Origin of the sequence: Microbacterium sp. CFBP9023 (assembly GCF_034045055.1) — a bacterium.
GTDB lineage: Bacteria > Actinomycetota > Actinomycetes > Actinomycetales > Microbacteriaceae > Microbacterium.
Genome location: NZ_JAXCWI010000002.1, coordinates 1 through 113,420, shown reverse-complemented (window position 1 = coordinate 113,420; position 113,420 = coordinate 1). Strand labels below are relative to the sequence as shown.

The window sequence follows — 113,420 nt, the reverse complement described above, 5'->3', positions numbered from 1 at the left end:
CGGGCGAGGTTCGAACCCATGACGGCGAGTCCGACGACTCCGATGTTCGCTGATGCTTCGGGCACAGATGGCTCCTAGATCGAGAAGAAGGGGATGCTCCCAGATTATCGCGGCGTCCGGGGTGGTGCTCCCGTGTGACGGGTGGTGACGGACGCGAGGAGGTCAGTCCTTGCGGTATCCCGAGCGCCCCAGGGAGAACAGGGCCGCGAAGGTGAAGCCTGCGGCGCACACGGTCATCGCGCCGATGAGCCAGGCGATCGCGTGGGAGAAGAAGACGCCGTCGAGCATGAGAGAACTCCGTGTTCTGCAGAGAGGGGATCGGTGTTCTCAGCCTACCGGCTCATCCGGTACCATGAGAGGAGTACCTCGGCGAGGGATGCTTCTGCGCGTGCGCTGGCATCCGTTATCGACGCGGCGAAGCAAGCCGGTGGCTTTCCTCACGTGTCTGCGTTCGAGAACAATTCCAAGACCACCGCGCAGCTGTCGCTGCGTGCCCCGAAGGAGAACCCCATGTCTGAAGACACCAAGGTCAAGGCCGAGCTCCGCGAGAGCTTCGGCAAGGGCTTCGCCCGTCGTCTGCGCGCCGCAGGCAAGATCCCCGCCGTGATCTACGGCCACGGCACCGACCCGGTGCACGTCGCACTGCCCGGCCACCAGGTCTCGCTGATCATCCGCCGTGCGAACGCTCTGCTCGAGCTCGACATCGACGGCAAGGACCAGCTCGCTCTCGTCAAGGACGTCCAGCGCGACCCGGTGCACCAGATCATCGAGCACATCGACCTGCTCGTCGTCCGCAAGGGCGAGAAGGTCACGATCGACGTTCCCGTCGTCGTCACCGGAGAGTCGGCTCCCGGCACGATCGTCAACCAGGACGCGAACACGCTGTCGATCGAGGCCGAGGCCACGCATCTTCCGCAGAACGTCGAGGTCTCGGTCGAGGGTCTCGAGGACGGCACGCACATCACCGCCGCCGAGGTCAAGCTCCCCAAGGGCTCGACGCTGCTGACCGACCCCGAGGTTCTCGTCGTCGCGATCTCGATCCCGGCCGAGGAGTCGCTCGAAGAGGACGAGGCCGGCGCCGACGAGGCTGCCGCCGAGGAGGCTCCCGCCGCGGAGTGATCTCCGCACGCGCAGCGCACAGCTGACTGCAACACAGAGGGGGCGCGAGCATATCGCGCCCCCTCTGTCGTATTCTGACCCGGGCACCGCGAAGGGCCCGCATTCCGAGAGGACGACCACATGGCATCCACCTGGCTCGTGGTGGGACTCGGCAACCCCGGCCCCCGATACGCGGATACGCGTCACAACATCGGCCAGATGGTCGTCGATGAGCTCGCCTCACGCCGCGGCGAGAACTTTCGGGAGCACAAGGGCGGCGCGCGCGTCGTCGAGACCTGGCTGCGCCCGGGCGGCGACAAGCTCGTGCTCGCCAAGCCGAACACGTTCATGAACGTGTCCGGGACGCCGGTCGCCGCCCTGGCGCGGTTCTACTCGGTGCCGCCGGAGCAGATCATCGTCGTCCACGATGAGCTCGACATCCCGTTCGACACCGTCAAGCTCAAGATCGGCGGAGGCCACGGCGGGCACAACGGCATCCGAGACATCGCCCGTGCCATCACCACTCCGGAATTTCCGCGGGTGCGGGTCGGCATCGGTCGACCGGTGGGGCGCCAGGACCCCGCGGACTGGGTGCTCTCGCCGTTCGGCAAGGACGAGCGCGCGAACCTGCCCATACTCGTGTCCGACGCGGCGGACGCGGTCGAGCTGCTCGTCGAGGACGGACTGCTCGCCGCTCAGCAGAAGCACCACGCTCCACGGTGAGACACGGGGCGGTGCACCCGTCGCGTGCCCCGCGGCTACGGCAGGAAGCCGGTCGCCGTTCCCGTCGACAGTGTCACCAGCAGCACGACCCAGAAGATGATCGGGCCGAGCACGGCGACCACGAGGGCGGCGATGCCCGCACCGCGCGCCTGCTTCTTGCGAATGGCGATGATGCCGATGACGATGGCGGCGATGCCGAGGATGGTCCCCGTCCAGAACGAGATCTCCGCCCACAGGACTTGGTCCCTCGCGGGAGAGAGGATCGACAGGAAGTCCGGTGCCGTCGTGTCGAGACCGCCCGGAAGACGACGTCCGATCTCGAAGCCCATGATGCCGGCGACGATCGGTGTGACCACGGCTGCCACGATCGCCAGGACCAGAGCCAGGATGCCGAGCAGCCCTGACTTCTTCTCCGCGATCACCGGTGTCTGGTATGCGCCCGCGGGCGCTGCGTAGCCTCCGACCGGAACCTGATAGGCGCCGGGAGGAGCCGCCTGCGGTGCGGGAGCGCCCTGGTACGAGGGCGGAGCACCCTGATAGGCCGGGGGAGCGCTCTGGTATGCGGGCGGCGCACCCTGATAGGCCGGGGGAGCGCTCTGGTATGCGGGCGGCACCGGGGGAGTCGACGCGTACGCAGCGGGCGCTGGCGGCACGGGCGGCGCGAACTGCTGCTGCTCGTCGGCCGATCGGGGCGCGGGAGGCACAGGAGGGACGGCACCGGACGGGGGCTGCTGCGGATCAGTCACGCCCCCATCCTATGGCTGGCCAGGCCAGACGCGACGAAGCAGTCCGACCCGGTCGTAGACCGCTCCGAGAGTGGCGTCGGCGACGGCATCCGCACGTGCGGCGTTCTGCGCGAGGATCCGATCGAGTTCAGCAGGGTCGTCGAGCAGCTCGAGCGCGCGGGCACGCACCGGCTCGAACTCGTTCACGACGACCTCGGCGAGTCCCTTCTTGAAGTCCCCGTAACCGCGGCCCGCGTACTCATCCTCGATCGCCGGAACCTGACGTCCCGACAGCGCGGCGTAGATGGTCAGCAGGTTGGACACGCCGGGCTTGGTGTCGCGGTCGAAGCGCACCGATCCTTCGTTGTCCGTGACGGCCCGCATGATCTTCTTCGCCGACTTCGCCGGGTCGTCGAGCATCCAGAGGACTCCCGCATCGCTCTCGGCGGACTTCGACATCTTCGACGTCGGGTTCTGCAGGTCGTAGATGCGCGCCGTGTCCTTCTGGATCACGGGGCGGGGCACGACGAACGTGTCCCCGAAACGGGAATTGAAGCGCTCGGCGAGGTCGCGGGTCAGCTCGACGTGCTGCTTCTGGTCGTCGCCGACCGGCACGACATCGGTCTGATACAGCAGGATGTCAGCTGCCATCAGCACCGGGTAGGTGAAGAGACCGACGCTGGTGGCATCCGCTCCGTAGCGCGCTGACTTGTCCTTGAACTGCGTCATGCGACCGGCTTCTCCGAAACCGGTGATCGTCGACAGGATCCAGGCCAGCTCGGCGTGCGCGCGGACGTGAGACTGCACGTAGAGCGTCGAGAGGGAGGGCTCGATGCCGGCGGCGATGTACTGAGCAGCGGTGCGGCGGGTCTTCTCGCGCAGCTCGGCGGGATCCTGTGCGACGGTGAGCGCATGCAGATCGACGACGGAGAAGTATGCGTCGTACGAGCTCTGCAGATCCCGCCACTGCAGGAGCGCTCCGATGTAATTGCCGATCTGAAGCGAGTCGGCGGAGGGCTGCATTCCTGAGTAAAGGCGAGGTTTCGTCACGACATCAATCCTAGGCGGCGCCGGTCGTGCCGGACCGCGCGAACCGGGTCCGTCCGAACCCGGGCGCCGCCTGCTGTTCAGTAGGTGTAATCGACGACCACCGGAGCATGGTCGCTCCAGCGCTCGTCATAGGCGGCCGCGCGGGCGACGTGATAGGCAGTGACCCGTTCGGCGAGAGCCGGAGTGGCGAGGTGGTAGTCGATGCGCCACCCGGAATCGTTGTCGAACGCCTGCCCGCGCATCGACCACCAGGTGTACGGCCCCTCGACCTCGCCGTGGAACACCCGGCCCACGTCGACCCAGCCGAGACCGGTGCCGGTCGAGCCGTCGACGCCCTCGACGGTCTCACCCGCCGCTCCGAGGAATCTGTCGAAGTACGCCCGCTCACGGGGCAGGAATCCCGCCTTCTTGCGGTTGCCGCGCCAGTTCTTGATGTCGAGTTCGCGGTGGCCCACGTTCAGGTCCCCGGTCACGAGCGCGAGTGCCCCGTCGTCCGCGCCGAGCTCCGCCAGCCGGTCACCGAACGCGTCGAGGAACTTCCACTTCTCCTCCTGCTTCGGAGTGTCGGCCTCGCCGCTGTGCACGTAAGCGCTCACGACCGTGAGAGGGCGGTCGCCGATCAGGAAGTCCGCTTCGATCCAGCGACCCTTCGAGTCGAAGTCGGCATCGCCGAAGTCGGTGCGCGAGGCGAGAGCCGGCAGCCGGCTGGCGATGGCCACGCCGGCGCGACCCTTGGCGGTCGCCTCGTCGTGCACGAACGTCCATCCGGGCAAGGCCGCTTCGAGATGCTCGTCCTGGCCGCGGACCTCCTGCAGAGTGAGGACGTCGACGTCTGCCGCGTCGAGCCACGCGCTCATGCCGTTGCGAGCCGCCGCTCGGATCCCGTTGACATTGACCGTGGCGATTCGCAGATGAGGCATGGTTCCAGCCTAACGAGCACCACCGACATCGCGTGTCCGCTGCAGCTCGGCCAGCAGCCGCTGCGCGAGTGGCGACGCGGTGTCGACGGGCGGGGGCGCGGACGCCTCCAGCTCCGCCAGTTCCCGCTCCGCCGCCTGCACGGCTCGACGCGCACCCCATACGCCGTACCAGGGTGCGGTGTCGCGTGCCGCGTGCGCGTCGCGGACGCGGATGCGGGCGGCCATGAGCAGGGTCTCATGCTCGACGATCCGACGCTCGGCCTCCGACTGAGCCAGCAGCGGCAGATCCCGGTCCTGGGCGGCGACGGCGATCCATGACGATGCCACGAGCATCACCACCCCGTTCACCCGGAACCACAGCAGCAGGCCGATGAAGATCGCGAACGTGGCCAGAAGCGGGTTGGAGGGCGTGTAGCTCAGGAGGAACCCTGCACCGTACTGCAGCACCGTCATCGCGGCGCCGCCGAGGATCGCGCCGGGCCAGATCGTGCGCCAATGGAGCGTCGTCCCCGTGAGGAAGCGCACCATCGCGGCCAGAGCGGCGGACATCAGGACGAACGACACGATGACCGTGCCGATGCGGATGCTGAGGTTCAGCCCGTCGGATCCCGAGTCCCAGCCGAGGAGGCTCAGGAGCCAGCTCAGCATCGCCGCACTGGCGGAGCTGAGGATCGACCCCACGATGAGCGAGACGCCGAAGATCAGCGCGGCGAGAAGATCCCGAGCCTTGAGGATCACGTAACTGCGAGTGTCCGGAGGGAGGCCGAAGATGTCCCTCGTGGCGCGACGTGAGAAGGTCACCCACCCGATCGCGGTCCAGATCACCGTGCCGAGGGCGATGAGACCTGTCACTCCCAGGAGGCTGGCCGTGCTCGCGGCGATCTCCTTCACCTGATCCGGGGTGAACACCCCGCCCTGATCGAGGATCAGATTGGGAACGTAGCTGTTGATGATGACGATCAGACCGTCGACCGCCTCCGTGCTGCCACCGAGCCAGATGCCGATGATGGCGAAGGCGAGGTACACAGCCGCGAAGATCGCGAAGAGGGCCTGATAGCTCACCCCGGCAGCGAGAAGGAATCCGTTGTGCTGCAGGAAATGACGCCAGACACGCACGGGGAACAGGCCCAGAGTGCGCTGGGTCAGAGCGGTCGCCCTCTCCACGGCGGCGTCCAGGCGACCGGGCTCGGGGGCGGCGTGGTGTTCGGACACGTCCTCACCCTATCCAAGCGACGAGAGCGGGCGGGCACCCATCAGGGTGCCCGCCCGTTCTCAGGTCGGCGACGGTGTCAGGGACGACCGCGCAGGACTGCCTGCTTGACCTCGGCGATGGCCTTCGTGACCTCGATACCGCGGGGGCACGCCTCGGAGCAGTTGAAGGTCGTGCGGCAGCGCCAGACGCCCTCCTTGTCGTTGAGGATGTCGAGACGGACCGCAGCGTTGTCGTCGCGGGAGTCGAAGATGAACCGATGCGCATTCACGATCGCCGCCGGTCCGAAGTACTGTCCGTCGGTCCAGAAGACCGGGCACGACGAGGTGCATGCGGCGCACAGGATGCACTTGGTGGTGTCATCGAAGATCTCGCGATCGGCGATGCTCTGGACGCGCTCCTTGCCCTTCTCGGGCACCGAGTTCGCGACGAGGAACGGCTGCACCTCGCGGTACGACGCGAAGAAAGGCTCCATGTCGACGACGAGGTCCTTCTCGAGAGGCAGACCCTTGATCGCCTCGACGTAGATCGGCTTCGAGATGTCGAGATCCTTGATCAGCGTCTTGCAGGCGAGGCGGTTACGGCCGTTGATGCGCATGGCGTCGGAGCCGCAGATGCCGTGGGCGCACGAGCGCCGGAACGTCAGCGACCCGTCGACCTCCCACTTGATCTTGTGCAGTGCGTCGAGGACGCGGTCCGTGGAGTAGAGCTCCACGTCGTAGTCGACCCAGTGCGGCTCGGAGTCGATCTCGGGATCGAACCGGCGGATGTTGAACGTGACGATGAAGGACTGGATGCCCGTCTCCTCCGTCGTGTCCGCGGGAGCTTCGGCGATGGCGTTCGACATGCTCAGTACTTCCTCTCCATCGGCGGGTAGTTCAACTCGCCCTGCTCGTTCTTCGTGAAGACGACCGGCTTCCAGTCGAGCTTGATGTGATCGCTCGGAGTGGAGGAGTGCGGGTCACCCGTCAGGTAGGCCATCGTGTGCTGCATGTACTTCTCGTCGTCACGCGTGGGGAAGTCGTCGCGCATGTGGCCGCCACGGCTCTCCTCACGGTTCTGGGCCGCGTAGACGACGACCTCCGCGATGTCGAGGAGGAAGCCGAGCTCGACAGCCTCGAGCAGGTCGGTGTTGAACCGCTTGCCCTTGTCGTCGACGTGCACGTTCTTGTAGCGATCGCGCAGCTCGGCGATCACGCCGAGGACGTGCTCGAGCGAGTCGTGCGTGCGGAACACCTGCGCGCCCTTGTCCATCTCGTCCTGGAGCGCCTTGCGCAGGACGGCGATGCGCTCGGTGCCCTGGTTGTTGCGCAGGCCCTCGAGCATGTCGGAGACGAATGCCGCGGGGTTCTCGGGCAGCGGCACGAACTCGGCGGTCTTGACGTACTCCACCGCGTTGCGTCCTGCGCGCTTGCCGAACACGTTGATGTCGAGCAGCGAGTTGGTTCCGAGCCGGTTGGCGCCGTGCACCGAGACGCACGCGCATTCGCCGGCCGCGTAAAGGCCGGGCACGACGGTGGTGTTGTCGGCGAGCACCTCGGCGGCGTTGTTGGTGGGGATGCCGCCCATCGCGTAGTGCGCGGTCGGCATGACCGGAACCGGCTCCACGACCGGGTCGACGCCGAGGTACGTGCGTGCGAACTCGGTGATGTCGGGCAGCTTGGTCTCGAGGACCTCTGCGCCGAGGTGGGTGCAGTCGAGCAGCACGTAGTCCTTGTGCGGGCCGGCACCGCGGCCCTCCGCGACCTCCTGGACCATGCAGCGCGCGACGATGTCACGAGGCGCGAGGTCCTTGATGGTCGGAGCGTAGCGCTCCATGAAGCGCTCGCCCGATGCGTTGCGCAGGATCGCGCCCTCGCCTCGCGCTCCCTCGGTGAGGAGGATGCCGAGGCCGGCGAGACCTGTCGGGTGGAACTGGAAGAACTCGAGGTCCTCGAGGGGGAGGCCCTTGCGCCAGACGATGCCGACTCCGTCACCCGTCAGGGTGTGGGCGTTGGAGGTCGTCTTGAAGATCTTGCCGAAGCCGCCGGTCGCGAAGATCACGGCCTTGGCCTGGAACACGTGCAGCTCGCCCGTCGAGAGGTCGTAGGCGACGACGCCTGAGACCTGGGTCTTGCCGTCGGCATCCTTCACCGTGAGCAGATCGAGCACGTAGAACTCGTTGAAGAAGTTGATGCCGAGCTTGACGCAGTTCTGGAAGAGCGTCTGCAGGATCATGTGGCCGGTGCGGTCAGCGGCGTAGCACGCCCGGCGCACCGGGGTCTTGCCGTGCTCGGCGGTGTGGCCGCCGAATCGACGCTGATCGATCTTGCCCTCGGGCGTGCGGTTGAAGGGGAGACCCATGTTCTCGAGGTCGATGACCGCGTCGATCGCCTCCTTGGCGAGGATCTCCGCCGCATCCTGGTCGACGAGGTAGTCGCCGCCCTTGACCGTGTCGAAGGTGTGCCACTCCCAGCTGTCCTCCTCGACGTTGGCCAGCGCCGCCGCCATGCCGCCCTGCGCCGCACCCGTGTGCGAGCGAGTGGGGTAGAGCTTGGAGATGACCGCGGTCTTCGCGCCGGAGCCGGCCTCGATGGCCGCTCGCATGCCGGCGCCGCCGGCGCCCACGATGACGATGTCGAACTGGTGGTAGTGCACGCCGTCGCGCACGACGGAATCCTGGGTCTCGGTAGTCACTTCTCGTATGCCTTCTCTTCTACTTGCCCAGCGTCTGGCACTGTTCCCACAGTGTGCTCGACTCGGTCACGCCGAGGCACGGGTCGAAGGTGAAGACGACCAGGGTGCCGAGGATGATGAGCAGCGCCGCGGCCAGGCCGAGGGCCCAGGTCAGCGCCTTGCGAGCGGTGTTGTTCGTCACGTAGTCGTTGACGATCGTGCGCATGCCGTTGGCGCCGTGGATCAGTGCCAGCCACAGCATCAGGACGTCCCACCACTGCCAGAACGGCGTGGCGAACTTGCCCGCGATGAACGCGAAGTCGAGGGCATGGATGCCCTCGCCGACCATCAAGTTGATGAAGAGGTGGCCGAAGATCAGCACGACGAGCACGACGCCCGAGGCGCGCATGAACACCCAGCCCCACTTCTCGAGGTTGAAGCCGCGCTGACGGCGGATGGGCGCGGCGACGGTCTGAGCGGCCATCAGTGTCCTCCTCCGAAGCCGGCGAACGCGAGCATCAGGTGACGCGGCACGAAGCCGGCCATGATGATGCCCCAGACGAGGAGCACGCCCCAGAACAGCTGACGCTGGTACTTCGCGCCCTTCGACCAGAAGTCGACGGCGATGATGCGGAGGCCGTTCATCGCGTGGAACACGATGCCTGCGACCAGCACGACCTCGCCGAGGGCCATGATCGGGTTCTTGTAGGTTCCGATGACCGCGTTGTAGGCCTCGGGCGACACCCTGATGAGTGCAGTGTCGAGCACATGCACCAACAGGAAGAAGAAGATGGCGACTCCGGTGATGCGGTGAAGCACCCACGACCACATGCCCTCGCGACCCCGGTAGAGGGTGCCGCGCGGCGTCTTGGAAGTGGTTTCCGAAATCGACGGTGTCAAGCGAGCGCTTGTGGACACGGTCGTCCTCCCTGGATCGATGTGACTCGGTCGCGTGCGATGCGTCTTCCAAGCGTGAGCCTGCTGTCGTCAGGCACGGCCGATCGGACACCATCCTATTCCCGTGTGACGGGTGCGGGCGACGAAGGCGAGCCTAAGTGTCTCGATGTCGAGAGGTTTCGTCGGGATACCCTGACTCTGTGAGCGAACCTATCGAGGACTTCTACGCCGTCATTCCCGCCGGCGGCATCGGCAGCAGGCTGTGGCCTCTGTCCCGCGCGGACGCGCCGAAATTCCTGCACGACCTGACCGGCTCGGGGCACTCGCTGCTCCGGGACACCTGGGACCGGCTCGAGCCACTGGCCGGCGCCGATCGCATCGCCGTCGTCACCGGCCGGGCTCACCGGGCGGCGGTAGAGGCCGAACTGCCCGGAATACCGGATCTAAACGTCTTCCTCGAGTCCGAGCCGCGGGAGTCCGCCGCTGCGATCGGCCTCGCCGCGGCGATCCTGCACCGCCGTGATCCCGACGTCATCATCGGATCCTTCAGCGCCGACCATGTGATCCGCGGCACGCGGGTGTTCGAGTTCGCCGTGCGCGACGCCGTGGAGGTCGCGCGCGAGGGGTACATCTGCACGATCGGCATCTCGCCGACCGAGCCGGCCGTCGGCTTCGGCTACATCAAGAAGGGGCCGGAGCTGGTCGTCGACGGCGCGCGCGAGGCAGCCCTCGTCGAGAGCTTCGTAGAGAAGCCCGACCTCGCCACGGCTCAGGCGTACATCGCGGATCGCGGCTACCTCTGGAACGCGGGCATGTTCATCGCGAAGGCGAGCGTCCTCCTCGACGAACTCGCGGCCAACGAGCCGGAACTCCACGCCGGCCTGATCGAACTCGCCGAAGCCTGGGATGATCGCGATCGTCGGGGGTCTGCGGTCGATCGCATCTGGCCGGGACTGAAGAAGATCGCGATCGACTATGCGGTGGCCGAGCCGGCGGCACGTCGCGGACGCCTCGCGGTCGTGCCAGGACACTTCGACTGGGACGACGTCGGGGACTTCGCCTCCCTCACCAAGCTCATCACGAACGGGCGCAAGAACGATCTGGCCGTGCTCGGCCCGAACGCCAGGGTGCTCTCCGACGCGGCCAGCGGCATCCTGGTCAGTCAGACATCGAGGGTGATCAGCCTCGTGGGCGTGCAGGACATCGTCGTGGTCGACACACCGGACGCTCTGCTCGTGACGACGGTGCAGCACGCGCAGCGCGTGAAGGGCGTGGTGGAGTCCCTGAAGCTGACCGGACGGGGCGACGTGCTCTGATGAGCAGGGGTCGCCGCTCATCGGCTGTCTTGGTTTCAGGTTTGTAACCATTCGTCAGCGCCTCGCCCTCGCACGTGCACAAAAGTCGAAACACTAGGTAACTTTGAGCGATCCGCGAGGGCCGCGGCACCGTTCAGGAGGCATGAGTTGACCATCTCCACCACCAAGAAGCTGCTCGGCGCAACCATCGCCGCTGGCGTCGTCTTCGCACTCGCCGGCTGCGGCCAGGCTCCGACCGAATCGGGCGGCACCGGCGGCGGCGAGGCTGAGTCCGACTTCCTTCCCTGCCTCGTCTCGGACGCGGGCGGCTGGAACGACAAGTCGTTCAACCAGTCCGCCAAGGAGGGCATGGACCGTGCCGCTGACGAGCTCGGCGTCAAGCCGCTCGAGTTCGAGTCGGCCAACGACAACGACTACGCGCCCAACCTCGAGACCGCCGTCTCGGAAGGCTGCTCGCTCATCGTCGCCGTCGGCTTCAAGCTGTCGGCCGCGACCGTCGAGTCGGCGCTCGCGAACCCCGAGATCAACTACGCGATCATCGACGACTACGCGGACAACGACTTCGACGGCACCACCGATGCCCCGAACATCAAGCCCCTCGTCTTCGACACCGCTCAGGCCGCCTACCTCGGCGGATACGCCGCTGCCGGCTGGTCGGCTGAGTCCGGCGTGAACAAGGTCGGCACCTTCGGCGGAATGCAGATCCCGTCGGTCGCCGTGTTCATGGACGGCTTCCAGCTCGGTGTCGAGAAGTACAACGAGGACAAGTCGGGCGCCGTCGAGGTCTTCGGCTGGGACACCGCCACGCAGAAGGGCTCGTTCACCGGTGGCTTCGACGCCAACGACACGGCCAAGCAGACCGCTCAGGGCGTGCTCGACCAGGGCGTCGACGTCATCCTTCCCGTCGGCGGACCGATCTACCAGAGCGCTGCGGCGGCTATCGCGGACAGCGGCAAGGACACGCTCCTCGTCGGTGTCGACAGCGACCTCGCCGTCGCCGATGAGAGCGTGGCGGACGTCACCCTCTTCTCGATCATGAAGGCCATCGACGTCGCGGTCGAGGATGCGACGATCGCCGCGTCCGAGGGCGACTTCGACCCGGCTCCCTACGTCGGCACGCTCGAGAACGAGGGTGTGAAGCTCTCGGGCTTCGGTTCCTTCGAGGGTGACCTGCCCGACGGACTGCTCGACGAGATCTCGGCTCTGCAGGAGCAGATCATCGCCGGCGACATCACGGTGGAGTCCCCGAACTCCCCGTAATTCATCGAGTTCCAGCGCGGGGCGAGTGGTGCACGTGGCCACTCGCCCCGCGCCGTGGACGGACCATGACGACTGTTCACGGTGCATCCGGGTGATCCCCGTGCGATGCGCCGGAGATTCTTCGGACTCCTCTGGATGACACTTCTGGATAAGGTGCAGATATGAAGCTCGAACTTCGCGGTATCACCAAGCGGTTCGGAACCCTGGTGGCCAACGACCACATCGACCTGGTGGTCGAACCGGGTCAGATCCATGCGCTGCTCGGTGAGAACGGCGCAGGCAAGTCCACCCTGATGAACGTGCTCTACGGCCTCTATCAGGCCGACGAGGGCGAGATCCTCCTGGACGACGTCGTCCAGCGGTTCCGAGGCCCCGGCGACGCCATGAACGCCGGCATCGGAATGGTGCACCAGCACTTCATGCTCGTCCCCGTCTTCACGGTCGCCGAGAACGTGATGCTCGGCCACGAGCAGACCAAGGGACTCGGCACCCTCGACATCACGAAGGCGCGTGAGCACGTCCGCGCCGTCGCCGCCCGCTTCGGCTTCGACATCGACCCCGACGCGATCGTGGGCGATCTGCCCGTCGGCGTGCAGCAGCGGGTCGAGATCATCAAGGCGCTCTCGCGCGACGCGAAGGTCCTGGTCTTCGACGAGCCCACCGCCGTGCTCACGCCGCAGGAGACCGACGAGCTGATGGGCATCATGCGTCAGCTCCGCGACGAGGGCACGGCCATCGTCTTCATCACCCACAAGCTCCGCGAGGTGCGCGAGGTCGCCGACACCATCACGATCGTCCGCCTCGGCAAGATCGTCGGCGAGGCGTCGCCGTCCGCGACCAACGCGGAGCTCGCCTCCCTCATGGTCGGACGCGCCGTCGAGCTGACGGTGCACAAGGATCCGCCGCGGCTCGGCGAAGGCGGCCTCGAGGTCTCGGGGCTCCGGGTGCTCACCGCCGCGGGAGCGATCGTCGTCGACGGCGTCGACTTCTCCGTGCGACCCGGCGAGGTGCTCGCCGTCGCCGGCGTGCAGGGCAACGGTCAGACCGAGCTGGTCGAGGCCATCGTCGGCCTCGCGGCGAGGGTCGAGGGATCGATCACCCTCGGCGGCGCGGAACTGGTCGGCAAGAGCGTGCGGGGCATCCTCGACGCCGGTGTCGGCTTCGTTCCGGAGGACCGCACGGAGGACGGGCTCGTGGCCGGGTTCTCGGTGGCGGAGAACCTGATCCTCGACCGCACGGGCGACGCCGACTTCAGCCGTGGTGGGACCATCCGCCGTGCCGCGCTCGACGACTTCGCCCGCGCGCGGATCAGCGAGTACGACATCCGGACCCAGGGACCGCACACGCCGGCCGGCACGCTCTCGGGCGGAAACCAGCAAAAGGTCGTGATCGCCCGCGAGATGAGTCGCGAGCTGAAGCTGCTCGTGGCTGCGCAGCCGACCCGCGGAGTCGATGTCGGCTCCATCGAGTTCATCCACAAGCGGATCATCGAGACCAGGGATGCGGGAATCCCCGTGGTCGTCGTCTCGACCGAGCTCGATGAGGTCGCGGCTCTCGCCGACCGCATCGCGGTCATGTACAGAGGCACCATCGTCGGGATCGTTCCCGGCGACACCCCGCGCGAGACGCTGGGACTGATGATGGCGGGCGCCGCCGAGGGAGAGGTGGCCGCATGAGCGGTATCACGCCACAGGGGAGTGGACCGGCGGGCGACGTGTCCGGCGACCAGCTCTCGCTGAACACGACCACGACGCAGCGCGACACGGGTGACGTCCCGCCGCCGCCGCGCGGCAACGTGATCCTCAAGGAGATGCTCCGCGGCAGCGCCGTCACGACGATCCTCGCGATCTTCCTCGCGCTGGTGGTCGGCGGCATCCTCATCGCCTTCACCAACGAAGACGTGATCGAGGCCTCCGGGTACTTCTTCTCGCGTCCGACCGACACGATCGCCGCCGCATGGAACGCCGTCTACAACGGCTATGAGGCGCTGTTCCGCGGAGCGATCTTCAACGCACGAGGTGCGGACTTCGCCGCTCAGATCCGTCCGCTGACCAATACTCTCGGATTCGCCGCGCCGCTGATCGCCGCCGGTCTCGGTGTCGCCCTCGCGTTCCGCGTCGGTCTGTTCAACATCGGTGCCCGCGGCCAGATGCTGATCGGCGTCGCCGCGGCAGGACTCCTCACGTTCCAGCTCGACCTGCCGTTCTGGCTGCACATCCCCGTGACGCTGATCGCCGGCATCGCCGGTGGTGCGCTGTGGGGGGCGATCGCCGGTCTGCTGAAGGCACGCACGGGCGCCCACGAGGTCATCCTCACGATCATGCTCAACTATGTGGCGTACTACCTGCTGCTGTGGATGATCCGCACCCCCGGACTGCTCCAGAAGCCCGGAACGAACCAGGCGCTCGGCTATGCCACTCCTGAGAGCGCGCAGTTCCCCTCGCTCCTCGGCCCGCAGTTCCCTCTGCTCGACCTCGGATTCGTGATCGTCATCATCGCGACCCTGTTCGTCTGGTGGCTGATCGAGCGCTCCTCCCTCGGCATGCGGATGCGCGCCGTGGGCGAGAACCCGCACGCCGCGCGTGCGGCCGGCATCAGCGTCCAGCGCGTCTACGTCTACGCCATGCTCCTCGCCGGTGGTCTCGCCGGTCTCGCGGGCATGAACCAGGTGCAGGGCGCCGTCACGACCGGCATCACCGAGACGATCGACGCCGGCATCGGCTTCGACGCCATCACGGTCGCACTGCTCGGCCGCAGTCGCGCCTGGGGCACGTTCGCGGCCGGCATCCTGTTCGGCGCACTGAAGGCAGGCTCGTTCTCGATGCAGGCTCAGGACATCCCGGTCGACATCGTGCTCGTCGTGCAGTCGCTCGTCGTGCTGTTCATCGCCGCGCCGCCGCTGCTGCGCACGGTGTTCTTCCTTCCCAAGACCGACGCGGAGAAGGCGGCCAAGGCGAGAGCCAAAGCCGCGAAGAAGGCGGTGACCGCATGACCTCCCTCGTCCAGAGCGAAGCCGCCGACGGAACCGTGCAGCTCGCCACCGTGCGCGAGCGGCACCTGAAGGCGCCGATCGTCCTCGCCGCAGCCACGGTGCTGCTGGCGCTCCTCTTCCTGCTCGTGCCTCGCAGCGGCACCAGCAGCTTCCGGCTAAACGACCCGTCCTCGCCGTTCGCACTGCCCGATATCGCTCTGCCGACCGGGCCGACCAGCTGGGTCGTGATCGTGATCCTCGCGCTGCTGTCGGTGCTCGCGTTCCTTCGGGCATGGTCGTATCGCAAGCCGTCGATCTGGCTGGTGATCGCGTTCAGCGTGCTCGCCGTCTTCGGGTTCCTCGTCTGGGCGGGCGCGGGCGGACTCGTGCCCGTCAGCAGCCTGCTCTTCGGAGCCGTCTCGCTCTCCGTCCCGCTCGTGTTCGGTGCGCTCGGCGGCGTCATCGGCGAGCGCGCGGGTGTGGTCAACGTCGCGATCGAGGGTCAGCTCCTGCTCGGAGCGTTCGCGGCCGCTCTGCTCTCGAGCGTCACCGGCAGCCCGTTCATCGGACTCCTCGGAGCGATGCTGGGCGGCGTGCTCGTCGCCGCAGTGCTGGCAGCATTCGCGATCAAGTACCTCGTCGAGCAGGTCATCGTCGGTGTCGTGCTCAACGTGCTCGTCAGCGGCCTCACCGGATTCCTCTACGGCGCACTGCTCGCGCCGAACGAGGCCGCCCTCAACACGCCGGTGCGCTTCAGCCGCATCGAGATCCCGCTGCTGAGCGACATCCCCATCATCGGCCCGGTGCTCTTCAACCAGACCTTCATCGTGTACCTGATGTTCATCACCGTGGCGATCGTCGCCTGGGGGCTCTACCGCACCAAGTGGGGACTCCGCGTCCGTGCGGTCGGCGAGCACCCGCAGGCCGCGGACACGGTCGGCATCAAGGTCAATGCGACCCGGTTCTGGAATGTGCTGCTCGCGGGCGCGATCGCCGGAATCGGTGGAGCGTACTTCACGCTGGTCTCGGTGCCGCAGTTCGGCAAGGACATGACCGCCGGCCTCGGCTTCATCGCCCTCGCCGCGGTGATCTTCGGCCGGTGGGATCCGATCCGCGCGACGCTCGCGGCGCTGCTGTTCGGCTTCGCCACGAACCTGCAGAACCTGCTGTCGATCCTCAAGACCCCCATCCCCGGCGAGTTCATGCTGATGCTCCCGTATGTCGTGACGCTGCTCGCGGTCGCCGGTTTCGCCGGTCAGATCCGCGGTCCGGCAGCCAGCGGCAAGCCGTACATCAAGTCCTAGGAGAGACATGACAGACATCGACTGGGACGAGCTCCGTCAGGTCGCGACCGACGCGATGACCAAGGCCTATGCGCCGTACTCCCGCTACCGGGTCGGAGCCGCCGCGCTCGTCGGAGACGGCCGCATCGTGGCCGGCTGCAACGTCGAGAACGCCTCGTACGGGGTGACGCTGTGCGCCGAGTGCGCGCTGGTGGGCGACCTGCACATGTCGGGCGGCGGCCAGCTCGTCGCCTTCGTGTGCGTCAACAACGACGGGCAGACCATCATGCCGTGCGGCCGTTGCCGTCAGCTGCTCTACGAACACGCGATGCCCGGAATGCTGCTGGAGACCGTCTCCGGCATCCGGACCATCGACGAAGTACTGCCGGACGCCTTCGGCCCCCGAGACCTGGAGGACGCCCGATGAGCGTTGAGCCCTTCGACGCCGTCGATGTGATCCGTGCCAAGCGCGACGGCGGTGCGGTGCCCGAGAAGGCGCTGCGCTGGATGGTCGACGCCTACACCCGCGGCTACGTCTCGGACGCACAGATGGCGTCGTTCGCGATGGCGATCTTCCAGCGCGGCATGGAGCGCGACGAGATCCGCGTGCTGACCGACGCGATGATCGCGTCGGGGGAGCGGATGAGCTTCGCGACCCTCGGCAAGAAGACGGTCGACAAGCACTCCACGGGCGGCGTCGGCGACAAGATCACTCTTCCGCTCGCTCCGCTCGTCGCGGTCTTCGGAGTGGCGGTCCCGCAGCTCTCCGGTCGCGGTCTCGGCCACACCGGCGGAACGCTCGACAAGCTCGAGTCGATCCCCGGCTGGCGCGCCGCGCTCAGCAACGAGGAGATGTTCGTCCAGATGCAGGGCGATGTGGGCGCCGTGATCTGCGCGGCAGGCTCAGGCCTCGCGCCCGCCGACAAGAAGCTCTACGCGCTGCGCGACGTCACCGGCACCGTCGAGGCGATCCCGCTGATCGCCTCGAGCATCATGTCGAAGAAGATCGCCGAGGGCACCGACGCTCTCGTGCTCGACGTGAAGTTCGGCTCCGGTGCGTTCATGCAGGACATCGACCGGGCACGCGAGCTCGCGCGCACCATGGTCGCACTCGGCACGGACTCCGGCGTCGCCACCACCGCCCTCCTCACGGACATGAACGTGCCGCTCGGTCGCGCGATCGGCAACGCGAACGAGGTTCGCGAGTCCGTCGAGGTGCTCGCCGGAGGAGGACCCGCCGACGTCCGCGACCTGACGATCGCCCTGGCGCGCGAGATGCTCTCGCTCGCAGGACAGCCGGATGCCGACGTGGAGGCCGCTCTCGACGACGGACGTGCGATGGACGGGTGGAAGGCCATGATCCGCGCTCAGGACGGCGACCCCGACGCACCGCTGCCCACGGCCCGCGAGACCCATGTGGTCACGGCTCCCCGCGACGGCGTGGTGTCGCAGATGGACGCGCTGCCGTTCGGCATCGCGGCGTGGCGTCTCGGTGCGGGGCGCGCGCGGGCTGAGGACCCGGTGATCTTCGAGGCCGGTATCGACCTGCACGCCAAGCCCGGTGATCGAGTAGCGGCCGGACAGCCCTTGTTCACGCTCTCGGCAGCCGACGAGGCTCGGTTCCCCCGCGCTCTCGAGGCGCTCGAGGGGTCCTGGGCGATCGGCGACGAGGCTCCGGCCGCAGGGCCGATCGTGCGGGAGCGCATCACGGCCTGATCCGCCGACCGCTAGCCTGAACAGAGCGAATCCGCGACCGAGAGGAATCCCCATGTCGATCGACGCGAACGGCGATGTCACCATCCAGGGGGCATCCCTGCGCAGCCTTCCCAAGGTGTCGCTGCACGACCATCTCGACGGCGCGGTGCGACCCTCGACGATCATCGAGCTGGCGGATGCTATCGGGCTCGAGGTTCCCGAATCGAAGCCGGCCGCTCTCGGCAGGTGGATCGCGAAGCAGGGCGACTCGGGGTCGCTGGTGGAGTACCTCAAGACCTTCGATCTGACCACGGCTGTGATGCAGACGCAGGAGGGCCTGACCCGTGTCGCTCGCGAGTTCGTGCAGGATCTCGCGCACGACGGCGTGATCTACGGCGAGGTGCGCTGGGCGCCCGAGCAGCATCTCACGCGTGGGCTCACCCTCGAGCAGACCGTCGAGGCTGTGCAGCAGGGGATCGAGGAGGGTGAGGACGCCGCGGATGGCGAGGGCCACAGCATCCGCGTCGGTCAGCTGATCACCGCCATGCGCCACACAGACCGCTCGCGCGAGATCGCCGAGCTCGCCGTCGGCTTCCGCGGACGCGGGGTCGTCGGCTTCGACATCGCCGGTCCCGAGGACGGATTCCCGGCGTCGAACCATCGCGCCGCCTTCGACTACCTCGCGGAGAACTTCTTCCCCGTGACCGTCCACGCCGGGGAGGCTGCCGGGCCGGACTCGATCCGCTCGGCGCTCATCGACGGGCGAGCGCTGCGACTCGGCCACGGCGTGCGCATCGCCGAGGACCTGCAGGTCATCACGCAGGAGGGCGACGAGGTGCAGGTCCAGTTCGGCGACCTCGCCCGCTGGGTGCGAGACCGAGAGATCCCGCTCGAGCTGTCCCCGTCGTCGAATATGCAGACCGGCGCGATCGCGTCGTGGGGCAACACGCTCGCCGACCATCCCTTCGACCTGCTCTACCAGCTCGGCTTCGCCGTGACGGTCAACGTCGACAACCGCACCATGAGCGCGACCTCGCTCACCCGGGAGCTGTCGCTCCTGGTCGAGGCGTTCGAGTACGATCTCGACGATCTCGAGACCTTCCAGTTCAACGCGGCGGCCGGAGCCTTTCTGCCCGTCGAGGAGCGCGAGGAGCTTGTCGAGATGATCGCCGACGGATTCGACATCTAGATCATGGCTTCCGGGGGGAAGCGACGCCGTATCGGCGTCGCAGTGATCGTCAGCGCCGTCGTCATCGTCGTCGGCGGTGCAATCGCGGCCTTCTCATGGTCGACCCGAGTGCCCGAGGTGCTCGTGCCGCGAGCGGGCGGCGACGCCATCGAGCGTCCGCTGACACCCGCGCAGCAGCTCGTCGCGGATGCCGGCGACCCGCTCGCGTGCGCGGTGAGCTTCATCGGCGACGGTGCGCCGCAGGAACCGATGCTGCAGCGGCAGGATGCACTGTACGTGGCGCTTCCGATACCGGCGCAGGACGGTCGGGTGTTCGCCGGCTGGTACTCGACCGCAGCGGATGCCGCCGGGGGCACGGTCGCCGCGCGGATCAACGGAGCCGACCCCGTCGTGTGCGTCGATCAGCAGATCGAGCTCTTCGCGGCGTGGACGACGCCCGAGGCGAATGCCGCGGCGGACGTGCAGGTCCCGATCCTGATGTACCACCAGTTCACTTCGAACCCCGAGGGCGAGACCGGCTGGCTCCGCGGCAACTACGCGTACATCGGCGACTTCGAGGCGCAGATGAACCACATCGGGACGACGGGCTTCTACCTGCCGACCTGGGATGAGCTCAGCGCGTTCATCGACGGTCGACTGTCGCTGCCTGCTCGTTCGGTGATCATCACCGACGACGACGCCGACCAGAGTTGGTTCGACCTCGCGGTTCCGGTGATCGATGCGCACAGGCTGCTGTCGACCTCGTTCATGATCACCGCCGACCGCCAGGACCCCGCGCCGTCGATGTACGTCCTTCGCAGATCTCACACGCACGACATGCATCAGGCCGGCGACAACGGCAAGGGCCGGATGGTGAACTGGACGGCGGACGAGATCGCCGCCGATCTGAACGCATCCGCCGACGTGCTCGGGGTGCGCGAGGTGATCGCGTATCCGTTCGGTCACTTCGACGACACGTCGAAGCAGGGCGTCGCTCAGGCCGGGTTCGAGATGGCGCGGACCATCGAGCCCGGGTATGTCGAGATCGGCACGGACAAGCTCGCCCTGCCCGTCGTGCGGATCGACTACGGCATGGGGTTGGACTCGCTCATCAAGCGGATCGGCTGAACCGGGGTCTCGGACGGCAGGATGTACTCATGACCGCCACCGTCTTCATAGCCGGACCGGCATCGTGGAACTCGATCGTCGTGCTCGATCGATTGCCTGAGCCGGTGCCGCACATGCAGTTCGCCGAGGAGACCTGGGAGACCGTCGGCGGCACGAGCGCGGGGAAGGCCCTCACGCTCGCCTCGCTCGGGCGCTCCGCTCTGCTGTACGCCCTCACCGCGGCGGATGAACCGGGACACCGCGTGCGCGATGCGCTCGCACATGCCGGTGTGCGTGCGCGGTGGGGAACGGGCGACGCCACCGAGCGCCATCTGAACCTCATGACCCGCGAGGGCAAGCGAGTCTCGCTGTATCTCGCGTCCCCCTCGGCGACGGACGGGAGAGATGACTCAGCTCTGCACACCGCGATGAGCGGCGCTGAGGTGATCGTGCTCGACCTCGCGGCCGAGCCGCTGCGACTCCTCCCCGCGGCCGTCGCGACCGGGCGCCCGATCTGGGTCGACGTGCACGACTACGACGGCGAATCCGAGTTCCACCGGCCCTTCCTCGCTGCAGCGCAGGCCGTGTTCTGCAACGCCGACCGTCTGGCCGATCCGGTGCGCTTCCTCCGGTCATGCGTCGCTGGCGGCGCCTCGCTCGCCGTGTGCACCCTGGGCGCCGACGGGGCGGTCGCGATCGACGCAGACGGCACCGAACACCGTGTCGCAGCCGTGCCGGTCGATGTCGTCGACACCAATGGCGCGGGCGACGCGTTCCTGGCCGGCGTCCTCGATGCCCGGCTCGCGGGGGCCTGCGTTCCGGACGCCCTCGCTGCGGGCTCACGCGCGGCGGCATCCGTGCTGGGCACACGGCACCTGCATCCGCTGCTCGACCCCGTCATCGGCTGAGCGGAGCAGTCGACGCTGCTCAGCGCGCGGCGACGTCCGCCATGAAGGCATCGAGGATCTCAGAGACCTGTGCGTGCATCTCGTCGCTCGAGATCGTCGGCTCGCCGTCACCGGCCTGGGGCCCGTAGTCGCCGAACGACGCGTGCGACGCTCCCTCGATCTCGACCATCTCGGCGTCGGCCGGCAGGAGGTCACGAGCATCGGCGATCTTCTCGGGCGTCGACAGTCCGTCCTCGCTGCCCGAGATGCTGAGAACGGCGAGATCGGTGTCCGACACGTCCGTCGCGCAGTAGGAGCCGAACAGCACGAGTGCCTCGGCATCCGCGGCGAGCTGGCACGCGCGCACGCCGCCCAGCGAGTGTCCGCCGACCGCCCAGTCATCGATGTCGGGGGCCGCAGAGGTGAAGGAGTCGAGACCGCGCAGATCGAAGAACGCGAGGTTCAGCCACGGGCGGGTGATCACCACCGTGACGCCCTCTTCGGCGAGGCTCTGCAGGATCGGTGCGTACGCCCACGGATCGACCTTCGCACCGGGCACGAACACCAGGCCGAGGTCTGATTCGCCGTCGGCCGGGGTGAGCACGATCCCCTGCTCTGTGTCCTCGACATGGATGGCGGAGTTGTCCTCGACGCTGGCGAGCGGATCCTTCTCGGCCGACATGACGCCGATCTGGCTCCAGGCGAGTATGCCGACGATGCCGATCACGAGGACGCCGACGACTCCCCAGAGGATCACTTTCAGGACACGACGACCACGCTTCTTCTGCACTCGCCCCACGTTACGGGGTGCGGATGTGAGCGTGCTCGGGGTGCGGCCGCTCGAGCGCTGATCGCTCACGTCGCACCGCACCGCGATATGCGTCCTTGTTCACGTAGTAGGCCATGCGGTCGAGGCGCAGATATCGGTAGCCGCCGGTCAGATCGGGCCACGGCTCGGAGGTCACCCGATCGCGGAATCGCACCGCCCGAGGCGGATCGTTCTCCGCCGCGTCCAAGTATGCGGCCAGCAGCTCCGCCTGCTCGTACCGCCCCTGCCAGCCGATGCCGGACGCCTCGATCATGCCCATCACGAAGAGACCGTTGAACGATGCGGGGAAGACGTGGAGGAACAGCCGTGGTGCCGCGCCGCTCCAGTGCAGGTGCTGTGGGTCGACGAACGGGTAGTCGAGCCGGTATCCGGTCGCGAGCAGGAGCAGATCGTAGTCGTCGGACGTCCCGTCCCGGAAGCGCACGGTCGTGCCGTCGAGGCGCTCCACATCGGGGCGGATACGCAGGTCCCCCTGCCCGAGGTGATTGAGGATCATCGTGTTGACGATCGGATGAGCCTCGTAGATGCGGTAGTCGGGCTTCGGGAAACCGAAGCGCGCAGGGTCGCCGGTGAACGCCCGGAGCACCCGGCTGTCGACCGCCTGCTTGACGCGCGCGGGCAGGGGACGGCGCTGATTCAGGGTGTCGCTCGGCCTGCCGAACAGATAGCGCGGGACGAAGTAATAGCCGCGGCGGACGCTCATGTCGACCGAGGAGGCGTGGTGCACGGCATCCACCGCGATGTCGCACCCCGAGTTCCCCGCTCCGATCAGCAGCACACGCCGGCCGGTGAGCTGTGCGGCCGACCTGTACTCGCTCGTGTGCATGAGCTCGCCGCTGAATTCTCCGGCGAAGGTCGGCACGTTCGGTTCGGCGAGCGTGCCGTTCGCGAGCACGACGCCGGCGTACCACCGGGTCTCTTCGCCGTCGGGCCCCGAGCTCGTGAGATCCCAGCCGTCGTCCCGCGGCTCGAGCCGCGTGACGGTCGTCTCGAACCGGAAGAGCCCGGTGAGACCGAAGTGCTCGGCATAGTCCTCGAAGTACTGTCGCAGCGTCCGATGGCCGGGGTAGTCGACGGTCGAACGCATGGGGTACTCGGCGAACTCGGTCGTCGTGCGCGACGAGATCAGATGCGCGGACTCGTACATCGTGCTGCGGGGGTTGTCGATGTCCCACAGGCCGCCCACGCCGGTCGAGGCCTCGTATCCGTCGATCCCGATACCGCGCTTCGTCAGCGCCCGAGCAGCGGCGAGGCCCGACGGACCTGCACCGATGACGGCGTATCTGTTCATGCTGCTCCCGCACCTCGCTGTGCTCGCCACTGCGCCCTCCGCCGATCGTATCGGCAGAGGGCGCAGAACACGGCGTGCGACGTCGTCAGGAGGCGTTCAGTGCTGTCTGACGGGAGACGACTGCGTCGCGGACCGCCGGGAACAGCGGATGCTCGGGGTCGAGCCCCGTTGCGGACGAGGTGAACGCCAGCGCATCCTCCGTGCGCAGGAGCTGCTGCAGCTCGACCGCCTGCTCGTCATCGGGATCCTCGAACTCGAGGGCTGCGGTGACCGCGCCGACCAGCGCGATCGTGGAGAGCCCTCTCTCGGCAGCCATCGCCGCCGGTCCGACGAAGCGCTCGTGTCGGGAGATCTTGCGCAACGGCTGACGGCCGACCCGCTGCACGGTGTCGACGAGCGCCGGATTGCGGAACCGCTCGAGGATCGTCGCTCGGTACGCGGCCAGTTCGGCCGGGTCGAGCCCGTGTTCGGCGACCAGCACCGCGGACGTCTCCTCGAGAGCGGCCGAGACGCGTGCGGCGATGTCGGGGTCGGCCAGGGCGTCGGAGATGCGCTCGATGCCCGCCCGTGCGCCGAAGTACGCCGTGGCGGCGTGGCCGGTGTTCACCGTGAAGAGCTTGCGCTCGATGTACGGGGCGAGATCGTCGACGAAATGAGCGCCGGGAATGTTCGGCAGCGCGCCGCCGAAGGCCTGGGATTCGATCGCCCACTCGAAGTACGGCTCGACCGTGACGTCGACGCCGCCGTCTGCGGGCTGACCGGGGACGATGCGGTCGACGGCGGTGTTCGCGAACACCGCACGCGACAGCAGCTCCTCGGCGTCCGCGCCCGCCGCCTTCTCGATCTCCGCCCGGAGGGTGTCCGTCGCCCCGATCGCGTTCTCGCAGGCCATGACCTGCAGGGGAGCGGCTCCGGCAGGGCGCAGGGCGAGGCCCGCGACGATCGTGGGGGCGACGAAGCGCAGCACGGTCGGTCCGACCGCCGTCGTGACCACGTCGGCGGTCGCGACCTCGTCGGCCACGGCATCCGGATCGGTCCTGCTGTTGACCGCCCGGAAGCCGGTCACCACGTGGTCGGTGCCGCCGGGTCCGGCCTCGTGCACCGTGTACGAATCGACGGCGTTGATGGCGTCGACGAGAGCGTCGGCGACATCGGAGAACACGACCTCGTATCCACCCTCGTGCAGGAGCAGCCCCACGAATCCGCGGCCGATGTTGCCCGCGCCGAAGTGCACGGCCTTCATCAGTCGTTCACCGCCGAGAGCAGGGCGTACAGCTCGTCGGGCGTCTGCGCCGCGTTGAGCTTCGCGACGTCGTCCTCATCGGAGAACAGGATCGCGATCTGCGAGAGGATCTCGAGGTGCTCGTCGCCACGGCCGGCGATGCCGACGACGAACGTCGCGGCCTCCCCGTCCCAGTCGACTCCGCCGTCGTAGCGGACGACAGACAGCGCGGATCCGAGGATCGCATCCTTGGCGTCGTTCGTGCCGTGCGGAATCGCCAGACCGTTGCCCATGTAGGTCGAGACCGTCTGCTCGCGCTGACGCATCGCGTCGACATAGGCGGGGGTGACGGCGCCTGCCGCGACGAGGATGTCGGTCGCCTCCTGGAGGGCTTCCTCCTGCGTGCTGCTTCCGGAGTGGATGCGGACCTGGTCGAGGGTGAGAACGCTCATGGTGATTCCTTCTTTCTGAGTATGTGGAGGCGGGGCGGATGCCGCAGCACCCGCCCCGCCTGGTCTGTCACGCGTCGGTGTCGCGCTGTTCGCGCACCATCTCGACGACCTCTTCGTACTTCGGAGAGTTCATGAAGTTGTCGACGGACACGTGCACCGAGTTCGGCGACTGCGCCTTCGCCCGGTCGGTCAGCTGCTGCTGGGTGATGACCAGGTCGGCGCTGCCGTCGAGGTTCGCGATGGCCTGGTTCGTGACGGTGACGCCCTCGACCCCTGCCTTCTTGAACTTGTTGCGCAGCACGCTCGCGCCCATGGCCGATGAGCCCATTCCGGCGTCGCAGGCGAACACGATGTTCTCGATGCGACGGTCCGTGGCGACGCCCGTGCCAGCCGCAGCGGCTGCTCCGGCTGCTCCGGCAGCTCCCGTACCCGACGAGGCGCGAAGGGCGTCCATCGCGGCGGACGACTTGCCCTTGTTCGCCTCGGTCTGTGCGATCGCGTCGCCGAAGCTGTCGCCCTCGGCCTCGAGGTCGCGCTTGCGGGAGGCCCGCAGGATGACGCCGGTGATGAGGAACGTGACGACCGCGGCGATGATCACCGAGAGGTAGACCACGAGCAGGTTCGGGACGCCGGGGCCGACGGCGGCCGCGGTCACGGCGATGATGCTGCCGGGGGCTGCCGGGAACGCCAGGCCGCCTCCGAGCACCATGTTGGTCGTGACACCGGCCGCGCCACCCGCGATCAGGGCGAGGATGGTGGTCGGCTTGCTCAGCGCGTACGGGAAGTAGATCTCGTGGATGCCGCCGAAGAACTGGATGATCGCCGCTCCGGGCGCAGACGCCTTGGCCGCACCGACGCCGAAGAACGAGAACGCGAGCAGCAGACCGAGGCCCGGACCGGGGTTCGCCTCGATCAGGAAGAGGATCGACTTGCCGGTCTCGGCCGCCTGCTCGATGCCGAGCGGAGTGAACACGCCGTGGTTGATGGCGTTGTTCAGGAACAGCACCTTCGCGGGCTCCACGATGATCGACACGAGGGGCAGCAGGTTCAGCGCGACCAGCCAGTCGACGGCACCGCCGAGAACCGCGCTGATGCCGAGCATCACGGGACCGAAGGCGAAGAATCCCACGATCGCGAGGATCATGCCCAGGATGCCGGCCGAGAAGTTGTTCACCAGCATCTCGAAGCCGGGGCGGATCTTGCCGTCCCACATCCGGTCCATCTGCTTGGTGATCCAGGCCGCGAGCGGCCCCATGATCATCGCGCCGAGGAACATCGGGATGTTGGTGCCGACGATGACACCCATCGTCGCGATCGTCGCGACGACTCCACCGCGCTCGCCGTAGACCATGCGGCCCGCGGTGTTGGCGATGAGGAGCGGCAGCAGGTACGTGACCATCGGTCCGACGAGGCCCACGTACGCGAAGATGTTGCCGTCGGCGCCTTCGGCCACCGCGGTCATGGCGCCCTGCCAGCCGACCACTGCGGAATCGCCGCCGCCGCCGATGGTCTCGGCGACACCGGCCCAGTGCCAGCCGAACGGGCTCTCGGACCCGAAGAATCCGGCCGGGATGAAGAGCATCGTGATGAATCCCCACGCGATGAACGCGGCGATGTTGGGCATGATCATGCCCGAGAGGAACGTGCCGAAGCGCTGCACGCCCGTTCGGAGGCCGCCTGCCTTCGTGGCGGCGGGTGACGTCGTCGTCATGATGTCGTCTCTTTCTGGTGAGGGGGGAGGGGTGCCGCGGCGTCAGCCACGGCGAGGCGAGCACCGGCGGCGTCGTCTGCCGCCAGTGCGAGTTCGGCGAAGTTGCGGGCTTCGTCGAGAGTGTGCTGCGCCAGGGTGTGACGCACGTCCGCCAGGGCGGACGGCGCCATGGAGAGGCTCGTTGCGCCGAGCCCGACGAGCACGACGGCGAGCATCGGATCGGCGGCGGCCTCACCGCAGATCCCGACCGGCTTGCCGAGCCGGGCACCTGCCGTGCCGACCTCACGGATGAGACGGAGCACGGCGGGGTGCCACGGATCCTGGAACGCCGCGACGGAGCCGAGCAGACGGTCGGCGGCCATCGTGTACTGCGTGAGGTCGTTCGTGCCGATCGAGGCGAAGTCGGCGTGCGCGAGGATCCGGTCGGCGAGCAGCGCACTGGACGGGATCTCGACCATGACACCGGCGGTCTTCAGGCCGTACTCCCGGGCGAGCGAGGTGAAGTACTGCGTCTCCTCGACGGTCGCCACCATCGGCGCCATGACCCAGAGGTCCGCCTCGGTCGCGGCATCCGCTTCGGCGAGGGCCGTCAGCTGCTCGCGCAGGATGTCCTCGCTCGCCCGCAGAGCACGCAGCCCCCGCAGGCCCAGGGCCGGGTTCTCCTCGTGCGCGTCGTTGAGGAACGCCAGCGGCTTGTCGGCGCCGGCATCCAGCATCCTCACGACGACCTTCTTGCCGGGGAAGGCCGCGAGCAGCTCCCGATAGGAATCTCGCTGCTGCTGCACCGTCGGCGCCTGCGCCGACGAGAGGAACAGGAACTCGGTGCGGAACAGCCCGACGCCCTCGGCCCCGCGTTCGACGGCATCGGATGCGTCTGCAGGCTTCCCCAGGTTCGCCAGCAGCGGGATCGGCGTGCCGTCGGCGAGGGCGCCGGGAGTGAGTGGTGCGGCATCCGCCGAGCGGCGGGCGGCGGCGCGCTGCTCGGCGCGCGCCTTCTCGTCGTCGGTCGGATCGACGGTGACGATTCCGGCTGCGGCGTCGACGATGACCGGGCTGCCGGTCGCGAGCTCCGAGGCTGATGCCGCTCCGACGATCGCGACGATGCCCTTCTCGCGGGCGAGGATCGCGGTGTGCGAGGTGGGTCCGCCGTCGAAGGTGACGAGGGCGAGCACCTGATCGAGGTTCAGCAGCGCGGTGTCGGCCGGGGCGAGGTCGCGAGCGACGAGGACGAACGGATGCCCGGGGTCGGGGACCCCGGGCGCATCCACGCCGCGAAGCCGGGCGAGCACCCGCTGCGCGATGTCGTCGAGATCGGCGGCGCGCTCGCCGAGGTAGCCCCCGACCGCCTCGAGCGTCGCCCGGAAACCGGCGAACGCGTCATGCACGGCCCATTCGGCCGTCGCGCCGTCGTCGATGCGTGCGTCGACCTCATCCTGCAGCGTCGGGTCCTCGGCGATCATCGCCTGCGCCTCGAGCACCTCCTGCGCCGAGCCGCCGGCGGCCTCGCCGCGGGCCGTCAGCTCCTGTGCGACGGCCGTCACGGCCTCGCGGACACGTGTGCGCTCCGTGTCGGCTCCCTGACCGCTGGGGGTGTTCTCCGGGGCGGGCAGCGCCTCGGTCATCCGGACGACGACGCCCTGGGCGACTCCGAGACCGATGCCGACTCCACGCAGTTCGCTCATACTCCGGCGTCCTGATCATGGTCGGTCGTGAGCAGCTCGGTGAGCGTGTCGAGCACGCCTTCCGCGCTGTCGCCGTCGGCCGTCAGCGTGACGTAGTCGCCGTGCTCGATCGCCAGTGCGATCACGCCGAGGATGCTGGCCGCGTTGACCGCCTTCCCCGAGTCCTTCGCGATGGTCACGGGAATCCCCGAGTCCTTCGCCGCCTGTGCGAACAGCTTCGCCGGACGGGCGTGGAGTCCATGGGATGAGCCGATGCGGACGGTGCGAGAGACGGTCATGATGTTCCTTTCGGGGTGTTCCTGGCGCTGGAGACGATCGACTGTGCGAGCGCCAGCGTGCGGGTGCCGTCCCGATCGGCGAAGACGTCGTCGGGGAGCACGGCCACCTGAGCGGGCGCCGCCTGGCGGATCGCCTCGAGGCGATCGGCGAGATGAGGGCCGATGAGGATGAGGTCGTGGTCGCTGCCGGCGACGGACTGCTCCATGCCGGCTGCGGCGTCCCAGTCGAGGCCGGCTTCGGAAGCCGCGCGGCGGAGTCGTTGCGCGACGAACGTGCTCGACGCGCCAGCGCCGCACACCACGAGGATCTTCATCGATGCTCACCTTTCCTGAGAACAGTCTGGGAACAAGGGGGGTGTGCTCGCCAACAGGTTCCTTTCCGCCCCTGCGGAACCTCGGTTTCGGAGCACCGCTCCCCGCTTGCTGACATCATGGAAGTCACGTCAGGACAGTGCGGTCGGCACGGAGGAGGGAGCATCATGTCGCGACAGCGTCAGGATCAGCTTCTGTCGTCCCTGCTCCGTCAGGGCGAGTGGGTGACGGCCGCCAGTCTCGCCGATCAGCTCGGGGTCACCCCGCGCAGCATCCGCTCGTACGTCGCCGCGCTGAACGCGAGAACCGGTGGAGCGGATGCCGTCGAGTCGGGCCCGGCGGGATACCGCGCCGGGTCGGGGGCTCGCGACGCACTGCGCACGCGTCAGAGCGGCGACTCCGCCCCGCGTGACCGACTGCACGGTCTCGTCCGCACCCTGCTCGATGTGCCGGAAGGTGTCGACGTCTTCGCCACGGCCAGTGCGCTCCATGTGAGCGAAGCCACTCTCGAGGCGGACCTCGCCCGCGTCCGCACACTGCTCGACGGCACCGATCTCGCACTCGAGAGAGACCGCGAGATCGTGCGATTGCGAGGCAACGAGGCGGCACAGCGTCGTCTGCTGTCGCGACTCGCACATGACGAGATGGATGCCGCGTCGTTCCACCCCGAGACGTTCCGCCGAGCGCTCGCCGGAGGAGTCATCGCCGCCGACGCCGTCGGGCCTTTCAAGTCCGAGCTCGTGCGCGAACTCGGAGAACAGGGCTACTACGTCAACGAGCTCGCGATCTCCGATGTCCTTCTGCACATCGCGATCGCCGCCGAGAGGGTTGCGGCCGGCCACGCGCTCGAAGCCGGTCCTGCCGGTGCGCGGGAGGAGATCCCGCGGGTCGGGGCTGTGATCGCCCGGCTCGCCCAGCAGCACTTCTCGGTCGCGCTGGGCGACGGGGACAGCGGGCATCTCGCGTCCCTCGTCCTCACGCGCATCGTGGCTCCGGGGGAGGACGCTGCGGGCGATGTCGCCCGCAGCGGCGTGGACCCGGGTGTCGAGGCGGCCGTGCGTGCGGAGATCGCGAGGGCGGCGGAGGATTTCCAAGTCGACCTGGTCGACGAGACCTTCGTGCTGCGCCTCGCCCTGCACGTGCAGAACCTGATGCGTCGCGCCGAGGAGAGCGCGCTGACCCGCAATCCGCTCACCCGCTCGCTCAAGACCTCGTATCCGATGATCTTCGAGGTCGCGGTCTCGATCGCCAGCGGACTGCACGATCGCCTCGGCACGCCGATCCACGACGACGAGATCGCCTACATCGCGATGCACGTCGGCGGACGACTCGAGCGCAGCCGCAAGGCCGAGTCGATCCTCACCGCGACCATCGTGTGCCCGGGGTATTACGAGCTGCACGAGCTGCTCCGATCGAGCGTCGACCGCTCGCTCGGGTCCGCGATCGAGGTGACCAGCGTCATCACCAAGGTCGACCCGGACTGGGCGTCGTTCGACACCGACCTGGTGCTCAGCACGATCGAGCCGGGCGCTGCCGGCGATCGCTTCGTCCGCATCCAGCCGTTCCTCACGGATGCCGATGTCGACCGGATCCAGCAGGCCGCGGCACGCGTCCGGCGGGGCCGACGCCTCACCAGGCTCCGTGGCGAGCTCGCACGATACTTCGATGCCGACGCCTTCGTCTATCCGCTGCCCGATGCGGGGGAGGAGGCGATCATCCGGCGACTGGGCGGTCTCCTCGTGGATGCGGGGCTGATCGGCGACGACTACGTCGAGAACACCATCCTCCGCGAACGGATGTCGTCGACGGCGTTCACAGACGCGCTCGCGGTGCCGCACGCGCTCCAGATGACCGCCACGCGCACCGCGATCGCGATCGGCGTGACGGACGGGTCGGCAGCGTGGGGTGAGGGCCGCGTGCAGGTGGTCGCTCTCGCCGCCTTCAGCGAGAGCGACCGCGCCGCGTTCCAGACGGTGTTCGAGCAGCTCGTCGAGGTGTTCAGCGAACGGGAGAGCGTGCAGCGAATCCTCCGCAGGGGCACCACCTTCGAGGCGTTCCTCGACGAGCTCGTCGCCGTCATCGACGGGTGACCGCCGGGTCAGCCCCGAGGGTCGAGGACGCCGGCGAGGGTGTCGAGCACGGCGTCGGCGCCGGCCGAGTCCGCCGTCTCGAGCACCACGGCATCGCCGGGCGCGAGTGCGAGGTCCATCAGCGCGAGAACGCTGCTGAGGTCCACGACCGCGCCCGACGACGTCCGCAGGGTCACCGCGTGCGAATGCGCCTGCACGAGCCGCACGAGCTCGGCGACGGGGCGCGCGTGCACCCCGTTGTGCGCGCTGATCACGACATGTCTTCTCGGCATGCGGCCTACGAGCGTTCTTCCAGGAGCAGGCGCACCGCGGCCTCGAGCTCGGCGACGGTCGCGGTGGCGCGCTCCGCGGAGTCCGCGGCCGCGTCGATGTAGACCTTGAGCTTCGGCTCGGTGCCGCTCGGACGGACGATGATGCGCGAGCCGTCCGTGAGCCGGTACCGCAGCACGTCGCCCGAGGGCTGCCCTGCGTCCGCGTGCAGCAGATCCTCCGCGGAGGCGATCGCGTGGCTGCCGAAGTGCGTCGGCGGCAGCGTGCGCAGCGAGAGCATCACGGTGCCGATGACCGAGAGGTCCTGCACGCGGACCGGCACCTGACCGCTGGCGAAGTGACCGTACGTGTCACCGAGCTCGGACAGCAGGTCGGCGAGAGAGCGTCCGCGCTCGTGCGCCTCGGCGGCGAGTCCGAGGATCGCGACGGTCGCCGAGATCCCGTCCTTGTCGCGCACGGTCTCGGGATTCACGAGGTAGCCGAGTGCCTCCTCGAAGCCGAAGACGATGCCGGGGGCGCGGGAGATCCATTTGAAGCCCGTGAGCGTCTCGTGGAAGTCGAGCCCGTGATGGGCGGCGACGGCACCGAGGCCGGGCGATGAGACCAGGGAGCACGCGAGCGATGCACCCGGCGTGCCCTCGGCCGCCCTGGCGGCGCGAGCGCCCAGGAGGAGCCCGACCTCGTTGCCGGTGAGTCGCCGCCATCCGCCCTCCGACGACGCGTCCGGGATCGCCACCGCGAGTCGGTCGGCATCCGGATCATTGGCGATGATGAAGTCCGCCTGCACGCGGCGGGCCCGGGCGAAGGACAGGTCCATCGCCCCCGGCTCCTCCGGGTTGGGGAACGACACGGTGCGGAACGTCGCGTCGGGTTCGAGCTGCTCTCCGACGACCATCGGCTGAGGGTATCCGGCGGCCGCGACGATCTTCGACAGCGTCTCCCAGCCGACCCCGTGCATAGCGGTGTAGACCCAGCGCAGATCGGACGCGCCCGCTGGTGCGGGAGCGACCGCCGCTGTCGCGGCGACGTACGCGTCGACCACGGCTTCGCCGGCCGTCTCATAGTCGGTGGAGCGAGGCAACGACGTGACGTCGTCCGCATCGGCGACTCGCTGGATGTGCGCGGCGATCTCGGCATCGGCGGGTGCGACGATCTGCGAGCCCTGATCCGCGCCGCCCAGATAGACCTTGTATCCGTTGTCGTTCGGCGGGTTGTGCGACGCGGTCACCATGACACCGGCATCCGCACCCAGGTGACGCACCGCGAACGCGAGCACGGGCGTGGGCAGCAGTCTCGGCAGCAGGATCGCGCGCAGCCCTGCTCCGGCGAACAGCTCGGCGGAGTCGGTCGCGAACACGCGGGAGTTGCGGCGTCCGTCAAAGCCGATCACCACGGTCGGCGTGCGGCCGTGCGACTTCTCGCGCAGGTACGAGGCGAACCCGGCGGCCGCCTGCGCGACGAGCACGCGGTTCATGCGGTTGCTGCCGGCCCCCAGGGCTCCGCGGAGACCGGCGGTGCCGAACGCGAGTCGGGTGCTGAAGCGATCATCGAGGTCGGCGGCGGCCGACTCGTCGCCATCGGCTGCCCGCGTGATGACCACGGCCAGCTCGTCGCGGGTCTCGTGATCGGGGTCCTGTCTCATCCACGCGCGCGCCTGCGCGAGACGCTCGTCGTTCACAGCGCCTCGACCACTCGGGCCAGCAGCGCCGAGATGACCGGTTCGGCCTCTCGACCGGCCTCGATGACCTCAGCGTGGCTGAGCGGCGTCTTCTGGATGCCGGCGGCGAGGTTGGTGATGAGCGAGAACCCGAGGATCTCCATACCGGCCTCGCGAGCGGCGATCGCCTCGAGCGCTGTCGACATTCCCACGATGTGTCCGCCGATGTGCTTGGCCATCTGCACCTCGGCCGGCGTCTCGTAATGCGGGCCGCGGAACTGCGTGTACACGCCCTCGTCGAGCGTGGGGTCGACGCTCCGGGCGATGTCGCGCAGACGCGTCGAATAGAGGTCGGTGAGGTCGATGAAGGTCGCGCCCTCGAGAGGGGAGTCGGCCGTGAGATTGATGTGGTCGCTGATCAGCACGGGCTGGCCGGGAGTCCACGTCTCGCGCACTCCGCCGGCGCCGTTCGTCAGCACCATGATCTTGGCGCCCGTGGCCGCGGCGGTGCGCACCGAGTGCACGACACGGCGCACGCCGTGGCCCTCGTAGTAGTGGGTGCGGGCACCGATGACGAGGACGTTCTTGCCATCGGGAGTGCGGATGCTGCGCAGGGTGCCCACGTGGCCCTCGAGAGCGGGCTTCGAGAAGCCGGTGACCTCGGTGGCGGGGATGGTCGCCGTGGTCTCGCCGATGATGTCGGCGGCCTTGCCCCAGCCGCTGCCGAGGGTCAGGGCGATGTCGTGCTTCTCGACTCCGGTCAGGCGCGCGATGTCGGCGGCTGCGTCGGCTGCGACCTCGAACGGGTTCGCATTCGGGTCGTCGAGGGGGTTGCTGTGTGTTTCAGACATGGATCCACTCTAGGAAGGTGCAGGCTCCGGGGCCAGGATTGCGGAAGAATGGAGATCATGTCTTCCACCCCTTTTGAGCGCACACAGCGCGTCGCCGTCCTCGGCGGCGGTCCCGGCGGTTATGAGGCGGCCCTCGCGGCCGCTCAGCTCGGAGCCGAGGTGACCCTGGTCGAGCGTGTGGGCGTGGGCGGAGCGGCAGTGCTCACCGATGTCGTCCCCTCGAAGAGCCTGATCGCCACGGCGGATGCCGCGGTCGCGATCTCGGAGGCCTCCGACCTCGGAGTGCAGTTCTACGCCAAGGGCGAGCACGGCAAGCCGCTCAAGCCCGAGATCGCCATCAACCTCGCCGCGGTGAACAAACGTCTGATCGCGCTCGCGGGTCAGCAGTCCGAGGACATGCGCACGACGCTGCTCGAGGCCGGCGTGCGCATCCTGTCCGGCCACGGCCGTCTGGAGGGACCGACGGCGATCGTGGTCTCGACCGGGCAGAAGGGCACCGACTTCGACCGCGTCGAGGCCGACACGATCATCGTGGCGGTGGGCGCGTCGCCGCGCGAGCTGGATTCGGCCAAGCCCGACGGCAAGCGGATCCTCACGTGGACGCAGCTCTACGACATGAAGGCGCTTCCCGAGCACCTGATCGTGGTCGGCTCCGGTGTGACGGGCGCCGAGTTCGCGTCCGCCTACATGAACCTCGGCGCCAAGGTCACGCTGATCTCCAGCCGCGAGCAGGTGCTGCCGGGTGAGGACCAGGATGCCGCGCACGTTCTCGAGAAGGTCTTCAAGCGCGGCGGGATGACGGTGCTCTCCAAGGCCCGCGCCGAGAAGGTCGAGGTCACCGAGGACGGCGTGCGCGCGACGCTCTCCGACGGCCGCACGGTCGAGGGGAGCCACTGCCTCATGGCGGTCGGCTCGATCCCGAACACCGCTGGCATCGGTCTCGAAGACGCGGGAGTCGAGCTCGACGAGACCGGGCACGTGCGGGTCAACCGCGTCGCGCGCACCTCTGTGCCCAACGTCTACGCCGTCGGCGACTGCACGAACTTCTTCCCACTCGCCTCCGTCGCGTCTATGCAGGGCCGCACGGCCGTGTTCCACGCGCTGGGCGACATCGTGATCCCTCTGGAGCTGATCAAGATCACCTCCAACATCTTCACGGCGCCCGAGATCGCCACGGTCGGCTATTCCGAGAAGGACGTCGAAGACGGCGTCGCGGACGGCCTCGTCTACAAGCTGCCCCTCGCCGCGAACCCTCGGGCCAAGATGATGGGCATCAAGGACGGTTTCGTGAAGCTGATCGCACGCAAGGGATCCGGCACCGTGATCGGCGGCGTGATCGTCGCGCCCAAGGCCTCCGAGCTGATCTACCCGATCGCGGTCGCCGTGGAGCGTCGTCTGACGGTCGACCAGGTCTCCCGCGTCTTCGCGGCATACCCGTCGCTGTCGAGCAGCATCACCGACGCGAGCAGGGCGATGCACCTCGTCAACGCGAACATCTCGTAGATCGCCCCGGCGCGGATCAGACGAGAAAGGCGCCCCGCAGCAGCGGGGCGCCTTTCTCGTGTGCGAGGGCGGTCAGCTGATCGTGAGCAGCTGGTGTCCGGCCGAGACCGTCGCACCGGCGACGGCGCCGATGTTGCCGATCGTGCCGTCCTTGTGAGCCTGCAGCGGCTGCTCCATCTTCATCGCCTCGAGGACGACGACCAGATCGCCCTTGACGACCTGCTGCCCCTCTTCGACGGCGACCTTGACGACGGTGGCCTGCATCGGCGACTTGACGGCGTCTCCCGATGCGCCGGCGCTGACCGAGGTCGCGTGGCTGCGGCGGGACGGCGGAACCGCGGCCGGTCGTCCTGCCGTGCCGGCCGCCACCGCGACGCGATCGGGAAGGCTGACCTCGAGGCGCTTGCCGCCGACCTCGACCACGACGGTGTGCCGGTTCTCGCCGGCGGAGGGCGACTCGAGCTCGCCGTCCCAGGCGGGGATGTCGTTCTCGAACTCGGTCTCGATCCAGCGGGTGAAGATGCCGAACTCGCCGTTCTCCGCGGTGAACGCGGGGTCGTTCACGACCTTGCGGTGGAACGGGAGCACGGTGGGCAGACCTGCGACCTCGAACTCCTCGAGGGCGCGGCGCGAGCGCTCCAGAGCCTCGGCGCGGTCCTTGCCGGTGACGATGATCTTCGCGAGAAGCGAGTCGAAGGCGCCCGAGACCGAGTCGCCCGCGGTGACGCCGGAGTCGAGGCGGATGCCGGGTCCGCCGAAGGTCTTGAAGACGTGGATCGGACCCGGCTGCGGGAGGAACCCTCGACCGGGGTCCTCGCCGTTGATGCGGAACTCGATCGAGTGTCCGGTCGGCTTCGGGTCGTCGTAGTCGATCGTGCCGCCGGCGGCGATGCGGAACTGCTCGCGCACCAGGTCGATGCCGGTGACCTCCTCGGAGACGGGGTGCTCGACCTGCAGACGGGTGTTGACCTCGAGGAACGAGACGGTGCCGTCGGCGCCGATCAGGAACTCGCAGGTGCCTGCGCCCACGTAGCCGACCTCCTTGAGGATGGCCTTCGACGCGGAATAGAGCAGGTCGTTCTGCTCGTCCGTGAGGAACGGCGCGGGTGCCTCCTCGACGAGCTTCTGGTGGCGGCGCTGCAGCGAGCAGTCGCGCGTCGAGATGACGACGACGTTGCCCTCGGCATCCGCCAGGCACTGGGTCTCGACGTGCCGCGGCTTGTCGAGGTACTTCTCGACGAAGCACTCGCCGCGGCCGAAGGCGGTGACCGCCTCGCGGGTGGCGGATTCGAAGAGCTCCGCGACCTCGTCGAGCTCGCGGGCGACCTTCAGGCCGCGACCGCCGCCGCCGTACGCGGCTTTGATCGCGATCGGCAGACCGAACTCCTTCGCGAAGGCGACGACCTCGTCGGCCCCGGAGACGGGTCCCGGCGTTCCGGGAGCGAGCGGCGCGCCGACCTTCTCGGCGACGTGGCGGGCGGTGACCTTGTCGCCGAGCGCCTCGATGGCGTCGGGGGAAGGCCCGATCCAGGTCATCCCCGCACCGATGACGGCGCGGGCGAATTCGGCGTTCTCGGCGAGGAAGCCGTATCCGGGGTGCACGGCGTCGGCGCCGGCGCGGCGGGCGACCGAGAGGATCTTCTCGATCTGCAGGTAGGTCTCGGCGCTCGTGGCGCCGCCGAGGGCATAGGCCTCGTCGGCGAGGCGGGTGTGCAGAGCGTCGCGGTCCTGGTCGGCGTACACGGCGACGGAGGCGATCCCCGAGTCGCGAGCGGCACGGATGATGCGGACGGCGATCTCGCCGCGGTTGGCGATGAGCACCTTGGCGATATCAGGCATGCTTGCCAGCCTAGCGAGAAGGCTCCCGTTCGCTTTGACGACTCTCCACAAGAAAGAGGCAGAAACGTCGACGAGACTCTACGACCAGAGGTCGGTCCACGTGACGCCGAGATCGGCGGCGAGGCGGCGCACGGTCGACAGCGACATCCCGACCACCGTCGACGGGTCGCCGTCGACGCGGGTGATGAAGGCGCCGCCCAGACTGTCGACCGTGAACGCACCGGCGACGAGCAGGGGCTCACCCGAGGCGACGTAGGCGGCGATCTCGGCATCCGTGACGTCATCGGCGAAGGTCACCGAAGCCTCGGCCGTGGCGGTGGCTTCGACCGGGTCGGTGCCCGGCGAGACACGGAAGACCGAGTGCCCCGAGTGCAGGATGCCGGTGGCCCCGCGCATCTCCTGCCAGCGTCTGGTCGCCTCCTCGGGCGTGTAGGGCTTGCCGTACACGCGCCCGCCTAGTTCGAACATCGAGTCTCCGCCGATCACGATGCCGTCGAAGTCGCCGTCCGCAGAGAGGCGCTGCGCGACGTCCGCCGCCTTCGCCCGAGCGAGCAGGAGCACGAGGTCCGCCGGAGTCAGCTCCGCGCCCCGTTCGGCCGCGGCAGCGGCGGCGACCGCATCCTCATCCACTCCCGGCGACTGGGTCAGAGGCTCGATACCCGCCTGACGCAGCAGCATGAGGCGGGCGGGAGAGGTGGAGGCCAGGCAGACGCGCATGTTCACCACCGTATCCTCGAAGGATGACTTCCTCCCCAGTCCTGCTCGATCTGGACATCACCGGCATCGCGCACGGCGGCACGTTCATCGCCCGACACGAAGGCCGGGTCGTCTTCGTCTCCGACGCCATCCCCGGTGAGCGGGTCCGCGCGCGGCTCACCGAGGACTCCACGGGTGAGTCCAAGAGCTTCTGGCGTGCCGAGACTGTCGAGGTCCTGGACGCCTCGCCGCATCGTCGCCCCCACATCTGGGCGGAGGCCGACGTCTCCCGCGCGCCCGAGAACCGGCCGGGGGGCGCCGACCTGGGGCACATCGATCTCGCGCATCAGCGCGTGCTCAAGCGTCAGGTGCTCACCGAGGCGCTCGATCGTTTCGCCGGACCCGGTCTCGAGGCTCCCGAGATCGAGGCCGTGGACTCGACCGACGGAACCGGCTGGCGCTCCCGGGTGACCCTGCACGTCGACGACCAGGGGCGCGTCGGACCCTACGCCGCTCGCAGCCACCGGGTGATCCCGGTCAGCTCCCACCCGCTCGCGCGTCCGGCGGTCGCACAGGCGGCCCTCCGTCTCGCGGGTGGCGAGGCGGGCAGCGTCGACCTGGTCGAACCGGGCGACGGCCAGGTGCGGGTCATCCGACGAGATCGCCTCGACGAGCGACCGGCCAGGGGGCAGCACCGCCGCCCGGCGCCCGAAGTCGTCTACGAGCAGGTGGGCGATCGCCGGTTCCAGGTCGACGCCGGTGGATTCTGGCAGGTGCACCCGCGAGCCGCATCGGTGCTCGACGGCGCCGTCTACGGCATCCTCGACGGGCACGTCGATCCGGAGGCGACGCACTTCGACCTCTACGGAGGAGTCGGGCTGTTCGCCGCATCGCTCGCAGACCTCGGTGGCACCGACATCGTCACCGTCGAGTCCAGCAGGCGGGCGACGACTCACGCGCAGCAGAACCTCGCGCCCCTCGCCGTGAATGCCGTCACAGCACGGGTCGACCGCTATCTCGCCGGTCTCCCCTCCGACACGCGAGCAGGAGCGGTCGTACTCGATCCGCCGCGTGCCGGTGCCGGACGCGCGGTGGTCGATGCACTGAACTCTCTCGCCCCCGAGGCGATCGCCTACGTCGCGTGCGACCCTGTGGCGTTGGCGCGGGACCTCGGAACCTTCCGCGACCACGGGTGGAACGTGGGGACGCTGCGCGGCTTCGACCTGTTCCCGCACTCGCATCACTTCGAGGTCGTCGCGCTGCTCACCCGGTGATCGTGATCTGCGGGGGCTGAGTACTCAGTAGGCTGGGCGGATGAGCAGGGTCGCACTCATCGACGATCACGAATCCGTCCGCCTCGGTCTCGAGGCGGCGTGCGCTCGTGACGGAGAGCAGACCGTCGTCTTCTCCGGCAGCACCGTCGTGTCCTACCTCGAGTGGAGGTCGACGACGTCGTCGCAGCCTGCCGACGTGGTGGTGCTCGACCTCACCCTCGGAGACGGCACCACGGTGACCGAGAACGTCCGGTCTCTCGTCGCCGACGGCGCGAGCGTCGTGATCCACAGCGTCGCCGATCGACCGGCGGCCGTGCGCGAGGCCCTCGCTGCCGGTGCCGCCGGCGTCGTGAGCAAATCCTCTGCGCTGGACGACGTGCTCGACGCCATCCGCACTGTCGCGCAGGGCGAAGCCCTCAACAACGTCGAGTGGGCGAGCGCTGTCGACGGGGATCGCGACTTCGCGGACGCCCAGCTGTCGACACGCGAGCGGGAGGTGCTCCGGCTGTATGCGACCGGCCTGCCGCTGAAGGCCGTGGCCGAGCGCCTCGGCGTCGCGTACTCGACCGCCAAGGAGAACATCACCCGGATCCGGGTCAAGTACGTGGAGGTCGGGCGACCGGCCCCGACGAAGGTCGACCTTCTGCGGCGAGCGATGGAGGATGGGATCGTCGCCGCAGACGGGGCGCCGAGTGGCCGCTGACCCGCTCAGCATCCGGGAGGCATGGAGCAAGATCCCTTCGCCCGGCAGCGTGGAGACCGAGTTCGAGCGCTTCACCGGCAAACGCATGGAGCGCATCCTCGCCACGGTCGTCGCGATCGGATCGGGTGTTCTCGGCGCACAGGCACTGATCGCGGGGGTCACGACGACGGGATCGGATGCCGCGCGCATCACGATGCTGCTCGTGGTCTTCGTGCCGCTGATCGTCATGCTCGTCGCGTGCGTCATCGGACGTGGCGTCAGGACCGCGTCTGGCGCGTTCGCCATCGTGTACACACTCGCGCTCGCCGCCTGGCCGAGTCTGGTCGACCCTGTGGGCAGAGCCGCCGACCAGCCGTGGATCTTCTTCCTCGTCAACGTGGGCGTCGTGGCTGCGATGCTCGCCTTCCCTCTGTGGCTGCAGTTCGTCTGGGCGGTGTGCCTGCCGTTCGTCTACGGCTATGTCCGCCTCGTCGAAGGCGATTTCTCGCGAGACTTCTGGGTGACGACGGCGTTCGACGTGTCGTTCACCCTGATCCTCGGATGCGTCATCATCGCGTTGGGATGGATGTTCCGCTCGGTCGCCGCGGGTGTCGATGAGGCCCGTGCCCGAGCCGTCGCGTCGTACGCGGGCGCAGCGGCAGCCGCCGCAGCCGAGGAGGAGCGTGCGGCGATGTCGGCGCTCATGCACGACAGCGTCCTCGCAGCGCTGATCGCGGCGGAACGGGCCGAAGGCGATCGGGCGCAGGACCTCGCCGTGGGGATGGCCCGGGAGGCTCTCACCCGCCTGGCGAACACCGAGGCCGCGGTGGCCCAGGAGGGCAGCGACGAACCGGTGGGCGCCGCTCAGATCGTCGTCGAGCTCCGTCGTGCCCTGTCCGAGCTCGGGGCGGATGCGATCGTCGAGGAACGGGGAGGGATCGGCCTGATCCCCGGGCGCGCCGCGAGAGCACTCGTGCTCGCCGCCAGACAGGCGCTCGGCAACGCGGTCACCCATGCGGGTGGGCGCGGGCTGCACATCCTCGTCGAGGGCCGCGGTGACGAGGGGATCACGGTGACGATCACGGACACCGGCCCAGGATTCGATATCGGGGCGATCGGCGCCGACCGCCTCGGGATCAGAGCGTCGATCTTCGCACGGATGGCCGGGGTGGCGGGCACCGCCGAGATCGATTCGAGAGAGTGCGGCACCACCGTGACGCTGGGCTGGGAGCGGCCATGAATCGCACGGTGCGCAGTGTCGCGACGTCACTCGCGGTGGGCTTCGCGATGTACTTCGCCGCGAGAGGGGTGTGGTGGATCGAGCAGCCCTCCGCGCCGCTGCTGATGGTCGCGGCGATCGCGCTGTACCTCGTCGTCGTCAACGTCGCGATCCTCTGGGACTCGGCGATCTCGGTGCGGATGCCGCTCTGGGCGGCGCTGCTGACGCTCGTCTCGAGCGTCCTCATTCCGATTCTCGTGACGCTGTCACTCGATCCGCTGACACGCACGGCGCCGTTCGCCACCTGGTACATCGGTGCGCTCGGTCTGATGGGCGTGGTGTGCATCGTCCGGCGCCGCTTCGTGATCGGCTGGCTGGTGGTGCTCGTCCTCGTCGCCACATCGTCGGTGTATCTGGGTGTCTTCGTGGCGCTGTCCCTCGGCCTGGTGGGCTCGCTCGTGTGGGTCGCGATCGCTCACCTCCTGGTGATCTTCTGGGACAGAGCCGTCCGCGACACCGAGCGCCTCGCCGGCATCCAGCAGGCGGTGTCCGCCTGGCACGCGACCCAGCAGGTGCGCCAGAAGGAACGTCGTCTGCGCACGCAATTTGCGCTGGCGGTCGCGGGGCCGGTGCTCAGTCGCACCGTCGCATCGCGTGGCGCGCTGAGCGAGGAGGAGCGACTGCAGGCGCGTCTGGCGGAAGGTCGCCTGCGCGACGAGCTCCGGGGAGCCGATCTGCTCAACGATGCGGTGCGGGATGCGATCGAGGACGCGCGTCGCCGCGGTGCCGTCGTCACCGTCTTCGACGAGGGCGGCTTGGACGACGTCGATGAGGGACGACGCGCGATGATCCGCGACGAGCTCGCCCGGGTGCTGCGCGATGCGGATGCGGAGCGGTGGATCATCCGAGCGGCCAGGGATGCTCACACGGCCGTGACGGTGGTCGGCCGGGCCGGCGCCGGCGGGCAGAGCGACGACGATGCCGTCGACGTGTGGCACGAGATTCCGCGAGACGCGCCACGCCTGTGAGGTCCCTTCCTCGGCTCTGGCCGGGGGAGGGGGTCAGAGTCGAGGTCAGACAGAGTGGGCGAGGGGCGGCGAATCCGCCAGCCCCTCGCCGTGCGGACCAGTTACCCGAAAACCGTCCGCTGGTGGCCGGTCTGCGTCTATCTACCCTGGGACAGAGAGACCAGCCGAACGCGAAGCGTCTTACTCAGTCTCATGGTTAGTCAAGTCGTTGTCTGTAGGTATTTTGGGGGACACGGAATCGACGCCGGTGCGAGATGATGAGGCATGGGAATGCGTCGCGGAACCAATCTCCCCCGCATGGGTGACTTCAACCAGTCCGTCATCCTCGAGGCCATCCGCCGGTCCGGAGAGGGACTCAGCCGGATCGAGCTCGTCGATGCGACCGGCCTCTCGGCGCAGACGATCACGAACATCACCCGTCGCCTTCTCGACGAGGGGCTGATCACCGAAGCAGGGCGGACCATCAACGGGCCCGGCAAGCCGCGAGTCACGCTGCGCCTGGTCGCGGAGAGTCGTTTCTCGGTGGGGGTGCATCTCGACCCGTCGGTGATCACCTTCGTGCTGCTGAACATGTCCGGTGCGGTGATCGCACGACGAGTCGTGCGCACGCACGACCGGGACCCGCACCGCATCGTCGAGACGATGGCGCAGACGATCGATGGCCTCGTCGACGAGGCCGGCATCGATCGCGCACTCGTCGCCGGGGTCGGCGTCGCTGCCCCCGGGCCGCTCGACGCGGCGAAGGGCACGGTGGTGGACCCCCCGAAGCTCGACGGATGGCATCGGGTGCCGCTGCGTTCCGTTCTCGCAGAAGCGACGGGCTTCGAAGTCACGCTGGAGAAGGACACCACTGCCGCCGCAGTGGGGGAGCTGTGGACCGGCTCCGCGACAGCCGAGGACTCGTTCCTGTTCGTCTACCTCGGCACGGGGCTCGGGGCCGCCGCAGCGCGTGAGGGGGTTGTGGTCACAGGCAGCACCCACAACTTCGGCGAGATCGGCCACATCATGGTCGACCCAGACGGGCCGCCCTGCGCGTGCGGCTCGCGAGGATGCGTCGAAGTGGTATGCACCCCGCAGGCGATCGTCGAGCAGGCGGAGGCGGCCGGGGTGTTCCGCGATGAGCCGGACGACGGAGGTGCGCGCGGAGTGGAGGAGCGGTTCGCCCGTCTGTGCGAGCTCGCTTCCGCGGGCGAGATCCGCGCACTGGGCGTTCTGCGTCGCTCTGCCGAACATCTCGCAGTGCTGATCTCGGTGCTCACGAACATCCTCGATGTCGATCGTGTGGTGCTCGGCGGGCCGTTCTGCGCCCCTCTGTCCGAGGTCTATCTGCGCGAGATCCCAGAGCAGCTGAACCGTCGCAGTGCGACGAGGTCGGTTCGGGCCTTGCGCGTCGACAGCGCGGTGGTGGGAGAGGATGTCGGTGCCGTGGGGGCCGCCTGCGTCGTGCTCGACGCGGTGCTCACGCCTCGAGCATCCGACCTCTACCTCGAGGATTGAACGGAGCCATCAATTCGCATACCGGTATATCGGTTGGAGCGCCCTCAGTGATTACTCCAGTCGATGTATTATCGAAGAGATGCGCCGTCTGGGGTTTACAGGTGCCAGGGGCGACGGCCCCGCATCAATCGGAGGGTCGTCTGCGTGGCCCGGTAGCTGGGGGGCTCCGGGTCTCGCAGACTCTCCGATGCGAGGGCGTCAGCGTGCGAAGCGGCCCCACGGGATGTCTCGTCGCAGTGCGCGTCGCAGCGGTCGCTGGGTGCGGGCCCACGCCGATACACGAGGCTCCTCGGCCACGGCATCCGCCGCCTCCTGCGAGTAGGCGTCGCTCACCACGGCGATGAGAGCGGCGAGCTCCTCCTCGGTCGCAACGCCCCGGGTGATCTCCATCGTCGGGAGCTGGCGCTCGTCCGACGTCGCGGGCTCGGTCACAGCGGGATGTTCCCGTGCTTCTTGGGGGGCAGCTCGGCGCGCTTCCCGCGGAGGGCTCGGAGCGCCTTGGCGATCGAGACTCGGGTGTTCGCCGGTTCGATGATGCCGTCGATCTCGCCGCGTTCGGCGGCGAGGAACGGCGAGGTCACGCTGTAGGTGTACTCGTTCGCGAGCCGCGTGCGCACGGCGGCGACGTCCTCGCCGGCCTCTTCGGCACGCTTGATCTCGCCGCGGTAGAGGATGTTGACCGCACCCTGGCCGCCCATCACGGCGATCTCCGCCGTCGGCCAGGCGAGGTTGACATCGGCGCCCAGCTGCTTCGATCCCATCACGATGTAGGCGCCGCCGTAGGCCTTGCGCAGGATGACCGTGACCAGCGGCACGGTCGCTTCCGCGTAGGCGTAGATGAGCTTGGCGCCGCGGCGGATCACGCCGGTCCACTCCTGATCGGTACCGGGGAGATACCCGGGCACGTCGACGAGCGTGACGATAGGGATCGAGAACGCGTCGCAGAACCGCACGAATCGGCTGGCCTTCTCACCCGCCTCGATGTTGAGCGTTCCGGCCATCTGGGACGGCTGGTTGGCGATGATCCCGACCGAGCGCCCTTCGACCCGGCCGAAGCCGATCACGATGTTCGGCGCGAAAAGCGGCTGGACCTCGATGAAGTCTCCCGCGTCGACGACGTGCTCGATGACCGTGTGGATGTCGTACGGCTGATTGGGGGAGTCGGGGGTGATCGTGTTCAGAGAGCGATCGGCATCCGTGGTCTCCCACTCGAAGCCGCTCTCGTACGCGGGGATCTCCGCCATGTTGTTGTCGGGGAGGAAGCCGAGGAGCGTGCGGGCGTAGTCGATCGCGTCGTCCTCGTCCTCGGCGAGGTAGTGCGCGACACCCGAGCGAGTGTTGTGCGTGAGGGCTCCTCCGAGCTCCTCCATGCCGACGTCCTCGCCGGTGACCGTCTTGATGACGTCCGGACCGGTCACGAACATCTGGCTGGTCTTGTCGACCATGATCACGAAGTCCGTCAGAGCGGGGCCGTAGACGGCTCCACCGGCGGCCGGGCCCATGATGATCGAGATCTGCGGGATGACCCCCGACGACCGAGTGTTCAGGCGGAAGATCTCGCCGTACTTGCTGAGGGCGAGCACGCCCTCCTGGATCCGGGCTCCGCCGGAGTCGAGGATGCCGATGATCGGCATACCGCCCGACAGCGCGAACTCCATGATCTTGATGATCTTGTCGCCGGAGACCTCGCCGAGAGATCCGCCGAACGTGGTGAAGTCCTGCGAGTACACCGCGACCGTGCGGCCGTGGATCGTGCCCACACCCGTCACGACGGAATCGCCGTAGGGCCGGTTGCGATCCATGCCGAACGCGGTGGTGCGATGGCGCACGTACTCGTCGAACTCGACGAAGCTTCCGGGGTCGACGAGCAGTTCGATGCGCTCGCGGGCGGTCATCTTGCCCTTGGCGTGCTGCTTCTCCTGCGCGACCTTCTCGGCGTCGACAACGGCTTCGTTGTAGCGAGCGCGGAGGTCTGCGATTCTGCCGGCGGTGGTCGAGAGTTCGGGCTTGTCCGTCACGGATTCCACCCTATCGTCGCGGTGGCCCCGTCCGTTGGATGCTCGCTACAACGGGTCGTCAGATCCTTTGGCGGCTCTCGTGAACCCCGCGTGTCCCGAGGGCGGCCGTCACTCGCGGTGTTCGGCACCGAGCGTGCCCGGCAGGTCGTGGGTGCCGGCCTGCTCGATCTCGCCGACGTCCTTGTTGCGGCCACGTCCGACCGACGCGATCTTGCGTCCCGCCCAGCCGACGCCGCGGACCGCCGATCCGGCCGCTCCGGCCACGGCGCCCCCGACGAACTGGGCACCGTGCAGCATTCGCAGCTCCATCTTCTCTGCGCCGGCGACGGGCTCCAGCTCGAGCGGCATGTCCAGAGGTGCCGCTCCGAATGCGTGGTGCGACGTCGTCAGCACGCGGCGTCCGAGAATGTGGTTGCCCGCGCCTCCGACGGCCGCGCCGACGCCGAACGGCAGTGCCTTCCCGATGAACGAGGCACCGCCCTTCGCCGCGAACTGCTTCACGAACATGCTCTTCAGTCGATCCACGAGGGGGCCGACGGCAGCGCGCGGCAACGACTTCGTCACCATCTCGCCCCAGTACGACGACCTCGAGCCGCCGCGGCCGGTGGCCTCGCCTGCCAGCTGTCCGACGAGGGCCACGCCCTCCTTGCCGAGCATGAGGGTCATCACCAGCGCGCGGGCCCGGTCGGGGTTCGACACCGCGATGCCATGGACCTCTGCGACGGACTGCGCGAAGAGCGCCGTCGATTCGACGAAGCCCACCGTCTCGACTCCGGAGAGGGCGAGCGTGATGCCGGTGCCGATCCCCGGCACGACGGCGGTCGCTCCGACCGCCGCGCCGCCCGTGGTCACCGCCGCGAGATAGCGCCGCTCGAGGATGCGGATGATCTGCTCGGGCGAAGCGTGCGGGTTGCGCAGGCGGATGCTGCGGATGTGCGCCAGCACGAGCGGGCGCTGGATCGCGAGAACGCGGTCCAGCCCGCGGACCATCAGCGGATGCTCGGCCGAGCCGACGGGCGGCACCCCCCTGTCCCACGCGGCGTCGTCGGGGAGGGAGTGGATCTTGTGCACCTTGGGGGCCATGGATCGATCCTAGGAAGCCAGGCCGCGAAAAAGCCGAAAGCCCGGCTCCCTTGACGGGGCCGGGCTTTCGTGGAAGGCGATCAGACGAACAGGTTCGCCCGCTCGAGGTCCTCGGCGAAGTCGACCTCGACCGCGTAGAGATCGGAGACGTCCATCGGCTCGAGGAGCAGGCCGTCTTCGGCGATCGCGAGCTCGAGGCCGCGCTCGAAGTAGTCCTGGTCTTCGACGCGCTGCAACTGGCGCATGAACGCCTTCTTGTCTGCGGAGGAGATGTAGTTGATGCCCACAGCCTCACCGAGACCGCCCTTGACGGTCTTCGACAGCTCGTTGATGAAGCCCTCGGCCGTGACCGTGTACTTCACCTCCTCGTCGCTGACTTTGGAGGTGTTCACCGTGACGAAGGACTGGTCGCGCTCGATGTAGGCCGCAGCGCGGCCCAAGATCATCGGGTCGAACACCACGTCGCCGTTCATCCAGAGCACGCCCGACTTGCCGGTGGCGCCGAGAGCGCGCAACAGGCTCTTCGACGTGTTGGTCTCGTCGTAGCGCTCGTTGTGCACGTAATTGACGTTCGGGAACGCCTCGATGATGGTCTCTGCGCGGTACCCGACGACGGCGGTGATGCGGGCGTCCGATCCGAAGGCGGCGCGGATGTTGTCGTGCTGCTGGCGCATGATCGTGCGGCCGTCGCTCAACTCCGTGAGCGGCTTCGGCAGCGCGCGGCCGAGGCGTGAGCCCATGCCTGCTGCGAGGATGACGGTCTGAAGAGTCACGAGTGCTCCTAAATGAAGTATGTGTTCATGGTCGGTTCACCGACCGGACACTTCGTCGTGCCGAGAGCCATGCTAGCGATCCCGCCTGAGAACCCGCGGGGGTTGACATCGCTGTGGCCAATTCGTGATCCAGTACACACCCAACACTCAGATTCGTCCAGATCCGGAGTGAAATGTCCAACGGGTTCACCAGGTCGGCGAAATGTTGCGGTGACCCGAAGAAATCCTGCCCCCGTTGATACCGTAGGACGGTGACTGCTTCTTCCCCCGACGATCCCGCTGCTCAGGCGGTCGACGCCACGCCCGCCGCCCCGAAGAAGACTTCCGCTCGCGCGACGCCTGCCAAGAAGACGGGTGGAGCGCGCGTTCCCTCCAAAGCTGCGGCGGACAAGGCCGCGGTCACCGTCGAGGTGGTCGCCGAACCGGCGCTGAAGATCGACCGGACCACCGAGAGCGGCGCTCCGCGATCGGCGGCATCGAAGAAGACCACCGCCGCTCGCACGACTGCCGCCAAGAACGCGACCCGCGGCACGACCGCCCGCGCGGCTGGGGCGAAGACGTCATCGGCGCGATCCGCCGCTGCGAAGACCACCGCTGCGAGGACCACCGCCGCGAAGACGGCTGCGGCGAAGACCGCTGCTGCGAAGACCTCAGCCGCGCAGGGATCCACTCCGGCCGCCAGGGCGGCCGCGGCGAAGACGGTCGCCGCCAAGGCTGCGGTGGAGAAGAGCGCGTCGGCGAAGTCCGCAGCACGCACTTCCGCGGCGAAGACCACGGCGGCCAAGGCCGCGGCCGCGAAGTCCGCCGCGGCGAAGACAGCTGCCGCGAAGGCTGCTGCGGCCAGGGCCAGGGCCAAGGCCGAGGCCGAGGCCGAGGCGGACGCTCAGGTCGAGAGCGAAGCGGCGATCGAGATCGAGATGCCGGCTCCTGCCCACGTTCAGGGAGACGAGCCTGAGGCTGCAGCCGAGGGGGCGAAGACAGATCTGCCCGCTCCGGCGGAGGAGACCCCTATGAACGACGCCGCACCGGTTGTCGACGCGACGCCGGTCGACGACGCCACGCCGGTCGACGACGCCACGCCGGTCGACGACGCGACGGCGGACGTCGCCGACGCCACCGCGTCTGCAGAAACGGCATCCGCCGACGAGAGCACGACATCCGAGATCTCCGAGCCGGTGTCCGATGCGGACGCGACCGAGGAGGCTGTCACCGGAGTCGAGGCGGCCTCCGGTGCGGAGGCCATCCGCATTCGGGGCCTCGTCAAGAACTTCGGGGATCACACCGCGGTCAACGGCATCGACCTGACGGTGCCTGCAGGTTCGTTCTACGGCATCGTCGGTCCCAACGGCGCCGGCAAGACGACGACCCTGTCGATCGTCGCCGGGCTGCTGCGCGCCGATGCAGGCGACATCGTGATCTGCGGCATCGATCAGTCGGCGAAGCCTCTTGCCGCGAAACGCATGATGGGTGTGCTGCCCGACCGGCTCCGCACGTTCGATCGACTCACCGGGCGGCAGCTGCTCTACTACTACGGGCTCCTGCGGGGGCTCGCCTCGGCGGTCATCGAGAAGCGCGTCGCCGATCTCGCGCGCGCGTTCGATCTCGGAGAGGCGCTCAATCGCGTCGTCTCCGACTATTCGGCCGGTATGACCAAGAAGATCATGCTCGCGGGAGCCATGATCCACTCGCCGAGGGTCCTGGTGCTCGATGAGCCGTTCGAGGCCGTCGATCCGGTGTCCTCCGCGGTCATCCTCGACATTCTGCGCGCCTATGTCGCGCACGGCGGAACGGTGGTGCTCTCGAGCCACGGGATGGATCTCGTCGAGCGGGTCTGCTCGCGCGTCGCGATCATCGTCGGGGGAGAAGTGCTCGCCGAGGGCACCATCGACGAGGTCCGCGCAGGCCAGACGCTCGAAGCGCGGTTCGTCGAGCTGTCCGGTGGCATCGGCGAGGTGGAGGGGCTCGAGTGGCTGCACACGTTCTCCGACTGAGAGCAGCGCTCCTGATCGGATCGCTCCGCGGCGAACGTCGGGTACGGACGCTCATCATGCTCGCCGTCGTGGCGATTCTCACGGGTGTGGTCTGCGCGGCGATCCTCAGCCTCGACGACGCACCCGTCGCTGTCGCGCGCACGGTCATCGTCCTCGGCAGCGCGGCACTGCTCCTGGGATTCCTGGTGGGTCCCATCCTCGTGGGTGCCGTGGATCAGCTGGATCCCCGCAGATTCGCCGTGTTCGGGGTCGACGAGCGGCAGATGCCATGGATCCTCGCGCTCGCCTCACTCGTCAGCGTTCCCAGCCTGGCTCTCATCGCTGTGAACATCAGCGTGTGCATCGTGGCGATCAGGCTCGGAGCGCCGTGGTTCATCGCGGTGCTGATGAGCGTCGTCTGCCTGTTCTCGACGGTGCTTGCGGCGCGTATCGGCATGGCGGTGAACGCGCTGCTGCTGCCGGAGCGTCGATCGCGCGAGCTCACCGCCCTCTTCGCGCTGGCCGTGATCGTGATCGCATTCCCCGTGGCCGTGTTCCTCGCCTCGCTCAAGTGGGACGGGCAGGTCCCCGCCGCAGTGGGGGCACTGACGGCGACGATCGGGTTCACCCCTTTCGCCGCATCGTCGAGGTTCCTGTTCTCGTTCGCGACGGATGACGATGCCGGCAACTGGATCAGCGGGATCGTGGCCCTCCTCACCGCGGTGGTGCTCTGGGCGGTGTGGTCGTGGCTGGTTCGCAGACTGCTCACCACGACCGAGCGTCCTGTGGCCTCTCGCGAGCGCTCCGGTCTCGGCTGGTTCGGCCTGCTTCCGTCGAACGCCTTCGGTGCGATCGCGTCTCGCAGCCTCGTCTACTGGCTGCGTGACCGCCGCTACATCATGAATCTCATCGTGGTCCCGATCGCCGGCGTGCTGTCCGTCCTGCCACTCCTCGTCGCGGGCGTGCCGCTCGAGATCGCCGCTCTCGTGCCCGTTCCGGTGATGGCCCTGTTCTTCGGCTGGCTGCCGCACAACGATGTCGCCTACGACTCCACCGCACTGTGGACGCACGTGGCGAGCGGCGTGCGCGGCATCCCCGATCGTCTGGGCCGACTCGTCCCGGTGATGCTCGTGGCCGTTCCCGTGCTCGCGATCGCTGTGCCTCTCACGATGCTCTGGATCGATGACTGGCGTCTCCTTCTGCCCCTCACCGGCCTCGGGGCCAGCCTGCTGCTGTCGGCGCTCGGCTTCTCGAGCATCGTCTCTGTCATCGCGCCGTACGCCGTGTCGCGTCCCGGAGACAGCCCGTTCCAGCAGCCTCAGCGGCCGACGTCGCGTGGCGCGTACGGTCCTGCTGCGGCGTTCCTCGGAGCGATCCTCGTGAGCGTGCCGACCATCTGGCTGCTCGTGCTCACGATGCTCGAGGGATCGCAGTTCGCCCCCGCGACGTTCTGGGCCGGACTCGCGACAGGGGTGGCGCTCTTCGCGATCGGTGTCGGCGTCGGCGGGCGGATCTTCGAGCATGAGGGCGAGCGACTGATGGAGTTCGTCGAGACCGCGTGACGACCGCCCAACCGGGTGCGTCCGAGGCTAGACTCTCGGCATGAGTACTCCGCTGGACAGCCCCGATCAGGGCGGCGTGGCAACGCTTGATCGCGAACTGGAAGAACTCCTCCGCGAGGAGAATGTCGAGCCGGGCGACCACGAGCGCTTCTCCCATTACGTCAAGAAGGACAAGATCCTCGAATCGGCGATCACCGGTAAGCCGGTGCGTGCGCTGTGCGGCAAGAAGTGGACGCCGGGCCGTGATCCGGAGAAGTTCCCGATCTGCCCCACGTGCAAGGAGATCTACGAATCGATGGTCGGCTGAACTGAACCGCCTCGGCCGCGTCAGCTCGCGTCGACGTAGACGGTGGGGATCGCCGGGTCGGACTTGCTCAGGGCGAGCGCTCTGACCGGAAGCTCCTCCCGCACCCGCAGATGGTGCGCTCGGGCAGAGGCCGTTCCCTCGGGTCCTTCGAACGAGTCATCGATCTCGCCGTTCTCGACGAAGGTCGTCTGCAGCGCCCGCCCGTCCGAATGCTCGGCCGGGGTGTCGAGTTCCTCGAATCCGTCGGAGACGACGACGGTCTCTGCCTCCGCCACCCCGTCGATGAGGGTGCGGAACGCCGCTTTGCGCCCGCCGTGCGATGCCTTGTCGGTCGACGCCTTCGCGACGCCGATCCATGCGCCGTCCGAGTCCTGCCGCGCCACGAGCTTGTAGACCATGCTCGCGGTGGGGTATCCGGATCCCGTGACCACCGACGTGCCCACGCCGTAAGCGTCGACGGGCGACGCGGCCAGCGCGGCGATTGCATACTCGTCGAGATCGCTCGTGACCGTGATGCGTGTTCCGGTCGCACCGAGCTCGTCGAGCTGCGCCCGCACCTCGGCGGCGACGATCGGCAGGTCACCCGAGTCGATCCGCACGCCGCCGAGTCCCGTACCTGCGACGCGGATGGCCGTCTCGACCCCGGCGCGGATGTCGTAGGTGTCGACGAGCAGGGTGGTGTCGGTTCCCAGAGAGTCGATCTGCGAGCGGAACGCCTCCTCTTCGGTCTCGTGCAGCAGGGTCCAGGAGTGCGCGGCCGTGCCCATGGTAGGGATACCCCAGCGTCGTCCGGCCTCGAGATTGCTCGTGGCCCGGAAACCGGCGATGTAGGCCGCTCGCGCGGCTGCGACGGCGGACTGCTCTGCGGCACGCCGAGAGCCCATCTCGGCCAGCGGACGCTCGCCCGCCGCGATGCTCATGCGGGAGGCGGCGGTGGCGACGGCGGAGTCGTGGTTGAGCACGCTGAGAGCCAGGGTCTCGAGCACGACAGCGTCGGCGAAGCTGCCCTCGACCGTGAGGATGGGGGAGCCGGGGAAGTACAGCTCGCCCTCGCGGTAGCCACGGATGGAGCCGGTGAAGCGGTAGTTCTCGAGGTACGTCAGGGACTCGGCATCCACCACCTGGTTGTCACGCAGGAATCGCAGTTCGTCATCCTCGAAGCGGAACTGTCGCAGCAGCGTGAGGAGCCGACCGGTACCGGCGACGACTCCGAAACGTCGTCCTCCCGACAACCTGCGTGAGAACAGTTCGAACACGCTCGGCCGTGATGCGGTGCCGTCGCGCAGTGCGGCGGCGAGCATGGTCAGTTCGTAACGATCGGTCAGAAGCGCCGTGGACGTCGTCATCCGCTCAGCTTAGTGAGGGGAGCCGTCCGGGTCGCTGAGCGTGACGCGCGCCGCACGCGGGTAGGCTGGGTAGTCATGAACGACGCCCCGATCGGAATCTTCGACTCCGGTGTCGGCGGACTCACGGTGGCCCGGGCCATCCGAGCCCAGCTGCCCCGGGAATCGTTCGTCTACATCGGTGACACGGCTCACTCGCCCTATGGCCCCAAGCCGATCGCGGACGTGCGGCGCTACAGCCTCGAAGTGCTCGATTCCCTGGTCGACCAGGGCGTCAAGATGCTCGTGATCGCCTGCAACACGGCATCGGCGGCCATGCTGCGCGACGCCAGAGAGCGCTACGACATTCCGGTCGTCGAGGTGATCGGCCCGGCAGTGCGACGAGCCGTGTCGACGACTCGCAACGGCCGCGTCGGGGTCATCGGCACCGTGGGGACGATCGGCTCCCGCGCCTACCAGGACATGCTCGAGGTGAACGAACGGCTCGAGGTCTTCACCGCGGCGTGCCCGCGCTTCGTCGAGTTCGTCGAGGGGGGCATCACCGGCACGCCTGAAGTGCTCGCCACCGCCGAGGAGTACCTCGCGCCGCTCCGCGAGGCGGATGTCGACACACTCGTTCTCGGCTGCACCCATTACCCCTTCCTGCGTGGCGCGATCAGCTACGTGATGGGGGAGGGGGTGACCCTCGTCTCGAGTGATGACGAGACCGCCGGGGATGTCTATCGCCAGCTCGTGCGAGGCGATCTTCTCGCGTCTCCCGACGCCACGGCCACGTACGTCTACGAGGCGACGGGGGACTCGACGACCGAGTTCACCGCCCTCGCCAACCGCCTGATGGGCCGGGAGGTGCGCGACGTGCAGCTCGTGCAGACCGGTGTCATCACGCTTCCGGAGCCTGTCCCCGGACAGTAGCCCGACCGCAGCATCCGCTTCATCCGCCTCCACCGAAGGAATCCCATGACCAGCATCGTCCGCGCCGACGGCCGTTCCGCCGACCAGCTCCGCGAGATCACGATCGAGCGCGGGTGGAGCAGCCACGCCGAGGGCTCGGCTCTGATCAGCTTCGGCGGAACCAAGGTGCTGTGCACGGCATCATTCACGAATGGCGTTCCTCGCTGGCTGACCGGCAAGGGCAAGGGGTGGGTGACGGCGGAGTACTCGATGCTGCCCCGTGCGACCAACAGCCGCAACGACCGGGAGAGCGTCAAGGGGCGCATCGGCGGACGCACGCACGAGATCTCGCGGCTGATCGGCCGTGCTCTGCGCGCAGTGGTCGACACCAAGGCGCTGGGTGAGAACACGATCGTGATCGACTGCGACGTGCTGCAGGCCGACGGAGGCACCCGCACCGCCGCGATCACCGGAGCGTACGTCGCCCTCGCAGATGCGATCGAGTGGGGACGCGAGAAGAAGTTCATCGGCAAGAACGCGACGCCGTTGCTCGACTCCGTGGCTGCGATCTCGGTCGGGATCATCGACGGCGAGCCCATGCTGGATCTGGCATATGTCGAGGACGTCCGCGCCGAGACCGACATGAACATCGTGGTCACGGGCCGCGGGCTCTTCGTCGAGGTGCAGGGCACGGCTGAAGGAGCGCCGTTCGACAAGCGCGAGCTCGACGCCCTGCTCGACCTGGGCGTCGCGGGCTGCGCCGACCTGAAGGATCACCAGCTGAAGGCGCTCGCGGGCTGATGAAGGTCGTCCTCGCCACGCACAATCCGCACAAGGTCGCGGAGTTCCAACAGATCGTGGCATCCGCTCGCCCTGATCTCGAGATCGTCGCGTATGACGGACCGGAGCCCGTCGAGGACGGTGTCACGTTCGCGGAGAACGCGCTGATCAAGGCTCGCGCCGCGTCGGCGCACACGGGACTCGCGGCGCTCGCCGACGACTCCGGCATCTGCGTCGACGTGCTGGGCGGGTCGCCCGGTGTCTTCTCGGCCTATTGGGCGGGGCAGAAGAAGGATGCCGCGGCGAACCTCGAGCTGCTGCTCGACCAGCTGCGCGACATCGCGGATCCTCACCGCGCTGCTCACTTCAACTCGACGATCGCGCTCGTGACTCCGGACGGAGCCGAGCACGTGGTCGTCGGGAACTGGCCGGGACGTCTCGCGCGCGAAGCATCCGGAGGCGGCGGATTCGGTTACGACCCCATCTTCGTCCCGGACGGACAGCCCGAGGGGGCGGAGCGCACGGTCGGCGATTTCACTGCCGGCGAGAAGCAGGCGCAGTCGCACCGTGCGCGCGCGTTCGCGGAACTGCTGCCGTTGCTCGCCGCTCTCTGAGTCGGCGGTATTCACTACGGTTGACGTACTTCATGCGTAGTGGTTACTCTGACGACATGCGAGAACTCACCTACCACGTCGGCGTCACGCTCGACGGATTCATCGCCGGCCCGGACGACGAGGTCGATTTCTTCCCCGTGACCGCTGCGTTCGCCGACGCTCTCGGCACGGAACTCCCCGACATCCAGCCTGCGCATGTGCGCGCGGCGCGGGGCGGCGCAAGCGCAGCGGTCACCCGCTTCGACACCGTCGTGATGGGGCGTCGGACGTACGAACCCGCACTGCAGGTCGGCATCACAGACCCGTACTCGCAGTTGCGGACCGTCGTGTTCAGTCGCTCGCTGGACGATCCGGGCGAAGCCAACGTCGAGATCGTGCGCACCGATCCTGTCGCGCGGGTCCGCGCGCTCAAGGCGGAACCCGGCCTCGGCATCTACCTCGCGGGTGGGGCCGGGCTCGCCGGGGTGCTTCTCGACGAGATCGATCGCCTCATCGTCAAGAAATACCCGACGATCGCGGGGTCCGGCATCCCGATGGCGAGCCACCCCTTCGCCCCGACCCAGTTCCGTCTCGACCAGGTGCGCTCGTTCGACAACGGGTGCGTCGTGCTCGAGTACTCTCGCCAGCGCTGACGGCCCCGCGGTTACTGAGAATCATCACCATTCCCGACTGGGCTGGGACCCGCCGGCGGGTGTGCGAGCCGGTCTAGCCTGGAGACATGCACGATCATGCGCCCGCCGCGGGCGGCATCCGCTCCGCGAACCATCGCCGTCTTCTGGCGATCTCGCTGACACTGACCGCGACGATCATGGTCGTGCAGATCGTGGGTGCACTGCTGACCGGTTCTCTCGCGCTGCTGGCGGATGCGGCTCACATGTTCACAGACGCCTCGGCTCTGGTGATCGCGCTCATCGCGGCGGCCGTCGCCGCCCGACCTGCCGACGACCGCCGCACGTTCGGATACCAGCGCGCCGAGGTATTCGGGGCGCTCATCAACGCGATCATCCTTATCCTCCTCGCCGGGTGGGTGGGGGTGGAGGCCATCGGTCGTCTGATCAACCCGGGGGAGACCGAGGTGGTCGGCGGGCTGATGCTCATCGTCGCCGTCGTGGGTCTTGTCGCGAACGCCATCTCGATGTGGCTGCTGAGCCGCGCGCAGCGCACCAGCATGAACGTCCGCGGCGCCTACCTCGAGGTGATGGGCGACCTGATCGGGTCGGCGATGGTGATCATCGCAGCGATCGTGATCGTCACGACCGGATGGATGCCCGCCGACGCGCTCGCGTCGATCATGATCGCCGTGCTCATCATCCCTCGAGCCATCGCGCTGCTCCGCGAGGTGTTCTCGGTGCTCTCCGAATCAGCGCCCCAGGGCACTGCGGTCAGCGAGATCCGACAGCACCTCCTCGACTACGACGGAGTCGTCGGCGTGCATGACGTGCACGTCTGGCAGCTCACTCGCGGTGCTCCGGTGTTCAGTGCGCACGTCAGCGTCGACCCGGCTCTCCTCGCCGATGGACGTTCGGCGAAGCTGCTGAGCGACCTCCAGTCGTGTCTGTCGCACCACTTCGACGTCGCTCACTCGACCTTCCAGATCGAGCCCGCGGAGCAGTCCGACTGCCAACCGCACCACGCCTGACGGTCAGGACTCGACGATCACCTCGTCGGGAGTCTTATCCGGCCGGAGGCCCCGCCAACGGGAGTGACGCAGAACGCCGTCCGGGGTCCAGTTCGCGAACTCGACCTCGCCGACGAGCTCAGGTCGGACCCAGAGCGCATCCGACGCATCGAGCGCGGGCACGTCCTCGAGGGGCGCGGAGTCGGTGCGCAGGGGAGCGAGCCGGCTCAGCAGGTCGCGCAGCATCCGGTCGGTGAATCCCGTGCCGACGCGACCGACATAGCGCAGCCGTCCGGACTCGGGGACCGCGAGCAGCAGGGAGCCGAACGTGCCCTCCCGGTCGCCCTTGCCGGGGCGGATACCGACGATCACGACCTCCTGCATGCGGGTGTGCTTGATCTTCAGCCAGGCCGGTGAGCGCTGGCCCGGACGGTACCGCGAGGACGGATCCTTGACGACGACGCCCTCGAGGCCGAACTCGTCGCTCGCCGCGAGAGCGGCGTCGAGATCGTCGAACACGGGTGGGACCTGCACCGGCGCATCGAGGTCGGCGACGACCTCCTCGAGGAGGGTCCGTCGCTCCGACAGCGCCATGGAGCTGAGGTCGTGACCGTTCAGGCGGAGCAGATCGAAAGCCATGTAGACGATGGGCGTGCGCACGACCTCGCGTTCGATCTCGCGGGGCCGGGTCAGGTGCATGCGGTTCTGCAGCATCGAGAAGCTCGGTCTGCCCTGCGCATCGAACGCGACGATCTCGCCATCGATGATCGCATCGGACACGGGCAGGAACGGCGCGCCGTCGGCAGTCAGCTCGGGGTAGCGGGCCGTGATGTCGGTGCCGCTGCGGGCATGCAGCAGCATCCGTCCGTCCGCCCAGGTTCCGATGGCCCTGATGCCGTCCCACTTCACCTCCACCCACGACGGCGAGCTCAGAGTGCGGGCGATCGCGGGCGTGCCGTTCTCGGCCAGCATGGGGGAGATGGAGGGGGGAGACGACGAGGCCAGCGGTGCCGCACCGGTCGTCCGCGGGCGGTGGCGGCTCGCATGCGAGTTCGCGCCGTGTGCGTCGACGCGGGGGCCCGGCGCAGAGGTGGTGTCCGGGGTGCCCTCCTGGGCGGCGAGAAGCGGAGCGATGGGGTCCTGCCCGGAACCCGCACGCTCGAGCACCGTCGCGAAGTCGAGCTGCGCGAGGTCGGGGTCGTCGAGTTCGTCCCAGGTGCGCGGAGCCGCCACCCAGGGGTGCGCGCGACCACGCATCGAGTACGGCGAGATCGTCGTCTTCTTGCCGTTGTTCTGGCTCCAGTCGAGAAAGACCTTGCCGCCGCGCGCGGCCTTGGCCATCGTGCTCGTGGCGAGATCCGGATGCTCGGTCTCGATCAGACGGGCGATCTCCTTCACGACCGCGGATATCTCTGCGCTCGTCTGCTGCCCGGGGAGGGCGGCGTAGAGGTGGATCCCTTTGCTTCCGCTGGTCACGGGCACCGGATCGAGTCCGATGTCGCTGAGCAGGCTGCGTGCGATCCGTGCGACCTCGGCGCACTGGGCGAGCCCGACCCCCGGGCCCGGGTCGAGATCCAGGACGAGCCGATCCGGCTTTCCCGGCATGCCGTCGGAGGCGAAGCGCCACTGCGGCACGTGCAGCTCGATCGCGGCGACCTGCGCGAGCCAGACCAGCGTGGGAACGTCCTGGACGAGGGGATACTCCTTGGGGCCGTCCGAGTGCCGGATCGGCTGTCGGGGGATCCATTCCGGAGCTCCCGGCTCGAGCTGCTTCGTGAAGAACGCGTCGGCGGGAGCATCCGCGGTCCCCACCCCTTCCACCCAGCGCTTGCGGGTCACGGGGCGGCCCGCGAGCAGAGGGAGGAGGTGCGGCGCGATCGCCGTGTAGTAGGCGATGATCTCGCCCTTCGTGGTGCCGGTCTCGGGGTAGACGACCTTGTCGAGGTTGGTGATGCGCAGCCGGCGGCCATCGATCTGCACGTTCTGCGCCTCTGCGACCATGACGCCAGCGTAGTCAAGGTACTGGCCGTGAGCCGCGCGGCTGGTGTTCACTGGGGTCATGAGAACGATCTGGAAAGGTGCGCTCACCTTCGGCCTCGTGAACGTGCCCGTCAAGGTGTATTCCGCCACCGAGGACCATGATGTGCCGCTGCACCAGGTGCACGAGAAGGACGGCGGCCGGATCCGGTACCAGCGCACCTGTGAGGTGTGCGGCGAGACCGTCGCCTACGCCGACATCGATCGCGCCTACGTCGAGGAAGGGCAGACGGTCGTGCTCACGAAGGACGATCTGGCGGCGCTGCCGGCGGAGAAGAGCCGCGAGATCGACGTCGTCGAGTTCGTGCCCTCCGACCAGGTCGATCTGCTGACCCTCGACAAGCCGTACTACCTCGAACCGGACTCGAAGTCGCCGAAGGCGTACGTGCTGCTGCGCAAGACGCTCGAACAGACCGACCGCACGGCGATCGTGCGCTTCACGCTGCGACAGAAGACCCGACTGGCTGCACTCCGCGTGCGTGGCAAGGTGCTCGTGCTGCAGACGCTGCTCTGGGCCGACGAGGTGCGTGAGGCGGCGTTCCCGGTGCTCGACGAGGATGTGAGGATTTCGAAGAAGGAGCTCGAGCTCTCGGCATCCCTCGTAGACAGCTATTCGGCTGACTTCGATCCTGAGTCGTTCGTCGACGAATACCAGAAGGAGTTGCGCACTCTGATCGATGCGAAGATCGAGGCGGGCGACACGTTCGATGTCTCGGACACCTTCGGCGAGGCCGAGGGCGATGCCAAGAGCGGTGAGGTCATCGACCTGATGGAGGCGCTGCGCGCCAGTGTGGCTCGCACCAAGGCCGCTCGGTCGGAGTCGACCGGCGACAAGGCGAGCACGAAGAAGAGCCCGAGCAAGAAGAAGGCGGGCTGAGACAGCGCGCCTTCTTCTGCACCGAGATCAGTGCTTGCCGTCTCCGTCGAAGTCCGGAGCACGGTCGAAGACCTCGGGGTCGAGGGCGAGTCCTTCGGCCTCGGTGGCGTCTGTCTCACCCTCGCCGGCCGCGGCTTCCTTCTTCGCCTTGTGACGCTCGGACAGGTAGTGCCAGAGCGTGATGAGTGCCGTGCCGCCGACGGCAGCGAGCAGGATCAGGTCGATGTAGCTCTCGACGAAGTGCGCGACCGGCGGGATGAAACCGATGGCGTACCCGAACATCGTCAGACCGAAGCCCCAGAGGATCGCACCGATGAGGTTGTACAGCGTGTAGCGGCGCCACGGCATGTGGCCCACGCCGGCGGCGACCGGGGCGAAGGTGCGCACGATCGGCACGAAGCGGGCGAGGATGACGGTGATGCCGCCGAAACGCTCGAAGAAGGCGTTCGTCCGCTCGACGTTCTTCTTGCTGAACAGGCCCGATTCCTTGCGTTCGAAGACTGCGGGTCCGCCCTTGTGGCCGATGAGGTAGCCGACCTCACCGCCGACGAACGCCGAGAGCCCGATGAGCAGCGCGACGATCCACACGTTGATGCCGAACACCCCGTGCTCCGAACCCGCGATCGGGTGCGACAGGAGTCCTGAGATCACGAGCAGCGTGTCGCCAGGAAGCAGGAACCCGACCAGAAGGCCCGTCTCCGCGAAGACGATGAAGCACACCACGAGAAGCGCCCAGGGGCCGGCCGAGCCGATGATCGTGGCGGGGTCGAGCCAGGGGATGAGAGCGGCGTGATGCATGGATTTCCCGTCGTCGTGCGCTGTGCGGCGGTCAAGTCGTCGGTCGCAGGGGGTGCGACAGATCGGTGCGGAAGGTGGGACTTGAACCCACACGCCCTAGGGCACAGGAACCTAAATCCTGCGTGTCTGCCAATTTCACCACTCCCGCGCGCTGGGATAAGTCTACTGATCGGGGGATCGTGCGTTGCTGGGGATCCGCCCGCAGGAGCACCGCCGTCGCTGTGGATAACTCCGGCGCGTGTCGCCCGATCCTTGCGAGGATGCTCGGGTGATCCAGCCCTCCGTCCTCGTCGCCGAGCGCGTTCGTCAGCGGCTCCGCGCCGAAGGAACGGATCCGACGTTCGATTCCTCGGCAGCGCGCTCGGTCACGCTCGCCGAGGTGCGCAAGTTCAACGATCTGGCGCTGGCGCGAGGCGCGGCGGTGATCGACGACGAAGCTGCATGCGTGAGTGACGTGCTCGCGGCGGTCAGCGGCTTCGGTCCGTTGCAGTCGCTCCTCGACGACCCTGAGATCGAGGAGATCTGGCTCAACGGCCCCGAGAGCATCCACGTCGCACGCGGAGGGGTCGCCGAGCGGATCGAGATGCGTCTCACGGAATCGTCGTTGCGCGATCTCATCGAGCGGATGCTGCAGTCGACAGGGCGCCGTGTCGACATCAGTCAGCCGTTCGTGGATGCGTCTCTTCCTGATGGCGCGCGACTGCATGTCGCGATCGCGGACGTCGTCCGCGGATCGTGGTCCGTCAACATCCGCAAGTTCCTGCCCCGGTATCGAAGCCTCGAGGCGCTCGTCGACCACGGGGCGCTGACTCCGGACCTGGCCGCGATGCTTCGTGACGCGATGCGCGCGGGCAGAAGCGTCGTCGTGTCCGGTGCCACCCACGCAGGCAAGACCACCTTCCTCGGTGCGCTGCTCGACTCGTGCGCCGACCGTCAGCGGATCATCACCGTCGAGGAGACCTTCGAGCTCGCGGTGCAGGGACCGGATGTCGTGTCCTTGCAGGGGCGTCAGGCGAGTCTGGAGGGAACGGGGGAGATCACGCTGCGCAGGCTCGTGAAGGAGGCGCTGAGGATGCGACCCGATCGCCTCGTCGTCGGCGAAGTCAGAGATGCGGAGGCGCTCGACCTCGTCCTCGCACTCAACACGGGGGTGCCGGGTGCTGCGACCGTGCACGCGAACTCCGCGGCCGAGGCGCTCGACAAGCTCACGCTTCTGCCGCTCCTCGCGGGACGGAACATCGATCGATCGTTCATCGCGCCGGCCCTCGCCGGCGCGGTTGATCTCGTGGTGCACTGCGTGCGTGACGACACCGGAGTGCGACGGGTGCACGAGGTCATCGCGCCGACGGGCGCGGTGGTCGACGGCCGGATCATCACGCGAACCGTGTACATCCGCGGCGACGAGGCGTCCACTGAACAGACGGCGTGGCGTCGCGGAGGCACTCTGTGACGGTCCTGCTCGGTGCGATGCTCGCCGCCGGTCTGCTGCTGTGCGCATCGCCGTGGCTCTGGCCCCCGCCTCAAGACGGAGGAAGGGTCCGGCACCGCGGACGTCTGACTCGCCTTCTCGAAGAGGGCGGCATGGCATCTGTCAGCCCGCGCACGCTCCTGCTGGTGATGCTGACGGTCGCGCTCGCCGCGGCTTCCTCTGTCTGGCTCTTCACAGCCATCCCGGTCCTCGCGGGCTTGGCAGGCGCGACCGCGGCCGTCGTGCCGATCGTCTTCGTGCGTTCCCGACGCCTCCGGCTGCGCAGACTTCGTCGCCAGCTCTGGCCCGACGTCTGTGACCTGCTGATCGCATCCATCCGTGTCGGACTGTCACTGCCGGACGCCGTCGCGAGTCTGGCCGAGTCATCGCCGACGATGATGCGGCCGGCCTTCGCCGTGTTCGCCAGAGACCTGCGCGCCACCGGCCGCTTCGAGACGAGCCTCGACCGGCTGAAGGCGGCGTTGGCTGATCCCATCGCCGATCGGATCATCGAGACGCTCCGCATGGCGCGACAGGTCGGCGGCACCGAGCTCACAGGCGTCCTCCGCGCGCTGTCGTCGTCGGTGCGCGCGGACGCCGTGCTGCGCGGCGAGGTCGAAGCCAGACAGTCATGGATCCGAGGCGCTGCCGTGCTCGGTGCCGTCGCGCCCTGGGTGATCCTCGGCCTGCTGGTGCTGCGCCCTGAGGGCGCGGCCGCCTACGGCACCGGTGAAGGGATGCTGGTGATCTGCGGGGGAGCTGCCGTGTCGGTGATCGCCTATCGCTTGATGATCCGTATCGGTCGGCTCGCCGAGCCGGGGCGGTGGTTCGGGTGAACCCGATGTCCGCGATCGCCGTCGCCGTGCTCGGCGGCGGAACACTCGGCATGGGGTTGCTCTGCATACTCGCGTCGCTTCCACGGTGGTCGGCAGCGCCGCTGGCTCTGCGCATCGCGCCCTATGTGCGCGATGCGGTCGCCGATGAAGACCTGCCCGGGAACGCGCTCCCGCGAGTCGGCGTGCTCTCCGCGGGTGACCGCGCATTCTGGCTTCGGTCACGTGTGCTCTTCGAACGCCTTGTGGGCGGCGGCGATGCTCTGCATCGGAGGATCGAGCAGGCGGGGATTCCTCTGGAGCAGGGGGCCTTCCGCGGGCGTCAGCTCGGCTGGGTGCTCGCCGGCATCGTCATCGGCTCGATCGCTGTGATCGTGTTCGCGATCACGGGCCGGATGAGCCCGCCGATCGCCCTGCTGCCCGGGATCCTCGGAGCCGCAGCCGGGTTCGCATACGACATGCGGCTCACGGCTCGCGTCGCTTCGCGTCGCGCCCGGTTGACCGACGAGCTGCCGACCACTCTCGAGTTCCTCGCGCTGTGCCTGTCGGCGGGTGAAGGCTTCCTGGACTCGCTGCGTCGGGTGGCCGCGGTCGGCTCCGGCGAACTGACCGATGAGTTCCGCCGCGTGGTGCTCGCTGTCGGCACGGGGTCGCCGCTCGCCGACGCGCTCACGGAGATGGCCGCGCGACTGCAGCTTCCGGGGCTCTCCCGTGCGATCGACCAGGTGACCGCCGCGCTCGAGCATGGCGCGCCGCTCTCGGCCGTCCTGCATGCGCAGGCGGGGGACGCTCGCGAGGACGCCAAGCGGGTCCTCATCGAACAGGCCGGTCGGAAGGAGATCCTGATGCTCCTCCCGCTCGTCTTCCTGATCCTCCCGCTGTCCGTGCTCTTCGCCATCTACCCCGGTCTCTTCATCCTGCGACTCGGCATCGGCTGAGCGACCACGAAAGGACGACATGCACACCTCTCGACCACGGAGCACCACCAGGGATGCCTCGCTCACCCCCGATCTCATGGACGATCTCGTCGGCGACGAATCGGGGGACGTACCCGGATGGGTGCTGGTCACACTGATGACCGCCGGTCTGGTGGTGCTCATCTGGGCGGTCGCCGGCCCGGCGCTCAGCGCACTGTTCGAGCAGGCCATCCAACGCGTCTCCGGTCTCTGACAGGTCTCCCTGATGACTGTCGATCCACCGCGGCGCCTTCTCGGCGATGAACGCGGATCGAGTCCCGTGGAGTTCGTGCTCGTGGGCACGCTCCTCACCCTTCTCACTCTCGCTGTCATGCAGCTCGCGCTCGCCGTCTACGTGCGCAATGTCGTGCACGACGCGGCGGTCGAAGGGGCCTACTACGCGGCCCTGGCAGACACGCCCATGGAACAGGGCGTGGAGCGCGCCCGCGCGGCGATCACCCTCGCGGTCGGGGCCGAGTACGCCCACGATGTGACGGCCGTTCGATCGACGGCACTGGATCGCGCGACGATCGAGGTGCGCGTCCGAACGACGCTCCCCGTGATCGGGCTGCTCGGGGTGCCCTTCGCGTTGGAGGTGCAGGCGCATGCGCCGGAAGAGTCCTTCGATGATTGATGACGAGGGTTCGGCGGCACTCGAATTCATCACGATGGGCGTCATCCTGCTTGTGCCGTTGGTCTACCTGATCATCGCGCTGGGCGCGATTCAGGAGCAGACACTGGGAGTCGGGGCGGCCGCGCGCCACGTCGCGCGCACGATCGTGCGCGCACCGGATGCCGCCACTGCAGCAGCGCGGAGTGAGCTCGTGCTCGCCGACGTCACCGATCAGTACGGCATCGATGAGGAATCGACCGAGGTGTCTGTGGCGTGCGTGCCCGTCGGGACGGAGTGGCCGTCGGCAGGCGCCGTCGTGACCGTCACGGTCACGACGTCGGTGTCCCTGCCACTGATGCCCGCGGTCTTCGGATCGGACTCGGCGGCCGCGATCCGAGTCGAGGGGTCGGCGGTCCAGAAGGTCTCTCGCCTGTGGGGCACGGGATGAGAGGGGCGGGTGACGACGGAAGCGTGCTGCTGCTGACGCTCGGCTATGCCCTGCTGGCGCTCGCACTCATCTTCGTGAGTGTCTGCGCGACCGACCTCTACATCTCGCAGAAGCGGCTGGATGCGATCGCTGACGCCGCAGCGCTCGCCGGAGCGGACGGCTTCACCCTGGCTGTGGACGGAACGACGGCACGGGCGAACCTCACCGATCAGGGGGTCAGAGAGCAGGTCGACGCACTGCTCGCCGCGCTGCCGTCACCCGTGGACCTCGATTCAGCGTCGAGCCCCGACGGGCACTCAGCACGCGTGACCGTCTCGACCCTGTGGCATCCGCCGCTCGTGTCACTGTTCGTGACCGACGGGGTGCGCCTCGAGGCGACGGGGACGAGTCGCACCGCTCTGGGGTGATCGTTCGCTCGGGTCGACCTGCACGAGGGTGACCTCCGCCGGATGCGACGTCAGCTCACCAGACGATCGCGCAGTCGTCGCACCCGCCCGGCGAAGCCCTGCGGCACCTGCGACGGCAGCGCGTCGATCGCCCACCAGCGCACGTCCTCCGACTCGTCGCTCACGATCAGGTCGGCATCGTCGCTGATGACGACGCCGATCCCGATGTCGAGATGGGATGCGCACCGACCGAACGCCGAGGACAGCGCGTGATGATCGAGGTCGTACACGAGCGGTTCCGCGCTGGCGGAGACGTCCACACCGGTCTCCTCCCGCAGCTCGCGCAGAGCGGCATCCGCCACGGAGGTGTCGTCGGGTTCGAGATGTCCGCCTGGCTGCACCCAGAACTGCCCCTTGGCGTGGAAGACGAGCAGCGTGCGAGTGAGTGAGCGGTCGAACACGAGCGCCGAAGCGGTCGCGTGATCGGGACCGTCGTCGCGGGAGACCGGCCCATGATCGTCGGCGAAGAACGTCGCGAAGTCGGCCGCGACATCGCGATCGTGATCCGTCGACGACGGAGCCGCGACGACCAGCCGGCGCACGTCTGCGCGGAGGGCAGCGGTCATGACTCCTCCTGTGTGCTGCGCGGAACGAAACGCGGGATCCAGCGGATGAATCCACCCGCGCCGATCAGGCCGATCGCACCCATCGCCGCTGCGGCGATCGGCAGTGACGCGATCGCGACGATCGCCGACACCAGCAGCGGAGCGGCCGCTCCGCCGGCATCCGTCAGCGTGCGCCACGAGCCGAGGAACGCGGCGGGCTCCTTCTTCGGCGCGACGTCGGCGCCGAGTGTGAGCAGAATGCCGCTCGAGAGCCCGTTGCCCACCCCGAGCACGGCGGCGAACATGCCGAACCACAGGACCGCGGCTTCCAGGTCGTGCGTGAAGGAGAGGGCGAGGAACCCCGCGCCCATCAGCACCATCGCCGGCATAGCCGCCCACAGACGCCCGAACCTGTCCATCACCTGGCCGCTGGCGTAGAACAGGGCGAAGTCGATCGCTCCCGAGATTCCGACGACGAGGGCGATGGTCGAGGCGTCGAGTCCGAGTGAGAGTCCCCACAGGGGAAGCACGACCTGACGTGCCGATCGCACCGCGGACAGCGACGCGGCGGCGAGTCCCAGTCGTCCGAGCACGCTGCGCTGTTGCCACATCGTGCGGAAGATGCCCGCGCGCGCGGTCGTCGGAATCGAGCCCGTGACCGGTTCGCCGGAATCATCCGCGAGTGCGGCGGTGCGCACAGGGGTCGTCGGGGCGATCGTCTTCTCGGGATCGGGGCCCAGCAGCACGAGCAGCACCATCACGACGAGACAGCCCAGGAAGAACCAGATCGCGGCTGATTCCGAACCGAACAGCTGCAGGAGCCCAGCGGCGACGAACGGCCCGATGAAGATTCCGAGGCGGAAGCTGCCACCGAGGAGCGAGAGCGCGCGAGCACGGAACGCGAGGGGAACCCTCGTCGTCATGAACGCATGACGCGCCAGGCCGAAGGCGGCCGCGCAGAACCCCAGGAGGAACACGGAGGCGGCCAGCACGCCCAGCGAGGGGGCGAACACCATTCCGACGCCGGCGAGGATCGCTATCGCACCCGCGATCACCATCGTGAAGCGCTCGCCGATGCGCGCGACGGCCCAGCCCGCAGGAAGGTTGCCGCACAGCTGACCCACGACGAGGGCGGATGCCACCAGGGCGGCGAAGGCGACGTCGGCGCCCATCCGCGCAGCGATCACCGGGATCAGAGGGATCACCGCGCCTTCACCGAGCGAGAACAGCACGGTCGGGAGGTACACCATCGGTCCGAATCGCCTGAGGACCGTGGATGCGCTGCTCACCCGTTCACGCTACTCCCGTTCGAACGCCGTCCCCGCCCGCAGGGGCGGCACGTTAGGCTGGACGCGACATGCTCGAACTCGATCTCTCCGCCGACATCCAGGCCCTGCGACTCACCTACGGTGACATCCGCGAGGTCATCGATGTCGAGACCCTCCGCTCCGACATCGCGCGCCTCAGCGAGGAAGCCGGCGTGCCGGACCTCTGGGACGACCCCGAACGCGCCCAGAAGGTGACCAGTGCTCTGAGCCACCGCCAGTCGGCGCTCGCCAGAGTCGAGGGCATCGGTCGTCGGCTCGACGATCTCGAGGTTCTCGTCGACCTGGCGAACGAGATGGGCGACGAGGACTCCGCGGTCGAAGCACGCGCCGAGCTCAACGCGCTCACCGAGATCATCAATCAGCTCGAGGTGCAGACGCTGATGGACGGCGAGTACGACGAGCGCTCCGCCATCATCACGATCCGCTCGGGTGCAGGCGGCGACGACGCCACCGACTTCGCCGAGATGCTCATGCGCATGTACCTGCGTTGGGCCGAGCGCCACAAGTATCCCGTCAAGGTTCTCGACACCTCGTACGCCGAGGGTGCCGGCATCAAGTCGGCGACGTTCGAGATCGACGCTCCCTACGCGTTCGGAACGGTGTCGGTCGAGGCAGGGACGCATCGCCTCGCCCGCATCAGCCCGTTCGGCTCGGCGGACAAGCGGCAGACGTCCTTCGCCGCTGTCGAGGTCATCCCTCTCATGGAGGAGGCGACCGAGGTCGACATCCCCGAGAACGACATCCGAGTCGACGTCTTCCGCTCGTCGGGTCCCGGCGGGCAGTCCGTCAACACCACCGACTCCGCCGTGCGCCTGACTCACCTCCCGACCGGCATCGTCGTCTCGATGCAGAACGAGAAGTCGCAGATCCAGAACCGTGCTGCCGCGATGCGCGTGCTTCAGACCCGACTCCTGCTGCTGCAGAAGGAGGAGGAAGCCGCGAAGAAGAAGGAGCTCGCCGGAAACATCACGGCGAGCTGGGGCGACCAGATGCGCTCGTACTTCCTCTACGGTCAGCAGCTCGTGAAGGACCTCCGCACCGGACACGAGTCGGGCAACCCGGCTGCCGTGTTCGATGGCGATCTCGACGGGTTCATCTCGGCCGGCATCCGCTGGCGCAAGCGCAAAGACGAGGACTGAGCGACGCTCGTCTCAGCGGTCGGCGCCTTCGAGGGTGCCCGTGATCTCGTCGTAGCTGATCACGATGCACTGGACTGCGCGGTCGTTCATCCGCTTCCATGACGACTCAGTCGGCACGAACCAGTAGTTGTCGAGCTCCGAATCGGCGTAGGGGATGCCGACGAACTCCTCGAAAGCGACGTCGCACCTCTCGGCCGCGATGGTCTGCAGTTCGTCGTCCCCGGGGAATTCGCCCTCTGGTACATCGAAGATGAAATAGACCTCGTCGGTGTGCGGCGCGTCACACGGAACGATCGGAAGCTCGTACACCTCTTCCTCCCATTCGATGAGCGGAATGCAGTGACCGACCTCGAGTTCGTTGACCGTCACGGTCTCGGTTCCCGCGCTGCCGGGAGAGCCTTCGGCGGTGTCGTCGGGTTCTGTGCTCTGGGTCGCCTGAGGGGTCGAGGTGGACGTCGGCACGATCGACGACAGCCCCGAGGCGCCCAGGGTCAGCAGCATCATGGCGATCGCGACGACACCACCCAGCACGGCCACCGCGATGCCCACCGCTCCCGGCCACTTCGCACCCCGGAGGAACAGGGAGATCAGCGAGAGCACGAATCCGATCCCGAGCAGAACCCCACCAGACATCGAGATCGGCGGGATGCACGAGAGGACCACGCCGAGCGCGGCCATGCCGAGACCGATGATGCCGAGCACAGAGACCTTCGTGTTCGCCTTCGGGGGCACAGGGCCGTACGACCCGAACCCTGCCGTCGCATCGTGGGAGGCGACGACGCCTGCCGAGGTCGCGGGCATCGACGCGGGCCCGTACTGCGGCACTTCTGCGGAGGCCCCGGGGGAGGGATTCGACGACTGCCAGGCATAGGGCGGTTCGAAGATCGGGTCCGCTGACGCGGCGACCGTGGGCTCCTCCGTGGCATGCTGGCCGTGCCCCTGCGGAGTGTTCGCCACGGACGACGTCTCGGTGGTCACGGTGTGCTCAGTCCAGACTGCGCCGTCCCACCAGCGCTGTCGGCCCGCTCCGTCGTCGTACCACCCTGCCGGGACCGTCATGATCGCCGTTCCGCTCGGGTCTCAGCCGGCCGACGGAGCGACGTCGATGCGCGCGATGTCGCGTCCGGCCTCGTCAGTGACGACGAAGACGTAGGACTCGCTCTGGGCGATGTCGAAGGTGATCGGGCCGCTGACCGTCTGCCCCGGGTCGAGGAGCTCGTTCGGTGCGCCCGTCACGAAGAAGTCGATCTGACCCTCGACTCCCTCTGCCGTCTCCAGAGAGGTGAACAGCGGGTTCGCGGCCGTCGTGCCCTCGACACCGGTCCACGTCGTCTCGAGGGTCACGTAACCGCCGTTGGTCGAGGGGACGCTCGAGCCGTCGCTGGTCGCCCAACGCGCCTCGGTGACAGTGATCTCGCCGCTCCCGCCCAGGAAGGTGAGTGTGACGGTGTCGCCGATCGTGCCCTCTTCGACCTGCGCGGACCCCGTGCCGTCGTCGGTCGTGCCGTCGTCGATTCCGGTGTCGGAATCGCTCGACGGCGGCGCGGACGGCAGATCGCGCACGGCCTCGGACACCGTCGCGAAGACGATGACGAAGAACATGACGACCGCGATGATCGCGCCGATGATCGAGAGGATGAGTCCGGAGATGCCGGGCCACTTCCTGCCCTTGAGGAAGAGCGAGATGAGCGAGACGATGAAGCCCACGCCGAGCAGGAGCCATCCGAGCCAGAAGATCACCGGGATGCACGACAGGATCGTTCCGAGCGCCGCGAGTCCGAGCCCGACGAGCCCGAGGACCGACGGGCGGGCCGGAGCCACCGGGGTCGTGGCGCCGTATGCGGGCGGGTATCCGGCGGGCGCACCGTACTGCTGTCCGGCGGGAGCGTACGCGGCGGCGCCGGGGTACGAGGGTGAGGGTGCCGCCGAACCCGGGTATGCGGGCGCGGCGGGGTACTCCTGGGGATACGAGGGGGCTGCGGTGCCCGGGTAGGAGGGTGCACCACCTTCGGAGGGACCCGCGGTGTTCGCATACGGGGGCACGATGTCGTCGGTCGGCGTCGGGGACTCCGGAGAGGTGGAACCCTGCTCATGCGTGGTGCCGGCCTCGTCGACAGGGGCATCGGTCACGGGCGCGCCGTATGAGGGCGCGGCGCCCGCGTCCTGGTGGGCGGACGGCTCGGCCGGAGTCTTCGCGTCGGCGCGGGAGTCGGAGGGTGCGGGCGTGTTCCACGACGGGCTCTCGACCGCGGCGACCGACTCGATCGCAGCGGCCGTCTCCGCGGCTGCTGCCGAATCGGGAATCGCGTCGGACGAGGAGTGGCCCGATACGTCAGCCGACTCGGAACCCCGGTCCGTGGTCGCTTCGCCGGTCAGACCGCCGGCCGACTCGCCTGCTGCAGACGGGGCGGATTCCACGATGGGCGCGAAGTGCTCGGTCCACTGGGTGCCGTCCCACCACCGCTGACGCCCGGATCCGTCGTCATACCAGCCTGCAGGCGTCGTCATGGTTCCCCCTCGGAGTATCGTCCATGCTGACGGCACGGATCGGCACCTCCATGTATAGCAGTGGAGTGCGACACGCAGGGGGGTCGAGCGGGGTGTCGCTCGCAGGCAGACGAGGGTGCGCGCTTAGGCTCGAACCGCCATGATTCGGTTCGAGAACGTCACGAAACGCTATCGCGGGACCTCGCGGCCCGCTCTGTCCGATGTCGACTTCGAAGTGCAGCGCGGGGAGTTCGTCTTCCTCGTCGGCGCGTCGGGGTCGGGCAAGTCGTCCTGTCTGCGACTCATCCTCCGCGAGGACGTGCCGACGACGGGTCGAGTCGCCGTGCTCGGCCGCGATCTGCGTTCGCTTGCGAACCGGAAGGTGCCGTACTTCCGCCGCCACATCGGATCCGTGTTCCAGGACTTCCGACTGCTGCCGTCGAAGACCGTCTACCAGAACGTCGCCTTCACTCTGCAGGTGACCGGCTCGTCGCGCGGCTTCATCCAGCAGGCCGTGCCCGAGGCGCTCGCGCTGGTCGGACTCGACGGGAAGCAGAAGCGGATGCCGCACGAGCTCTCCGGCGGCGAGCAGCAGCGCGTCGCGATCGCACGGGCGCTCGTGAATCGCCCCCAGGTCCTGCTCGCGGACGAGCCGACCGGAAACCTCGACCCGGCGACGTCGGTCGACATCATGCAGCTCCTCGCCAGGATCAATGCCGGAGGCACCACCGTGCTGATGGCGACACACGAGGCGGGCTTCGTCGACCAGATGCAGCGTCGGGTCATCGAACTTCGCGATGGCGAGATGGTGCGAGACGAGGTGCACGGCGGCTACGGAGACACGTCGAACATCCCGCGTCTGGTTCCCGAGGAGGTGCGCGGTGCCGCCGCGGCCGCTGCACTCACTGCTGTGCAGGAGGTGCAGCGCCAGACCGCCGACCTCTCGCTGGTCCGCGCCGCGCTCGCTGAGGAGCTCAGCGCGCAGCGCAAGGCGGAATCGGCGTCCGCAGACGCCGTCCCGACCGCATCCGAGACTCCCGAGGCTCAGGCGGCGCCGATCGAGCCGCCGGTGATAGACGAGCAGCCGGCGGTCGCCCTCGCGGCGCGGACGCATCCCATCGTGCTGCCGCAGGTCGACGTCGCCGAGCTCGGGGTGGCCGATCGACTCGGTCTGTCCGACGACGGCACGGAAGAAGTGGGGCCGACGTCGTGAGAATCGGACTCATCCTCGCGGAGGCCCTCGGAGGGCTTCGTCGCAACATCTCGATGGTCATCTCCGTCGTGCTCGTGACATTCGTCTCGCTGACCTTCGTCGGCGCCGCGATCCTGATGCAGGCGCAGATCGGCACGATGCGCGGCTATTGGACCGAGCGGGCGCAGGTCGCCGTCTACATGTGCTCCGACATCTCGGAGCAGGACACCTGCGTCGACGGCGGCGCCTCGGAGGAGCAGGTCGACGCCGTGCGAGCACAGCTCGACGGCGAGGCGCTCGCTCCTCTCATCAGCGAGGTCAGCTTCGATTCCAAGGAAGACACGTACGCCAAGCTCGTCGATCAGCTCGGCGAGGACCAGGCGAGCGTGATCTCGCCCGAGCAGGCGTTCGAGGTCTTCTTCGTCACCATGAAGGATCCCGGCCAGTCGCAGGTCATCTCCGAGGCGTTCAACGGTGTCGCGGGGGTGGAGCAGGTCCAGGATCAGCTCCAGTACCTCGAACCCCTGTTCTCCGCCTTGACGGTCGCGACCTACATCGCGGTCGGTATCGCAGCGCTCATGCTGATCGCCGCCATCCTCTTGATCGGCACGACCATCAGGCTCTCCGCGTACGCCAGACGCAAGGAGATCGGGATCATGCGCCTGGTGGGGGCGTCCAACCGCTTCATCCAGACGCCGTTCGTCCTGGAGGGCGTCTTCGCTGCCTTCCTCGGCTCGGCCCTCGCAAGCGCGGCCGTCGTCGCCGGCGTCCACTTCGGCGTCGACGGCTACCTCCGAGGACGCGTGCCGTTCATCACGACCTGGGTGTCGATGCAGGACGCTGCCGTCGTCGTCCCGGTGCTGATCGGCATCGGCGTCGTGCTCGCCGCGCTGTCGGCGGGTTTCGCGATCCGTCGCTGGCTTCGCACCTGACCCGCGCGCCGGTATAGACTGACAGGCTGTCGTGCGCCCGTGACGGGCACCGGAACCATTGCGCGACGCGGATCAGGAGAGAATCATGCCCAGGGAACGCGGGGAGAAGGTCGTCGCGACCAATCGTCGCGCACGTCACGACTACAACATCGAGAAGTCGTACGAGGCGGGGATGGTGCTCACCGGCACCGAGGTGAAGTCACTGCGCCAGGGGCGCGCGAACCTGAGCGACGGATATGCGTTCGTCAAGGGGAACGAGGTCTTTCTCGACTCGGTGCACATCCCGGAGTACTCACAGGGCCACTGGACCAACCATTCGGCGAAGCGCGTCCGCAAGCTGCTGCTGCACCGTGAGGAGATCGCGAAGCTGCAGCACGCGGTCTCCGCCGGCGGCTACACGCTGATCCCGCTGAAGCTGTACTTCTCCGACGGTCGCGCCAAGGTCGAGATCGCTCTCGCCAAGGGAAAGCGCGAGTTCGACAAGCGCCAGACCCTCCGCGAGCGTCAGGACACCCGCGAAGCCGAGCGCGCGATGCGCCTGCGCAACCGCGTGGGGGAGTGATCAGCGCGCGGGCGTGAATCCGAACACGCGTCCGAGGAAAGCGAGCTCCCTCTCGAGGGCGTCGATGATCGTCTCGCTCGACCGGAAGCCATGGCCCTCACCCGGGTACAGCACGTACTCGTGCTCCACACCACTCGTCGCCAGCGCATCGCGGATCGCCTCGGACTGTGCCGGTGGCACGACACGGTCGTCCGCACCCTGCATCAGCAGCACCGGCACGTCGATCCGGTCGGCGTGTGTCAGGGGCGAACGCGCGATGTAGAGTGCCTCCGCCTCGGGCAGCGGACCCACCAGCCCCTCGATGTAGTGCGCCTCGAAGTCGTGGGAGTGCGCGCTCAGCATCCGCAGGTCGACCACTCCGTATCGGCTGATCCCCGCGGCGAACGTCCCTCCCCGCACCAGCGACGAGAGCACTGTCCAACCACCCGCCGAGCCGCCTCTGATCGCGATGCGGGCGGGATCCGCGAGCCCGGCATCGGCGAGGCCGCGGGCCGCTGCGATCACGTCGTCGACGTCGACCACGCCCCATCCGCCGTCCAGCCGTTCGCGGTACGCACGGCCGTAGCCCGTCGATCCGCCGTAATTGACGTCGAGCACGCCGATGCCGCGGCTCGTCCAGAACGCGACGGCGGCGGACGCCGCGCCGGTCACATGCGCGGTCGGGCCGCCGTGGACGAGCACGATGTAGGGCGGGAGCTCGTCATCCGCGGCCGGAGCGTGGGCCGAGGGATTCGTCGGCGGGTACGCGAAGGCATGGACAGGCCCGTGCGAGCCGTCGACCAGGACCTCGGATGCGGGCGGCATCCACGCAGGATCGGTCGGCGCAGCTCCCGCGACGGCCTCGACGCGACCCGTGTCGACGTCGACGCACCAGACCCCGGGTTCTGTCGTCGAGCCGTTTCCGGAGAGCAGCACGCGGGAGCCCGCGACATCGTCGACACTCACGTGGCCGTCTGCGGGGAGGGGAATGCGGTGGGCGCTGCCGTCGGGGTCGATGACGATGACCCGGTCGCGACCGTTCGTGCGCACAGCCACGACGCGACCGTCGGCGAGCGGGCGGTACCAGCGATTGCCGAGCACCCAGAGGCCGTATCCCGTGTCGGCGTCGTCGTCGATGATCTGCTCCGCCGTGCCGACCGCCTGGGCTCCGCTGACACGCTGTCGGTGCAGAGCCCAGCGGCCCGAGGGATCGTCGGAGTACACGATCTCGTCGTCAGCCGTCCACTCGGGCTGCAGCGCGGCGCGAGTGGACAGCTCTGTGCGCGCGGTGCCGTCCGAGATCACCAACGACGCTCGCTGCCACGGCATCCGATCGCCGGACCACTCGACCCACGCTGCACGAGAACCGTCGGGAGACAGTGCCGGATGAGCGTAGAACGACTCGCCTTCGACGAGGGTCTTCAACAGCGCAGGCCGGTCGGATGCCGACCCGTCGGTCGGGATCTCGACGATGGCGCGTCGGTGAGGGGAGACGGACAGATCCTCCCGCACGGCGAACAGGCGGCCGCTCTGCAGACGCAGACCGCCGTGCGCCGGGCCCGGGGGTGTCAGAGGAACGGGGACACCGCCGCGGGGCATGCGGTGCACGCGCTGATCCTTGGCATCGACGAAGTACAGCGTGCCGTCGGCATCCGCGGTCCACGCCCCGCCGCCGTACTCGTGGACGCGAGACCGAGCACTCCATGGCGCGGGGAGGATCTCGGCACCCGTCGAACTTCGCACGGTCAAGCGACCGCCCTCGGCAGGGATCGACTCACCCCACCAGATCTCGTCAGCCACGAAGGCGCTGCCATCGATCCGCGGAGACGACGCAGCGATCCGGTCGGGGGTGAACGGAGAGGTCCAGGTACCGAACGGCGACGACATGGTTCGAGCCTATGGTGCGTCGACGCCCGCCGTCACCGGCAGGGTGGGAGGGGAGTCAGACCGCGCGCAGCACGGCGACGATCTTGCCGAGGATGACGGACTCGTCGCCGAGGATCGGCTCGAATGCGGAGTTGCGAGGCAGCAGCCAGGTGTGGCCGTCGCGTCGACGGAGAACCTTCACCGTCGCCTCGCCGTCGAGCATGGCGGCGACGATCTCGCCGTTCTCGGCGCTGCTCTGCGACCGCACCACGACCCAGTCGCCGTCGCAGATCGCCGCATCGATCATCGATTCGCCGGACACCTTGAGCATGAACAGGTCGCCCTTGCCGACGAGCTGCCGGGGGAGCGGGAAGATCTCCTCGACCTGCTGGTCGGCGGTGATCGGGACACCTGCGGCGATGCGGCCGACGAGCGGCACGAGCGCCGCATCGCCCACGGGGGTCGCCACATCGGCGGGATTCTCTCCGCTGGTGCCGGGGAGGTCGATGAGCACTTCCATGGCACGGGTCTTGCCGGGGTCGCGTCGCAGATATCCGCTCAGCTCGAGCTGGCCGAGCTGGTGGGTCACGCTGGACAGCGACTTGAGGCCCACGGCGTCGCCGATCTCTCTCATGCTCGGCGGGTACCCGTGACGGCTGATCGACGTCTGGATGACCTCGAGGATCGCCATCTGCTTGGGACTCAGGCTCTTGCGGCGACGGGTGCGCGGGACGTCGGCGTCGGGGGCGGAGATGTCGCTCATGGTGCTCCTCAGGTGTGCGATTCCGGCGTCTCAGTTCGAATGTCGGAGGCCCGTGGTGGGGTGTTGACATCGAAACCGTATCCGAGAATCGCGCCGAAGTGGAAGATCTGTTCGAGCGTGTCGGCCGATTCCCGGACTTCTGTTTCGAAGAACGCTTGACAGATGTTCGAATTCGAAGATAACTTCGGAACGTAGCTTCGCATTCACGGCTCCCGGCCGAGGCGCGAATGCGAACGCTACGCCAACTTCACCGCCCACGCGGTAGATGCAGAGGAGCACGACATGAGCACCATCACCTTCAGCAGTGCAGCAGTCCTTCCGGCTCGTCCGGCGACGCGGCTCAAGCTGACGGCGCGCGGTCGACGTGTCGTTCTCGCTGTCGCGGCCGTGCCGCTCGCAGCCGGGATCGCATTCGCCGCACTCAGCGGCGGCAGTGCGATGGCCTCAGGCGAACAGACCGCCACGGCATCGTTCGCGACGGTGACGGTGATGCCCGGCGACACGCTGTGGTCGATCGCCGAGAGCGTGGCCCCCGGCGCGGATCCTCGCGACGTGATCGGCGACATCACGCGTCTGAACCTGCTGCGCGGCGGCGAGCTGCAGATCGGCCAGGAGCTGGCGATTCCGGCGCAGTATTCGGAATGAACCCGTGAGGGCCGTTCGATCGAGCGGTGCGGCGCGGAAGCGCGTTCACACTCCGTCACCACGAGCGTCTGTGTAGCGAAGGCGGCCTACCATGGGAAGGGTGACTGCATCACTCGCCGACCTCCCTCTTCGCGACGACCTCCGAGGGCTTACGCCCTATGGAGCGCCGCAAGCGCCTCTTCCGATCGCACTCAACGTCAACGAGAACACGCATCCGGTTCCCGACGCGGTCGCCAGTGACATCCTGGACGACATCGCGGTCGCGCTCCGCGATGTCAACCGCTACCCGGATCGCGAGTTCACCACGCTCCGCGAAGGGTTCGCGGAGTACCTCGGTCATGGTCTCGAACCGGCTCAGATCTGGGCGGGCAACGGGTCGAACGAGGTCCTTCAGCACATTCTGCAGGCGTTCGGCGGGCCGGGCCGCACGGCGTTCAGCTTCGCCCCGACCTACTCGATGTATCCGCTGATCTCGAAGGGCACCGGAGCGCGCTGGGTCGCCGGCACCAGGCAGCCCGACTACACGATCACCCCCGAAGAGGCGGCATCGCAGGTGCGAGATGTCGATCCTGACGTCATCCTGCTGTGCTCTCCGAACAATCCGACAGGCACGCCGCTGGGCCTCGACGTCGTCGAGGCCGTGTACGAGGCGTCGAACGGAATCGTCGTCGTCGACGAGGCGTACCAGGAGTTCGCGCCGCACGACGCGGCATCGGCTCTGACCCTTCTCGAGGGACGACCGCGGCTCGCCGTCTCCCGCACGATGAGCAAGGCCTTCGCGTTCGCGGGTGCCCGCGTGGGGTACCTCGCCGCGGATCCTGCCTTCATCGACGCTCTGCGGCTCGTGCGCCTGCCGTACCACCTCAGCGCTCTCACGCAGGCCGCAGCCGTCGCCGCTCTGCGCAACTCCGACGTGATGCTCGGCATGGTCGAGGAGATCGTCGAGCAGCGGGATCGCATCTCCGCGACGCTCGAGGCGCTGGGGTACACCCCGCATGAGTCCTGGTCGAACTTCGTCCTGTTCGGGGGCGTCGCAGAGCCCCAGAAGGTCTGGCAGCAGCTGTACGAGCAGGGTGTTCTCATCCGCGACGTCGGGATCCCCGGGCACCTCCGAGTCACCGCGGGCACCGAGGCGGAGACCACGACATTCCTCGATGCCCTTGCCTCGATAGGATCGGCTTCATGAGCAGCCCCGCCCAGACCCCGCGCACCGCCACGCGTGTGCGCAGCACGTCGGAGTCCACCGTCGAGCTCGAGCTGAACCTCGACGGCACCGGTGCGAGCCGTATCGACACGTCGGTGCCGTTCTTCGATCACATGCTGACGGCTTTCGCGAAGCACTCGCTCACGGACCTCACGGTGCGCGCCTCGGGGGACACGCAGATCGACGCACACCACACCGTGGAGGACATCTCGATCGTTCTCGGTCAGGCCATCCGTGAGGCGCTGGGCGACAAGTCCGGCATCTCGCGATACGGCGACGCTCTCGTGCCGCTCGACGAGGCGCTCGCTCAGGCTGTCGTGGACATCTCGGGGCGTCCCTATCTCGTTCACACGGGGGAGCCTGTCGGTTTCGAGCACCACCTCATCGGCGGCCACTTCACCGGTTCGCTCGTGCGCCACACGTTCGAGGCCATCACCTTCAACGCGGGACTCACGGTGCACGTGCGCGTTCTCGGGGGCCGCGACCCCCACCACATCGCCGAAGCCGAGTACAAGGCATTCGCTCGGGCGTTCCGCCAGGCCAAGGCCCTCGACCCCCTGGTCGACGGCATCCCGTCGACGAAGGGCGCACTGTGAGCAGGGCTCCCCGGGTCGCCGTCTTCGACTACGAATCCGGCAACGTCCACTCGGCTGTCAAGGCGCTCATCGCCGCCGGTGCTGATGCGGTGCTGACGCGCGACCGCACGGAGGCGCTCGAGGCAGACGGTCTCGTGGTGCCCGGAGTCGGCGCGTTCCAGGCCGTCCGCGATGCGCTCTACGCGCACGGCGGTGACGAGATCATCGATCGCCGGCTCGCAGGCGGGCGCCCGGTGCTCGGCATCTGCGTCGGCATGCAGGTTCTGTTCGCGCACGGTGTCGAGCGCGGGCACGATTCCGAGGGTCTCGGCGAATGGCCGGGAGCGGTCACGGAGCTCAACGCCCCGGTGCTGCCGCATATGGGGTGGAATACGGTCGAGCCGGGCGCCGAATCGGTGCTGTTCAAGGGCATCGAGAACGAACGCTTCTACTTCGTGCATTCTTACGCCGCGCAGTCGTGGGAGCTCGATGTCATCCCGCCGTTCCCTCAGCCGGTGCTCACGTGGTCGACGTACGGCGATCCGTTCCTCGCTGCGGTCGAGAACGGGCAGCTCTCCGCGACGCAGTTCCATCCTGAGAAGTCCGGCGAGGCCGGAATCCAGCTGCTCCGCAACTGGGTCGACAGCCTTCGGTCCTGACGCGTCGGCAGCCCGCTGAGCCGCCGTCGATCCGAACCTCGGACGACCGGTCCGTCGGGTCCTCTGCCGAACGGCTCAGAAGCCTCGGGCGACGGCGGCCGCGGCAGAGAGCCACGACCGCTGCGTCGGCGCCGCGAGTGCGCGAAGACGGAGGTGACCGTCGACCATCTCCCGATCGAAGGGGATGCCGACGACTTCGCGCGCGAGCGGCTGATATCCGGCGATGACGTCTGCGACTTCGGCGGGGGATGCCTTCGGGTCCGCCTGGCTGACGACGACCACTGACTCGCGAGCCAACCGTGCGGATCGCTCGTCGCGGTCTTCGAGTGCCTCGAGCAGCAGCGCCCCGGCCTCGGCATGGTCGTCACGTGTCGTCGTCGCCACGACGATCTGGTCGGCGAGGTCGATCATCCGCAGCCACATCGGATCGGACTCGTCGTTGCCGGAGTCGATGATGATCAGACGGTAGAACTTGGCCGCGATCGCGTGGATGGAGTCGACGTCACTCGGCCGGAGCCGATTCTCGTGGGCCAGTCGGACGGGCTTCGACCGCAGGACGTCGTACTTCTCCTGCGGCTGGTGATGCACGAAGTGCGCGAGGTCGGCTGACTGTCCCTGGGCTCCCAGCAGGCGCTGGGTCTGCGGAAGCAGTTCGAGCAGTGTGCGATCGTGCGCCCCCGTCTCGGTGCGCCAGCCGAGGGTGCCGCGGGTCTGGTTGTTGTCCCAGGCGAGAACCCCGGCGCCGCCGTACTGCGCGAAGACCGCCGACAGCAGCACGGTGGCCGGTGTCTTTCCCGCCCCGCCCTTCCCGTTGACGACAGCGACGGTGCGGGGGCCCGGCCAATGGCGGCTCACCGCGTGCTCGTCGTCGCGGACGGCGCGTTCGCGAGCGCTCGGGCCGAGGGTGAACCCGACGCGGTTGAGCAGCCCGCGTCCGCCCTGACGCGCTGGCTCCTCACGGCGCTCCTCCTGAAGGAACGAGCGACGCCCCACGCCCTGCTCGCGCTGCTGACGACGCGAGGATGCCGAGGACGCCGACTCTGCAGCGGCGGCGTTGGGCGCGGACGGGGCCGAGGCGGGCACGGGCAGCGGCGGAGCGGGCGGTACGTCGGAAGACTGGGGGCGCGGCGCCGTGGCCGCCGGAACGGCGGGCCGCGCGGTGCTGTCCTGAGTCGAAGAGCTCTGCTGTTCCGACCACGCGGTCGAAAGCGATCCGGTCGCAGCGGGCGCACCGGAAGGTGCCGGCGTCGTCGGTACCGCAGGGGCTGCGGGCGATGCGGCTGAGGGCGCGGGCGGTACTGCAGGGGCGGCGGGTGGCGCAGCGGGGACCGAAGGCGGTGCGGAGATCGGTACAGCGGGCGTGGCCGGTCGCGCATCATCGGAAGGAGGAGCTGCGGCGGAGGCTGCTGCCCATGCCGCTGCGGCTCGTGTTCCCGGCGCGGGGGCGGGCTGGGGTGCCGGTCGGGGGTGCGGGGCTGTGGGCTCCGCGTCGGGTCCAGCCGGCATCTGAGCGCGCTCATCCGGAGTCTCGGGAGGCAGCGCATTCCCGCGTCGCAGGGGTCCGCCTCCTCGCGCTTCCGCATCGCGCACCATGGAACATCTCCTCACACACCGAAACAGGGGCGTCATCGAGGCTACCGCGTGGCACGGGAGGTTCTCTGCTGTCATCGTTTTGGAGCGGGCCGATACGCGGGCTAGTGTCGATTCTCGTGCCGACGAATCGGTCTCTCCATCTCACCTGAGGACGTCATGAACGACTTCGCGCAGTCTCCCGCTCTCACCCTGCTTCCCGCCGTCGATGTCGCCGGGGGCAAGGCCGTCCGCCTCACTCAGGGTGAGGCCGGCACCGAGACCAGCTACGGCGACCCGCTCGACGCCGCGGGGGAGTGGGTCGCACAGGGGGCGAAGTGGATCCATCTCGTCGACCTCGATGCCGCTTTCGGACGCGGCAGCAACGCGCCGATCCTCCGCAAGGTCATCAAGCAGTTCAAGAACGTCAACATCGAGCTGTCCGGCGGCATCCGTGACGACGCGACGCTCGAGGCGGCTCTCGAGAGCGGTGCGACCCGCATCAACCTCGGCACGGCCGCGCTGGAGAACCCCGAGTGGGCCGCCGACGTGATCAGCCGTTACGGCGAAGCGATCGCTGTCGGGCTCGACGTCCGCGGTACGACGCTGGCCGCTCGCGGGTGGACGAAGGAGGGCGGCGACCTCTGGGAGGTGCTCGAGCGCCTCGAGGATGCCGGTTGCAGCCGTTACGTCGTGACCGACGTCACCAAGGACGGGACCCTCAAGGGGCCGAACCTCGAGCTGCTGCGCGAGGTCACAGCCCGCACCCCGAAGCCCGTCGTGGCATCCGGAGGCATCTCGAACCTCGATGACATCGTGGCGCTCCGCGAACTGGTGCCGCTGGGCGTCGAAGGCGCCATCGTCGGCAAGGCACTCTACGCCGGCGCGTTCACGCTGGCTGAGGCGCTGGATGTCGCAGGGGACTGACGACGCCGGGGACCACGGTCCCCACGACCGTCATGGGTCGCACGAGCACCCGTCCAGCGATCGGGGCGACTCGGCCGGTGTGCCCTGGGAAGGCCGCAGCTTCCAGTCGAACCCTCATGCCGCCGACGACGGATCGGCCGACCCGGTTCTGCTCGACGCGCTGCTGCGTTTTCGGGCGGGCGACGGTGCTCAGACCGAGGTCGTCGACGCGTTCCGTTCGGCGCGGGTCCTGATCCCGCTCATCGCCGAGAAGGGCGAGGAGGGCGTGGCGCCGAGCGGTCTCGCTGTCGACAAGACTCAGGAGCTCTCGATCGTGACGGTCGCGGCTCCCGACGGTCGTCGCGTGCAGCCGGTGTTCTCGTCGGTCGAGGCGATGCAGCGCTGGGACGCGACGGCCCGTCCGATCCCGGTGGAAGCCGTGCGCGCCGCTCTCGCAGCGTCGGCGGAGGAGACGGATCTGATCGTTCTCGACCCGACGTCGGACACGGAGTTCGTGCTCCGTCGTCCCGCGGTGTGGGCAGTCGCGCAGGGTCATCGGTGGGAGCCGAGCTTCCTCTCGCCCGAGGTCTTCACTGCTCTGCAGGAGAGTGTCGCGCATGAACTCGCCGTGATCGACGTCGCCGTCGCGGCTGGAGACCCGGAGGCCCGTCTGCGCGGACCGGAACTGATCGTCATCCTGGAGCTGGTCGACGGGCTCGAGCGCGAGGTGCTCGACGCCGTGCTCGCGCGCCTGGCGCAGCGGTGGGCGGCGGATGATCGTATCGCGGTGCTCGCCGACTCTCTCACCGTGAAGCTGCGTCGCTCGGCCTGACCGGCTCGGTGCTGCCACCGACCGGTCAGCCGCAGCGGCCGGCAGTCCCTAGTTGACCGGGCCTGTCCACTTCTCGCCCGGACCCTTGCCGATCGGGTCGGGAATGGTCGACGCCTCGCGGAACGCGAGCTGCAGCGAGCGCAGCCCGTCTCGGAGGGACCGCGCGTGCATGTCGCTGATCTCCGGTGCGCCGGCGGTGATCAGCCCGGCGAGGGCGTTGATGAGCTTGCGCGCCTCATCGAGGTCGAGCTGCTCCGCCGCGTGCGGGTCGTCGGCGAGGCCGAGCTTGACCGCCGCGGCACTCATGAGGTGGACGGCTGCGGTCGTGATGACCTCGACCGCCGGCACATCGGCGATGTCCCGCGTGGCGGAGGACGCCGCCTCCTCCTGCCGTGCCCAGCGCTCTTCGCGCTCGCGTGCAGCCTCATCCGATGCCTGGTTCGTCACTTCGCCTTGCCTTCTGTTAGACTTTGTCGGGCTCCGGAGCGTCATGCTCCGGTACGAAAGAGGATTCACTTCCCACCCGCGCTTGCCGTTCCAGGCTACCGGGTCTTGCACTCCACCGGATCGCGTCGTCAGACGGGGTCCGGCAGGCAGGGTGCGGAGCCGGCGTCTGAATGCCGGTGGGTGGGACGATTCTGATTTCGCCCGGGGTGCTGACAGCATCCTGGTGGCCGAATCCCATCGTCTAAGGAGCTACGCATCAGCGATCCCCGCACCAATGAGCGCATCCGCGTCCCCGAGGTCCGCCTCGTCGGTCCCGCGGGTGAGCAGATCGGCGTCGTCCGCATCGAGGCGGCGCTGCGCCTTGCGCAGGAAGCAGATCTCGACCTCGTCGAGGTCGCGCCCAACTCGAAGCCGCCCGTGGTCAAGATCATGGACTACGGCAAGTTCAAGTACGAAGCCGCCCAGAAGGAGAAGGAAGCTCGCCGCAATCAGGCGAACACCATCCTCAAAGAGGTCCGCTTCCGCCTGAAGATCGAGGCGCACGACTACACGACGAAGCTCAAGCGCGCCGAGGGCTTCCTCAAGGCCGGCGACAAGGTGAAGGCCATGATCCTGTTCCGTGGTCGCGAGCAGTCGCGTCCCGAGCAGGGCGTCCGTCTCCTCCGCAAGTTCGCCGAGGATGTCGCCGAGCTCGGAACCGTCGAGTCGAACCCGACCATCGACGGCCGCAACATGGTCATGATCGTGGCTCCGCTCAAGAGCAAGTCCGAGGCGAAGCAGGAGCAGAATGCGGTTCGCGACGCCCAGCGCGCAGCGAACAAGCAGGCCGCCCGCGAAGCCAAGACCGACGCCGACGAGCCGGCCGAGGCCGCAGCGGAGTAACTCCCGCCCCCAGACTCCCGCACCGCGGGTTGACACCGTCGCCTGAGAAGGCGCCATACGAAGGAAGAGAAGATGCCGAAGCAGAAGACCCACTCGGGTGCTAAGAAGCGCTTCAAGATCACCGGCAGCGGCAAGCTGAAGAAGCAGCAGGCCGGAATGCGCCACAACCTCGAGCACAAGTCGAGCCGTCGCACCCGCCGCCTCAACCAGGACCAGGTGCTGTCGAAGGCTGACACCAAGGTCGCGAAGAAGCTTCTCGGTCGCTGACGCGCCCGAACGCACGATAGGAACACAGGAAAATGGCAAGAGTCAAGCGGGCGGTAAACGCCCACAAGAAGCGTCGGGTCATCCTCGAGCGCGCCTCCGGCTACCGCGGTCAGCGTTCGCGCCTCTACCGCAAGGCCAAAGAGCAGGTCATCCACTCGCTGGTCTACTCGTACCGTGACCGTCGCAAGCGCAAGGGCGACTTCCGTCGTCTCTGGATCCAGCGCATCAACGCCGCTGCACGCCAGAACGGCATCACGTACAACCGCTTCATCCAGGGCCTCGGTCTCGCGGGCGTCACCGTCGACCGTCGCATGCTCGCCGACCTCGCGGTCAACGACGCAGCGACCTTCACGACGCTGGTCGAGACGGCGAAGAAGGCTCTGCCTTCCGACGTCAACGCTCCGAAGTCGGCTGCGTAAGCAGCTCTTCACCACAGAGGACGCTCTCCTTCGGGAGGGCGTCCTCTGTCGTTCGTTCGGCGTTTGCGCAGGAACGGTCCTGCCGTTCTCTAGACTGTGAACGTGCTGGAGAACCCCCGTTCGCCCCGAGTCCGTGCCGTCGCCAAGCTGACCAAGCGCAGCGCGCGCGCCGAGACAGGGCTCTACCTCCTCGAAGGTCCCCAGGCGGTTCGCGAGGCGCTGACCTACAGTCCTGAGGCGATCGTGGAGCTGTTCGCGACCCCGACCGGCTGGGAGAAGCATCCGGACATCCGCGCGAAGGCATCGGATGCCGGCATCGACGTGGAGTACGTCACGGAGTACGTGCTGAACGCGATGGCCGACACGGTCACTCCGCAGGGGCTGGTGGCCGTCGTCCGGCAGGCGCCCACGTCGGTGCGGGACATCTTCGCGGCATCCCCCCGTCTGGTGGCGATCTGCGAGGAGATCAGGGACCCGGGAAACCTCGGCACGATCATCAGGGCCGCCGATGCGGCGGGAGCCGACGCCGTCGTGCTGACGGGTCGCACCGTCGACCCCTACAACCCGAAGGTCGTGCGCGCCACGACAGGTTCGCTGTTCCATCTGCCCGTATCCGTGGGCGCAGAGCTCTCGGATGTGGTCGAGAAGGCTCACGCCGCCGGACTCCGGATTCTGGCCGCGGACGTCAAGGGCGAGGATCTTCTTCATGCGCGGGCGGACGGAGTGCTCGCCGAGCCTACGGCGTGGCTGTTCGGCAATGAGGCGCGCGGTCTCGAGGACGAGGCGCTCGCGCAGGCCGACCAGGTGCTGAAGCTGCCGATCTTCGGCCGCGCCGAATCCTTGAACCTCGCCACGGCAGCGAGCGTCTGCCTCTACGAGAGCGCGTTCGCGCAGCGGGCGGCATCCTCGGCCTGATCTCCGGCGGACGAGCGGCCGCCCGTCCTGCTGGTAGGTTTGTCCCTGCTCGAGCGGAGAAGGGGACCCAGGGTCGATGCAGATTCTGATCGTGGAGGACGACGAGCGTGTCGCCGCTGCACTCGAGGCCTTCCTCGCGCGATCCGGGTACGCCACCGTGCGAGCCGCGGACGGAGCCTCCGCGCTGCAGGAACTGGGTGCGGACACCGAGGTGGTGCTCCTCGACCTCGGTCTGCCCGATGTCGACGGCATCGATCTCTGCCGTCGGATCCGCGCACGCTCCGAGGTGCCGATCGTGATCGTCACCGCACGCAACCAGGTCACGGAGCGCATCAGAGGGTTGCGTGCCGGCGCTGACGATTTCGTCGTCAAGCCCTACGACGTCCACGAGCTCCTCGCCCGGATCGAGGCGGTCACACGACGCTCTCGACCCGTGCGGCCGGAATCCGAGGCGCGCGTACGTCTGCAGGATGGCGAGATCGAGATCGACCTCGTCGCCAGGCAGGTGATCATCGGACGCGCTCCCATCGAACTCACTCGCAAGGAATTCGACATCGTGGCGGTGCTCGCCCGGTACCCCGGCGTCGCCGTGCCGAAGGAGAGACTCATCCGCGAGGTCTGGAACACCGACTGGCGCGGCTTCGGACACTCGCTCGAGGTGCACGTCGGCGCGATCCGCAAGAAGGCGGGTCAGCGGCATCTGATCGAGACCGTGCGCGGTGTCGGCTATCGGTTGGCCGGGTAGCGTTCGATGCGCAGACGTCTCGTCGTCGTCTTCCTGGTGCCGCTCGTCGCCATCCTGCTGTCGTTGGGCGGCGCCACGGCGTGGAGCGCGACCCGCAGCATCCAGCAGGCCTTCTACACCGAGCAGCTCGGTGACCTCGGGTATTTCGTGACCAGCGCGCGGCAGGCGCTGCGGTCGGGCAGCGCGACGGTGATCGATGCGGAGGTCGCCCGCTTCCACGAGGTGTACGGGATCGATGTGATCGTCTTCGATCTGTCCGGTGGGGTGTGGTCAGCGGGCGACGGCGGCGGCGAAGTCCTGTCAGAGGACGATGCCGCACGGGTCGGCCTCGCGCTCTCGGGGCGCCGCGCCGAGGCGCCCGAGCCGGTGTTCCCCTGGATCGCGGCAGAGTCCTCGCTCGTCGAGCCGGTCTTCGACGACGGCGACGTGATCGGCGCCGTGATGCTCTCCGCGGACGTCGAGGCGCCACGGACCCAGATCCTGCAGCAGATTCTTGTGCTGACGGTCGTGTCGATCGTCTCGATCGGACTCGGCGTGCTCCTCGTCTTCCAACTCGCCCGGTGGGTGCTCTCTCCGGTCCGACGTCTCGATGAGGCGATGATCGCGATCGAACGCGGCGAGATGGATGCGAGGGTCGCGGAGGACACGGGGCCTCCTGAGCTACGCCGGATGACGCGCGTGTTCAACGGCATGGCGGATGAGATCGAGCGCGTCATGACGCGTCAGCAGGAGTTCGCCCTGAACGCCTCGCACGAGCTCCGCAATCCCCTCAACGCGCTGCTGCTGCGTGTCGAGCACCTCTCGACCGGTCTCGGAGCCGACTGGAAGGACGACGTCGAGGAGACGAGGGAGGAAGGGCGCCGGATGGCTCGCATCCTCGAGACGCTCCTCGGACTCGCGCGCGGCGGACGCGCCGACACGACGATCTCAGCCGTCGACCTGACCACGCTCGCCACCCGCCGCGCAGACGCCTGGAGCGAGGTCGCGTCACAGCGACGCGTCCGGATGCTCTCGACAGGAATGGGCCCGGTGATGAGCATCACCGACCGCACGATCGTCGAGAGCGCGCTCGACGCCGTCATCGACAATGCGGTGAAGTTCTCGCCCGCCGAGTCGGCCGTCGAGGTCGACGCGCACCGCAGCGGTGGACTCTGCGTGCTGACAGTCCGCGACCGCGGCCCCGGCCTGACGCGAGAGCAGGCCGCGAACGCCGCCGACCGATTCTGGCGCAGCGACGACAGCGGCGGGGTTCCGGGGTCAGGGCTCGGCCTCGCGATAGCGACCGACCTCTTGGAGTCGATCGGCGGCGAGCTGCGGGTCGATACGCCGGACGACGGTGGGCTGCTGGTGTCGCTGATGCTGCCGGACGGAGCTGAGGGATGAGCGGGCGGGCTAGCCGCCGCGCATGGTGGCGCAGAGGGGTGGCGACGGCACTCGTGCTGCTGCTCGCCGCCACGAGCAGCGCGTGCAGCGCTCGATCGACGGAGTGGAACGACTCTGCCTACGAGATCGCTGGCGGGGGATCCAACGGGGTCTATTACGCCTACGGCGACGAACTCGCTCGGGAGCTGTCGGAGTCCTTGGGCATCCGCGTGTCGGCAGCCGAGACCGCCGGGTCCGTCGACAACCTCCTGCGGGTGAGCTCGGGGGAGGCCCTCCTCGGCTTCGCGCAAGGGGATGCCGCTGCCGACGCCGTCGCCGGAGTGGGAGCGTTCGACGAGCCCATGCCGGTGCAGGCTGTCGCTCGCCTGTACGACGAGTACCTCCACGTGGTCGTACGCGCGGATTCGGACATCGCCGCCCTCGGCGACCTTGCGGGCAGGACGGTGTCGCTCGGGGCCGAGAATTCCGGCGTCAATGTGATCGCGGCGCGAGCACTCGACGCCGCCGACGTCGACGTCGCGACGATCACGGATCCCCGGCTCGATCTCGGTGAGTCGATCAGCGCGCTCGAGAGATCCGAGATCGACGGATTCTTCTGGGTCGGCGGCATCCCGACACCGGGCATCGCGGAGCTCGCGACGACGACGCCCGTGCGGCTGGTGCCGATCGAGCAGACATGGGTCACCGCGATCAACGCTCGATACTCCGATGCGTATCGGCCGTCCGACTTCCCCGTCGGGCTCTATGGACTCGACGAGTCCGCGCCCACGATGGCGGTGCCGAACTATCTGGTCACCTCGTCCGACACTCCGGACGGCGTCGTACGGGACGTCCTCACGAGCCTCTTCACGGTCCGCACCGATATCGCGCAGCGGGTTCCGGTCGCGTCCCTGCTCGACCGCAGGCAGGCGATCTTCACGGGGCCGGTCGACCTGCATCCGGGGGCCGTCGAGTACTACCGGGACCAGCGGGACTGAGGCCTCAAGAAATCCTCAAGAACTCTCATACCGGCATGTCACTCTGCCAATGTGGGGGTCGATCGCGCTCGATTCAACGGAGAATTCAGATGCCACAGAGCCCACGCCCCTCATTGAGGCGCGGACTCGGCCATTCTCCGGAGTCGTCCTGCGATCGGATCCGGTCGGAGGCTTGCTGCCACGTTCTACTCGGGGGAGGAACGGAGCAGCAGGGACGCCCCCACGGTCCGCGGGGGCGGACCGTGGGGCACTCCGGTTATCGGGCGGGATCGGCCCCATCGCGTGGTTACGAACGTGTAAATGTCGACGCATCACTGTGGAGCCACGTGAGCGACCTGGCTAGTTTGGAGAAATGATGACCACCGGTAAGCCCCTCGTCGTTGTCGACAACGTCCAGAAGCACTACGGCGACTTCCAGGCGCTCACGGATATCGACCTCACGGTGAACGCCGGCGAGGTCGTCGTGGTGATCGGTCCCTCAGGCTCGGGCAAGTCGACACTGTGTCGCACGATCAACCGCCTCGAGACGATCACGAGCGGCACGATCAGCATCGACGGCAAGGCGCTCCCCGCTGAGGGCAAGGGCCTCGCGCATCTGCGCGCAGACGTCGGCATGGTGTTCCAGTCGTTCAACCTCTTCGCGCACCTCACGATCCTCGAGAACGTGACGCTCGGCCCGATCAAGGTCCGCGGCATGAAGAAGGCCGATGCCGACAAAGAGGCGATGATGCTTCTCGAGCGCGTCGGCGTCGCCCAGCAGGCCTCGAAGCTTCCCGCACAGCTCTCCGGCGGACAGCAGCAGCGCGTCGCGATCGCCCGCGCTCTCGCCATGCAGCCCAAGGTCATGCTCTTCGACGAGCCGACCAGCGCGCTCGACCCCGAGATGATCAACGAGGTCCTCGACGTCATGGTGGAGCTCGCCCGCGACGGCATGACGATGATCGTCGTGACCCACGAGATGGGCTTCGCTCGCAAGGCCGCCAACCGGGTCGTGTTCATGGCCGACGGCAAGATCGTCGAGGAGGCGACGCCTGAGGAGTTCTTCACGAACCCGAAGAGCGATCGCGCCAAGGACTTCCTCTCCAAGCTCCTCACGCACTGACGAGCCTCACAGACCTTTGCACACACAGCACACGAAGGAGACGCACATGCGACGCACACGGACACTGGCAGGAATCGGGATCGCGACGGTTGCACTGTTCGCGCTGACGGCCTGCAACAGCGGCAGCCCGTCCAGCCCCGGCGCCGGAACCGGCGGCGAAGAGAGCGAGGACTCCACCTGGTTCGAGGTCGCTGACGACGTCCAGCTCGAGGGCAGCCCGACGTTCGACGCCATCCAGGAGCGCGACAAGGTGATCGTCGGCGTCAAGGAGGACCAGCCCGGGCTCGGCTACCTCGACGTCACGACCGGAGAGCGCACCGGCTTCGACGTCGACATCGCACGGTGGATCGCCGCATCCCTGGGCTACGACGAGGACAAGATCGAGTTCAAGCCGATCGCTTCGGCGAACCGCGAGCAGGCGATCACCAACGGTGACATCGACTACTACGTCGGCACCTACTCGATCAACGACAAGCGCAAGGAGCTCATCGACTTCGCGGGTCCCTACTTCATCACCGGACAGGGACTCCTGGTCGCCGCCGACGCGGACGACGCCGAGGCTCTCGAGGACTTCAACGGCAAGACCGTCTGCTCGGCGACCGGCTCGACGCCGATCCAGAACATCAAGGCGAACTTCCCCGAGATCAAGACGCAGGAGTACGACCTGTACTCCGCCTGCGTCCAGGACCTCATCGACGGCAAGGTCGACGCCGTGACCACCGACCAGGCGATCCTGATCGGCTATGCGGCCCAGTACCCGGATGACGTCAAGGTGACCGGCGGCCTCTTCACCGAGGAGCGCTACGGTGTCGGCCTCACGAAGGGCGACGACGCGCTGCGCACGCACATCAACGAGCTCTTCACCGACGGTGGCGACATCTGGCAGGCGATCTTCGACGCGAACCTCGGTTCCAGCGGCATCGAGGTCGAACAGCCCGAGGTCGACGCGTACTGATCGACATGGGCGGCCCCTTCAGGGGGGCCGCCCATTCACTCTGAAGAAGGGAGGGTGGCGTGGACGTCATCTTCGGCAACCTCGACCTGTGGGGACAGGCGATCAGCAACACGCTGATCGTGTTCTTCGCGGGCGGGATCATCGCACTGATCCTGGGTCTGATCGTCGGGGCGATGCGTGTCTCCCCGGTGCCCATCGCCCGCGGCGTCGGCACGGTGTACGTGAACACTGTGCGCAACACCCCGCTCACCCTCGTGTTCTTCTTCTTCATCTTCGGGTACCCGCAACTCGGGTTGCCCGAACTGTCGAACCTCGTGCTCGGCATCCTCGCCATCGGCATCTACACGGCGACCTATGTGGCCGAGGTCCTGAGGGCGGGTATCAACACGGTGCCCGTCGGTCAGGCCGAGGCCGCGCGGGCCATCGGACTTCCCTTCGGACAGGTGATGGGTCTCGTGATCCTGCCGCAGGCGTTCCGCTCGGTCGTCCCGCCGATGATGAGCGTCTTCATCGCGCTCCTGAAGAACACGACCGTCGCAGCCGGGTTCTCGGTCGCCGAGCTCGCGGCTCTCCGGTCGACCATCAACGATTCGGCCGACCGTCCGGGCAACCCGATGGAGGTCCTTCTCTGGGTCGCCGTCGTGTTCGTCGCCCTGGTGCTGCTGTTGAGCTGGCTGCAGCGATATCTCGAGAACCGTTGGAGGATCGCGCGATGAGCTCTGTACTGTACGACGTCCCCGGACCCCGGGCGATCGCCCGCAACCGGATCATCGCGGTCGCCACCGTCGTCCTCGTCCTGGCCGCCATCGGCTTCATCGTGCTCCGCATGGTGGAGACGGGCCAGTTCTCGGCGGAGAAGTGGTACGTGTTCACGTTCTCCAACGTGTGGATGGGTATCTTCAAGGCCCTGGGCAACACGCTCGCCGCCTTCGCGCTCGCCGCCGTCCTCAGCGTCGTCCTCGGCTTCGTGCTGGCCATCGGGCGGCTCTCCGAGCACGCGTGGGTGCGGATCCCCGTGACAGCCGTCACCGAGCTCTTCCGTGCCGTTCCGGTGCTGGTGTTCATGATGCTGCTCTACTACGGGCTCCCCGTGGTCGGAATCAAGATGGATCCCTACTGGGCCGTCGTGATCGCACTGATGGCCTACAACGGCTCCGTGCTCGCCGAGGTTCTGAGGGCCGGCATCGAGTCCCTGCCTCGGGGGCAGAAAGAGGCGGGCTACGCGATCGGACTCCGCAAGAGCGGCGTGATGCGTCTCATCCTCCTGCCGCAGGCGATCCGGGCGATGCTCCCGGTGATCGTCGCGCAGCTGGTCGTCACGATGAAGGACACGGCTCTGGGCTTCATCATCACCTACCCCGAGCTGCTGTACTACGCGAAGCAGCTGACGTCGCAGCAGGGTCGCCCGATCCTGCAGTCGGCCTTCGTCATCGGCGGCATCTACATCGTCATGTGCCTCATCCTGTCGGGCATCGCGAAGTGGGTCGAGATCCAGACCCGTCGCTCGCCGAAGGTGAAGGCGATCCACGCGGCAGAGGATCCCCGCCAGCACGGCGACGGCACCGACACCGAGCTCATCACCCTGCAGCGCGGGGGCAGCGGCTTCGGCGGCACCGGTGGTGTAGGCGGGCTGGACAGCTCCGATCCGAAGTGATGTCCACCGGCGCGGGGCGACCGCCTCGCGCCGGTAGACTCCTGTCTCGTGTCTGAGTCTCCCGAAATCACCCCGGAAGCGGTCGAAGCCGCCGTGGCGGCCGCGCTCGAAGCGATCGCCGCCGCCGCCGATACGACCGAACTGAAAGCCGCTCGCGCCGCGCACGTCGCCGACGGATCGCCGCTCGCTGTCCTGAACGCCTCGATGCGTCAGGTCGCCCCCGAGAACAAGGCCGCCTTCGGCAAGCTCGTCGGCCAGGGCCGCGGTCAGGTCTCCAAGGCGCTCGCTGCCAAGGAGGAGGAGCTCGCCGCCGCGGAGGTCGCTGAGCGCCTCGAGGCCGAGCGGCTGGACATCACGGCGATCCCCTCGCGCACGCGCGTCGGCGCCCGGCACCCGCTGACCCTGCTGAGTGAGCAGATCTCGGACATCTTCGTGGGCATGGGCTGGGAGATCGCGGAAGGACCCGAGCTCGAGCACGAGTGGTTCAACTTCGACGCTCTGAACTTCGACGTCGACCACCCCGCCCGTCAGGAACAGGACACCTTCTACGTCGACCCGCCGTCGCGCCACCTCGTCATGCGCACGCACACGAGCCCCGTGCAGGTGCGCTCGATGCTTGACCGCGAGGTGCCGATCTACGTGCTCTGCCCCGGCCGCGTGTACCGCACCGACGAGTTCGACGCGACGCACCTCCCCGTCTTCACCCAGTTCGAAGGACTCGTCGTCGACAAGGGGATCTCGATGGCGCATCTCAAGGGAACGCTCGACCACGTCGCGCGTCAGCTCTTCGGCCCCGAGGCCAAGACGCGCTTCCGCACGAACTTCTTCCCCTTCACCGAGCCGTCGGCCGAGCTCGACCTCTGGCACCCCACCTTCAAGGGCGGCGCCCGTTGGATCGAGTGGGGCGGCTGCGGCATGATCAACCCGAACGTGCTCCGTGCGGCGGGGATCGATCCCGACGTCTACAGCGGCTTCGCGTTCGGAATGGGCGTCGAGCGGGGACTCATGTTCCGCAGCGATGTGCAGGACATGCGGGACATGGCAGAGGGCGATGTCCGTTTCAGCGAGCAGTACGGGATGGTGGTGTGATGCGCGTCCCGCTTTCGTGGCTGCGTGAGTACGTCGATCTGGCAGCGGATACGACACCGGAGGATGTCCTCGCAGCGCTCGTGACCGTCGGATTCGAGGAGGAGGACGTCCACCGCTTCGAGATCTCGGGTCCCGTCGTCGTCGGACAGGTCGTCTCGCTCGAGGCCGAGCCGCAGTCCAACGGCAAGACGATCAACTGGTGCCAGGTCGATGTCGGTGAGGCGAACGGCGGAATCCGCGGAATCGTCTGTGGCGCGCACAACTTCGTCGCGGGTGACAAGGTCGTCGTGACGCTTCCCGGTGCAGTGCTGCCGGGGCCGTTTCCGATCGCCGCCCGCAAGACCTACGGGCACGTGTCCGACGGCATGATCGCCTCTGCGCGTGAGCTGGGGCTCGGCGACGAGCACAACGGCATCCTCGTCCTCGCGGACCTCGGTATCGATGCCCCCGTCGGCACAGACGCCATCAGCCTGCTCGGACTCGACGATGTCGCGGTCGAGATCAACGTCACGCCCGACCGCGGGTACGCGTTCTCGCTGCGCGGTGTCGCCCGCGAGTACTCCCACGCGACCGGAGCACCGTTCCGCGACCCGGCCGAGCGCGACTTCACCGAGCTCCAGCCGGGCGCCGGTCACACGGCGATCGTCGACGATGCAGCCCCCGTACGCGGCCGCGTCGGCGCGAGCGAGTTCGTCACCCGCGTCGTCCGCGACGTCGACCCGTCGCGCCCCACTCCGCCGTGGATGATCGCGCGGCTGTCGCTCGCCGGCATGCGCTCGCTCGGCATCCTGATCGACATCACCAACTACGTGATGCTCGAATTGGGGCAGCCGCTGCACGGATACGACCTCGACAGGCTCTCCGGCGGCATCACCGTGCGTCGTGCGACGGCCGGTGAGACGATGACGACCCTCGACGGCCAGGAGCGGAAGCTCCACGTCGAGGACCTCCTGATCACCGACGAGTCGGGTCCGATCGGTCTCGCCGGCGTCATGGGCGGCGGCACGACCGAGATGAGCGACACGACGCACAACGTGCTGATCGAGGCCGCGACCTTCGACCCTGTGACGATCGCCCGCACCGCACGCCGTCACAAGCTGCCCAGCGAGGCATCCAAGCGGTTCGAGCGCGGTGTCGACCCGCTCGTGCCGTTCGTGGCAGCCCGCCGTGCAGCCGACCTGATGGTCGAATTCGCCGGCGGCACGCTCACCGACGAGGGCGGCGCTCTGTTCGCCGAGGTGTTCGTCGCGGACATCGATCTCCCGCGCGGATTCGTGCAGGGGCTCATCGGCGTCGACTACTCCGACGACGAGATCGTCGGCGCGCTCACGACCATCGGCGCAGAGGTCTCCGGGTCGAATGCCGGGTGGACCGTGATCCCGCCGACCTGGCGTCCCGACCTCACCGACAAGTGGTCTCTCGCCGAAGAGGTCGCTCGCATCCACGGTCTCGACCGCATCCCGTCCGTGCTGCCGACGCCGCCGTCCGGTCGCGGGCTCACCACACACCAGCAGGGTCGTCGCCGCGTCGCCGACGCGCTGGCAGCTGCCGGTCTCGTCGAGACGCCCTCGTTCCCCTTCACGACGGAGGCGGAGAACGACCTGCACGGCTCGGCGTCGGGAGAGCATCTGCCCAGCATCCGGCTCGCGAACCCACTCGACGGCTCCGCTCCGTTCCTGCGTCGATCGCTGATCCCCGGGCTTCTGCAGACCGCGCACCGCAACATCTCGCGCGGCCTCACGGACCTCGCGCTGTTCGAGACCGGAGTCGTGTTCCTGCCCGAGCCGGGTGTCGAGTACGGCACGGACGAGGTGCCGCCGCTCGGCGAGCGTCCGTCGGACGACACGCTCGCCGAACTGAACGCGTCGATCCCACCGCAGCACCGCCATGTCGCGGCGCTGTTCACGGGCAACGTCGTGACCAAGCAGCCGGGACGCGCCGTGGAGCCCTACGGGCTCTCCGAGGCGCTCGACGCCGCCAGAGTCATCGCGGCTGCAGCCGGAGTCGACCTCGATGTGGTGCAGGGGCAGCGCGCGGCGCTGCACCCCGGACGCACCGGCGTGCTCTCCGTCGGCGACGTCGAGATCGGATACGTCGGCGAGCTCCACCCCGAGGTCGCCGCCGGAGCAGACCTTCCCGGTCGTGCCATCGTGCTCGAGCTCGACCTCGACGAGGTCATCGCGCTCGGCGGGAACCGTGCGGTCGCCGCCTCGCTGTCGACCTTCCCCGCTGCGACACAGGACGTGTCGCTGGTGGTCGGCACTGATGTGCCGGCGGGCGACGTGCGCGCTGCGCTCACCGAGGGCGCCGGTGCGCTTCTCGAGTCGGTCCGTCTCGTCGACGACTACCGGGGGGACGGCGTCACGGATGGTCAGAAGAGTCTCACCTTCGCGCTGCGCTTCCGTGCGGACGACCGCACGCTCACCGCAGCCGAGGCGACAGAGGCGAAGCTCGCGGGTGTCGCTGTCGCAGCTGAGCGCTTCGACGCGACCCTGCGCGACTGAAGCTCCGCCTGAACCGACCCGCACGCGGACCGCACTCGAATGGTGCGGTCCGCGTGCGCGTGTGCTCTCGGGATGCTGCCGACGCCGCCGAGCCGACCTGAGCGCGGTGGACCTGCGAGGTACCGTGTCGGGATGAGCATCCTGCCCCACAGCACTCCCGCGGCGGTTCCCGATGGTGTCCGACCTATGGGTGAAGCGCCGTTCCTCGAACCCGGCGACCAGATCTCCTGGCACTACCGCAAGCCCGGCTGGCAGCCCGGCGATGCGTCGACCATCACGCCCATGCGGGTGGTCCGCGACGATGAACGCGGTCTGGTGGCATGGCTCGCTCCGGGCACGCTCCAGGAGGGGCAGGGCACTCCGGCGGGCGAGCGCATCCGGACCGTTCCGCTCGAGCGTCGGTGGCTCGATCCGCGTACCCGGATCGTGGAGGAGTGGTGGGGCAACGGCATCCTCCGCATCGCTCCGGCCGGTGTGGCGTGGTCAGTGTGGCTGTTCTGGAGCGATGTGAGCGGTCCCGAGTGGGAGTTCGCCGGGTGGTACGTGAATCTCGAGAACGCGCATCTGCGCACCGACCGCGACACGTATTCATCGGATCACATCCTCGACGTGGAGATCCAGGCGGACGGTCAGGTGCACCTCAAGGACGAGGACGAGGTGATCGCGGCCGTCGAGCAGGGACGTCTCACCTCTGAGCAGGCCGCGCAGATCGAACGACACGCGGACGCGGCGATCGAGTCCTTCCATCACGGTGACTGGCCGTTCGACGCCGAATGGCGCGACTGGCGCCCGGATCCCTCGTGGACGGTCCCGGAACTGTCCGGCCTGTCGGATCTTCGCACGAGCTGACCGGCATCCGCCCTGAGCGGAAGACCCTTCCCCTCGCGCGGCGAAGATGGTGGCATGGGGTCATGACGGATGTTCTGATCCTCGGCGGCACCGGCTGGCTGTCCGGCCGCATCGCCAGACGGCTGCTCCTGAGCGGGGCGACGGTGATGTGTCTGGCGCGCGGAGGACGCCCGTCTCCGGAGGGCGCGAGCCTGGTGCTGGCCGATCGTGACGCCAGGGACGCCTACGATGCGGTGTCCGGTCGGGAGTGGGATCACGTGATCGACGTCTCGTCGAACGCGGCCCACGTCTCCGCTGCGGTCGCGGCACTCGGTGAGCGAGCGGGCCGCTGGACGTACGTCTCGTCGATGTCGGCATACTCCGACGAGGAGACGGTCGGTGCAGACGAGTCGGCGACGCTGCATCCGCCGGCTGAGAGGGGAGACGACGAGTACGGCCAGCAGAAGGTGGCCGCCGAGGACGTTGTCCGTGCACTCGGCGACCGCACCCTGATCGTGCGCCCGGGATTGATCGTCGGGGCGGACGACCCGAGCGATCGTTTCGGGTATTGGGCTGCCGCTTTTCTGCGTGCCGAGGACGGCCCGGTGCTGCTTCCGCCTGTCGAGGAGCGAGACGTGCAGGTGATCGACGTCGACGACCTGTCCGAGTTCGTCGCCACCACGAGGGCCACCGGCGTGATCAACACGATCGGCGATCGGCATCGGCTGAGCGAGGTCCTCGACGCCGTGCGCAGACGTGCGGGGCACCGGGGAGACACGGTCGCGGCATCTGACGCCTGGCTCGTCGAGCACGGTGTGGCGTATTGGGCGGGGGAGCGGTCGCTGCCGCTGTGGCTGCCGAGCGAGATGACCGGATTCATGACCAGGTCGAACGCCCGCTACCGCGCGGCAGGAGGTCGGCTTCGTCCGCTCGACGAGACGATCGCCGCCGTGGTCGATGACGAGCAGGCGCGCGGCGTCGATCGGGACCGGCGGGCAGGGCTCACTCGCGCCGACGAACTCGCGCTGTTGCAGCTGATCGACTGATCGGGGCCTCGCTAGACTGCGATCAGTGACACGGGGTGCCGCATCTGCGGCTGAGAACAGACCCGTCGAACCTGATCTAGTTCGTACTAGCGAAGGGATGTCGCGTTGAGCGATCGTCTGCGTCCTGATTCCGAATCGACCTTGGCCACCTCGGCGGCTGAGCTCCTGACAGGGCTGCGCGACAGCCCACCCTTGACCCATTGCATCACCAACAGCGTCGTCACGGGCTTCACCGCGAACGTGCTGCTCGCCCTCGGCGCGGCGCCGGCGATGGTCGACATCGTCGGTGAGGCGGGGATGTTCGCCGGGGTGGCCTCCGGGGTGCTGATCAACCTCGGTACGCCGACTCCGGAGCAGCGTGCGGCGAGCCGTGAAGCCGCGGCAGGAGCCCTCGCCGCAGGTACTCCGTGGGTGCTGGATCCCGTCGCGATCGGCGCGCTGCCGGTGCGCACGGCACTCGCGCACGAGCTGGCCGACGCACGCCCCACGGCGATCAGGGGGAACGCCTCAGAGATCCTCGCCCTCGCGGGGCTCAGCGCTGGAGGGCGCGGCGTCGATGCGACGGACGCGACCGATGCCGCGGCCGAAGCGGCACTCGCACTCGCTTCGCGGCACGGCGCGGTGGTCGCGGTGTCGGGACCGGTCGACCTGGTGACGGACGGAGCACGATTGCTCCGCATCGCGAACGGTCATGAACTGCTCACCCGTGTCACCGGCGGCGGATGCGCGCTGGGTGCTGTCATGGCGGCGTTCCTCGGTGCGGCGCGCTCGACCGCTGCGGATCCGCTCACCGCCGTCTCGGCGGCGAGCCTCGTGTACACGATCGCCGCCGAGCGCGCCGCGGCGCGGGCAGCGGGCCCCGGCAGCTTCGCCGTCGCACTGCTCGACGCGCTCGCCGCCGTGCAGCCGGAGGACCTCGCCGTCGCCGCGCGTGTGCAGGAGCACGCGCTGTGATCGCGGACCTCTCCCTCTACCTCGTCACGGATCCCACCCTCTGCGGCGCGCGGGGCGTCGCGGAGACGGTGCGACTCGCCGTCGACGGGGGCGTGCGCATCGTCCAGCTGCGCGACAAGGAGGCGACGGATGCCGAGACCGCCGATCAGTTGATCGAGCTCTCTCGGGTGATCGACGGCCGTGCACTGCTCGTGGTGAACGACCGCGTCGAGGCGGCACTGATCGCTCGCGCCAGGGGAGCGCGGGTCGACGGCGTGCACCTCGGCCAGGGCGACGTATCGGTGCTGCGGGCACGCGAGCGGCTGGGACCCGAGGCGATCATCGGGTTGACGGCGAACACGCCGGAGCATCTCGACGCCGTGGCCGCCCTGCCGTCAGGAACGGTCGACTATCTCGGCGTCGGCGTGATCCGTCCCACCGCCACCAAGCCGGATCACCCGCCGGCCCTGGGAATCCACGGCTTCCGCGCGCTCGCCGCGAGGACCGCACTGCCATGCGTCGCCATCGGCGGCGTGGGAATCGACGACATCGAGCGCCTTCGGGATGCGGGTGCGGCGGGGCTCGCCGTGGTCTCCGCCGTCTGCGCCGCCGCCGATCCGTTAAGGACGGCCCGGGCATTCCTCAGCCGATGGAGGGCATCGGGCACACCTCGCGTGCTCAGCATCGCGGGGAGCGACCCGTCGGGCGGGGCGGGGATCCAGGCCGATCTCAAGTCGATCGCCGCGAACGGGGGCTATGGCATGGCGGCTGTCACGGCGCTCACGGCGCAGAACACCAGGGGAGTCCGAGCGGTGCACGTGCCTCCTGCCGACTTCCTCCGGCAGCAGCTCGATGCCATCTCGGACGACATCGTCATCGACGCGGTGAAGATCGGGATGCTGGCGAACACGGAGGTGATCGCCACCGTCGCCGCCTGGCTCGACGCCGTCCGTCCGCCGATCGTCGTGCTCGACCCGGTCATGGTCGCGACCAGCGGTGATCGCCTGCTCGATGAGGATGCCGAGCGCGCACTCTGCGGCCTCCTCGAGCGCGCTCATGTCGTGACGCCCAACCTCGCCGAGCTCGCCGCGCTCTCCGATCGTCCGATCACGGGGTGGGACGACGCGCTCGAGGCCGGGGCCGAGCTCTCCGCCCGCATCGGCGGGGCGGTGCTCGTCAAGGGAGGGCACCTCGACGGCGACGACGTTCCGGACGCGTTGATCGATGTCGCCGGAGGCGTCAGACACGGCTATCCCGGGTCGCGCATCATGACACACAACACGCACGGCACCGGATGCTCCCTGTCGTCGGCCCTCGCCACCCGCCTCGCCGGAGGGGAGTCCCCTGTCGACGCGGTGGAATCGGCGAGAACCTGGCTGCGGGAATCCCTGAGGCAGAGCGATGCGCTCGACATCGGGAGCGGTCACGGACCGGTGAACCACTTCGGCGGCCTCTGGCGACGAGGGGGACTCGAGGCCGCACCCGAGCGTGCCGACCTCCGCGATCGGTGGTGGGACCGGATCGCGCACGTGCGGGCCGACATCGACGAGCTGTCCTTCATCCGCGCTCTGGCCGACGGGACTCTCGACCGCGAGCGGTTCCTCTTCTACCTCCGACAGGATGCGCTGTATCTCCGGGAGTACGCCCGAGTGCTCGCAGCGGCCGCGCGGATCGCGCCCACACCGCACGAGCAGGCGTTCTGGGCTCAGTCGGCGCAGGGGGCGATCACCGGAGAGCTCGAGCTCCATGCATCGTGGCTGGCGCCGGGCGCGGGGGTGGAAGCGGCGACCTTCGCCGTCGATCCGGCGCCTGCGACCGTCGCGTACCTCGACCACCTGCGCTCGGTGGCCTTCGGCGGGGACTACGCCGAGCTCATCGCGGCCGTGCTGCCGTGCTTCTGGCTGTACACCGATCTCGGAACCCGCCTGCACGCGGGGGAGTTCGACGCGTACGCCCGAGACTCGCAGCATCCCTACGCGTCGTGGCTCGCGACGTATGCCGACCCCGCGTTCGAGAAGGCGACGGAGCAGGCGATCGACCATGTGATGCATGCGGCGACGGAGTCGGATGCCGCGGGGCGGCGACGGATGCTCCGCGCTTTCGAGGTCTCCAGCGCGCACGAACTCGCCTTCTTCGCGGCGCCGGCACTCCACGCGTCCGGCGGATGACGGATCCGATTTGCGCATGCCGCGACGAGCGCGCTATCGTCGCGGCATGCCTTCGGCCGCCACCGCTCCTCTGACGCTCGTTCCGAGCGTCATCGCCGTGCGCCGACGCCGCAGCGGCCGCCGACTCTAGGCGACCCTGCGCTTCTGCCTGCGTACGCACGGCGGTCGAGTGCCGGCGTCGCCGCCCCGGTTCCCGACACTGCACCCCGCGTTCGCCGAGGGGTCCGACCGTTAAGGTAGAAGAATGACGTACTCCGTCGCCGTCTCCGGCGCATCCGGCTACGCGGGCGGCGAGATCCTGCGCCTCCTCGCGTCTCATCCCGACATCGAGATCCGCACGGTGACGGCGCACTCGAACGCCGGTCAGCCGCTCGTGCAGCATCAGCCGCACCTGCGGTCGCTCGCACACCTCACCCTGCAGGACACCACGCCCGAGACGCTCGCCGGGCACGACATCGTCTTCCTCGCTCTGCCGCACGGGCAGTCCGGGCAGTACACCGACGCGCTCGGCGACACCCCGCTCGTGATCGACGCGGGAGCGGACCACCGACTGACGTCGCAGGATTCCTGGGACGCGTTCTACGGCGGCGACTTCCACGAACCGTGGGCCTACGGCGTTCCCGAGCTGCTCGTCGGCGGTGTCAAGCAGCGCGAGACGCTGCGCGAGGCGACGCGCATCGCCGCTCCCGGCTGCAACGCCTCGACCGTGAGCCTGAGCCTGGCCCCCGGGGTCGCCGCAGGGGTGATCGACGCGGGGGACATCGTCTCGGTGCTCGCCGTCGGCCCGTCCGGAGCGGGGAAGAGCCTCAAGACCAACCTGCTCGCCGGCGAGATCCTCGGCACAGCCAATCCCTACGCGGTCGGGGGCACGCACCGGCACATCCCGGAGATCCGCCAGGCGCTCGCCGCGGCATCCGGCTCCCCAGCCGACGGCATCCGCATCTCGTTCACGCCTGTGCTGGTTCCGATGTCGCGGGGCATCCTCGCCACCTCGACCGCGCCGATCGTCGGCGATGTCAGCGATGCGGAGATCCGCGCCGCCTGGGAGGACGCCTACGGCGACGAGACCTTCGTGCAGCTGCTGCCCGCCGGTCAGTTCCCGCGCACGGCCGATGTCCTCGGTGCGAACACCGCCCTGATCGGTCTCGCGATCGATCGCGCGGCGAACCGCGTGACGGTGGTCACCGCGGTCGACAACCTCGTCAAGGGCACCGCCGGCGCTGCCGTCCAATCCATGAACCTCGCGCTGGGGCTGCCCGAGTCCCGCGCCCTCTCAGTGAACGGAGTCGCGCCGTGAGCGTCACCGCCCCCGCAGGATTCGAAGCGGCCGGAGTCGCCGCAGGTCTCAAATCGACCGGAAAGCCCGATGTCGCCGTCGTGGTCAATCGCGGCCCGCGCAAGGTCGGTGCGGCCGTGTTCACCAACAACCGCGCCAAGGCGAACCCCATCATCTGGTCGCAGCAGGCCGTCGCCGATCGCGTGGTCGAGGCCGTCGTGCTGAACTCGGGAGGCGCGAACTGCTTCACCGGCAGCTTCGGCTTCCAAACGACGCACCAGACCGCAGAGAAGGCGGCCGAGCTGCTCGGCGTCGGCGCCGGCGACGTGCTCGTGTGCTCGACCGGCCTCATCGGAGTCGGAGACGAGGTCTTCCGCGCGAAGGTCCTCTCGGGCACCGAACAGGCGATCGCCGAGCTGTCGACAGACGGCGGCGATGTCGCGGCCGAGGCCATCATGACCACCGACAGCGTGTCGAAGACCGCCGTGGTCAGCCGAGACGGCTGGACCATCGGCGGCATGGCCAAGGGAGCGGGCATGCTCGCTCCCGGGCTCGCGACGATGCTCGTCGTCATCACGACGGATGCCGTGCTCGAGCCTCTCGAGGCGGATGCCGCGCTGCGATTCGCCACCGGGACGACGTTCGACCGCCTCGATTCGGACGGATGCATGTCGACCAACGATCAGGTCACACTGCTCGCGAACGGCGCTTCCGAGGTGGTGCCCGACCTCAAGGACTTCTCCGCCGCGCTGGCAGAGCTGTGCCAGGAGCTCGCGGTCAAGCTGCAGGGCGATGCCGAGGGGGCCAGCCACGACATCACCATCGAGGTGCAGCACGCCGCGACCGAGGCGGAGGCGGTCGAGGTCGGCCGCTCCGTCGCGCGCAACAATCTCTTCAAGGCCGCCATCTTCGGCAACGACCCCAACTGGGGGCGGGTGCTCGCAGCGATCGGCACCACGAACGCCCAGTTCGACCCGTACGACGTCGACGTCTGGATGAACGGCGTCCGGGTGTGCAGCGAGGGCGGCCCCGACCGTCCGCGCGAGGAGGTCGACCTCACTCCGCGTGCCACGCATCTCGTGATCGATCTCAAGGTCGGCGATGCCACCGCGACGATCCTCACGAACGACCTCACCCACGATTACGTGCACGAGAACAGCGCCTACGCCTCATGACCGACATTCAGGACACCACCCCGGACGTCGCCGCCGTGAAGGCCGCGACGCTCATCGAGTCGCTCCCGTGGCTGAAGAAGTTCCGCGACCAGATCGTCGTCGTCAAGTACGGCGGCAATGCGATGGTCTCCGACGAGCTGCAGGAGGCGTTCGCACAGGACATCGCGTACCTGCGCTACGTCGGCGTGCTGCCGGTCGTCGTGCACGGCGGCGGACCGCAGATCTCCGACATGCTCCAGCGACTCGAGATCCCGAGCGAGTTCAAGGGCGGCTACCGGGTCACCAACACCGAGGCGATCAGCGTCGTGCGCATGGTCCTCACCGGCCAGGTGAACCCGCAGCTCGTCTCGAAGATCAACTCGCACGGTCCGATCGCCACCGGGTTGAGCGGGGAGGACGCCGGCCTGTTCGGTGGTCGTCGTCGCGGTGTCGTGATCGACGGCGAGGAGATCGACCTCGGACGCGTCGGCGACGTCGTGGAGGTCGACCCGACGCCCGTGCTCGATCACCTCGCGGCGGGACGCGTGCCCGTCGTCTCGAGCATCGCGCCCGACCTCGATCACCCCGGCCAGTCGCTCAACGTGAACGCGGATGCCGCGGCGGCAGCCCTCGCCGTGGCGCTCAACGCTCGCAAGCTCGTCATCCTCACCGACGTGCCGGGGCTCTATGCCGACTGGCCCAACCGCGACTCGCTCGTGTCGCACCTCACCTCGGAGGCTCTCATCGAGATGCTGCCGACACTCGAATCCGGCATGATCCCGAAGATGAAGGCCTGCCTGGATGCGATCGAAGGCGGCGTGGATGCCGCCGCGATCATCGACGGACGCGTGCCGCACTCGGTGCTCGTCGAACTCTTCACCAGCAAGGGAATCGGAACTGAAGTGGTCTTGGGAAGCGCAGGGATGAACGCATGAGCAACTGGCAGGATGACGCAGCGAGCGATCTGGTCCTCAACGCGGGCCCGCGCCTGGCGATGCTGACACGAGGAGAGGGGTCCTACCTCTGGGACTCCGAGGGCAAGCGCCACCTCGACTTCCTCGCCGGCATCGCGGTGACCTCGCTCGGTCACGCGCATCCGGTGTTCGTCGAGGCCGTGTCGAGACAGGCCGCGACTCTCGCGCACGTGTCGAACTACTTCGCGACGCCCTCGCAGCTCGCGCTCGCCGCACGGCTGAAGCGCCTCGCGGGCGCCGGGATCGACGGCCGCGTGTTCTTCTCGAACTCCGGCGCCGAGGCGAACGAAGCGGCGTTCAAGCTCGCCCGACTCCACGGGGGAACGGACAAGCCGCGCATCCTCGCACTCGAGAACGGATTCCACGGGCGCACCATGGGGTCACTCGCGCTGACGGCCAAGGCCGCGATGCGCGCGCCGTTCGAGCCGATGCCCGGGGGAGTGGAGCACATCCCGACGACCGTCGAGGCTCTGGAAGCCGCGATCGACGACCGGGTCGCCGCCGTCATCGTGGAGCCGATCCAGGGCGAGGCCGGCGTGGTCGAGCTTCCGGACGGCTATCTGCAGGCCGCCCGTTCGCTCACGCTGAAGCACGGGGCGCTGCTCATCGTCGATGAGATCCAGACGGGTGCCGGACGCACGGGGGCCTGGTTCGGCTTCAGCCACGAGGGCATCACCCCTGACGCGATCACGCTCGCGAAGGGCATCGGGGGAGGCTTCCCGATCGGCGCTCTCGTCACCTACGGTGCGGCGAGCTCGCTCTTCACGCCGGGTTCGCACGGATCGACGTTCGGCGGCAACCCGCTGGCCACCGCCGTCGCCGACGCCGTGCTCACCGAGATCGAGAACGCCGGACTCGTCGAGAACGCTGCGCGTCGAGGCGAGGAGATCCGACAGATCATTGAGGACATCGACTCGCCCCTCGTCACGGGAGTGCGTGGCCGAGGGCTCCTCATCGGAGTGGCACTCGGCGCCCCCGTCGCGAACGACGTGGTCGCCGCTGCTCAGGAGCGCGGCCTCATCGTGAACGCAGCCAACCCCGAGACGGTGCGCATCGCCCCGGCTCTCACGATCGGAGACGCTGAACTCGCCGAGTTCCGCAAGCTCTTCGCCGATTCGCTCGCTGACGTACAGACATCCCTCGCCGAATCCGGAAAGGCCCTCGCATGACCCGCCACCTGCTGCGTGACGACGATCTGACCCCCGCCGAGCAGGCGGAGATCCTCGATCTCGCCATCGAGCTGAAGAAGGACCGCTGGGCGAACAAGGCTCTCGCCGGTCCCCAGACGGTCGCGGTGATCTTCGACAAGTCGTCCACCCGCACCCGCGTCTCCTTCGCGGTGGGCATCGCCGACCTCGGCGGCACGCCGCTGATCATCTCGACCGCGAGCAGCCAGCTCGGCGGCAAGGAGACGCCGTCCGACACCGCGCGGGTTCTCGAGCGCCAGGTCGCGGCGATCGTCTGGCGCACCTATGCGCAGGCGGGGCTCGAGGAGATGGCCGCCGGCACCACGGTGCCAGTCGTCAACGCCCTCTCGGACGACTTCCACCCGTGCCAGCTGCTCGCCGACCTGCTCACGATCCGAGAGCACAAGGGCGAGCTCAAGGGGCTGACCCTGACGTTCTTCGGCGACGGGCAGAGCAACATGGCGCACTCCTACGCACTGGCCGGTGTCACTGCCGGCATGCATGTGCGCATCGCGTCACCTGCGGAGTACGCCCCGCGCGCCGACGTCGTCGAGGCGGCCGACCGCCGGGCTGCGGAGACCGGCGGCTCGATCACGCTGTTCACGGATGCGGTCGAGGCTGCGGCCGGCGCCGACGTCGTGGTCACCGACACCTGGGTGTCGATGGGCAAGGAGGAGGAGAAGCTCGCGCGCATCCGCGATCTCGGCGGCTACAAGGTGACCCCCGAGACGATGGAGATCGCCGATTCCGAGGCCATCTTCATCCACTGCCTTCCCGCCGACCGCGGCTACGAGGTGGACTCCGAGGTCATCGACGGACCACAGAGCGTCGTCTGGGATGAGGCCGAGAACCGTCTCCACGCGCAGAAGGCCCTGCTCGTCTGGCTGCTCGGCAAGAAGGACGCGTGATGGTCGACTCGAAGAACGAAGGCACGAACGAAGGCGCACTGTGGGGCGCCCGCTTCGCGAGCGGGCCGTCGCCCGAGCTCGTCGAGCTCAGCAGATCGACGCACTTCGACTGGATCCTCGCCCCGTACGACATCGCGGGCTCGCATGCGCACGCGACGGCGCTCGCGGCTGCCGGCTACCTCGAACCTGCTGAGGCGGCCAGGATGCATGAGGGGCTCGATGCCGTGGCGCGCAAGGTCGCCGACGGCACGCTGCAGCCCGTCCCCTCCGATGAGGACGTGCACGGTGCGCTCGAGCAGGCGCTGATCGCCGAGCTCGGTCCCGAACTGGGCGGACGCCTGCGCGCCGGACGCAGCCGCAACGATCAGATCGCCACTCTCGTGCGCATGTACCTGATCGATCACGCTCGAGTGATCGCGCGCGACATCCTCCGTGTCATCGACGCGCTCGTCGCGCAGGCCGAGGCCCACCCCGACGCGATCCTCCCCGGCCGCACGCATCTGCAGCACGCGCAGCCGGTGCTCCTCGCGCACCACCTCCAGGCCCATGGCTGGCCGCTCGTGCGCGAGCTCGAGCGTCTCGTCGACTGGCGTCGTCGCGCAGGCGTCTCGCCGTATGGCGGGGGAGCGCTCGCGGGCTCGACCCTCGGACTCGATCCTGCGCTGGTCGCATCGGAACTCGGACTCGATCGACCGGCGGAGAACTCGCTCGACGGCACCGCGGCACGCGACGTCGTCGCCGAGTTCGCCTTCATCGCGGCGATGACGGGTGTCGACATCTCGCGTCTGAGCGAGGAGATCATCCTCTGGAACACACGTGAGTTCGGCTTCGTCACGCTGCACGACGGGTACTCGACGGGGTCGAGCATCATGCCGCAGAAGAAGAACCCCGACATCGCGGAGCTCGCTCGCGGAAAGTCGGGGCGCCTGATCGGCAATCTGTCGGGGCTCATGGCGACGCTCAAGGGCCTCCCGTTGGCCTATAACCGCGACCTGCAGGAGGACAAGGAGCCGGTCTTCGATTCGGTCCAGACCCTCGAGGTCGTGCTTCCCGCGTTCGCCGGCATGATCGCGACGCTGCGCTTCGACACCGAGCGGATGGCGGCACTCGCCCCCCAGGGATTCTCGCTCGCGACCGATGTCGCCGAGTGGCTCGTGAAGCGCCGGGTGCCGTTCCGCGACGCGCACGAGATCTCGGGCGCGCTCGTGCGGGCCTGCGAAGAACAGGGGATCGGTCTCGAGGACGCTTCCGACGAGCTGCTGCTCTCGGTCTCTCCGCATCTGGTCCCCGAAGTGCGTGAGGTTCTCACGATCGAGGGTTCCGTGGCATCGCGCACCGGAGCCGGGGGAACGGCTCCCGTCCGAGTCGCCGAGCAGCGTGCCGAGCTCGTCGCCAGAGCCCAGGCTGCGGCGCACGCCCTGGGCCTGTAGTCGGTTGTGCACCGCCGGTCGACGCGATGTGCGGCGACCGGCGGGGCTCCTCAGTGCAGCGCGACGTCGGCGGTCGACCTCGTCCACCGGGTGAAGCGCACGACGAGTCCGGCGCGGGTCGGGCTGGCGAGGAACGGGCCGGCGGATGCAGCGGCGTCGCCGGTGAACGGAGCGACGCGAACCAGTCGCCAGTCCTCGTCGTCCGCGCGTGCGCGAACGATCACCGCGTCCGGCCACCGGCTCACGCGGACGGTGATCTCTCGGCCGTGCCAGTCGTCGACGTATCCGACGGACCAGTCGGAGCGGATGTCGGTGACGACGGCGCCGAGTCCGAGGTGCTCGTCGGCGTACTCGATGCCCGCTTTGATCCAGTGCTCGTCGTCGATGCGCACGAAGACTCCTGCCTGGTCGAACTGGCCGTCCCATGGCGCGCGGAATGAGACGTCCATCGCCTCGCCCACGGCCAGGGGGGCCAGCAGCGCGTGCTCGGTGTCGTGGACGAATCCGTACGCCGTGTGTCGCCAGGCGTCGCTGCCTTCCGCGGCGGTCACGTCCAGGTGCTCGACCCCGTCGGCGGAGATCGTGGTGAGTGCGGCGGGTGAGTGGGTCCAGGAACCTTCGTCCCACCGGATGATGTCTGATTCAGGCATGTTCCGAGCATATAACCTAATAGGGCATAAATAACAGTTATTCGTGATACGGTTATCACATGGTCATCGCCGTACTCGCCGACATCGTGGGATCGCGCAAGCTCGACGATCGCACGGCGGCGCAGCGCGTGCTCGATGACACGATCGCTCGGGTGGAGGCCGCCCTGCCTCTGGCACATCACCCGCTCACCCCCACGGTGGGGGATGAGCAGCAGGGTGTCTATCTTCGGCTCGAAGACGCTCTGGTGTCGCTTCTCATGATCCAGCTCGCTCTTCCCGACGGCATCTCCTTCCGTTTCGGCATCGGGATCGGCGAGGTGCGCACCGTCGACTCCGTCCACGGCGAGCTCGCCGACGGGCCGGGGTGGTATGCGGCGCGCGCGGCGATCGAGACCGTCCACGCGAGAGAGGCACGCACCGTGCCGCGCACCCGGATCTGGATTGTCGGAGCCCCGGGGCAGGATGAGGTCATGGAGAGCGTGATCGCAGCATCGAACGCCTACCTCCTCGTCCGTGACGAGCTGGTCGGCGCCATGAACGAGCGCGAGCGCCGCCTCACCTACGGACGGATGGTCGGCAGATCGCAGCACGACCTCGCCGCCGAAGAGGGCATCTCGCAGCCCAGCGTCTCGAAGTCGTTGCGCAACGCCGGCAGCGCCGCACTCATCGAAGGTGCGGTCGCGCTGAGGGGAGCGAGCGCATGATCGTCGCCGGATTCATCCTGCTCGCGGTCGGATCCGCCGATCTCGTCCGCCAGTTCGCTCCGCATCGATGGGCCGGGTACCTGACGGTGGCCGTGATGTTCCTGCTGCTCGGCAGCGTGAGCGACGCGCTGCTGCCCATGCTCGCAGGGCTCGTGGTCGGAGCGCTCTGGGTCTGGTGCATGCCGTCGGAGCGCCGCGCACCGCTCGGGTTCTGGCCCGCGGCGCTGCTCGGTCTCGTGAGCATCGGATCGGTCGTATGGCTGGGGGCGCGCACTGATGCCGGCCTGATCGGCACCGTGTGGAACCTCCGTTCACCGTTCGGCGACGTCCCGTTCGATCTTGCGATCCTGACGCTCGGCACCGGTGTCTTCCTCCTCGAGTCGGCGAACCTCGTGGTGCGCGCGGCGCTCGACGGTGAGCACACCTGGCGACCGGCTGAACTGCGTCGATCGGCGATGCGCGACGAGGTCGACGCGGAACCTGCGGCGCCCGAGGCCACCACGCCCGGCGACGCGATCGGCGGCAGGGAGTCGACCGACGCCACGATGGCGGACAAGCCGGGCCGACCGGATGAAGCCACGGCTCTGCGCGACCCGCGAGCGGGATTCAAGGGCGGTCGACTGATCGGCCCGCTCGAGCGCATCCTGGTGATGCTGCTCACCCTGGCTGCGGCGTATCCGATCCTCGCCGCGATGCTGGCGGCGAAGGGGATCGTGCGCTTCCCTGAGATCTCCCGCGACGGTGAGACAGGTGCCAGGGCCGAGTACTTCCTCGTCGGCAGTCTCGTCAGCTGGGTCATCGGGTTGGGCGCGGCGTTCCTCGTGTGGTGGGCGGCGCACACCTGATCCACGGCGGCCCGGCGATTCACCGCCCCTCACCGCTGATAGCCTGGGGCGCGTGTCGAATTCCGCTCTGACGACCGCCCCGCCGGCGATCGACCCCACGTTCGAGAACGTGTGGGACGAACTGCTGTGGCGCGGCCTCGTCCACGTGTCCACTGACCAGGAGGCGCTGCGCGCCCTTCTCGCCGGGGACCCGATCACGTATTACTGCGGCTTCGATCCGACTGCTCCCAGCCTGCATCTGGGCAACCTGGTGCAGCTGCTGACGTTGCGTCGCATCCAGCTCGCCGGCCACAAGCCGCTCGGTCTCGTCGGCGGCTCCACCGGTCTGATCGGCGACCCGCGCCCCACGGCCGAGCGCACGCTCAACACTCGCGAGACCGTCGAGGAGTGGGTGGGACGCCTGCGGACGCAGGTCGAGCGCTACCTGAGCTTCGAGGGCGAGAACGCCGCCCGCATCGTCAACAATCTCGATTGGACGGCGCCGCTGTCGGCGATCGACTTCCTGCGGGAGATCGGCAAGCACTACCGCGTCGGGACCATGCTCAAGAAGGATGCGGTCGCCGCGCGACTGAACTCCGACGAGGGCATCAGCTACACGGAGTTCAGCTACCAGATCCTGCAGGGGATGGACTTCCTCGAGCTCTACCGTCAGTACGACTGCGTCCTGCAGACCGGCGGCTCCGACCAATGGGGGAACCTGACCAGCGGCACCGACCTCATCCGTCGTGCCGAGGGTGCGTCGGCGCACGCGATCGGCACACCGCTGATCACGAACAGCGACGGGACCAAGTTCGGCAAGAGCGAGGGGAACGCCATCTGGCTCGACCCCGAGATGTGCAGTCCGTACCGGATGTACCAGTTCTGGCTGAGCACCGCGGATGCCGACGTGATCGGCAGGCTGAAGGTCTTCACCTTCCTCACCCGGGCGGAGATCGAGGATTACGAGGCGCTGGTCGAGTCCGAGCCCTTCCGTCGCGCCGCACAGAAGCGTCTCGCGCTCGAGGTCGTCGCCACCGTGCACGGCATCGATGCGGCCGCTGCGGTGATCGCGGCATCCGAGGCCCTGTTCGGACAGGGTGATCTGACTGCCCTCGACGCGTCGACCTTGCGCACGGCGCTCGAAGAGCTGCCGAACGCGACGGTCGAATCCGGGTCATCGGTGGTCGATGCGCTCGTCGCCACGGGATTGGTATCCAGCTCGTCCGAAGCGCGACGCGCGATCAGCCAGGGCGGAGTGTCGCTCGACGGATCGCGTGTCGAAGACGATGCAGCCACCGTCAAGGGATCTCTGCCCGGTGGGGTTTCTGTGCTCCGCCGCGGCAAGAAGACCCTCGCAGGTGTCTTCCTCGCGTGAACATCCGACCCTGATCGCCTGACGGCGGTCGTCTGAGAGTCCTCGGACGGCCGCCGTCACGCTTCCACCGTTCACACTCGACAGGAGCCTGCCGATGCCGTTCACGCCGAGTCATGCAGTGGTCGCCCTCCCGTTCATCCGCACGCCGCTCGTGCCCGCCGCGATCGCGATCGGCGCCATGACGCCCGACCTTCCGCTGTTCATCCGCGGGGTCGGCCTCCCGTACTCGTTCACCCACTCATTCGGCAACGTCGTGTGGACCGCGCTGGTCGCTTTCGGGCTGTTCCTGCTGTGGCGCGTCGTGCTGCGCCCGGCCGTCGGTGAGCTCTCTCCGCTCTGGCTGGCTCGGCGGGTCCCTGCCGACTGGTCGCAGTCCGGCGTCGAAGCGGCCCGAGCCGCCGTCGGCGTCGGTGCTCGAGATCGGCTGTACCCGGCGATGCTCGCGGCATCGCTGGTGCTGGGAGTGCTGTCGCACATCGTCTGGGATCTCTTCACGCACGAGGGCCGTTGGGGCGTCGATGTTCTTCCCGCGCTCGACGATGTGTGGGGGCCGTTCACCGGATACAAGTGGCTGCAGTACGGCTCGAGCGTGATCGGCCTGCTCGTGATCGGCATCTGGGGGATTCTCCGGGTGAACCGCGCTGATCCCCGCGAAAGCGTGGATCGCGTGCTGCCGTCGGGCGTCCGAATCGCCTGGTGGCTGTCACTTCCCGCGGTGCTGATCACGGCGTGGGCCCTCGGCTACGCCGGCTACGGGCCGTTCACCGAGGAGTTCACCTACCAGCATCTGGCCTACCGGATGCTGCCGCCGGCGTGCGCCCTGTGGGGTGTGCTCACTCTCGTGCTCTGTCTGTCGCTGCCGGTGTTCCGGCGCATTCACCAGCGCGGCTGATCGGATCCCCAGCGATGGGGGGCGGCGAGATCGAGGCTGGGAAGCGCCGATCGCGCCGTGGTGATCGTCTGCCCTGCGACGTCGAACGTCGCGGTGTGGGCGGCGAGGTCCAGCACCCGTTCCCGCTCCGACCCCGATACCGATCGCGATCCCGAGGACCGTGGCATCCCGAGAAGCTCTGCGGCCACTCGACGCAGCGACGTGCGCACCACCCAGCCACCACCTTCTCGACGGCGCCGCTCGAGCAGCGAGATGATCGAGGCTGCGAGCAGGTACCCGGCACTGTGATCGAGGGCCTGCGCGGGGAGGACCCCCGGGCGGTCGCCGTCCGGCGTCTCGATCATGGCGATCCCGGACTCCGCTTGCACCAAGCTGTCGAACCCCGCGCGAGAGGGGTGGTCGTCGCCCCACGCACTGAGCTCCGCGATCACCAGACTCGGGTGCCGCTCGATCAGGGCGGATGCGGAGAGGCCGAGTCGCGCGAGGGCTGCCGGTCGGTACCCGAGGACGACGACGTCAGCCTCGGCGAGCAGTTCGTCGAAACGCTCGGTTCCGGCGTCGAGCAGCGTCGATCGCTTCCCGTGACCTGTGTCGAAGTGCTGCCACTCGGGCTCGGGCAGCTGCGGGGGATCGACGCGCAGCACGTCTGCTCCCAGCAGTGCGAGCGTGCGGGTGCAGACGGGACCGGCGATCACCCGGGTGAGATCGAGCACGCGGGTGCCGGTGAGTGGTGCACGACGATCGTCGCCGTCTCGCCGGCGCGGCTCCTCGCCGCTCGGGGAGGGCATCCGATCGACCTGGAGCAGGGGAGCGGACCGCAGCTGAGCGTCGTGGATGGGGTCCTCCGGCAGCACGGGCACGGCGAGTCCGCCCGCATCGACGATCCGATCGACAGCGTCGGCGGCCGACTGAGTCAGGATGGCCGCTCGGACCTCTTCGCCCGCTGCGTCGATTCCGAGCCCGAGACCGGTCAGAAGGCGCATCGCGTGGTGGGGGTAGTTGCCATGGGTGCGGATCCACCCGTCGGACGCCCGGAAGAATCCCGAGTGCGGGGACCAGACATCGGGGGCGCGTCCGTCGACGGTGAGCACCCGATCGCTCCGGTACGCGACGGCGATGCGATCGGGGTCGGGGAGGGAGTCGACGCCGGCCGCCAGACACACGGCCCGAACGCTCGCCCAGGCCAGATCCGCCGTCGCGAGGCGCGACTCGAGAGGCACGGCGTGAACGAAGGGGGCGCCGGAATCAACCTCCACCGGCGCGAGCCCGAGGGCGGACCACACGCGGTCCAACAGAGCAGCGGAGGGGGCGCGATTCGGCAGCTGGGTCACGCTGCGATCGTACTCGTGGCGGCGATCTCGGCGGAATACCGGCGCTGGACTGGGAAAAGTGTTGCCACCTGGTGCGGCGACACGCCCGGGGGTGGTGGCCCGATTTGCCAGAACCCCAGAACCCACGTAACTTATTACTTGTTCGCCCCACAGGGAAGCGGAGGAGCCGAGAGCTTCACCCCCCTCAAGCGGAGAACCACCTCCCGATCCACTCACTTGTGAGAACAGACGCCTGCGTCTAGGATGGGAGATCCACCCCATCTGCGGCTGTCAAGAGCTGCGCAGCGGATCCAAGATCCGCGCGGCGCGCTGATTTGACAAGCGGGACGGGATGGCTAAGATAGAGAAGTTGCCCTTCGGGCCTGGTTGTGATGACTGGGTCGTGGGAGCATCCGATCCTTGAGAACTCAACAGCGTGCACTTGTCAAATGCCAA

At 68.3% G+C, this 113,420-nt stretch carries 112 protein-coding genes, 1 tRNA gene and 1 riboswitch (1 of these 114 running past the window's edge); of the genes, 72 read left to right on the top strand and 41 right to left on the bottom strand.

Annotated elements, in window-relative coordinates; all coding sequences use genetic code 11:
- Both gndA and SOM10_RS10815 read right to left on the bottom strand, forming a co-directional pair.
- Positions 1-65 carry the start of an NADP-dependent phosphogluconate dehydrogenase gene (gndA, locus tag SOM10_RS10820; RefSeq protein WP_053097041.1) on the bottom strand. 1,384 nt of this gene lie to the left of the window's left edge, so the window shows 65 of its 1,449 coding nt (coding positions 1-65); its start codon is at positions 63-65; its stop codon lies beyond the left edge, outside the window.
- A 97-nt stretch (positions 66-162) separates the two neighbouring features.
- Entirely contained in the window at positions 163-288 is a 126-nt protein-coding gene (locus SOM10_RS10815) for a hypothetical protein (protein ID WP_256381367.1), read from the bottom strand.
- 222 nt (positions 289-510) lie between these two features.
- On the opposite strand from SOM10_RS10815, the gene SOM10_RS10810 reads away from it, so the two are divergent.
- Together SOM10_RS10810 and pth are read left to right on the top strand one after the other, a co-directional pair.
- Positions 511-1,119, top strand: a complete 609-nt coding sequence (locus SOM10_RS10810; RefSeq protein WP_053097039.1) for a 50S ribosomal protein L25/general stress protein Ctc — start codon at positions 511-513, stop codon at positions 1,117-1,119.
- Positions 1,120-1,239: 120 nt separating this feature from the next.
- The gene (gene pth, locus SOM10_RS10805) at positions 1,240-1,821 is read left to right on the top strand and encodes an aminoacyl-tRNA hydrolase (protein ID WP_320489938.1); all 582 of its coding nucleotides are present in this window, start codon (positions 1,240-1,242) and stop codon (positions 1,819-1,821) included.
- 35 nt (positions 1,822-1,856) lie between these two features.
- Here the strand turns inward: pth and SOM10_RS10800 are convergent, their stop codons facing one another.
- From SOM10_RS10800 to sdhC, 8 genes are all read right to left on the bottom strand, one after another.
- Complete coding sequence (locus SOM10_RS10800) at positions 1,857-2,567, bottom strand: hypothetical protein (RefSeq protein WP_320489936.1); 711 nt, start codon at positions 2,565-2,567, stop codon at positions 1,857-1,859.
- Positions 2,568-2,576: 9 nt separating this feature from the next.
- Positions 2,577-3,596: a tryptophan--tRNA ligase gene (trpS, locus tag SOM10_RS10795; RefSeq protein ID WP_320489935.1), complete on the bottom strand. Its 1,020-nt coding sequence runs from the start codon at positions 3,594-3,596 to the stop codon at positions 2,577-2,579.
- A 77-nt stretch (positions 3,597-3,673) separates the two neighbouring features.
- Positions 3,674-4,516 (bottom strand): exodeoxyribonuclease III, encoded by an 843-nt coding sequence (locus SOM10_RS10790; protein WP_072591540.1) that lies wholly within the window; start codon positions 4,514-4,516, stop codon positions 3,674-3,676.
- Between the two features lie 9 nt (positions 4,517-4,525).
- Positions 4,526-5,728 carry a YihY/virulence factor BrkB family protein gene (locus SOM10_RS10785; protein WP_056280051.1) on the bottom strand — a complete coding sequence of 401 codons (1,203 nt, stop codon included), beginning with the start codon at positions 5,726-5,728 and terminating at the stop codon, positions 4,526-4,528.
- A 77-nt stretch (positions 5,729-5,805) separates the two neighbouring features.
- A complete protein-coding gene (locus tag SOM10_RS10780) occupies positions 5,806-6,573 on the bottom strand; it encodes a succinate dehydrogenase iron-sulfur subunit (RefSeq protein WP_053097029.1) in 768 nt (255 codons plus the stop codon).
- 2 nt (positions 6,574-6,575) lie between these two features.
- On the bottom strand, positions 6,576-8,402 hold the full coding sequence (gene sdhA / locus SOM10_RS10775; RefSeq protein ID WP_053097027.1) for a succinate dehydrogenase flavoprotein subunit: 1,827 nt from the start codon (positions 8,400-8,402) through the stop codon (positions 6,576-6,578).
- 19 nt (positions 8,403-8,421) lie between these two features.
- Entirely contained in the window at positions 8,422-8,865 is a 444-nt protein-coding gene (locus SOM10_RS10770; RefSeq protein ID WP_053097025.1) for a succinate dehydrogenase hydrophobic membrane anchor subunit, read from the bottom strand.
- Positions 8,865-9,299 carry a succinate dehydrogenase, cytochrome b556 subunit gene (sdhC, locus tag SOM10_RS10765; RefSeq protein WP_072591539.1) on the bottom strand — a complete coding sequence of 145 codons (435 nt, stop codon included), beginning with the start codon at positions 9,297-9,299 and terminating at the stop codon, positions 8,865-8,867. The genes SOM10_RS10770 and sdhC overlap by 1 nt, the downstream gene beginning before the upstream one ends.
- A gap of 179 nt (positions 9,300-9,478) precedes the next feature.
- Here sdhC and SOM10_RS10760 point away from each other — a divergent pair, with 179 nt between their 5' ends.
- The 10 genes from SOM10_RS10760 to SOM10_RS10715 all read left to right on the top strand — a co-directional run bounded on the left by SOM10_RS10760 (position 9,479) and on the right by SOM10_RS10715 (position 20,986).
- The gene (locus tag SOM10_RS10760; RefSeq protein ID WP_053097023.1) at positions 9,479-10,594 is read left to right on the top strand and encodes a mannose-1-phosphate guanylyltransferase; all 1,116 of its coding nucleotides are present in this window, start codon (positions 9,479-9,481) and stop codon (positions 10,592-10,594) included.
- Positions 10,595-10,741: 147 nt separating this feature from the next.
- A complete protein-coding gene (locus SOM10_RS10755) occupies positions 10,742-11,854 on the top strand; it encodes a BMP family lipoprotein (RefSeq protein WP_053097021.1) in 1,113 nt (370 codons plus the stop codon).
- Positions 11,855-12,015: 161 nt separating this feature from the next.
- Positions 12,016-13,530 carry an ABC transporter ATP-binding protein gene (locus SOM10_RS10750; RefSeq protein WP_053097019.1) on the top strand — a complete coding sequence of 505 codons (1,515 nt, stop codon included), beginning with the start codon at positions 12,016-12,018 and terminating at the stop codon, positions 13,528-13,530.
- On the top strand, positions 13,527-14,846 hold the full coding sequence (locus SOM10_RS10745) for an ABC transporter permease (RefSeq protein WP_053097017.1): 1,320 nt from the start codon (positions 13,527-13,529) through the stop codon (positions 14,844-14,846). The genes SOM10_RS10750 and SOM10_RS10745 overlap by 4 nt, the downstream gene beginning before the upstream one ends.
- The gene (locus SOM10_RS10740; protein ID WP_053097015.1) at positions 14,843-16,129 is read left to right on the top strand and encodes an ABC transporter permease; all 1,287 of its coding nucleotides are present in this window, start codon (positions 14,843-14,845) and stop codon (positions 16,127-16,129) included. Before SOM10_RS10745 ends, SOM10_RS10740 begins: the two co-directional genes overlap by 4 nt.
- A gap of 7 nt (positions 16,130-16,136) precedes the next feature.
- Positions 16,137-16,535, top strand: a complete 399-nt coding sequence (locus SOM10_RS10735) for a cytidine deaminase (protein WP_042536471.1) — start codon at positions 16,137-16,139, stop codon at positions 16,533-16,535.
- Positions 16,532-17,824 (top strand): thymidine phosphorylase, encoded by a 1,293-nt coding sequence (locus SOM10_RS10730; protein ID WP_320489927.1) that lies wholly within the window; start codon positions 16,532-16,534, stop codon positions 17,822-17,824. Before SOM10_RS10735 ends, SOM10_RS10730 begins: the two co-directional genes overlap by 4 nt.
- A gap of 52 nt (positions 17,825-17,876) precedes the next feature.
- A complete protein-coding gene (locus SOM10_RS10725; RefSeq protein WP_320489925.1) occupies positions 17,877-18,992 on the top strand; it encodes an adenosine deaminase in 1,116 nt (371 codons plus the stop codon).
- A gap of 3 nt (positions 18,993-18,995) precedes the next feature.
- Positions 18,996-20,099: a polysaccharide deacetylase family protein gene (locus tag SOM10_RS10720; RefSeq protein WP_320489923.1), complete on the top strand. Its 1,104-nt coding sequence runs from the start codon at positions 18,996-18,998 to the stop codon at positions 20,097-20,099.
- A gap of 29 nt (positions 20,100-20,128) precedes the next feature.
- A complete protein-coding gene (locus tag SOM10_RS10715; RefSeq protein WP_320489921.1) occupies positions 20,129-20,986 on the top strand; it encodes a carbohydrate kinase family protein in 858 nt (285 codons plus the stop codon).
- A gap of 19 nt (positions 20,987-21,005) precedes the next feature.
- Here SOM10_RS10715 and SOM10_RS10710 read toward each other — a convergent pair whose 3' ends face one another.
- The 8 genes from SOM10_RS10710 to SOM10_RS10675 all read right to left on the bottom strand — a co-directional run bounded on the left by SOM10_RS10710 (position 21,006) and on the right by SOM10_RS10675 (position 28,744).
- Complete coding sequence (locus SOM10_RS10710) at positions 21,006-21,755, bottom strand: alpha/beta hydrolase (protein WP_082297854.1); 750 nt, start codon at positions 21,753-21,755, stop codon at positions 21,006-21,008.
- Positions 21,756-21,765: 10 nt separating this feature from the next.
- Positions 21,766-23,085 (bottom strand): flavin-containing monooxygenase, encoded by a 1,320-nt coding sequence (locus SOM10_RS10705; protein WP_295103355.1) that lies wholly within the window; start codon positions 23,083-23,085, stop codon positions 21,766-21,768.
- Positions 23,086-23,170: 85 nt separating this feature from the next.
- Positions 23,171-24,328: a mannitol-1-phosphate 5-dehydrogenase gene (locus tag SOM10_RS10700; RefSeq protein ID WP_320489918.1), complete on the bottom strand. Its 1,158-nt coding sequence runs from the start codon at positions 24,326-24,328 to the stop codon at positions 23,171-23,173.
- Positions 24,328-24,759, bottom strand: a complete 432-nt coding sequence (locus SOM10_RS10695; protein ID WP_056280066.1) for a PTS sugar transporter subunit IIA — start codon at positions 24,757-24,759, stop codon at positions 24,328-24,330. Before SOM10_RS10695 ends, SOM10_RS10700 begins: the two co-directional genes overlap by 1 nt.
- Positions 24,760-24,826: 67 nt before the next feature.
- Entirely contained in the window at positions 24,827-26,470 is a 1,644-nt protein-coding gene (locus SOM10_RS10690) for a PTS mannitol transporter subunit IICB (protein ID WP_320489917.1), read from the bottom strand.
- Positions 26,467-28,152: a phosphoenolpyruvate--protein phosphotransferase gene (ptsP, locus tag SOM10_RS10685; RefSeq protein WP_320489916.1), complete on the bottom strand. Its 1,686-nt coding sequence runs from the start codon at positions 28,150-28,152 to the stop codon at positions 26,467-26,469. The genes SOM10_RS10690 and ptsP overlap by 4 nt, the downstream gene beginning before the upstream one ends.
- Positions 28,149-28,430 carry an HPr family phosphocarrier protein gene (locus SOM10_RS10680; RefSeq protein WP_053096995.1) on the bottom strand — a complete coding sequence of 94 codons (282 nt, stop codon included), beginning with the start codon at positions 28,428-28,430 and terminating at the stop codon, positions 28,149-28,151. Before SOM10_RS10680 ends, ptsP begins: the two co-directional genes overlap by 4 nt.
- On the bottom strand, positions 28,427-28,744 hold the full coding sequence (locus SOM10_RS10675) for a PTS sugar transporter subunit IIB (RefSeq protein ID WP_053096993.1): 318 nt from the start codon (positions 28,742-28,744) through the stop codon (positions 28,427-28,429). Before SOM10_RS10675 ends, SOM10_RS10680 begins: the two co-directional genes overlap by 4 nt.
- Positions 28,745-28,909: 165 nt before the next feature.
- Here SOM10_RS10675 and SOM10_RS10670 point away from each other — a divergent pair, with 165 nt between their 5' ends.
- Positions 28,910-30,832 (top strand): BglG family transcription antiterminator, encoded by a 1,923-nt coding sequence (locus tag SOM10_RS10670; RefSeq protein ID WP_056280070.1) that lies wholly within the window; start codon positions 28,910-28,912, stop codon positions 30,830-30,832.
- Positions 30,833-30,840: 8 nt separating this feature from the next.
- On the opposite strand, the gene SOM10_RS10665 is transcribed toward SOM10_RS10670, so the two are convergent.
- The 3 genes from SOM10_RS10665 to SOM10_RS10655 are packed head-to-tail and all read right to left on the bottom strand — an operon-like array spanning position 30,841 to position 33,610.
- Positions 30,841-31,104 (bottom strand): HPr family phosphocarrier protein, encoded by a 264-nt coding sequence (locus SOM10_RS10665; protein ID WP_072591532.1) that lies wholly within the window; start codon positions 31,102-31,104, stop codon positions 30,841-30,843.
- 5 nt (positions 31,105-31,109) lie between these two features.
- Entirely contained in the window at positions 31,110-32,744 is a 1,635-nt protein-coding gene (locus SOM10_RS10660) for a phospho-sugar mutase (RefSeq protein ID WP_320489913.1), read from the bottom strand.
- A gap of 32 nt (positions 32,745-32,776) precedes the next feature.
- On the bottom strand, positions 32,777-33,610 hold the full coding sequence (locus SOM10_RS10655) for a purine-nucleoside phosphorylase (RefSeq protein WP_053096984.1): 834 nt from the start codon (positions 33,608-33,610) through the stop codon (positions 32,777-32,779).
- A gap of 48 nt (positions 33,611-33,658) precedes the next feature.
- Between SOM10_RS10655 and SOM10_RS10650 the strand changes: the two genes are divergently transcribed.
- Entirely contained in the window at positions 33,659-35,113 is a 1,455-nt protein-coding gene (locus SOM10_RS10650; protein WP_171821928.1) for an NAD(P)H-quinone dehydrogenase, read from the top strand.
- A gap of 72 nt (positions 35,114-35,185) precedes the next feature.
- Here the strand turns inward: SOM10_RS10650 and SOM10_RS10645 are convergent, their stop codons facing one another.
- Both SOM10_RS10645 and SOM10_RS10640 read right to left on the bottom strand, forming a co-directional pair.
- A complete protein-coding gene (locus tag SOM10_RS10645) occupies positions 35,186-36,952 on the bottom strand; it encodes an acetyl/propionyl/methylcrotonyl-CoA carboxylase subunit alpha (protein WP_056280083.1) in 1,767 nt (588 codons plus the stop codon).
- Between the two features lie 78 nt (positions 36,953-37,030).
- Positions 37,031-37,669, bottom strand: coding sequence for a nucleoside triphosphate pyrophosphatase (locus tag SOM10_RS10640; protein WP_320490737.1), 639 nt, complete (start codon positions 37,667-37,669; stop codon positions 37,031-37,033).
- A gap of 23 nt (positions 37,670-37,692) precedes the next feature.
- Here SOM10_RS10640 and SOM10_RS10635 point away from each other — a divergent pair, with 23 nt between their 5' ends.
- The 5 genes from SOM10_RS10635 (at position 37,693) to SOM10_RS10615 (ending at position 43,348) form a co-directional block, all read left to right on the top strand.
- Positions 37,693-38,922, top strand: coding sequence for a class I SAM-dependent RNA methyltransferase (locus SOM10_RS10635; RefSeq protein ID WP_320489910.1), 1,230 nt, complete (start codon positions 37,693-37,695; stop codon positions 38,920-38,922).
- A gap of 40 nt (positions 38,923-38,962) precedes the next feature.
- Complete coding sequence (locus SOM10_RS10630) at positions 38,963-39,625, top strand: response regulator transcription factor (RefSeq protein WP_053096978.1); 663 nt, start codon at positions 38,963-38,965, stop codon at positions 39,623-39,625.
- Entirely contained in the window at positions 39,615-40,844 is a 1,230-nt protein-coding gene (locus SOM10_RS10625) for an ATP-binding protein (RefSeq protein ID WP_056280093.1), read from the top strand. The genes SOM10_RS10630 and SOM10_RS10625 overlap by 11 nt, the downstream gene beginning before the upstream one ends.
- A complete protein-coding gene (locus SOM10_RS10620; protein ID WP_320489908.1) occupies positions 40,841-41,851 on the top strand; it encodes a hypothetical protein in 1,011 nt (336 codons plus the stop codon). The genes SOM10_RS10625 and SOM10_RS10620 overlap by 4 nt, the downstream gene beginning before the upstream one ends.
- A gap of 297 nt (positions 41,852-42,148) precedes the next feature.
- Positions 42,149-43,348, top strand: a complete 1,200-nt coding sequence (locus SOM10_RS10615) for an ROK family transcriptional regulator (RefSeq protein WP_053096975.1) — start codon at positions 42,149-42,151, stop codon at positions 43,346-43,348.
- Positions 43,349-43,546: 198 nt separating this feature from the next.
- On the opposite strand, the gene SOM10_RS10610 is transcribed toward SOM10_RS10615, so the two are convergent.
- The 4 genes from SOM10_RS10610 to SOM10_RS10595 form a co-directional block, all read right to left on the bottom strand.
- Positions 43,547-43,780: an acyl-CoA carboxylase subunit epsilon gene (locus SOM10_RS10610; RefSeq protein ID WP_308418038.1), complete on the bottom strand. Its 234-nt coding sequence runs from the start codon at positions 43,778-43,780 to the stop codon at positions 43,547-43,549.
- Entirely contained in the window at positions 43,777-45,366 is a 1,590-nt protein-coding gene (locus SOM10_RS10605) for an acyl-CoA carboxylase subunit beta (RefSeq protein WP_414683576.1), read from the bottom strand. The genes SOM10_RS10610 and SOM10_RS10605 overlap by 4 nt, the downstream gene beginning before the upstream one ends.
- 108 nt (positions 45,367-45,474) lie before the next feature.
- Complete coding sequence (locus tag SOM10_RS10600) at positions 45,475-46,449, bottom strand: hypothetical protein (protein WP_056280098.1); 975 nt, start codon at positions 46,447-46,449, stop codon at positions 45,475-45,477.
- Between the two features lie 80 nt (positions 46,450-46,529).
- Positions 46,530-47,222, bottom strand: coding sequence for an NTP transferase domain-containing protein (locus SOM10_RS10595; protein ID WP_053096968.1), 693 nt, complete (start codon positions 47,220-47,222; stop codon positions 46,530-46,532).
- Between the two features lie 251 nt (positions 47,223-47,473).
- Between SOM10_RS10595 and SOM10_RS10590 the strand changes: the two genes are divergently transcribed.
- The 3 genes from SOM10_RS10590 to SOM10_RS10580 are packed head-to-tail and all read left to right on the top strand — an operon-like array spanning position 47,474 to position 51,061.
- Positions 47,474-49,213, top strand: coding sequence for an ABC transporter ATP-binding protein (locus SOM10_RS10590; RefSeq protein WP_320489906.1), 1,740 nt, complete (start codon positions 47,474-47,476; stop codon positions 49,211-49,213).
- Positions 49,189-50,754 (top strand): hypothetical protein, encoded by a 1,566-nt coding sequence (locus tag SOM10_RS10585; RefSeq protein ID WP_053096967.1) that lies wholly within the window; start codon positions 49,189-49,191, stop codon positions 50,752-50,754. Before SOM10_RS10590 ends, SOM10_RS10585 begins: the two co-directional genes overlap by 25 nt.
- Positions 50,755-50,794: 40 nt before the next feature.
- A complete protein-coding gene (locus SOM10_RS10580) occupies positions 50,795-51,061 on the top strand; it encodes a DUF3039 domain-containing protein (RefSeq protein WP_053096965.1) in 267 nt (88 codons plus the stop codon).
- Between the two features lie 20 nt (positions 51,062-51,081).
- On the opposite strand, the gene SOM10_RS10575 is transcribed toward SOM10_RS10580, so the two are convergent.
- The gene (locus tag SOM10_RS10575; protein ID WP_320489904.1) at positions 51,082-52,407 is read right to left on the bottom strand and encodes a nicotinate phosphoribosyltransferase; all 1,326 of its coding nucleotides are present in this window, start codon (positions 52,405-52,407) and stop codon (positions 51,082-51,084) included.
- 75 nt (positions 52,408-52,482) lie between these two features.
- On the opposite strand from SOM10_RS10575, the gene murI reads away from it, so the two are divergent.
- The 5 genes from murI to SOM10_RS10550 all read left to right on the top strand — a co-directional run bounded on the left by murI (position 52,483) and on the right by SOM10_RS10550 (position 56,328).
- Positions 52,483-53,316, top strand: coding sequence for a glutamate racemase (murI, locus tag SOM10_RS10570; protein WP_053096961.1), 834 nt, complete (start codon positions 52,483-52,485; stop codon positions 53,314-53,316).
- Between the two features lie 45 nt (positions 53,317-53,361).
- Complete coding sequence (gene rph / locus SOM10_RS10565; RefSeq protein WP_320489903.1) at positions 53,362-54,096, top strand: ribonuclease PH; 735 nt, start codon at positions 53,362-53,364, stop codon at positions 54,094-54,096.
- Entirely contained in the window at positions 54,096-54,689 is a 594-nt protein-coding gene (gene rdgB, locus SOM10_RS10560) for an RdgB/HAM1 family non-canonical purine NTP pyrophosphatase (protein ID WP_320489902.1), read from the top strand. Before rph ends, rdgB begins: the two co-directional genes overlap by 1 nt.
- A 56-nt stretch (positions 54,690-54,745) precedes the next feature.
- Positions 54,746-55,321 (top strand): dihydrofolate reductase family protein, encoded by a 576-nt coding sequence (locus SOM10_RS10555; RefSeq protein ID WP_320489900.1) that lies wholly within the window; start codon positions 54,746-54,748, stop codon positions 55,319-55,321.
- A gap of 86 nt (positions 55,322-55,407) precedes the next feature.
- Positions 55,408-56,328, top strand: coding sequence for a cation diffusion facilitator family transporter (locus SOM10_RS10550; protein WP_053096956.1), 921 nt, complete (start codon positions 55,408-55,410; stop codon positions 56,326-56,328).
- Positions 56,329-56,331: 3 nt separating this feature from the next.
- On the opposite strand, the gene ligD is transcribed toward SOM10_RS10550, so the two are convergent.
- The gene (ligD, locus tag SOM10_RS10545; RefSeq protein WP_320489897.1) at positions 56,332-58,308 is read right to left on the bottom strand and encodes a non-homologous end-joining DNA ligase; all 1,977 of its coding nucleotides are present in this window, start codon (positions 58,306-58,308) and stop codon (positions 56,332-56,334) included.
- A gap of 58 nt (positions 58,309-58,366) precedes the next feature.
- Here ligD and SOM10_RS10540 point away from each other — a divergent pair, with 58 nt between their 5' ends.
- Positions 58,367-59,221 carry a Ku protein gene (locus SOM10_RS10540; protein WP_053096954.1) on the top strand — a complete coding sequence of 285 codons (855 nt, stop codon included), beginning with the start codon at positions 58,367-58,369 and terminating at the stop codon, positions 59,219-59,221.
- Positions 59,222-59,248: 27 nt separating this feature from the next.
- Here SOM10_RS10540 and SOM10_RS10535 read toward each other — a convergent pair whose 3' ends face one another.
- Both SOM10_RS10535 and SOM10_RS10530 read right to left on the bottom strand, forming a co-directional pair.
- Positions 59,249-60,019 (bottom strand): DedA family protein, encoded by a 771-nt coding sequence (locus SOM10_RS10535; RefSeq protein WP_053096952.1) that lies wholly within the window; start codon positions 60,017-60,019, stop codon positions 59,249-59,251.
- A 66-nt stretch (positions 60,020-60,085) separates the two neighbouring features.
- Positions 60,086-60,167, bottom strand: a tRNA-Leu gene (locus SOM10_RS10530).
- A 120-nt stretch (positions 60,168-60,287) separates the two neighbouring features.
- On the opposite strand from SOM10_RS10530, the gene SOM10_RS10525 reads away from it, so the two are divergent.
- Genes SOM10_RS10525 through SOM10_RS10495 form a run of 7 tightly spaced genes read left to right on the top strand, consistent with a single transcriptional unit; the run spans position 60,288 to position 64,744 of the window.
- The gene (locus SOM10_RS10525) at positions 60,288-61,469 is read left to right on the top strand and encodes a CpaF family protein (RefSeq protein ID WP_320489892.1); all 1,182 of its coding nucleotides are present in this window, start codon (positions 60,288-60,290) and stop codon (positions 61,467-61,469) included.
- A complete protein-coding gene (locus tag SOM10_RS10520) occupies positions 61,466-62,323 on the top strand; it encodes a type II secretion system F family protein (protein ID WP_053096949.1) in 858 nt (285 codons plus the stop codon). Before SOM10_RS10525 ends, SOM10_RS10520 begins: the two co-directional genes overlap by 4 nt.
- Before the next feature lie 5 nt (positions 62,324-62,328).
- Positions 62,329-63,258, top strand: a complete 930-nt coding sequence (locus tag SOM10_RS10515; protein WP_320489889.1) for a type II secretion system F family protein — start codon at positions 62,329-62,331, stop codon at positions 63,256-63,258.
- A 19-nt stretch (positions 63,259-63,277) separates the two neighbouring features.
- Positions 63,278-63,490: a hypothetical protein gene (locus SOM10_RS10510; protein ID WP_187250602.1), complete on the top strand. Its 213-nt coding sequence runs from the start codon at positions 63,278-63,280 to the stop codon at positions 63,488-63,490.
- 12 nt (positions 63,491-63,502) lie between these two features.
- Entirely contained in the window at positions 63,503-63,910 is a 408-nt protein-coding gene (locus tag SOM10_RS10505; RefSeq protein ID WP_295102822.1) for a TadE/TadG family type IV pilus assembly protein, read from the top strand.
- Positions 63,903-64,337 carry a TadE family protein gene (locus SOM10_RS10500; protein ID WP_320489886.1) on the top strand — a complete coding sequence of 145 codons (435 nt, stop codon included), beginning with the start codon at positions 63,903-63,905 and terminating at the stop codon, positions 64,335-64,337. The genes SOM10_RS10505 and SOM10_RS10500 overlap by 8 nt, the downstream gene beginning before the upstream one ends.
- Positions 64,334-64,744: a hypothetical protein gene (locus SOM10_RS10495; RefSeq protein ID WP_320489884.1), complete on the top strand. Its 411-nt coding sequence runs from the start codon at positions 64,334-64,336 to the stop codon at positions 64,742-64,744. The genes SOM10_RS10500 and SOM10_RS10495 overlap by 4 nt, the downstream gene beginning before the upstream one ends.
- Positions 64,745-64,794: 50 nt before the next feature.
- Here the strand turns inward: SOM10_RS10495 and SOM10_RS10490 are convergent, their stop codons facing one another.
- Together SOM10_RS10490 and SOM10_RS10485 are read right to left on the bottom strand one after the other, a co-directional pair.
- Positions 64,795-65,349, bottom strand: a complete 555-nt coding sequence (locus SOM10_RS10490; RefSeq protein WP_053096941.1) for an NUDIX hydrolase — start codon at positions 65,347-65,349, stop codon at positions 64,795-64,797.
- A complete protein-coding gene (locus SOM10_RS10485; RefSeq protein ID WP_320490735.1) occupies positions 65,346-66,578 on the bottom strand; it encodes an MFS transporter in 1,233 nt (410 codons plus the stop codon). Before SOM10_RS10485 ends, SOM10_RS10490 begins: the two co-directional genes overlap by 4 nt.
- A gap of 107 nt (positions 66,579-66,685) precedes the next feature.
- On the opposite strand from SOM10_RS10485, the gene prfB reads away from it, so the two are divergent.
- Positions 66,686-67,795 carry a peptide chain release factor 2 gene (gene prfB, locus SOM10_RS10480; RefSeq protein ID WP_053096937.1) on the top strand — a complete coding sequence of 370 codons (1,110 nt, stop codon included), beginning with the start codon at positions 66,686-66,688 and terminating at the stop codon, positions 67,793-67,795.
- A 12-nt stretch (positions 67,796-67,807) separates the two neighbouring features.
- Here prfB and SOM10_RS10475 read toward each other — a convergent pair whose 3' ends face one another.
- Both SOM10_RS10475 and SOM10_RS10470 read right to left on the bottom strand, forming a co-directional pair.
- On the bottom strand, positions 67,808-68,854 hold the full coding sequence (locus SOM10_RS10475; RefSeq protein ID WP_320489881.1) for a DUF2510 domain-containing protein: 1,047 nt from the start codon (positions 68,852-68,854) through the stop codon (positions 67,808-67,810).
- Between the two features lie 21 nt (positions 68,855-68,875).
- Positions 68,876-70,303, bottom strand: coding sequence for a DUF2510 domain-containing protein (locus SOM10_RS10470; RefSeq protein WP_320489879.1), 1,428 nt, complete (start codon positions 70,301-70,303; stop codon positions 68,876-68,878).
- Positions 70,304-70,442: 139 nt separating this feature from the next.
- Here SOM10_RS10470 and ftsE point away from each other — a divergent pair, with 139 nt between their 5' ends.
- The 3 genes from ftsE to smpB all read left to right on the top strand — a co-directional run bounded on the left by ftsE (position 70,443) and on the right by smpB (position 72,968).
- Complete coding sequence (gene ftsE, locus SOM10_RS10465; RefSeq protein WP_053096931.1) at positions 70,443-71,495, top strand: cell division ATP-binding protein FtsE; 1,053 nt, start codon at positions 70,443-70,445, stop codon at positions 71,493-71,495.
- Entirely contained in the window at positions 71,492-72,406 is a 915-nt protein-coding gene (ftsX, locus tag SOM10_RS10460) for a permease-like cell division protein FtsX (protein ID WP_056280135.1), read from the top strand. The genes ftsE and ftsX overlap by 4 nt, the downstream gene beginning before the upstream one ends.
- An 85-nt stretch (positions 72,407-72,491) precedes the next feature.
- Positions 72,492-72,968 (top strand): SsrA-binding protein SmpB, encoded by a 477-nt coding sequence (smpB, locus tag SOM10_RS10455; protein WP_053096927.1) that lies wholly within the window; start codon positions 72,492-72,494, stop codon positions 72,966-72,968.
- On the opposite strand, the gene SOM10_RS10450 is transcribed toward smpB, so the two are convergent.
- Both SOM10_RS10450 and lexA read right to left on the bottom strand, forming a co-directional pair.
- On the bottom strand, positions 72,969-74,834 hold the full coding sequence (locus SOM10_RS10450; protein WP_320489877.1) for a prolyl oligopeptidase family serine peptidase: 1,866 nt from the start codon (positions 74,832-74,834) through the stop codon (positions 72,969-72,971).
- 55 nt (positions 74,835-74,889) lie between these two features.
- The gene (gene lexA / locus SOM10_RS10445) at positions 74,890-75,576 is read right to left on the bottom strand and encodes a transcriptional repressor LexA (RefSeq protein WP_056280140.1); all 687 of its coding nucleotides are present in this window, start codon (positions 75,574-75,576) and stop codon (positions 74,890-74,892) included.
- A 282-nt stretch (positions 75,577-75,858) separates the two neighbouring features.
- Here lexA and SOM10_RS10440 point away from each other — a divergent pair, with 282 nt between their 5' ends.
- The 4 genes from SOM10_RS10440 (at position 75,859) to hisH (ending at position 78,659) form a co-directional block, all read left to right on the top strand.
- Complete coding sequence (locus SOM10_RS10440) at positions 75,859-76,221, top strand: LysM peptidoglycan-binding domain-containing protein (protein WP_053096921.1); 363 nt, start codon at positions 75,859-75,861, stop codon at positions 76,219-76,221.
- A gap of 91 nt (positions 76,222-76,312) precedes the next feature.
- Entirely contained in the window at positions 76,313-77,407 is a 1,095-nt protein-coding gene (locus tag SOM10_RS10435; protein ID WP_320489872.1) for a histidinol-phosphate transaminase, read from the top strand.
- Entirely contained in the window at positions 77,404-78,021 is a 618-nt protein-coding gene (gene hisB, locus SOM10_RS10430; protein WP_320489871.1) for an imidazoleglycerol-phosphate dehydratase HisB, read from the top strand. The genes SOM10_RS10435 and hisB overlap by 4 nt, the downstream gene beginning before the upstream one ends.
- Positions 78,018-78,659: an imidazole glycerol phosphate synthase subunit HisH gene (gene hisH, locus SOM10_RS10425; RefSeq protein ID WP_320489870.1), complete on the top strand. Its 642-nt coding sequence runs from the start codon at positions 78,018-78,020 to the stop codon at positions 78,657-78,659. Before hisB ends, hisH begins: the two co-directional genes overlap by 4 nt.
- Positions 78,660-78,734: 75 nt before the next feature.
- Here hisH and SOM10_RS10420 read toward each other — a convergent pair whose 3' ends face one another.
- Positions 78,735-79,742, bottom strand: coding sequence for a MinD/ParA family ATP-binding protein (locus SOM10_RS10420; RefSeq protein WP_053096914.1), 1,008 nt, complete (start codon positions 79,740-79,742; stop codon positions 78,735-78,737).
- A 666-nt stretch (positions 79,743-80,408) separates the two neighbouring features.
- Between SOM10_RS10420 and priA the strand changes: the two genes are divergently transcribed.
- Together priA and SOM10_RS10410 are read left to right on the top strand one after the other, a co-directional pair.
- The gene (priA, locus tag SOM10_RS10415) at positions 80,409-81,155 is read left to right on the top strand and encodes a bifunctional 1-(5-phosphoribosyl)-5-((5-phosphoribosylamino)methylideneamino)imidazole-4-carboxamide isomerase/phosphoribosylanthranilate isomerase PriA (RefSeq protein ID WP_320489869.1); all 747 of its coding nucleotides are present in this window, start codon (positions 80,409-80,411) and stop codon (positions 81,153-81,155) included.
- Positions 81,139-81,966: an SseB family protein gene (locus SOM10_RS10410; RefSeq protein WP_320489867.1), complete on the top strand. Its 828-nt coding sequence runs from the start codon at positions 81,139-81,141 to the stop codon at positions 81,964-81,966. The genes priA and SOM10_RS10410 overlap by 17 nt, the downstream gene beginning before the upstream one ends.
- 48 nt (positions 81,967-82,014) lie before the next feature.
- Here the strand turns inward: SOM10_RS10410 and SOM10_RS10405 are convergent, their stop codons facing one another.
- A complete protein-coding gene (locus SOM10_RS10405) occupies positions 82,015-82,413 on the bottom strand; it encodes a DUF1844 domain-containing protein (protein ID WP_053096908.1) in 399 nt (132 codons plus the stop codon).
- 231 nt (positions 82,414-82,644) lie between these two features.
- Here SOM10_RS10405 and infC point away from each other — a divergent pair, with 231 nt between their 5' ends.
- The 23 genes from infC (at position 82,645) to argH (ending at position 107,209) form a co-directional block, all read left to right on the top strand.
- Positions 82,645-83,295, top strand: a complete 651-nt coding sequence (infC, locus tag SOM10_RS10400) for a translation initiation factor IF-3 (RefSeq protein ID WP_072591506.1) — start codon at positions 82,645-82,647, stop codon at positions 83,293-83,295.
- 72 nt (positions 83,296-83,367) lie between these two features.
- Positions 83,368-83,562, top strand: coding sequence for a 50S ribosomal protein L35 (gene rpmI / locus SOM10_RS10395; protein WP_017828564.1), 195 nt, complete (start codon positions 83,368-83,370; stop codon positions 83,560-83,562).
- A 32-nt stretch (positions 83,563-83,594) separates the two neighbouring features.
- Positions 83,595-83,981, top strand: a complete 387-nt coding sequence (gene rplT / locus SOM10_RS10390) for a 50S ribosomal protein L20 (RefSeq protein WP_045252681.1) — start codon at positions 83,595-83,597, stop codon at positions 83,979-83,981.
- Positions 83,982-84,083: 102 nt separating this feature from the next.
- On the top strand, positions 84,084-84,896 hold the full coding sequence (locus SOM10_RS10385; RefSeq protein WP_295105155.1) for a TrmH family RNA methyltransferase: 813 nt from the start codon (positions 84,084-84,086) through the stop codon (positions 84,894-84,896).
- A gap of 76 nt (positions 84,897-84,972) precedes the next feature.
- Positions 84,973-85,641: a response regulator transcription factor gene (locus SOM10_RS10380; protein ID WP_053096904.1), complete on the top strand. Its 669-nt coding sequence runs from the start codon at positions 84,973-84,975 to the stop codon at positions 85,639-85,641.
- A 6-nt stretch (positions 85,642-85,647) separates the two neighbouring features.
- Positions 85,648-87,024, top strand: a complete 1,377-nt coding sequence (locus SOM10_RS10375) for a HAMP domain-containing sensor histidine kinase (protein WP_320489844.1) — start codon at positions 85,648-85,650, stop codon at positions 87,022-87,024.
- Complete coding sequence (locus tag SOM10_RS10370; protein ID WP_320489843.1) at positions 87,021-88,001, top strand: TAXI family TRAP transporter solute-binding subunit; 981 nt, start codon at positions 87,021-87,023, stop codon at positions 87,999-88,001. The genes SOM10_RS10375 and SOM10_RS10370 overlap by 4 nt, the downstream gene beginning before the upstream one ends.
- A gap of 352 nt (positions 88,002-88,353) precedes the next feature.
- On the top strand, positions 88,354-89,103 hold the full coding sequence (locus SOM10_RS10365; protein ID WP_372984152.1) for an amino acid ABC transporter ATP-binding protein: 750 nt from the start codon (positions 88,354-88,356) through the stop codon (positions 89,101-89,103).
- A gap of 46 nt (positions 89,104-89,149) precedes the next feature.
- On the top strand, positions 89,150-90,058 hold the full coding sequence (locus SOM10_RS10360; protein ID WP_053096898.1) for a glutamate ABC transporter substrate-binding protein: 909 nt from the start codon (positions 89,150-89,152) through the stop codon (positions 90,056-90,058).
- Positions 90,059-90,117: 59 nt separating this feature from the next.
- Positions 90,118-90,774 carry an amino acid ABC transporter permease gene (locus SOM10_RS10355; protein WP_053096897.1) on the top strand — a complete coding sequence of 219 codons (657 nt, stop codon included), beginning with the start codon at positions 90,118-90,120 and terminating at the stop codon, positions 90,772-90,774.
- Positions 90,771-91,712, top strand: a complete 942-nt coding sequence (locus SOM10_RS10350; protein ID WP_053096895.1) for an amino acid ABC transporter permease — start codon at positions 90,771-90,773, stop codon at positions 91,710-91,712. The genes SOM10_RS10355 and SOM10_RS10350 overlap by 4 nt, the downstream gene beginning before the upstream one ends.
- Positions 91,713-91,760: 48 nt before the next feature.
- Positions 91,761-92,801: a phenylalanine--tRNA ligase subunit alpha gene (pheS, locus tag SOM10_RS10345; protein ID WP_072591503.1), complete on the top strand. Its 1,041-nt coding sequence runs from the start codon at positions 91,761-91,763 to the stop codon at positions 92,799-92,801.
- Complete coding sequence (gene pheT / locus SOM10_RS10340) at positions 92,801-95,305, top strand: phenylalanine--tRNA ligase subunit beta (RefSeq protein WP_320489842.1); 2,505 nt, start codon at positions 92,801-92,803, stop codon at positions 95,303-95,305. Before pheS ends, pheT begins: the two co-directional genes overlap by 1 nt.
- Before the next feature lie 132 nt (positions 95,306-95,437).
- Positions 95,438-96,154: a DUF402 domain-containing protein gene (locus SOM10_RS10335; RefSeq protein WP_198032319.1), complete on the top strand. Its 717-nt coding sequence runs from the start codon at positions 95,438-95,440 to the stop codon at positions 96,152-96,154.
- 62 nt (positions 96,155-96,216) lie between these two features.
- Positions 96,217-97,179: an NAD-dependent epimerase/dehydratase family protein gene (locus SOM10_RS10330; RefSeq protein WP_320489839.1), complete on the top strand. Its 963-nt coding sequence runs from the start codon at positions 96,217-96,219 to the stop codon at positions 97,177-97,179.
- Between the two features lie 21 nt (positions 97,180-97,200).
- Positions 97,201-97,294: riboswitch (TPP riboswitch) on the top strand.
- Entirely contained in the window at positions 97,285-98,133 is an 849-nt protein-coding gene (gene thiM / locus SOM10_RS10325; RefSeq protein ID WP_320489837.1) for a hydroxyethylthiazole kinase, read from the top strand. (Overlaps the previous riboswitch by 10 nt.)
- The gene (locus SOM10_RS10320) at positions 98,130-100,280 is read left to right on the top strand and encodes a bifunctional hydroxymethylpyrimidine kinase/phosphomethylpyrimidine kinase (protein ID WP_320489836.1); all 2,151 of its coding nucleotides are present in this window, start codon (positions 98,130-98,132) and stop codon (positions 100,278-100,280) included. Before thiM ends, SOM10_RS10320 begins: the two co-directional genes overlap by 4 nt.
- Before the next feature lie 244 nt (positions 100,281-100,524).
- Positions 100,525-101,577 carry an N-acetyl-gamma-glutamyl-phosphate reductase gene (argC, locus tag SOM10_RS10315; RefSeq protein WP_320489834.1) on the top strand — a complete coding sequence of 351 codons (1,053 nt, stop codon included), beginning with the start codon at positions 100,525-100,527 and terminating at the stop codon, positions 101,575-101,577.
- A complete protein-coding gene (gene argJ / locus SOM10_RS10310) occupies positions 101,574-102,731 on the top strand; it encodes a bifunctional glutamate N-acetyltransferase/amino-acid acetyltransferase ArgJ (protein WP_320489832.1) in 1,158 nt (385 codons plus the stop codon). The genes argC and argJ overlap by 4 nt, the downstream gene beginning before the upstream one ends.
- Entirely contained in the window at positions 102,728-103,645 is a 918-nt protein-coding gene (gene argB / locus SOM10_RS10305; RefSeq protein WP_053096875.1) for an acetylglutamate kinase, read from the top strand. The genes argJ and argB overlap by 4 nt, the downstream gene beginning before the upstream one ends.
- Positions 103,642-104,853: an acetylornithine transaminase gene (locus SOM10_RS10300; RefSeq protein WP_320489830.1), complete on the top strand. Its 1,212-nt coding sequence runs from the start codon at positions 103,642-103,644 to the stop codon at positions 104,851-104,853. Before argB ends, SOM10_RS10300 begins: the two co-directional genes overlap by 4 nt.
- Positions 104,850-105,779 carry an ornithine carbamoyltransferase gene (gene argF, locus SOM10_RS10295; protein ID WP_056280178.1) on the top strand — a complete coding sequence of 310 codons (930 nt, stop codon included), beginning with the start codon at positions 104,850-104,852 and terminating at the stop codon, positions 105,777-105,779. The genes SOM10_RS10300 and argF overlap by 4 nt, the downstream gene beginning before the upstream one ends.
- Positions 105,779-107,209 (top strand): argininosuccinate lyase, encoded by a 1,431-nt coding sequence (argH, locus tag SOM10_RS10290; RefSeq protein ID WP_187250401.1) that lies wholly within the window; start codon positions 105,779-105,781, stop codon positions 107,207-107,209. The genes argF and argH overlap by 1 nt, the downstream gene beginning before the upstream one ends.
- Positions 107,210-107,259: 50 nt before the next feature.
- Here the strand turns inward: argH and SOM10_RS10285 are convergent, their stop codons facing one another.
- Positions 107,260-107,859 carry a DUF1349 domain-containing protein gene (locus SOM10_RS10285; protein ID WP_320489825.1) on the bottom strand — a complete coding sequence of 200 codons (600 nt, stop codon included), beginning with the start codon at positions 107,857-107,859 and terminating at the stop codon, positions 107,260-107,262.
- A 59-nt stretch (positions 107,860-107,918) separates the two neighbouring features.
- Here SOM10_RS10285 and SOM10_RS10280 point away from each other — a divergent pair, with 59 nt between their 5' ends.
- The 4 genes from SOM10_RS10280 to SOM10_RS10265 all read left to right on the top strand — a co-directional run bounded on the left by SOM10_RS10280 (position 107,919) and on the right by SOM10_RS10265 (position 111,654).
- The gene (locus SOM10_RS10280) at positions 107,919-108,563 is read left to right on the top strand and encodes a SatD family protein (protein ID WP_320489823.1); all 645 of its coding nucleotides are present in this window, start codon (positions 107,919-107,921) and stop codon (positions 108,561-108,563) included.
- On the top strand, positions 108,560-109,408 hold the full coding sequence (locus SOM10_RS10275) for a hypothetical protein (protein WP_320489821.1): 849 nt from the start codon (positions 108,560-108,562) through the stop codon (positions 109,406-109,408). The genes SOM10_RS10280 and SOM10_RS10275 overlap by 4 nt, the downstream gene beginning before the upstream one ends.
- Before the next feature lie 52 nt (positions 109,409-109,460).
- Positions 109,461-110,762 carry a tyrosine--tRNA ligase gene (gene tyrS, locus SOM10_RS10270; RefSeq protein WP_320489819.1) on the top strand — a complete coding sequence of 434 codons (1,302 nt, stop codon included), beginning with the start codon at positions 109,461-109,463 and terminating at the stop codon, positions 110,760-110,762.
- Between the two features lie 94 nt (positions 110,763-110,856).
- Positions 110,857-111,654, top strand: coding sequence for a DUF4184 family protein (locus SOM10_RS10265; RefSeq protein WP_320489817.1), 798 nt, complete (start codon positions 110,857-110,859; stop codon positions 111,652-111,654).
- Here SOM10_RS10265 and SOM10_RS10260 read toward each other — a convergent pair.
- Positions 111,639-112,985 (bottom strand): CoA transferase, encoded by a 1,347-nt coding sequence (locus tag SOM10_RS10260; protein ID WP_320489815.1) that lies wholly within the window; start codon positions 112,983-112,985, stop codon positions 111,639-111,641. The two genes, SOM10_RS10265 and SOM10_RS10260, sit on opposite strands and share 16 nt — an antisense overlap.
- Positions 112,986-113,420 lie beyond the last annotated feature (435 nt).

Coding starts and splice junctions, on each gene's coding strand:
- SOM10_RS10815 (WP_256381367.1), bottom strand. CDS start 288: ATGCTCGACGGCGTCTTCTTCTCCCACGCGATCGCCTGGCTCATCGGC.
- SOM10_RS10810 (WP_053097039.1), top strand. CDS start 511: ATGTCTGAAGACACCAAGGTCAAGGCCGAGCTCCGCGAGAGCTTCGGC.
- pth (WP_320489938.1), top strand. CDS start 1,240: ATGGCATCCACCTGGCTCGTGGTGGGACTCGGCAACCCCGGCCCCCGA.
- SOM10_RS10790 (WP_072591540.1), bottom strand. CDS start 4,516: ATGCCTCATCTGCGAATCGCCACGGTCAATGTCAACGGGATCCGAGCG.
- SOM10_RS10780 (WP_053097029.1), bottom strand. CDS start 6,573: ATGTCGAACGCCATCGCCGAAGCTCCCGCGGACACGACGGAGGAGACG.
- SOM10_RS10770 (WP_053097025.1), bottom strand. CDS start 8,865: ATGGCCGCTCAGACCGTCGCCGCGCCCATCCGCCGTCAGCGCGGCTTC.
- SOM10_RS10750 (WP_053097019.1), top strand. CDS start 12,016: ATGAAGCTCGAACTTCGCGGTATCACCAAGCGGTTCGGAACCCTGGTG.
- SOM10_RS10745 (WP_053097017.1), top strand. CDS start 13,527: ATGAGCGGTATCACGCCACAGGGGAGTGGACCGGCGGGCGACGTGTCC.
- SOM10_RS10740 (WP_053097015.1), top strand. CDS start 14,843: ATGACCTCCCTCGTCCAGAGCGAAGCCGCCGACGGAACCGTGCAGCTC.
- SOM10_RS10735 (WP_042536471.1), top strand. CDS start 16,137: ATGACAGACATCGACTGGGACGAGCTCCGTCAGGTCGCGACCGACGCG.
- SOM10_RS10730 (WP_320489927.1), top strand. CDS start 16,532: ATGAGCGTTGAGCCCTTCGACGCCGTCGATGTGATCCGTGCCAAGCGC.
- SOM10_RS10725 (WP_320489925.1), top strand. CDS start 17,877: ATGTCGATCGACGCGAACGGCGATGTCACCATCCAGGGGGCATCCCTG.
- SOM10_RS10720 (WP_320489923.1), top strand. CDS start 18,996: ATGGCTTCCGGGGGGAAGCGACGCCGTATCGGCGTCGCAGTGATCGTC.
- SOM10_RS10715 (WP_320489921.1), top strand. CDS start 20,129: ATGACCGCCACCGTCTTCATAGCCGGACCGGCATCGTGGAACTCGATC.
- SOM10_RS10705 (WP_295103355.1), bottom strand. CDS start 23,085: ATGAACAGATACGCCGTCATCGGTGCAGGTCCGTCGGGCCTCGCCGCT.
- SOM10_RS10700 (WP_320489918.1), bottom strand. CDS start 24,328: ATGAAGGCCGTGCACTTCGGCGCGGGCAACATCGGCCGCGGATTCGTG.
- SOM10_RS10695 (WP_056280066.1), bottom strand. CDS start 24,759: ATGAGCGTTCTCACCCTCGACCAGGTCCGCATCCACTCCGGAAGCAGC.
- SOM10_RS10690 (WP_320489917.1), bottom strand. CDS start 26,470: ATGACGACGACGTCACCCGCCGCCACGAAGGCAGGCGGCCTCCGAACG.
- ptsP (WP_320489916.1), bottom strand. CDS start 28,152: ATGAGCGAACTGCGTGGAGTCGGCATCGGTCTCGGAGTCGCCCAGGGC.
- SOM10_RS10680 (WP_053096995.1), bottom strand. CDS start 28,430: ATGACCGTCTCTCGCACCGTCCGCATCGGCTCATCCCATGGACTCCAC.
- SOM10_RS10675 (WP_053096993.1), bottom strand. CDS start 28,744: ATGAAGATCCTCGTGGTGTGCGGCGCTGGCGCGTCGAGCACGTTCGTC.
- SOM10_RS10670 (WP_056280070.1), top strand. CDS start 28,910: ATGTCGCGACAGCGTCAGGATCAGCTTCTGTCGTCCCTGCTCCGTCAG.
- SOM10_RS10665 (WP_072591532.1), bottom strand. CDS start 31,104: ATGCCGAGAAGACATGTCGTGATCAGCGCGCACAACGGGGTGCACGCG.
- SOM10_RS10660 (WP_320489913.1), bottom strand. CDS start 32,744: ATGAGACAGGACCCCGATCACGAGACCCGCGACGAGCTGGCCGTGGTC.
- SOM10_RS10655 (WP_053096984.1), bottom strand. CDS start 33,610: ATGTCTGAAACACACAGCAACCCCCTCGACGACCCGAATGCGAACCCG.
- SOM10_RS10650 (WP_171821928.1), top strand. CDS start 33,659: ATGGAGATCATGTCTTCCACCCCTTTTGAGCGCACACAGCGCGTCGCC.
- SOM10_RS10645 (WP_056280083.1), bottom strand. CDS start 36,952: ATGCCTGATATCGCCAAGGTGCTCATCGCCAACCGCGGCGAGATCGCC.
- SOM10_RS10640 (WP_320490737.1), bottom strand. CDS start 37,669: ATGCGCGTCTGCCTGGCCTCCACCTCTCCCGCCCGCCTCATGCTGCTG.
- SOM10_RS10635 (WP_320489910.1), top strand. CDS start 37,693: ATGACTTCCTCCCCAGTCCTGCTCGATCTGGACATCACCGGCATCGCG.
- SOM10_RS10630 (WP_053096978.1), top strand. CDS start 38,963: ATGAGCAGGGTCGCACTCATCGACGATCACGAATCCGTCCGCCTCGGT.
- SOM10_RS10620 (WP_320489908.1), top strand. CDS start 40,841: ATGAATCGCACGGTGCGCAGTGTCGCGACGTCACTCGCGGTGGGCTTC.
- SOM10_RS10615 (WP_053096975.1), top strand. CDS start 42,149: ATGGGTGACTTCAACCAGTCCGTCATCCTCGAGGCCATCCGCCGGTCC.
- SOM10_RS10600 (WP_056280098.1), bottom strand. CDS start 46,449: ATGGCCCCCAAGGTGCACAAGATCCACTCCCTCCCCGACGACGCCGCG.
- SOM10_RS10580 (WP_053096965.1), top strand. CDS start 50,795: ATGAGTACTCCGCTGGACAGCCCCGATCAGGGCGGCGTGGCAACGCTT.
- SOM10_RS10575 (WP_320489904.1), bottom strand. CDS start 52,407: ATGACGACGTCCACGGCGCTTCTGACCGATCGTTACGAACTGACCATG.
- murI (WP_053096961.1), top strand. CDS start 52,483: ATGAACGACGCCCCGATCGGAATCTTCGACTCCGGTGTCGGCGGACTC.
- rph (WP_320489903.1), top strand. CDS start 53,362: ATGACCAGCATCGTCCGCGCCGACGGCCGTTCCGCCGACCAGCTCCGC.
- rdgB (WP_320489902.1), top strand. CDS start 54,096: ATGAAGGTCGTCCTCGCCACGCACAATCCGCACAAGGTCGCGGAGTTC.
- SOM10_RS10555 (WP_320489900.1), top strand. CDS start 54,746: ATGCGAGAACTCACCTACCACGTCGGCGTCACGCTCGACGGATTCATC.
- SOM10_RS10550 (WP_053096956.1), top strand. CDS start 55,408: ATGCACGATCATGCGCCCGCCGCGGGCGGCATCCGCTCCGCGAACCAT.
- ligD (WP_320489897.1), bottom strand. CDS start 58,308: ATGGTCGCAGAGGCGCAGAACGTGCAGATCGATGGCCGCCGGCTGCGC.
- SOM10_RS10540 (WP_053096954.1), top strand. CDS start 58,367: ATGAGAACGATCTGGAAAGGTGCGCTCACCTTCGGCCTCGTGAACGTG.
- SOM10_RS10535 (WP_053096952.1), bottom strand. CDS start 60,019: ATGCATCACGCCGCTCTCATCCCCTGGCTCGACCCCGCCACGATCATC.
- SOM10_RS10515 (WP_320489889.1), top strand. CDS start 62,329: ATGTCCGCGATCGCCGTCGCCGTGCTCGGCGGCGGAACACTCGGCATG.
- SOM10_RS10510 (WP_187250602.1), top strand. CDS start 63,278: ATGCACACCTCTCGACCACGGAGCACCACCAGGGATGCCTCGCTCACC.
- SOM10_RS10505 (WP_295102822.1), top strand. CDS start 63,503: ATGACTGTCGATCCACCGCGGCGCCTTCTCGGCGATGAACGCGGATCG.
- SOM10_RS10500 (WP_320489886.1), top strand. CDS start 63,903: ATGATTGATGACGAGGGTTCGGCGGCACTCGAATTCATCACGATGGGC.
- SOM10_RS10495 (WP_320489884.1), top strand. CDS start 64,334: ATGAGAGGGGCGGGTGACGACGGAAGCGTGCTGCTGCTGACGCTCGGC.
- SOM10_RS10490 (WP_053096941.1), bottom strand. CDS start 65,349: ATGACCGCTGCCCTCCGCGCAGACGTGCGCCGGCTGGTCGTCGCGGCT.
- SOM10_RS10485 (WP_320490735.1), bottom strand. CDS start 66,578: ATGGTGTACCTCCCGACCGTGCTGTTCTCGCTCGGTGAAGGCGCGGTG.
- prfB (WP_053096937.1), top strand. CDS start 66,686: ATGCTCGAACTCGATCTCTCCGCCGACATCCAGGCCCTGCGACTCACC.
- SOM10_RS10475 (WP_320489881.1), bottom strand. CDS start 68,854: ATGACGGTCCCGGCAGGGTGGTACGACGACGGAGCGGGCCGACAGCGC.
- SOM10_RS10470 (WP_320489879.1), bottom strand. CDS start 70,303: ATGACGACGCCTGCAGGCTGGTATGACGACGGATCCGGGCGTCAGCGG.
- ftsE (WP_053096931.1), top strand. CDS start 70,443: ATGATTCGGTTCGAGAACGTCACGAAACGCTATCGCGGGACCTCGCGG.
- smpB (WP_053096927.1), top strand. CDS start 72,492: ATGCCCAGGGAACGCGGGGAGAAGGTCGTCGCGACCAATCGTCGCGCA.
- SOM10_RS10450 (WP_320489877.1), bottom strand. CDS start 74,834: ATGTCGTCGCCGTTCGGTACCTGGACCTCTCCGTTCACCCCCGACCGG.
- lexA (WP_056280140.1), bottom strand. CDS start 75,576: ATGAGCGACATCTCCGCCCCCGACGCCGACGTCCCGCGCACCCGTCGC.
- SOM10_RS10440 (WP_053096921.1), top strand. CDS start 75,859: ATGAGCACCATCACCTTCAGCAGTGCAGCAGTCCTTCCGGCTCGTCCG.
- SOM10_RS10435 (WP_320489872.1), top strand. CDS start 76,313: ATGGGAAGGGTGACTGCATCACTCGCCGACCTCCCTCTTCGCGACGAC.
- hisB (WP_320489871.1), top strand. CDS start 77,404: ATGAGCAGCCCCGCCCAGACCCCGCGCACCGCCACGCGTGTGCGCAGC.
- priA (WP_320489869.1), top strand. CDS start 80,409: ATGAACGACTTCGCGCAGTCTCCCGCTCTCACCCTGCTTCCCGCCGTC.
- SOM10_RS10410 (WP_320489867.1), top strand. CDS start 81,139: ATGTCGCAGGGGACTGACGACGCCGGGGACCACGGTCCCCACGACCGT.
- rpmI (WP_017828564.1), top strand. CDS start 83,368: ATGCCGAAGCAGAAGACCCACTCGGGTGCTAAGAAGCGCTTCAAGATC.
- rplT (WP_045252681.1), top strand. CDS start 83,595: ATGGCAAGAGTCAAGCGGGCGGTAAACGCCCACAAGAAGCGTCGGGTC.
- SOM10_RS10380 (WP_053096904.1), top strand. CDS start 84,973: ATGCAGATTCTGATCGTGGAGGACGACGAGCGTGTCGCCGCTGCACTC.
- SOM10_RS10375 (WP_320489844.1), top strand. CDS start 85,648: ATGCGCAGACGTCTCGTCGTCGTCTTCCTGGTGCCGCTCGTCGCCATC.
- SOM10_RS10370 (WP_320489843.1), top strand. CDS start 87,021: ATGAGCGGGCGGGCTAGCCGCCGCGCATGGTGGCGCAGAGGGGTGGCG.
- SOM10_RS10365 (WP_372984152.1), top strand. CDS start 88,354: ATGATGACCACCGGTAAGCCCCTCGTCGTTGTCGACAACGTCCAGAAG.
- SOM10_RS10360 (WP_053096898.1), top strand. CDS start 89,150: ATGCGACGCACACGGACACTGGCAGGAATCGGGATCGCGACGGTTGCA.
- SOM10_RS10350 (WP_053096895.1), top strand. CDS start 90,771: ATGAGCTCTGTACTGTACGACGTCCCCGGACCCCGGGCGATCGCCCGC.
- pheT (WP_320489842.1), top strand. CDS start 92,801: ATGCGCGTCCCGCTTTCGTGGCTGCGTGAGTACGTCGATCTGGCAGCG.
- SOM10_RS10335 (WP_198032319.1), top strand. CDS start 95,438: ATGAGCATCCTGCCCCACAGCACTCCCGCGGCGGTTCCCGATGGTGTC.
- SOM10_RS10330 (WP_320489839.1), top strand. CDS start 96,217: ATGACGGATGTTCTGATCCTCGGCGGCACCGGCTGGCTGTCCGGCCGC.
- argC (WP_320489834.1), top strand. CDS start 100,525: ATGACGTACTCCGTCGCCGTCTCCGGCGCATCCGGCTACGCGGGCGGC.
- argB (WP_053096875.1), top strand. CDS start 102,728: ATGACCGACATTCAGGACACCACCCCGGACGTCGCCGCCGTGAAGGCC.
- SOM10_RS10300 (WP_320489830.1), top strand. CDS start 103,642: ATGAGCAACTGGCAGGATGACGCAGCGAGCGATCTGGTCCTCAACGCG.
- argF (WP_056280178.1), top strand. CDS start 104,850: ATGACCCGCCACCTGCTGCGTGACGACGATCTGACCCCCGCCGAGCAG.
- argH (WP_187250401.1), top strand. CDS start 105,779: ATGGTCGACTCGAAGAACGAAGGCACGAACGAAGGCGCACTGTGGGGC.
- SOM10_RS10285 (WP_320489825.1), bottom strand. CDS start 107,859: ATGCCTGAATCAGACATCATCCGGTGGGACGAAGGTTCCTGGACCCAC.
- SOM10_RS10280 (WP_320489823.1), top strand. CDS start 107,919: ATGGTCATCGCCGTACTCGCCGACATCGTGGGATCGCGCAAGCTCGAC.
- SOM10_RS10275 (WP_320489821.1), top strand. CDS start 108,560: ATGATCGTCGCCGGATTCATCCTGCTCGCGGTCGGATCCGCCGATCTC.
- SOM10_RS10265 (WP_320489817.1), top strand. CDS start 110,857: ATGCCGTTCACGCCGAGTCATGCAGTGGTCGCCCTCCCGTTCATCCGC.